The sequence below is a fragment of the Helicobacter mustelae genome (assembly GCF_900476215.1).
GTDB classification, from domain to species: domain Bacteria; phylum Campylobacterota; class Campylobacteria; order Campylobacterales; family Helicobacteraceae; genus Helicobacter_H; species Helicobacter_H mustelae.
On sequence record NZ_LS483446.1, the window covers coordinates 1,323,665 to 1,439,007 of the forward strand.

At 41.7% G+C, this 115,343-nt stretch carries 120 protein-coding genes (2 of these 120 running past the window's edge); 52 read left to right on the forward strand and 68 right to left on the reverse strand.

Annotated features, from left to right (window positions below; translation table 11 throughout):
- Window positions 1–339, reverse strand: the 5' portion of a protein-coding gene (locus DQN48_RS06360) for a family 6 glucosyltransferase (RefSeq protein ID WP_081441298.1). The gene continues 585 nt to the left of window position 1, outside the view; 339 of the gene's 924 nt are visible here — the first part of the coding sequence; its start codon is at window positions 337–339; its stop codon lies off the left edge, out of view.
- A 63-nt stretch (window positions 340–402) separates the two neighbouring features.
- Here DQN48_RS06360 and DQN48_RS06365 point away from each other — a divergent pair, with 63 nt between their 5' ends.
- From DQN48_RS06365 to DQN48_RS06380, 3 genes are all read left to right on the forward strand, one after another.
- Window positions 403–678 (forward strand): hypothetical protein, encoded by a 276-nt coding sequence (locus tag DQN48_RS06365; RefSeq protein ID WP_145980444.1) that lies wholly within the window; start codon window positions 403–405, stop codon window positions 676–678.
- 162 nt (window positions 679–840) lie between these two features.
- A complete protein-coding gene (locus DQN48_RS06370) occupies window positions 841–1,701 on the forward strand; it encodes an alpha-1,2-fucosyltransferase (RefSeq protein ID WP_013023529.1) in 861 nt (286 codons plus the stop codon).
- A gap of 298 nt (window positions 1,702–1,999) precedes the next feature.
- The gene (locus DQN48_RS06380; protein WP_013023530.1) at window positions 2,000–2,446 is read left to right on the forward strand and encodes a DUF302 domain-containing protein; all 447 of its coding nucleotides are present in this window, start codon (window positions 2,000–2,002) and stop codon (window positions 2,444–2,446) included.
- A 195-nt stretch (window positions 2,447–2,641) separates the two neighbouring features.
- On the opposite strand, the gene DQN48_RS06385 is transcribed toward DQN48_RS06380, so the two are convergent.
- Window positions 2,642–3,583 carry an HTH domain-containing protein gene (locus DQN48_RS06385; RefSeq protein ID WP_013023531.1) on the reverse strand — a complete coding sequence of 314 codons (942 nt, stop codon included), beginning with the start codon at window positions 3,581–3,583 and terminating at the stop codon, window positions 2,642–2,644.
- 150 nt (window positions 3,584–3,733) lie between these two features.
- Here DQN48_RS06385 and DQN48_RS06390 point away from each other — a divergent pair, with 150 nt between their 5' ends.
- Window positions 3,734–4,735 carry a VWA domain-containing protein gene (locus DQN48_RS06390; protein ID WP_013023532.1) on the forward strand — a complete coding sequence of 334 codons (1,002 nt, stop codon included), beginning with the start codon at window positions 3,734–3,736 and terminating at the stop codon, window positions 4,733–4,735.
- Between the two features lie 490 nt (window positions 4,736–5,225).
- On the opposite strand, the gene DQN48_RS06395 is transcribed toward DQN48_RS06390, so the two are convergent.
- The 20 genes from DQN48_RS06395 to DQN48_RS06485 all read right to left on the reverse strand — a co-directional run bounded on the left by DQN48_RS06395 (window position 5,226) and on the right by DQN48_RS06485 (window position 27,780).
- On the reverse strand, window positions 5,226–7,043 hold the full coding sequence (locus DQN48_RS06395; protein ID WP_013023533.1) for a DUF1561 family protein: 1,818 nt from the start codon (window positions 7,041–7,043) through the stop codon (window positions 5,226–5,228).
- 425 nt (window positions 7,044–7,468) lie between these two features.
- On the reverse strand, window positions 7,469–8,920 hold the full coding sequence (locus DQN48_RS06400; protein WP_013023535.1) for an FtsK/SpoIIIE domain-containing protein: 1,452 nt from the start codon (window positions 8,918–8,920) through the stop codon (window positions 7,469–7,471).
- Between the two features lie 9 nt (window positions 8,921–8,929).
- Window positions 8,930–10,921 (reverse strand): hypothetical protein, encoded by a 1,992-nt coding sequence (locus DQN48_RS07710; protein WP_013023536.1) that lies wholly within the window; start codon window positions 10,919–10,921, stop codon window positions 8,930–8,932.
- Window positions 10,922–12,316 carry a DNA phosphorothioation system sulfurtransferase DndC gene (dndC, locus tag DQN48_RS06410; RefSeq protein WP_013023537.1) on the reverse strand — a complete coding sequence of 465 codons (1,395 nt, stop codon included), beginning with the start codon at window positions 12,314–12,316 and terminating at the stop codon, window positions 10,922–10,924.
- Complete coding sequence (locus DQN48_RS07715) at window positions 12,228–12,647, reverse strand: rhodanese-like domain-containing protein (protein WP_158303475.1); 420 nt, start codon at window positions 12,645–12,647, stop codon at window positions 12,228–12,230. The genes dndC and DQN48_RS07715 overlap by 89 nt, the downstream gene beginning before the upstream one ends.
- Before the next feature lie 1,055 nt (window positions 12,648–13,702).
- Complete coding sequence (gene guaA, locus DQN48_RS06420; RefSeq protein WP_013023539.1) at window positions 13,703–15,268, reverse strand: glutamine-hydrolyzing GMP synthase; 1,566 nt, start codon at window positions 15,266–15,268, stop codon at window positions 13,703–13,705.
- Between the two features lie 173 nt (window positions 15,269–15,441).
- The gene (locus tag DQN48_RS06425) at window positions 15,442–16,299 is read right to left on the reverse strand and encodes an LPP20 family lipoprotein (protein ID WP_013023540.1); all 858 of its coding nucleotides are present in this window, start codon (window positions 16,297–16,299) and stop codon (window positions 15,442–15,444) included.
- The gene (locus DQN48_RS06430; RefSeq protein ID WP_013023541.1) at window positions 16,296–16,829 is read right to left on the reverse strand and encodes an LPP20 family lipoprotein; all 534 of its coding nucleotides are present in this window, start codon (window positions 16,827–16,829) and stop codon (window positions 16,296–16,298) included. Before DQN48_RS06430 ends, DQN48_RS06425 begins: the two co-directional genes overlap by 4 nt.
- 11 nt (window positions 16,830–16,840) lie before the next feature.
- Window positions 16,841–17,446 carry a penicillin-binding protein activator LpoB gene (lpoB, locus tag DQN48_RS06435; RefSeq protein ID WP_013023542.1) on the reverse strand — a complete coding sequence of 202 codons (606 nt, stop codon included), beginning with the start codon at window positions 17,444–17,446 and terminating at the stop codon, window positions 16,841–16,843.
- A gap of 10 nt (window positions 17,447–17,456) precedes the next feature.
- Window positions 17,457–18,875 (reverse strand): hypothetical protein, encoded by a 1,419-nt coding sequence (locus DQN48_RS06440; protein WP_013023543.1) that lies wholly within the window; start codon window positions 18,873–18,875, stop codon window positions 17,457–17,459.
- Between the two features lie 279 nt (window positions 18,876–19,154).
- Window positions 19,155–19,982 carry a carboxylating nicotinate-nucleotide diphosphorylase gene (gene nadC, locus DQN48_RS06445; RefSeq protein ID WP_013023544.1) on the reverse strand — a complete coding sequence of 276 codons (828 nt, stop codon included), beginning with the start codon at window positions 19,980–19,982 and terminating at the stop codon, window positions 19,155–19,157.
- On the reverse strand, window positions 19,982–20,968 hold the full coding sequence (gene nadA, locus DQN48_RS06450) for a quinolinate synthase NadA (protein ID WP_013023545.1): 987 nt from the start codon (window positions 20,966–20,968) through the stop codon (window positions 19,982–19,984). Before nadA ends, nadC begins: the two co-directional genes overlap by 1 nt.
- A 9-nt stretch (window positions 20,969–20,977) precedes the next feature.
- On the reverse strand, window positions 20,978–21,757 hold the full coding sequence (locus DQN48_RS06455; RefSeq protein WP_013023546.1) for a phosphatidylserine decarboxylase: 780 nt from the start codon (window positions 21,755–21,757) through the stop codon (window positions 20,978–20,980).
- The gene (locus tag DQN48_RS06460) at window positions 21,747–22,484 is read right to left on the reverse strand and encodes an arginyltransferase (protein ID WP_013023547.1); all 738 of its coding nucleotides are present in this window, start codon (window positions 22,482–22,484) and stop codon (window positions 21,747–21,749) included. Before DQN48_RS06460 ends, DQN48_RS06455 begins: the two co-directional genes overlap by 11 nt.
- Window positions 22,481–22,981 carry a hypothetical protein gene (locus DQN48_RS06465; protein ID WP_013023548.1) on the reverse strand — a complete coding sequence of 167 codons (501 nt, stop codon included), beginning with the start codon at window positions 22,979–22,981 and terminating at the stop codon, window positions 22,481–22,483. Before DQN48_RS06465 ends, DQN48_RS06460 begins: the two co-directional genes overlap by 4 nt.
- Window positions 22,978–23,511, reverse strand: a complete 534-nt coding sequence (locus DQN48_RS06470) for a hypothetical protein (protein ID WP_013023549.1) — start codon at window positions 23,509–23,511, stop codon at window positions 22,978–22,980. The genes DQN48_RS06465 and DQN48_RS06470 overlap by 4 nt, the downstream gene beginning before the upstream one ends.
- 9 nt (window positions 23,512–23,520) lie before the next feature.
- A complete protein-coding gene (gene mqnP, locus DQN48_RS07795) occupies window positions 23,521–24,417 on the reverse strand; it encodes a menaquinone biosynthesis prenyltransferase MqnP (protein WP_013023550.1) in 897 nt (298 codons plus the stop codon).
- Window positions 24,418–24,960 (reverse strand): DUF502 domain-containing protein, encoded by a 543-nt coding sequence (locus DQN48_RS07800; protein ID WP_013023551.1) that lies wholly within the window; start codon window positions 24,958–24,960, stop codon window positions 24,418–24,420.
- Between the two features lie 21 nt (window positions 24,961–24,981).
- Window positions 24,982–26,199 carry a ComEC/Rec2 family competence protein gene (locus DQN48_RS06480; protein ID WP_170118061.1) on the reverse strand — a complete coding sequence of 406 codons (1,218 nt, stop codon included), beginning with the start codon at window positions 26,197–26,199 and terminating at the stop codon, window positions 24,982–24,984.
- 90 nt (window positions 26,200–26,289) lie between these two features.
- Window positions 26,290–27,780 (reverse strand): replicative DNA helicase, encoded by a 1,491-nt coding sequence (locus DQN48_RS06485; RefSeq protein WP_013023553.1) that lies wholly within the window; start codon window positions 27,778–27,780, stop codon window positions 26,290–26,292.
- A 150-nt stretch (window positions 27,781–27,930) separates the two neighbouring features.
- Here DQN48_RS06485 and DQN48_RS06490 point away from each other — a divergent pair, with 150 nt between their 5' ends.
- Together DQN48_RS06490 and hsrA are read left to right on the forward strand one after the other, a co-directional pair.
- Window positions 27,931–28,764 carry a YihY family inner membrane protein gene (locus tag DQN48_RS06490; protein WP_013023554.1) on the forward strand — a complete coding sequence of 278 codons (834 nt, stop codon included), beginning with the start codon at window positions 27,931–27,933 and terminating at the stop codon, window positions 28,762–28,764.
- 263 nt (window positions 28,765–29,027) lie between these two features.
- Complete coding sequence (gene hsrA / locus DQN48_RS06495) at window positions 29,028–29,690, forward strand: homeostatic response regulator transcription factor HsrA (RefSeq protein ID WP_013023555.1); 663 nt, start codon at window positions 29,028–29,030, stop codon at window positions 29,688–29,690.
- A 283-nt stretch (window positions 29,691–29,973) separates the two neighbouring features.
- Here the strand turns inward: hsrA and dnaJ are convergent, their stop codons facing one another.
- Window positions 29,974–31,098, reverse strand: a complete 1,125-nt coding sequence (gene dnaJ, locus DQN48_RS06500; RefSeq protein ID WP_231902617.1) for a molecular chaperone DnaJ — start codon at window positions 31,096–31,098, stop codon at window positions 29,974–29,976.
- Between the two features lie 63 nt (window positions 31,099–31,161).
- Here dnaJ and recR point away from each other — a divergent pair, with 63 nt between their 5' ends.
- From recR to folE, 6 genes are all read left to right on the forward strand, one after another.
- Window positions 31,162–31,743 (forward strand): recombination mediator RecR, encoded by a 582-nt coding sequence (recR, locus tag DQN48_RS06505; protein ID WP_013023557.1) that lies wholly within the window; start codon window positions 31,162–31,164, stop codon window positions 31,741–31,743.
- Between the two features lie 92 nt (window positions 31,744–31,835).
- Complete coding sequence (locus DQN48_RS06510; protein WP_013023558.1) at window positions 31,836–32,138, forward strand: c-type cytochrome; 303 nt, start codon at window positions 31,836–31,838, stop codon at window positions 32,136–32,138.
- 30 nt (window positions 32,139–32,168) lie between these two features.
- Window positions 32,169–33,197 carry an alanine racemase gene (locus tag DQN48_RS06515; RefSeq protein WP_013023559.1) on the forward strand — a complete coding sequence of 343 codons (1,029 nt, stop codon included), beginning with the start codon at window positions 32,169–32,171 and terminating at the stop codon, window positions 33,195–33,197.
- Window positions 33,197–34,309 (forward strand): tRNA pseudouridine(13) synthase TruD, encoded by a 1,113-nt coding sequence (gene truD / locus DQN48_RS06520; RefSeq protein ID WP_013023560.1) that lies wholly within the window; start codon window positions 33,197–33,199, stop codon window positions 34,307–34,309. The genes DQN48_RS06515 and truD overlap by 1 nt, the downstream gene beginning before the upstream one ends.
- Before the next feature lie 14 nt (window positions 34,310–34,323).
- A complete protein-coding gene (gene htpX, locus DQN48_RS06525) occupies window positions 34,324–35,256 on the forward strand; it encodes a zinc metalloprotease HtpX (RefSeq protein ID WP_013023561.1) in 933 nt (310 codons plus the stop codon).
- On the forward strand, window positions 35,249–35,794 hold the full coding sequence (folE, locus tag DQN48_RS06530; RefSeq protein WP_013023562.1) for a GTP cyclohydrolase I FolE: 546 nt from the start codon (window positions 35,249–35,251) through the stop codon (window positions 35,792–35,794). Before htpX ends, folE begins: the two co-directional genes overlap by 8 nt.
- Here folE and DQN48_RS06535 read toward each other — a convergent pair.
- Window positions 35,791–36,972, reverse strand: coding sequence for an FtsW/RodA/SpoVE family cell cycle protein (locus DQN48_RS06535; protein ID WP_231902618.1), 1,182 nt, complete (start codon window positions 36,970–36,972; stop codon window positions 35,791–35,793). The two genes, folE and DQN48_RS06535, sit on opposite strands and share 4 nt — an antisense overlap.
- 325 nt (window positions 36,973–37,297) lie before the next feature.
- Here DQN48_RS06535 and DQN48_RS07720 point away from each other — a divergent pair, with 325 nt between their 5' ends.
- From DQN48_RS07720 to DQN48_RS07725, 10 genes are all read left to right on the forward strand, one after another.
- The gene (locus tag DQN48_RS07720; RefSeq protein WP_013023564.1) at window positions 37,298–37,459 is read left to right on the forward strand and encodes a hypothetical protein; all 162 of its coding nucleotides are present in this window, start codon (window positions 37,298–37,300) and stop codon (window positions 37,457–37,459) included.
- A 90-nt stretch (window positions 37,460–37,549) separates the two neighbouring features.
- Window positions 37,550–37,918, forward strand: a complete 369-nt coding sequence (gene flgB / locus DQN48_RS06545) for a flagellar basal body rod protein FlgB (RefSeq protein WP_049762238.1) — start codon at window positions 37,550–37,552, stop codon at window positions 37,916–37,918.
- Between the two features lie 13 nt (window positions 37,919–37,931).
- Entirely contained in the window at window positions 37,932–38,426 is a 495-nt protein-coding gene (gene flgC / locus DQN48_RS06550) for a flagellar basal body rod protein FlgC (protein ID WP_013023566.1), read from the forward strand.
- A 17-nt stretch (window positions 38,427–38,443) separates the two neighbouring features.
- Window positions 38,444–38,749: a flagellar hook-basal body complex protein FliE gene (fliE, locus tag DQN48_RS06555; RefSeq protein WP_013023567.1), complete on the forward strand. Its 306-nt coding sequence runs from the start codon at window positions 38,444–38,446 to the stop codon at window positions 38,747–38,749.
- A 13-nt stretch (window positions 38,750–38,762) separates the two neighbouring features.
- Window positions 38,763–40,523, forward strand: a complete 1,761-nt coding sequence (locus DQN48_RS06560; RefSeq protein ID WP_013023568.1) for a peptidoglycan D,D-transpeptidase FtsI family protein — start codon at window positions 38,763–38,765, stop codon at window positions 40,521–40,523.
- Entirely contained in the window at window positions 40,520–41,221 is a 702-nt protein-coding gene (locus tag DQN48_RS06565; RefSeq protein WP_013023569.1) for a thioredoxin domain-containing protein, read from the forward strand. Before DQN48_RS06560 ends, DQN48_RS06565 begins: the two co-directional genes overlap by 4 nt.
- A gap of 284 nt (window positions 41,222–41,505) precedes the next feature.
- Window positions 41,506–42,192 (forward strand): nicotinamide riboside transporter PnuC, encoded by a 687-nt coding sequence (pnuC, locus tag DQN48_RS06575; protein WP_013023570.1) that lies wholly within the window; start codon window positions 41,506–41,508, stop codon window positions 42,190–42,192.
- Window positions 42,189–42,830: a thiamine diphosphokinase gene (locus DQN48_RS06580; protein ID WP_013023571.1), complete on the forward strand. Its 642-nt coding sequence runs from the start codon at window positions 42,189–42,191 to the stop codon at window positions 42,828–42,830. The genes pnuC and DQN48_RS06580 overlap by 4 nt, the downstream gene beginning before the upstream one ends.
- A gap of 54 nt (window positions 42,831–42,884) precedes the next feature.
- Window positions 42,885–44,213, forward strand: coding sequence for an adenylosuccinate lyase (gene purB, locus DQN48_RS06585; RefSeq protein ID WP_013023572.1), 1,329 nt, complete (start codon window positions 42,885–42,887; stop codon window positions 44,211–44,213).
- Window positions 44,214–44,761: 548 nt separating this feature from the next.
- On the forward strand, window positions 44,762–44,905 hold the full coding sequence (locus tag DQN48_RS07725) for a hypothetical protein (protein ID WP_170118062.1): 144 nt from the start codon (window positions 44,762–44,764) through the stop codon (window positions 44,903–44,905).
- A gap of 82 nt (window positions 44,906–44,987) precedes the next feature.
- Here the strand turns inward: DQN48_RS07725 and rpsR are convergent, their stop codons facing one another.
- The 17 genes from rpsR to DQN48_RS06675 form a co-directional block, all read right to left on the reverse strand.
- The gene (gene rpsR / locus DQN48_RS06590; RefSeq protein WP_013023573.1) at window positions 44,988–45,242 is read right to left on the reverse strand and encodes a 30S ribosomal protein S18; all 255 of its coding nucleotides are present in this window, start codon (window positions 45,240–45,242) and stop codon (window positions 44,988–44,990) included.
- Between the two features lie 9 nt (window positions 45,243–45,251).
- Window positions 45,252–45,755, reverse strand: a complete 504-nt coding sequence (locus DQN48_RS06595) for a single-stranded DNA-binding protein (RefSeq protein WP_013023574.1) — start codon at window positions 45,753–45,755, stop codon at window positions 45,252–45,254.
- An 18-nt stretch (window positions 45,756–45,773) separates the two neighbouring features.
- Window positions 45,774–46,193 (reverse strand): 30S ribosomal protein S6, encoded by a 420-nt coding sequence (gene rpsF, locus DQN48_RS06600; protein WP_013023575.1) that lies wholly within the window; start codon window positions 46,191–46,193, stop codon window positions 45,774–45,776.
- Window positions 46,194–46,271: 78 nt separating this feature from the next.
- A complete protein-coding gene (gene holA, locus DQN48_RS06605) occupies window positions 46,272–47,252 on the reverse strand; it encodes a DNA polymerase III subunit delta (protein WP_013023576.1) in 981 nt (326 codons plus the stop codon).
- Window positions 47,245–49,155, reverse strand: a complete 1,911-nt coding sequence (locus DQN48_RS06610; RefSeq protein WP_013023577.1) for an RNB domain-containing ribonuclease — start codon at window positions 49,153–49,155, stop codon at window positions 47,245–47,247. Before DQN48_RS06610 ends, holA begins: the two co-directional genes overlap by 8 nt.
- A gap of 16 nt (window positions 49,156–49,171) precedes the next feature.
- Entirely contained in the window at window positions 49,172–49,957 is a 786-nt protein-coding gene (locus tag DQN48_RS06615) for a shikimate dehydrogenase (RefSeq protein WP_013023578.1), read from the reverse strand.
- Between the two features lie 367 nt (window positions 49,958–50,324).
- Window positions 50,325–51,317, reverse strand: coding sequence for a phosphoribosylformylglycinamidine cyclo-ligase (gene purM / locus DQN48_RS06625; RefSeq protein WP_013023580.1), 993 nt, complete (start codon window positions 51,315–51,317; stop codon window positions 50,325–50,327).
- A gap of 58 nt (window positions 51,318–51,375) precedes the next feature.
- Window positions 51,376–52,437 (reverse strand): NAD(P)-dependent alcohol dehydrogenase, encoded by a 1,062-nt coding sequence (locus DQN48_RS06630; protein ID WP_013023581.1) that lies wholly within the window; start codon window positions 52,435–52,437, stop codon window positions 51,376–51,378.
- A gap of 43 nt (window positions 52,438–52,480) precedes the next feature.
- Window positions 52,481–53,428 carry a hydroxymethylbilane synthase gene (gene hemC, locus DQN48_RS06635; protein WP_013023582.1) on the reverse strand — a complete coding sequence of 316 codons (948 nt, stop codon included), beginning with the start codon at window positions 53,426–53,428 and terminating at the stop codon, window positions 52,481–52,483.
- Window positions 53,412–53,831 carry an FxsA family protein gene (locus tag DQN48_RS06640; protein ID WP_013023583.1) on the reverse strand — a complete coding sequence of 140 codons (420 nt, stop codon included), beginning with the start codon at window positions 53,829–53,831 and terminating at the stop codon, window positions 53,412–53,414. The genes hemC and DQN48_RS06640 overlap by 17 nt, the downstream gene beginning before the upstream one ends.
- An 8-nt stretch (window positions 53,832–53,839) precedes the next feature.
- Window positions 53,840–55,573 (reverse strand): proline--tRNA ligase, encoded by a 1,734-nt coding sequence (locus DQN48_RS06645; RefSeq protein WP_013023584.1) that lies wholly within the window; start codon window positions 55,571–55,573, stop codon window positions 53,840–53,842.
- Window positions 55,574–55,584: 11 nt separating this feature from the next.
- Window positions 55,585–56,889, reverse strand: a complete 1,305-nt coding sequence (hemA, locus tag DQN48_RS06650) for a glutamyl-tRNA reductase (protein WP_013023585.1) — start codon at window positions 56,887–56,889, stop codon at window positions 55,585–55,587.
- 9 nt (window positions 56,890–56,898) lie between these two features.
- A complete protein-coding gene (locus DQN48_RS06655; RefSeq protein WP_041913199.1) occupies window positions 56,899–57,798 on the reverse strand; it encodes a polyprenyl synthetase family protein in 900 nt (299 codons plus the stop codon).
- 5 nt (window positions 57,799–57,803) lie between these two features.
- The gene (locus DQN48_RS06660; RefSeq protein WP_013023587.1) at window positions 57,804–58,172 is read right to left on the reverse strand and encodes a hypothetical protein; all 369 of its coding nucleotides are present in this window, start codon (window positions 58,170–58,172) and stop codon (window positions 57,804–57,806) included.
- Window positions 58,165–58,443 (reverse strand): DUF2018 family protein, encoded by a 279-nt coding sequence (locus DQN48_RS06665; RefSeq protein WP_013023588.1) that lies wholly within the window; start codon window positions 58,441–58,443, stop codon window positions 58,165–58,167. Before DQN48_RS06665 ends, DQN48_RS06660 begins: the two co-directional genes overlap by 8 nt.
- Window positions 58,443–59,732, reverse strand: a complete 1,290-nt coding sequence (gene hisD / locus DQN48_RS06670) for a histidinol dehydrogenase (RefSeq protein ID WP_041913395.1) — start codon at window positions 59,730–59,732, stop codon at window positions 58,443–58,445. The genes DQN48_RS06665 and hisD overlap by 1 nt, the downstream gene beginning before the upstream one ends.
- A 69-nt stretch (window positions 59,733–59,801) precedes the next feature.
- Window positions 59,802–60,239 (reverse strand): Dps family protein, encoded by a 438-nt coding sequence (locus DQN48_RS06675; RefSeq protein ID WP_013023590.1) that lies wholly within the window; start codon window positions 60,237–60,239, stop codon window positions 59,802–59,804.
- Window positions 60,240–60,539: 300 nt separating this feature from the next.
- On the opposite strand from DQN48_RS06675, the gene DQN48_RS06680 reads away from it, so the two are divergent.
- The 6 genes from DQN48_RS06680 (at window position 60,540) to DQN48_RS06705 (ending at window position 65,843) form a co-directional block, all read left to right on the forward strand.
- Entirely contained in the window at window positions 60,540–61,442 is a 903-nt protein-coding gene (locus DQN48_RS06680; protein ID WP_013023591.1) for a SurA N-terminal domain-containing protein, read from the forward strand.
- 2 nt (window positions 61,443–61,444) lie between these two features.
- Window positions 61,445–62,494 (forward strand): tetratricopeptide repeat protein, encoded by a 1,050-nt coding sequence (locus DQN48_RS06685; RefSeq protein ID WP_013023592.1) that lies wholly within the window; start codon window positions 61,445–61,447, stop codon window positions 62,492–62,494.
- 2 nt (window positions 62,495–62,496) lie between these two features.
- Window positions 62,497–62,934 carry a ribonuclease HI gene (gene rnhA, locus DQN48_RS06690; protein ID WP_013023593.1) on the forward strand — a complete coding sequence of 146 codons (438 nt, stop codon included), beginning with the start codon at window positions 62,497–62,499 and terminating at the stop codon, window positions 62,932–62,934.
- Window positions 62,921–63,592 (forward strand): ribonuclease III, encoded by a 672-nt coding sequence (rnc, locus tag DQN48_RS06695; RefSeq protein ID WP_013023594.1) that lies wholly within the window; start codon window positions 62,921–62,923, stop codon window positions 63,590–63,592. Before rnhA ends, rnc begins: the two co-directional genes overlap by 14 nt.
- A complete protein-coding gene (gene aroC / locus DQN48_RS06700; protein ID WP_013023595.1) occupies window positions 63,589–64,665 on the forward strand; it encodes a chorismate synthase in 1,077 nt (358 codons plus the stop codon). Before rnc ends, aroC begins: the two co-directional genes overlap by 4 nt.
- 320 nt (window positions 64,666–64,985) lie before the next feature.
- Window positions 64,986–65,843, forward strand: coding sequence for a hypothetical protein (locus DQN48_RS06705; protein WP_041913200.1), 858 nt, complete (start codon window positions 64,986–64,988; stop codon window positions 65,841–65,843).
- 419 nt (window positions 65,844–66,262) lie between these two features.
- On the opposite strand, the gene fliY is transcribed toward DQN48_RS06705, so the two are convergent.
- The 10 genes from fliY to DQN48_RS06755 form a co-directional block, all read right to left on the reverse strand.
- Window positions 66,263–67,102, reverse strand: coding sequence for a flagellar motor switch protein FliY (gene fliY / locus DQN48_RS06710; RefSeq protein WP_013023597.1), 840 nt, complete (start codon window positions 67,100–67,102; stop codon window positions 66,263–66,265).
- Window positions 67,095–68,168, reverse strand: a complete 1,074-nt coding sequence (gene fliM / locus DQN48_RS06715; RefSeq protein WP_013023598.1) for a flagellar motor switch protein FliM — start codon at window positions 68,166–68,168, stop codon at window positions 67,095–67,097. The genes fliY and fliM overlap by 8 nt, the downstream gene beginning before the upstream one ends.
- Window positions 68,161–68,856 carry an RNA polymerase sigma factor FliA gene (locus DQN48_RS06720; protein ID WP_013023599.1) on the reverse strand — a complete coding sequence of 232 codons (696 nt, stop codon included), beginning with the start codon at window positions 68,854–68,856 and terminating at the stop codon, window positions 68,161–68,163. The genes fliM and DQN48_RS06720 overlap by 8 nt, the downstream gene beginning before the upstream one ends.
- Window positions 68,856–69,170 carry a hypothetical protein gene (locus DQN48_RS06725; RefSeq protein ID WP_013023600.1) on the reverse strand — a complete coding sequence of 105 codons (315 nt, stop codon included), beginning with the start codon at window positions 69,168–69,170 and terminating at the stop codon, window positions 68,856–68,858. Before DQN48_RS06725 ends, DQN48_RS06720 begins: the two co-directional genes overlap by 1 nt.
- Before the next feature lie 12 nt (window positions 69,171–69,182).
- Window positions 69,183–70,049 carry a P-loop NTPase gene (locus DQN48_RS06730; protein WP_013023601.1) on the reverse strand — a complete coding sequence of 289 codons (867 nt, stop codon included), beginning with the start codon at window positions 70,047–70,049 and terminating at the stop codon, window positions 69,183–69,185.
- Complete coding sequence (flhF, locus tag DQN48_RS06735; RefSeq protein ID WP_013023602.1) at window positions 70,046–71,389, reverse strand: flagellar biosynthesis protein FlhF; 1,344 nt, start codon at window positions 71,387–71,389, stop codon at window positions 70,046–70,048. Before flhF ends, DQN48_RS06730 begins: the two co-directional genes overlap by 4 nt.
- Window positions 71,386–71,955, reverse strand: coding sequence for a 2-amino-4-hydroxy-6-hydroxymethyldihydropteridine diphosphokinase (gene folK, locus DQN48_RS06740; RefSeq protein WP_013023603.1), 570 nt, complete (start codon window positions 71,953–71,955; stop codon window positions 71,386–71,388). Before folK ends, flhF begins: the two co-directional genes overlap by 4 nt.
- Before the next feature lie 4 nt (window positions 71,956–71,959).
- Window positions 71,960–72,997: a M24 family metallopeptidase gene (locus DQN48_RS06745; RefSeq protein WP_013023604.1), complete on the reverse strand. Its 1,038-nt coding sequence runs from the start codon at window positions 72,995–72,997 to the stop codon at window positions 71,960–71,962.
- A complete protein-coding gene (aroQ, locus tag DQN48_RS06750) occupies window positions 72,990–73,475 on the reverse strand; it encodes a type II 3-dehydroquinate dehydratase (RefSeq protein WP_013023605.1) in 486 nt (161 codons plus the stop codon). Before aroQ ends, DQN48_RS06745 begins: the two co-directional genes overlap by 8 nt.
- 233 nt (window positions 73,476–73,708) lie before the next feature.
- The gene (locus DQN48_RS06755; RefSeq protein ID WP_013023606.1) at window positions 73,709–74,929 is read right to left on the reverse strand and encodes an aspartate aminotransferase family protein; all 1,221 of its coding nucleotides are present in this window, start codon (window positions 74,927–74,929) and stop codon (window positions 73,709–73,711) included.
- A gap of 194 nt (window positions 74,930–75,123) precedes the next feature.
- On the opposite strand from DQN48_RS06755, the gene sodB reads away from it, so the two are divergent.
- The 11 genes from sodB to DQN48_RS06810 all read left to right on the forward strand — a co-directional run bounded on the left by sodB (window position 75,124) and on the right by DQN48_RS06810 (window position 84,866).
- Entirely contained in the window at window positions 75,124–75,762 is a 639-nt protein-coding gene (sodB, locus tag DQN48_RS06760) for a superoxide dismutase [Fe] (protein ID WP_013023607.1), read from the forward strand.
- A gap of 16 nt (window positions 75,763–75,778) precedes the next feature.
- Entirely contained in the window at window positions 75,779–76,987 is a 1,209-nt protein-coding gene (locus DQN48_RS06765) for an MFS transporter (RefSeq protein ID WP_013023608.1), read from the forward strand.
- On the forward strand, window positions 76,987–77,706 hold the full coding sequence (gene cmoA, locus DQN48_RS06770; protein ID WP_013023609.1) for a carboxy-S-adenosyl-L-methionine synthase CmoA: 720 nt from the start codon (window positions 76,987–76,989) through the stop codon (window positions 77,704–77,706). Before DQN48_RS06765 ends, cmoA begins: the two co-directional genes overlap by 1 nt.
- 70 nt (window positions 77,707–77,776) lie before the next feature.
- Window positions 77,777–79,219, forward strand: a complete 1,443-nt coding sequence (thrC, locus tag DQN48_RS06775; RefSeq protein WP_013023610.1) for a threonine synthase — start codon at window positions 77,777–77,779, stop codon at window positions 79,217–79,219.
- Between the two features lie 100 nt (window positions 79,220–79,319).
- Window positions 79,320–80,048 carry a molybdate ABC transporter substrate-binding protein gene (gene modA / locus DQN48_RS06780; RefSeq protein ID WP_013023611.1) on the forward strand — a complete coding sequence of 243 codons (729 nt, stop codon included), beginning with the start codon at window positions 79,320–79,322 and terminating at the stop codon, window positions 80,046–80,048.
- Entirely contained in the window at window positions 80,049–80,735 is a 687-nt protein-coding gene (modB, locus tag DQN48_RS06785; RefSeq protein ID WP_013023612.1) for a molybdate ABC transporter permease subunit, read from the forward strand. It begins immediately after the preceding gene.
- Window positions 80,732–81,595: an ATP-binding cassette domain-containing protein gene (locus tag DQN48_RS06790; protein ID WP_013023613.1), complete on the forward strand. Its 864-nt coding sequence runs from the start codon at window positions 80,732–80,734 to the stop codon at window positions 81,593–81,595. Before modB ends, DQN48_RS06790 begins: the two co-directional genes overlap by 4 nt.
- Before the next feature lie 56 nt (window positions 81,596–81,651).
- A complete protein-coding gene (locus DQN48_RS06795; protein WP_013023614.1) occupies window positions 81,652–82,308 on the forward strand; it encodes an LPP20 family lipoprotein in 657 nt (218 codons plus the stop codon).
- The gene (locus DQN48_RS06800) at window positions 82,295–82,903 is read left to right on the forward strand and encodes an HP0838 family lipoprotein (protein ID WP_013023615.1); all 609 of its coding nucleotides are present in this window, start codon (window positions 82,295–82,297) and stop codon (window positions 82,901–82,903) included. The genes DQN48_RS06795 and DQN48_RS06800 overlap by 14 nt, the downstream gene beginning before the upstream one ends.
- Entirely contained in the window at window positions 82,903–84,132 is a 1,230-nt protein-coding gene (gene coaBC / locus DQN48_RS06805) for a bifunctional phosphopantothenoylcysteine decarboxylase/phosphopantothenate--cysteine ligase CoaBC (protein ID WP_013023616.1), read from the forward strand. The genes DQN48_RS06800 and coaBC overlap by 1 nt, the downstream gene beginning before the upstream one ends.
- Window positions 84,129–84,866 carry a hypothetical protein gene (locus DQN48_RS06810; protein ID WP_013023617.1) on the forward strand — a complete coding sequence of 246 codons (738 nt, stop codon included), beginning with the start codon at window positions 84,129–84,131 and terminating at the stop codon, window positions 84,864–84,866. Before coaBC ends, DQN48_RS06810 begins: the two co-directional genes overlap by 4 nt.
- A gap of 224 nt (window positions 84,867–85,090) precedes the next feature.
- Here the strand turns inward: DQN48_RS06810 and DQN48_RS06815 are convergent, their stop codons facing one another.
- A complete protein-coding gene (locus DQN48_RS06815) occupies window positions 85,091–86,095 on the reverse strand; it encodes a Gfo/Idh/MocA family protein (RefSeq protein ID WP_013023618.1) in 1,005 nt (334 codons plus the stop codon).
- An 85-nt stretch (window positions 86,096–86,180) separates the two neighbouring features.
- On the opposite strand from DQN48_RS06815, the gene DQN48_RS06820 reads away from it, so the two are divergent.
- Entirely contained in the window at window positions 86,181–86,645 is a 465-nt protein-coding gene (locus DQN48_RS06820; RefSeq protein ID WP_013023619.1) for a tRNA (cytidine(34)-2'-O)-methyltransferase, read from the forward strand.
- On the opposite strand, the gene DQN48_RS07885 is transcribed toward DQN48_RS06820, so the two are convergent.
- From DQN48_RS07885 to ureA, 5 genes are all read right to left on the reverse strand, one after another.
- A complete protein-coding gene (locus tag DQN48_RS07885; RefSeq protein WP_258555285.1) occupies window positions 86,642–86,764 on the reverse strand; it encodes a hypothetical protein in 123 nt (40 codons plus the stop codon). The two genes, DQN48_RS06820 and DQN48_RS07885, sit on opposite strands and share 4 nt — an antisense overlap.
- 99 nt (window positions 86,765–86,863) lie before the next feature.
- Entirely contained in the window at window positions 86,864–87,571 is a 708-nt protein-coding gene (locus tag DQN48_RS06830; protein ID WP_041913399.1) for a cytochrome c biogenesis protein CcdA, read from the reverse strand.
- A 28-nt stretch (window positions 87,572–87,599) separates the two neighbouring features.
- Complete coding sequence (locus DQN48_RS07730) at window positions 87,600–87,743, reverse strand: hypothetical protein (RefSeq protein WP_170118063.1); 144 nt, start codon at window positions 87,741–87,743, stop codon at window positions 87,600–87,602.
- Between the two features lie 332 nt (window positions 87,744–88,075).
- Window positions 88,076–89,782, reverse strand: a complete 1,707-nt coding sequence (gene ureB / locus DQN48_RS06835; RefSeq protein ID WP_013023622.1) for an urease subunit beta — start codon at window positions 89,780–89,782, stop codon at window positions 88,076–88,078.
- 10 nt (window positions 89,783–89,792) lie between these two features.
- On the reverse strand, window positions 89,793–90,470 hold the full coding sequence (ureA, locus tag DQN48_RS06840; protein ID WP_013023623.1) for an urease subunit alpha: 678 nt from the start codon (window positions 90,468–90,470) through the stop codon (window positions 89,793–89,795).
- A gap of 851 nt (window positions 90,471–91,321) precedes the next feature.
- On the opposite strand from ureA, the gene DQN48_RS06850 reads away from it, so the two are divergent.
- From DQN48_RS06850 to DQN48_RS06870, 5 genes are read left to right on the forward strand one after another with little or no spacing between them, the layout of a single operon-like run.
- The gene (locus DQN48_RS06850) at window positions 91,322–92,863 is read left to right on the forward strand and encodes a DEAD/DEAH box helicase (RefSeq protein ID WP_013023624.1); all 1,542 of its coding nucleotides are present in this window, start codon (window positions 91,322–91,324) and stop codon (window positions 92,861–92,863) included.
- A 9-nt stretch (window positions 92,864–92,872) separates the two neighbouring features.
- Complete coding sequence (locus DQN48_RS06855) at window positions 92,873–93,790, forward strand: branched-chain amino acid transaminase (protein ID WP_013023625.1); 918 nt, start codon at window positions 92,873–92,875, stop codon at window positions 93,788–93,790.
- 12 nt (window positions 93,791–93,802) lie between these two features.
- Complete coding sequence (locus DQN48_RS06860; RefSeq protein ID WP_013023626.1) at window positions 93,803–94,876, forward strand: prohibitin family protein; 1,074 nt, start codon at window positions 93,803–93,805, stop codon at window positions 94,874–94,876.
- The gene (gene hisIE, locus DQN48_RS06865; RefSeq protein WP_013023627.1) at window positions 94,876–95,610 is read left to right on the forward strand and encodes a bifunctional phosphoribosyl-AMP cyclohydrolase/phosphoribosyl-ATP diphosphatase HisIE; all 735 of its coding nucleotides are present in this window, start codon (window positions 94,876–94,878) and stop codon (window positions 95,608–95,610) included. The genes DQN48_RS06860 and hisIE overlap by 1 nt, the downstream gene beginning before the upstream one ends.
- Window positions 95,607–96,113 carry a DUF2393 domain-containing protein gene (locus DQN48_RS06870; protein WP_013023628.1) on the forward strand — a complete coding sequence of 169 codons (507 nt, stop codon included), beginning with the start codon at window positions 95,607–95,609 and terminating at the stop codon, window positions 96,111–96,113. The genes hisIE and DQN48_RS06870 overlap by 4 nt, the downstream gene beginning before the upstream one ends.
- A gap of 317 nt (window positions 96,114–96,430) precedes the next feature.
- Here the strand turns inward: DQN48_RS06870 and DQN48_RS06875 are convergent, their stop codons facing one another.
- The 3 genes from DQN48_RS06875 to DQN48_RS06885 form a co-directional block, all read right to left on the reverse strand.
- Complete coding sequence (locus tag DQN48_RS06875) at window positions 96,431–97,861, reverse strand: alanine/glycine:cation symporter family protein (protein WP_013023629.1); 1,431 nt, start codon at window positions 97,859–97,861, stop codon at window positions 96,431–96,433.
- Window positions 97,862–97,967: 106 nt separating this feature from the next.
- Window positions 97,968–98,225, reverse strand: a complete 258-nt coding sequence (locus DQN48_RS06880) for an HP0495 family protein (protein WP_013023630.1) — start codon at window positions 98,223–98,225, stop codon at window positions 97,968–97,970.
- The gene (locus tag DQN48_RS06885; RefSeq protein WP_013023631.1) at window positions 98,195–98,611 is read right to left on the reverse strand and encodes a YbgC/FadM family acyl-CoA thioesterase; all 417 of its coding nucleotides are present in this window, start codon (window positions 98,609–98,611) and stop codon (window positions 98,195–98,197) included. Before DQN48_RS06885 ends, DQN48_RS06880 begins: the two co-directional genes overlap by 31 nt.
- A 338-nt stretch (window positions 98,612–98,949) precedes the next feature.
- Here DQN48_RS06885 and DQN48_RS06890 point away from each other — a divergent pair, with 338 nt between their 5' ends.
- Window positions 98,950–100,281 (forward strand): sodium-dependent transporter, encoded by a 1,332-nt coding sequence (locus DQN48_RS06890; protein ID WP_013023632.1) that lies wholly within the window; start codon window positions 98,950–98,952, stop codon window positions 100,279–100,281.
- Between the two features lie 20 nt (window positions 100,282–100,301).
- Window positions 100,302–100,535, forward strand: coding sequence for a hypothetical protein (locus DQN48_RS07850; RefSeq protein ID WP_041913202.1), 234 nt, complete (start codon window positions 100,302–100,304; stop codon window positions 100,533–100,535).
- On the opposite strand, the gene DQN48_RS06900 is transcribed toward DQN48_RS07850, so the two are convergent.
- From DQN48_RS06900 to lysA, 3 genes are read right to left on the reverse strand one after another with little or no spacing between them, the layout of a single operon-like run.
- Window positions 100,532–101,422, reverse strand: coding sequence for a DUF2156 domain-containing protein (locus DQN48_RS06900; RefSeq protein WP_013023633.1), 891 nt, complete (start codon window positions 101,420–101,422; stop codon window positions 100,532–100,534). The two genes, DQN48_RS07850 and DQN48_RS06900, sit on opposite strands and share 4 nt — an antisense overlap.
- Entirely contained in the window at window positions 101,422–102,498 is a 1,077-nt protein-coding gene (gene pheA / locus DQN48_RS06905) for a prephenate dehydratase (protein WP_013023634.1), read from the reverse strand. Before pheA ends, DQN48_RS06900 begins: the two co-directional genes overlap by 1 nt.
- Window positions 102,499–102,510: 12 nt before the next feature.
- A complete protein-coding gene (gene lysA, locus DQN48_RS06910) occupies window positions 102,511–103,737 on the reverse strand; it encodes a diaminopimelate decarboxylase (protein WP_041913203.1) in 1,227 nt (408 codons plus the stop codon).
- 275 nt (window positions 103,738–104,012) lie between these two features.
- On the opposite strand from lysA, the gene DQN48_RS06915 reads away from it, so the two are divergent.
- The 4 genes from DQN48_RS06915 (at window position 104,013) to gmd (ending at window position 109,140) form a co-directional block, all read left to right on the forward strand.
- Window positions 104,013–104,309 (forward strand): ATP-dependent Clp protease adaptor ClpS, encoded by a 297-nt coding sequence (locus tag DQN48_RS06915; RefSeq protein ID WP_231843986.1) that lies wholly within the window; start codon window positions 104,013–104,015, stop codon window positions 104,307–104,309.
- Between the two features lie 9 nt (window positions 104,310–104,318).
- Window positions 104,319–106,508, forward strand: a complete 2,190-nt coding sequence (locus tag DQN48_RS06920) for an AAA family ATPase (protein ID WP_013023637.1) — start codon at window positions 104,319–104,321, stop codon at window positions 106,506–106,508.
- Window positions 106,502–107,869 carry a mannose-1-phosphate guanylyltransferase/mannose-6-phosphate isomerase gene (locus tag DQN48_RS06925; protein ID WP_013023638.1) on the forward strand — a complete coding sequence of 456 codons (1,368 nt, stop codon included), beginning with the start codon at window positions 106,502–106,504 and terminating at the stop codon, window positions 107,867–107,869. Before DQN48_RS06920 ends, DQN48_RS06925 begins: the two co-directional genes overlap by 7 nt.
- A gap of 161 nt (window positions 107,870–108,030) precedes the next feature.
- Entirely contained in the window at window positions 108,031–109,140 is a 1,110-nt protein-coding gene (gene gmd / locus DQN48_RS06930; RefSeq protein ID WP_013023639.1) for a GDP-mannose 4,6-dehydratase, read from the forward strand.
- 386 nt (window positions 109,141–109,526) lie between these two features.
- On the opposite strand, the gene DQN48_RS06935 is transcribed toward gmd, so the two are convergent.
- Both DQN48_RS06935 and DQN48_RS06940 read right to left on the reverse strand, forming a co-directional pair.
- Window positions 109,527–110,099 carry a DUF417 family protein gene (locus DQN48_RS06935; protein ID WP_013023640.1) on the reverse strand — a complete coding sequence of 191 codons (573 nt, stop codon included), beginning with the start codon at window positions 110,097–110,099 and terminating at the stop codon, window positions 109,527–109,529.
- Window positions 110,100–110,577: 478 nt separating this feature from the next.
- The gene (locus tag DQN48_RS06940; RefSeq protein ID WP_013023641.1) at window positions 110,578–111,414 is read right to left on the reverse strand and encodes a sulfite exporter TauE/SafE family protein; all 837 of its coding nucleotides are present in this window, start codon (window positions 111,412–111,414) and stop codon (window positions 110,578–110,580) included.
- Between the two features lie 172 nt (window positions 111,415–111,586).
- Here DQN48_RS06940 and thiF point away from each other — a divergent pair, with 172 nt between their 5' ends.
- Window positions 111,587–112,381: a thiamine biosynthesis protein ThiF gene (gene thiF, locus DQN48_RS06945; RefSeq protein WP_013023642.1), complete on the forward strand. Its 795-nt coding sequence runs from the start codon at window positions 111,587–111,589 to the stop codon at window positions 112,379–112,381.
- A gap of 30 nt (window positions 112,382–112,411) precedes the next feature.
- Here thiF and DQN48_RS06950 read toward each other — a convergent pair whose 3' ends face one another.
- The 3 genes in view from DQN48_RS06950 to DQN48_RS06960 are tightly spaced (at most 9 nt apart) and all read right to left on the reverse strand, a layout consistent with a single transcriptional unit that may run on beyond the window.
- Complete coding sequence (locus DQN48_RS06950; protein WP_013023643.1) at window positions 112,412–113,635, reverse strand: molybdopterin molybdotransferase MoeA; 1,224 nt, start codon at window positions 113,633–113,635, stop codon at window positions 112,412–112,414.
- Window positions 113,636–113,644: 9 nt separating this feature from the next.
- Window positions 113,645–114,409, reverse strand: coding sequence for a flagellar biosynthetic protein FliR (fliR, locus tag DQN48_RS06955; RefSeq protein ID WP_013023644.1), 765 nt, complete (start codon window positions 114,407–114,409; stop codon window positions 113,645–113,647).
- On the reverse strand, window positions 114,409–115,343 hold the 3' portion of the coding sequence (locus tag DQN48_RS06960) for an HD domain-containing protein (RefSeq protein WP_013023645.1). 259 nt of this gene lie beyond the right edge of the window; the window shows 935 of its 1,194 coding nt (coding positions 260–1,194); its start codon lies beyond the right edge, outside the window; the stop codon is at window positions 114,409–114,411. The genes fliR and DQN48_RS06960 overlap by 1 nt, the downstream gene beginning before the upstream one ends.

Genomic DNA, 115,343 nt, shown 5'->3' on the forward strand with positions numbered 1-115,343 from the left:
TCTTTTTAGCGTATTAAAAGGCCAGCCAAGATTTTCCTGATAGATTTTGCGCACATCGCTTGCTTCTTCTGCATAGAGGGAATCTGCATCGGTGAATACGAAATATGTAAGCCTATGAGCGGGCAGAAGATGGACTTTAGCGCTGTCATAAAAATCCTGCCAAAAAATACTATAAGCGCCCGTACAAATATAGAGAATGGCGATTTTGTAGCACGTGGGAGAGGATTTTGGCAGAGCTAGGCTAGCTTGCTGGACGCTTTGCGCGGCTTGGGGCGTAGTCTGGCTGGATCCTGCGAAGTGAGTGTTTTGCTGGGTGTTTTGTGCGGTTGACTGCATCATCTCTTTCTTGTTTGAGTTTTAGATAAACCACAATTATACCTCCAATAAACCAAAAGATTGATTTTGATGGGCGAGATTTTTGCACGATGGGAGCAAAATTCGCTTCATGACACCAAAAAACAGCGTGCAAAAACAACGCAAAAAGCTCAATTGCATCACACAAAAACTCCTAAAGCCCTTAAAAATGATAAAACCCCTGTAAAATCCTTGCGCAACTCTAATTATCAAAATCCAAAAAGACACATCAATAACACAAACCCCAAAAAGCTCAAAAGTCCTCAGCCCTTTAAAAATCACAACCCCAAAAAAACCCTACACCAAAACCCCGCACAAAGCTAAAAGTTTAAAAATCCCAAAAAGGCGATAAAATCGCGTAAAATCCGCGCTTAAAAAAGCACTAAATCCCCCCCCCCCCGCTAAAAGCAAGCATTTTTTCCTTGAAAAAGAGCCTTGGATTGGCTAGAATCTTGAGTTTTATTTGAAGCATTGCAAGGGAGTTAGATGGATTTTAAGATTGTGCAAGTGCATGGAGGACTTGGAAATCAGATGTTTCAATACGCTTTTGCCAAGAGTTTGCAAACACATCTCAATATACCCGTGCTACTTGATACCACCTGGTTTGATTATGGCAATCGGGAATTGGGATTGCATCTTTTTCCCATCGATTTGCAATGTGCTAGTGCACAGCAAATTGCTGCTGCCCATATGCAAAACCTGCCAAGGCTAGTGAGAGGTGCGCTCAGACGTATGGGTCTAGGCAGAGTCAGCAAGGAAATCGTGTTTGAATACATGCCAGAGCTGTTTGAGCCAAGTCGCATTGCTTATTTTCATGGCTATTTCCAAGATCCAAGATATTTTGAAGACATCTCTCCCCTGATTAAGCAAACATTCACCCTGCCTCACCCCACAGAGCATGCAGAGCAATATAGCCGCAAACTCTCTCAGATTTTGGCGGCAAAAAATAGCGTATTTGTGCATATAAGGCGAGGGGATTATATGAGACTTGGCTGGCAACTTGATATCAGCTACCAACTACGCGCCATTGCATATATGGCCAAGCGCGTGCAAAATTTGGAGCTATTTTTATTTTGCGAGGATTTGGAATTTGTGCAGAATCTTGATCTTGGCTATCCCTTTGTGGATATGACCACAAGGGATGGGGCGGCGCATTGGGATATGATGCTGATGCAATCTTGCAAGCATGGCATTATCACAAATAGTACCTATAGTTGGTGGGCGGCATATTTGATAAAAAATCCAGAAAAAATCATTATTGGACCAAGCCACTGGATCTATGGCAATGAAAATATCCTTTGCAAGGATTGGGTGAAGATAGAATCCCAATTTGAGACAAAATCTTGAGCAATTTTTACGCTTCTATCCCCTGACCGCTTCTATCCCGCCAGCAAATCCCCCCCAGGCCGCGGGAAGATCCTGTGTGCATTCTAGTGCGCAAGAGGATAAAGGCCAAAGCAAAATTGCGCCAAATGGATTGCGCTGGCATAGGAGTAGCAACATCCAAAAGCGAGCGCAAGAATCATGCGCAAAAACTCTCCTGGATGGCACAACCCTAAAGTCAAGGAAATAAAACTCTAGAAAAAGAATCAATGATTAAATAATAGCCCCTATAATGGTCCTCATTCCAACAAAAAGGCAAGTTATGAAAAATCTGTTCTATGCAATCATCCTCGTGTTTGGCATAGCAGGCACGATCTCTGCAAAGGAAGGTGGAAAAGTGGTCCAAAGCAAACAGAATTTTGAAACGACATATGAAAATATAGAGAAATTTCTCAAAGAGAAAAACATCGCGATTTTTGCGGAATTTAAGCATTCTGACTGGGCAAAGGATGTGGGTGAGCCACTCAATCCCACCAAGGTAATCGTGTTTGGAAATCCAAAAGTGGGCACTGCCTTGATGAGGGAAAATCAAAAGATAGCCATCGAGCTACCCCTAAAAATCGCCATATGGCAGGATAAAAGCGGGAAGGTGTTTGTAAGTGCCACAGACATCAGAGGCATCGCGAAAAAATATGGCATAAAAAATCAAAAAGTGATTGATAATATTGCAAAACTCTTAGAACAAATCCTGCAAAATGCCACAAAATAAGCAGCTTTGGACAAGATAGAGGCGCGCACAGCCAGATAGGCGCATGGATTTGGAGCTTGCGATTGGCAACCGTGCGCACTGCGCAGGAATCGCAAGTAACACCCACTCTAAGGAACTTACAGCGCGCAAAAACTTACAAACTAAAAAACTTACTCACAGTGCTTAAAAATAGCGAGCAGAGCTCTTGCAAAGTTCTCATTTTCCAAGCTGTTTTTTGACATGCTCTTGTATCTCCTCATCATCCAGCACCTTGTCAAACTTCGCCTTAATCTCTGTTTCAAACCCCGCTTGGATCTGCTTATTGACATCTTTGATAAATTCCTCAAAATCACTATTTTTCTCTAGAAGCATATTCAGCGTCTGCACATCCATCTCCCTCTCTTTGGAACTAAGCAAGATTTTAGAGTCCAGGGTCTGCTCTTCTAGCTTGATCACCCCTATGCCAAAGCTCTGATTGAGTCGCCTAAGCTCACTCAAAACCTCCTCATCAATGTCTTCAAAAACTACCAAATACCCCTCATTGGCCCAGCTAGAATTACTTACTGTTTGGAAATAACTTTCCTTTAGATTGGAAAAATCAAGACCAATCTTGAGCTCAAAACTAAAGATTTTGTAGCTATTCTGCCCCATGTTGTGCAAAAATCTCAAGGTCTCTTTCTCATAATCCTTATAGGGAAAGTACACGCCCACGACATCAGGATAGTTCCATTTGTCCTTGCCAGAGGCTGCTTTTTTGCTTTTTTCATGATAGATGGTTTTGCATTGGAGATTGAAGTTGGGATTTTCATGGAGAAATTTCACAAGCAAGGGATGCAGATCCCTTTCATGAAATGGCCTCTTTTTTTCCTGGGTTTTCTCCTCCAATGTAGGATCGATTTTCAAATGAGGAAGCTCACTCTCCCTAGCTTTGAGCCAATAAGTAAAAGGTCTTTTGGAAGCAAAGATAAAATCCCTCTCGCCTCCTCTCTCCTGAACGTATCGCCACATCCACATCCAGAAACCCTCAATAGTTGGGTTTCTTACACTTGAGAGTTTTTTATCTAGCCCCATTTCACAGGCCCTTGTCCAAATTTCCTGACCACTCAAAGGTCTCTCTGCCTGCTTTAAAACCTCTTCTGCCAAATCTTTATAAGTCATGTTCTTCCTTTTTTTGATTTTATGAATTTTACCCAAAGGCTTGATTGAAAATCTCACCCACTATAGCCTTTGTTTGTGTCAGCGCTCCTTTTCTAAGTACTACAAGCTTGCCCTGCTATAATTAAGAGCACAAAATATTAAGGATGGTGAATGAATAACATAGACTTAAATCAAGACTTCATAGACAAGGCGTTAAAAAGGCTTATTGTTGGTGTGGACTGCAAGGATTTTCAAAGTATGGTGATAACCCAACCAAAGAAAAATCGCTATTTTGTCGCAGATAATGGCATACTCAATGCAAAGGATAAGGTTGGCGATGTTGTCTTTCTTGGCAGAATCTTGCATGGGGGAATCTATGAAAATGGCGCATATATCAGCGATGATAGGGCTTTTTCTTACGAATTTAGCGGCGATAGCCTAAAGGTTGTTTCCATTTGCACAAACCAGAGCTTTACTATCATAAACTACACGAATGGAATGCTAAATATAAGCTTAGGGAAAATCCCCACAAAAGAAATAGCCATCGTCTTATGCACGACAAAAAGCATGCAATATTATGTGGATGTGCTAAAAAGCATTGCCCCCTTTATCGGCAAATATCTCTTCAAAAACAATACCCATGCAAAGGCGAGTGTGATAGGCTTCTCAAGCCTTGATTCCAATCATCTAGGCATATCCTATGACACACAATCCCTAGAAGATTCTCTAAACCGCATCAAAACAAAGGACTCTGATACAAGAATGCTAAATCTCTCACTCATTAAGGCGATGAAAGATTTCACAAAAGACAATCACCTCAAAAAAGAAATCTACCTTATCACAGACGCAAGTGCGAGCGACCCACACAATGAACAAAAAATGCTAAGTATTACAAAGAATCTCAACCTAAATATCTCCAAAAACAGCGGTGGTAGCGATGAAAATAATGTAAAAATCCATTGCTTTTCAATTCACAAGGATCTCGACTTTCTAAAAAATCTCGCCACAATTACAAACGGGCGGTATTATCACATACAAGATGATTATAGCTTTAAAAAGACTTTGCTAACACAAATTAATGATGAAGTAGAAATTGATATGCTAGAGATAGATAAGCAAATCCGCCCAAGCAAAGCACATAAACTACCAGACCCAGATAATCCACCAAGCTAATCAAAAAATCACAAAAAGCAACCCGCTATTTTTGCGCTTTTTGCTGCGCTTGCAAGGGCGCTCCAATAGATTCCAATCTAGCCACTTCGCAAACAACCCCTACACCTCCAAAGGCCTTTTCATCATTGGGTAGAAAATTCATTCCTAAGCTTTGATGACTGGCATAAAGGATATGGGTGAGCCACTATCCCACCAAGGTCATCGTGTTGGGGAATCCAAAAGGAGGCACTGGCCTTGATGAGGGAAAATCAAGGGAGGTTTAGTGCATATTCTCTAGGATTTCAAGATTCTCTAAAATTTATTTCTTTGATGAGTAATCTTTTTTAAAGATATTTCTTTTGCTGGTTATTGGGGCTAGTCAATGTTTTATGCTTTTCCTAGCTATTTTCTGCCACTTGCCTTTTTACAAAAGCACCCCCCCTCCATCTCTTCCCTATCCATAGATTCCATTTCTAGCATGCTTTAAGTTAGCTCCTTATAGGGCATCTCATTACTGTATCAGACATCTTTTACCATCGCAGGTATTAATGCTTTGACTACGGATTAGACCTCCACTACCCATTCTATCCTCGCCTAATCCAGTGCAGTTGTATGTTGAGAGGACATTAAATGGGTTTTGATGCTCTCTTACTAAGCGCATACTTAAAAATATCTGAATCTCTCCCTCTGTTGATACAACCCTAAAAGCCTCCTCCGCATTTCTTGCTAATGAGCGCTCCAATGCTGCCCTGTAGGTTTGAAGGCTCACATTGGGTGTATTTGTAGGAATAAACAAAAGCCCCTCTGTTGTCCTTAGAATAGGCTGTGCATGTCCCGCATTTCCACCCTGCGCGTCTCTTAGATAGAGGTTGGCAATCCACAGGGTGCCAACAGGAGCATTAAAAAGTCCTCTTAAGCTCTGCATGATGGTATCTCTGGTGTTTGCAAAGCTAGAAAATTCCCATTCATAATTTGGCAGCATAACCAATGCCATAGAGTGATATGCCCTAATGGTGCGTGAGCGCAAATCCTCAAGCGACACAAGCGGAACCTCTAGCGAATCACCTATTTCTTGCAATCTGCTGCTAAGAATAAAATTACGCTGTCTAAAGGATTGAAAGGGGTTTGTATTGGGAGCAGTGTCAAAAAAGTAGCCACCACTCTCAAGGGGGCTGTTGTGGTGGCTTTGTAGTTCGGCTAGAATCTGATAGCTTTGCAATAGACAAATGCCACATCTTCCACTATGGGCATCACTCCCATCACTCGAGCTTGCAATCTGCCAAAGGCGTCTTTTCCACTCATCATTGAGGCTAAAATTTGGTGGTAAAGTGCGTTTGGAGCGGTGTTTATTGGGAGGGCAATTGCTAAGAGAATAACTAAGATTTGCATTCACAAATCGATACCAGTTTTCAATATCTGCACTAAAAAGAAAAAGCGACTTTGGCGAGCGCTTCACATCTTTTTCTAGCCGCCCTTTCTTACTAGTATAAGGCACGCCCCAATTTGGTCCATACTGAGCGATTCTTAGGAAATTCCCATCCTTATCCTTGATGGCCCCATCACTCCCACTAAGCAAGAAAAATTCCCAATATTTATTGTCTTTTTCAAGCACTTTATCGCTACAATCCTCCCACGCAACAAAGCCCCAATCCGCTTTTCCTTGCTTTGAAGTGAGGCAAACTTGAGAGCCATTTCTTTGATTGTATTGTGCTATGTGCCCATTTTCTGGGTTATACACAAACCACACCAAACTGTCCTGAAAGGACTGATTATTTTGTAGATAGTAAAGGGAAAATTGTGCATAAGAGACAAAAGACCAAGCTAGGAAAGTCTTAAGACTCAAATTCACTGCGGGATCGATTTTTTGTAACTGCTCTATGTTGCTTAAAGAGTGATCGTATTTATCTCCTTTTTTGGTGGAAATGTAGGCATACCACTTATCATCTTTCACCCTAAAGCGCGAGTCAAATGTGTGAAATCCTCCATCTTTTATAATCCACTGCTGATTTTTATCATTGATGACGCAGGGACGAAGCACAAGTCGCCCCCAGTGGCTATTGATACGCTCACCAATACCACTCACAGTAGCTGGCGCACTCATACAAAGCCATTTTGCATTCACCCTCCATGCAACCCTGCCAAAAACATCATATTGAGCTGGAGGAGCATTCTTGCAATAATCAATATACACCAAGCCCTCGCCACCGCTAAAAACAGGCCTATAGCAATATTCCTTACCATCGTGCAATTTTACTTTTATTGGCTGATTTGCAGCAAAAAGCGGCAAAAGATAAATCAAAAAACCTACAAATAAAAATTTAAAATTCATGCTAATCCTCATATTTAAAAAATGACCAAGAAATTTTATTCTTTTCAACCTTAAATACTTCTATTGCTAAAGTCTACAACTCTGCAAAGCTATTACCGGCTTTTTTATTACCCAATCATCATGCGATTTGAAGTCACGCTTACACAATAGCCCCTAAAGCTTGTATCGCCACACCATTTATGATGTTTTTTCACACAAAGCACTACATCCTCTCAAGCTCCATAGATTCTGTATGGCTTTTATCATCGCAATAAGCTTTGAATTCAAGGTTATCATCCTAGTTTTGAGAATTGTGCGACATTATAAAGTGGGGAAGTGATGGGCGGTGCGCATTGTGCTTTTCTTGATTTTTTAAAGCGTTTTCTGCCTTATCAGGCATTCCAATATTTTTAATAGAAATTTTCATCATTGCCATTAAATCATTTTTATCCGATTTGCTGTCCCAACCCAAATACCCTCTTTACCTCGCTCAGGCCCTCTAGTCGTATCAGCATTTCACCTTTGCCTGTGAGTTTTTCAGCCCCCGGCTCATCAAGTATAATGTTAGAATCCACCGCTTTTGCCACCCTTAAGGCTATGCGGCTTGGCATATTCGTGCGTAAATTTCTGCTTAGACTTTTTGCATCAGGATTTTGTGTGGCAAGGATGAGATGAATGCCTGCCTGTCTTGCTATGAGCGCTTGTTTTGCCAATTCCTCACCTATTTGCTTATTTTCTGTAATGAGGAAATTCAATTCATCTACAATGACAACCTTATAGCGTTCTATGCTTTTATTTTCTTGCATGGATTCATATCGCTTCTTCATCTCATCAAGCAAGGTTTCTAAAAAAGCTATTGCTTCTTTGGAATCCTTTATTAATCTAATATCACTCGCATTATAATCTATGCCTCCTTTTGGGTCTATGACCACCACATCCACATCTTCATGCAGCAGCAAGCACCTTGCAAAATTATTGAGTAAAATGGTTTTTCCACTCCCTGTTGTCCCTGCTACAAGCAAATGCACCGCCCTTGCCAAATCAAAATAAAATGGCTTTGCCTCAATATCAAACCCCGCTAGAATGGCTAATTTCCCATGCTCCCTCAACCCTTTTAATGCATTTTTGCACTCACTTACACTTGGATATTTCCACTCCCTTTCCTCTCTTGCTTTTATGATATTAAAGCACCTTGGCATACCAGCACAGGGGGAAGTCTTCACCTCAAAGCCTAATGCATGACTTAGTTGTTTTGATCTTTGATCAAAAGCCTGAAGCTTATCAAAATCCTTTACTTCTATTTTGCAGATATCATGCCTATAAGACTGGGTCGTACCCATATGCAAAATCTTGATGGCAAAATCCTTACAATATGCCTCTATCTTATCAAATAAGCTAGAATCTTTGGCTGCTAAACCAGAATCTTTAAGCTCCTCAAAACTAGATTTTGTAGGCAGAAACTCAAACTTATCCTTGCACCATTGATAAAAGCAATCTTTATTTTTCCAAGAGTGATAGATCTCATATAAGCCTCTTTGGATATTTTTTGTAAGTAAGTCGATATAAGCTTTGTCATTGTGAAAAAAATCTTCACTCAGATATTCCCTAAACTTCCAATAAAGCATCGCTCTGTGCAACATATCATAATCATCACTTTCCTTGCTTTTGCCTGTTAACTGCTCTAAGTTATACTCCTTTCCCCCTGCCCTTGATCCCCCCAATCTCTTGTCCTCCCATACTCTTGAGTTTAGTGGCTCTGTCTTTAGTCTCAAAGCCAGGGCCAATGCCAATCGCAAAATAAAATATTTTGGCATCTCTCCTTCTTCAAAACCTAGACCCTCTTTGCTTACTCGATAAATCAAGCTTTCTTCTGTGACATTACTATAAAAATCTGCCATTTTTTCTCCTTACAATACTGCATCTTTTTGTGCTGCTTTGATTTTTGCATGTCCCCTATCATCAGAATTTTCTATCTTATATAATCCAGCAATAGAGTCTTGTGCGACCTCATATTCTCTGATTGTCATTTCACCATTATGTGGCAGAATGATGACTTGATTATTTTGATGATAGTAATTTGTGATGATATTGTGGCGATTTGTGGCATCAATGCGCGATAGCGGAGTATCAATGATTAAAGGGATTTTCGATCCTGATAAAGCACTAAGTGTCCAAAATATAGCAATGGCTAGAATCTGCTTTTGCCCACTGCTTTGATTTGCGACATTAATCATCTCATCATTTAAATCCTTGATTGTGATTTTAAAATTAGAATCAATCTCTATTTTTGCTAGATTGTCATTAGGGATGAGCTTTTTATAATGCCTTAAGATTCCATCGCATAGGTTGTCTTTTAGTGTTAATATGAGCCTTTGTTTGTATGCCTCAAAGATTTTCTCTAGCCCACGGAGAATCTCAAGCTGCTTTTCTATTCGTTCAGTGTTAATTTTAGAGTAAAGCAAATCCCTCTCTTTTTGAGACCGATCAATCCCATCTTTCAATCTTCTGCACTCCTCTTTTTTACTCTCTTTTTCCTCTTGTTTCTTCTTTATTTCATCTTCCAATTCTTTTATACTGAATTGGATCTCTTCTTTTTTGGCAGCTAACACATCATCTACATTGAGCTCATCGATGCGTTCCTTGACGTATCTGAGATCCTTTTTGAGTTTGCACAGAGATTCTACATGCTTCTCTAATGCACTGGATTCTATTCTTATGAGATTGCTAGTAATCGATTGGATTGCCTCATTGGGCAAAATACCTTGTGGATAACCCTCCTCTGATAGCCTATGCTCCAAATCTTTCAAAACCCCTAGAACAATATCTCCAAGGGATTTTTTCTGTTGGTCTGTTGTGGAATATTTGCCAATAACGCCATCCAGCATATCGCGACTAATTTTTTCAACACATCTTTTATACCCCTCTATATCTTTTCTATCAGTATGCTCTTTTAGAGCTTCTATATGTTGCTCCAATTCTTGCAGGATCTTCCTATTTGCTAATGGCACGATGTATTTTAGGTTGTCTTTTAGATCTGCTTTTTGTTGCTGCATTTGCGCATCAATCCTATCTTTTTCATGGATTAAATCTCGTCTTTGTATGTCGTTGTTTGCTATGAGATCTTGCAGATCTATTTTTAAACGCTCTTTTTCCTCTAGCTTTTGTTTTTCTGTGTCTGAAAATCTCTGAATAATAGATTCTGATATTTCTAGTTCCTTGTTTTGATGTTCAATCCTTGAATCAAGGAGGGATAGATGGTCTTTTGTTTCTTGATTCTTCTCTTGCTGCAATATTAGGTTTTTTTTCGTTGTCCGAAGCCCTTGTATCAACAGATCCACAGGGGTAATCTGCAAAATCGACTCCATTTTTTCCCTCAATCCCGAATGAATGTTATTTGAGATTTCCTCTATCTCTTCTCCATCAAAAAAGAAAAACTCAACAAATAAGCTAGGAAGAATACGATTTAGCCTCTCTCTTGCTAAGTCATCCATGTAGACCTCGCCATCAATTTCAAGATACAAGCACTCTTTGATTTCTCTTTGCAATACGTCCTCAAAGCTTCGCTTAAGGCAAAATGGCCCATCATCAAGCAACCCCTCAAATGCTACATAATATTCATCCAGCCCTTCTTTTAACGCAGATTTATTGATAATGCCACTCCACTCATTATTGCCAAAAAGCAGCTGCTTTTGCCCTATATCCTTTTTATAAAATCGCTGAACTATTGCACTATCAAGACCTAAAAATAGCAATTTCGCACATCTGATAAAGCTCGTTTTGCCAAAGCCATTATCCCCATAAATGCAGTAGAGATTTTTTGAATCATTTTGTCTAAATTCTACATCCACCTTGCCATAATATGCAAATAAATTGCAGATACTTATCTTTTGTATAAACACTCATGCCTCCTTGCTACTTTTGTCATCAAGGAGCTTTTTAATTTCCTCGCCAATGCGTTGTCCTGCATTATTTCTACCCTTAATTGCATAGTTATTATGTATATTAATACTCTCCTTTAACAATGCTTTTATATCCCTAGGGTCAACAATTGCGTTTTCTGTTGAGGCACAAATCTCATCAATGATTTCCTCCTGTAAAATTTTGCTTTTATTTTCATTCATACTTACTCCCTTATTGTATTTGATTCCAAGCCTCAAAGCACTTTCATGAAAATCAAAATCTTTATTCCACTCTCTTTGTATGGCTAGAATCTGTTCTTTGCTAATGAGCTCTCCCTCTCCACCAAGACTCAAAAATGCCTTTTCACATGCAAGCAATTTCTCTAGAATCTCAATCCTAATATGACTCAAGAATGCTCCACGCCCACCAACCCTATAAGCCACCCTGCCATCTCGTCTATAATCTGCCCTAGCATTTGGATCTTCCCGCAGGGCTTTAATGTAGTTTCTAAATTCATTTAAGGGTTTAAGATGCTCTTCGCCTGTATCAATAAAGCCCTGCAAAGATTTATCTTCGCTCACCACTGTACAAACCCAACAACCAAAGCGACTGCCTCCACAGCTACTTTGTGCCAAATGTGTAATGAATTGGCATTCTTCCCCACTTGCTTTGGCATAAAGCCTAAAAAGCTCGCCATGAGACATATCCCACAAAGGCTTATGTGTACTAAGATAGGTCCAAACCAAATCTGTGTCCCATTTGGATAAAGGGGCATAAATCATCGTGTCTGGGTAATCCTCATGTTTTGAGAATCCATGATCATCCAACACTCTTTTTTGCATAGATTTTTTTCTATTGCTGGATTCTGCTTCTCTAGTACCAAGCACCAATAGAGCCAAACCATGCTTTTTTGTGATTTGTGCAATTGTATTTTTGCTTGGAGTAATCTTTAGTCTATCAGTGCACCAACGAAATGTGCGCGTAGGACTAGGATAACCCTTGCCAATGAGATTTACAAAAAAGTCATCTTTTAGTTCCGGCGTAACCTGCAACACTTCAAAGGGGATATTATTTTGCATAGCATGTAAGTTGATAGAATGGATTACCCTTTGCAAAAAACGCTCTATGTGAGGGGCTTCTACAAGCGTATTTGAAGCTATGGCATAGCTTTGCCTTTGCAAATGTTTGGGGAGCGATGCAAGCATTTCATAAAAAAGTTGCAAGACACAAGTTGAATCTTTTCCACCACTAAATGCAATCACAAAAGTTCTACTTGTGCTTAAAAATTTCTCTTTTAATTCGTTTTTAGTGTGGGCGATTAGACTCTGTTGTTTGGTTGGATAAGTGGCACAGATATGGGGGGGGAATGGGCGAAATGGTGGATGAAAAATCATTGGTTGAATGAAATTCTACAAATTCCACAAGCCCATCAAGTTCCATAATACTAGATTCTAAGTAATATGTATATGCATGCTGATAACTTGGATTTAAGGATACAAATTGATAAGCCGCTTTTTTTGCATTTCTACTAGAGAAACACACAAAGCAGACTGGCTTAAAAATTTTATTTTTATCTAAAATATTAAGAATTAAATTGTAATTTTGCAAATTCAAAGAATCTTTAATATGCCTTGAGAGAAAGGAAACTCTATTTCTTGTATCGATTACCACAAGAGAGCTGATTTTAAACACAAATTCACTTGGACTCAAAGCCTTAACTTGCAAAATCACTCCTCACTGGTCATCTAAATTCTCAGGCGCTATTATAACGGAAAACTCTAAAATCGCGGCTTCATTGTTTAAAACATAGACAAAATAGAAAATATAGCAAAACCATTGCTTATATTTTATTTTGCATCAATCCAGGAGGCAATGGCTGCAATCATTCATTTTTACCCCCTTCATCGATCTGGTTATGACAAATCACTCCTCTTGACATCACTCTGACTTAATTGTTACACAGGTGCGATTTTATCCTATTTGCTCGCAGGATCCATCTAAGCCCTAGGAATCGCGATTCTCATACTTGATTTTGTTGCATAGCCCTGTTATATGTTTCGAGGGGATCCTTTTCCCCTAACCTTCCCAACGCCTCTTCCACCAATCCTTTGAATCCATCATCCAAAAAGATTTCGATATTTTCTGTGGCTAGGTTTATGATGATTTTTTGCTTGTTTTTGTTTTCTACTGATGCACTTAGGCGTGGTTTGCCGCAGTTATTGAGCTTGTGGAGATTTTCAAAATGAAACGCCCTATTTCGAAAATTTTTAAAGAGTAAAAGCAATAGTTTTACTTTTTGATATTCCCTTAAACCCTGATTTTTATTCCCCCTTGAAATACCGCTTAAAAGCTAGGCTATCTAAAAAGCTTTTGGGGGGAAGTCTAATTGTGTATCCTACAAAAATCAACCGCCCTCAGCCAAAAGCCCAGACTCTGCTGTGATAGCGCTTGATGACGCTCCAGACCGGTATCCAAAAGAGCCTTCAAAATCCATTCTTTATCCATTTGGCTTAGAATAAAATCTATGTTATTTCTTAGCACAATTTCTATGAGTCCTATTTTTGGCGTTATGGCTCCTATTAGACCAAGATTGCTAAAATACTCCTCTATGCTTGCATAAGTATCTAGCCGCTCTTTTGTAAAAATCCCTTGCTATGTCGCCATACTAGGCATGATCCTCCTCCAATCCAAAGAAAGAAGCCCTAGAATGCATGGTCAAATCACCAAAGGCACTCATTGCGCTCCTTATTCAAGTAATGACAAAATCCTGCTTTTTTGCATCACTCCCACTCAATCGTGCCTGGGGGTTTAGAAGTGATGTCATATACCACGCGATTGATGCCCGCCACTTCGTTGATGATTTTAGTAGAAACTGCTTCCAAAAAGCCATGGGGAAGATGTGCAAAGGTCGCTGTCATACCATCTAGTGCCTCCACAGCCCGCACACAAATGGTATTCTCATAGGTACGATTATCCCCCATAACACCCACGCTTTTGGTATTCAAAAGCACGCAAAACGCCTGCCACACTTTGTCATAAAGCCCTGCTTTGCGAAGTTCGTTGATAAAGATAGCATCTGCCTCCCTCAAAATCTCTAGGTCTTGTGGATTCACCTCACCCATGATACGGATAGCAAGCCCAGGTCCTGGAAAGGGATGGCGCAAAAGCATGGATTCTGGCATGCCTAGCTCTCTTCCCAAAGCCCTTACCTCATCTTTAAATAGCTCTCTCAAAGGCTCGATGAGCTCAAATTGCATCCAATCCGGCAAGCCCCCTACGTTATGATGGCTTTTGATTGTCTTACTTGGTCCCTTCACACTCACAGATTCTATCACATCAGGATAGAGTGTGCCTTGTGCTAGGAATTTGATCTCGCCATTTGCATTATGCTTTTTTGCCTCTTTTTCAAAAACTTCGATGAAGGTCTCGCCTATGATTTTTCGCTTTTTCTCTGGATCGCTTACGCCCCTAAGCCTACTCAAAAAAATTTCGCTGGCATCCACTGTAATTAAAGGCACTTTGAGATGGTCTTTGAACATGGATTGCACCGCCTCCCTCTCGCCCTTGCGCAAAAGCCCCGTATCCACAAAAACCGGAATCAAATCCCCCCCGATGGCACGATAAAGCAAGGTCGCCACGACACTAGAATCCACCCCGCCACTCACAGCACAAAGCACCTTGCCATCCTTGACTCTGCTGCGGATTCTAGCAATCTCAGATGCTGCGAAATTGCGCATATTCCAGCTAGTGTTTGCATTGCAAATAGATAGAGCGAAGTTTTGTAATATCTGCCCACCACACTCACTATGCACCACTTCTGGATGGAATTGCAGGGCATAGATTTTTTTGTCCAGATTTGCAATTACACAATTTTGCGTATTCCCAGATTTTGCCAGCTCTACAAAGCCCTCTGGAATCTTCTCGACCTTATCAGCATGACTCATCCACACGATGGAATTTTGCGTCATATCGCGCAAAATTCCATTCTGCATGGAGTGGTCTTTGGGATCCAAAACCTCCAAATGCGCCTTGCCAAATTCCTGAGCTTGTGCTCTGACTACCTTCCCACCAAAAAAATCCGCGATATATTGCATGCCATAGCAGATCCCAAGGATAGGGATGCCAAGCTCAAAAATCCCATGATCTGGCCTGTAAGCACCCTCTTCATAAACGCTAGCAGGCCCACCGCTCAAGATAATGCCCTTGGGATTTCTTGCTTGGATGTGATGGATGTTTTCAAAATAGGGGATGATTTCTGTGTAGATGCCATATTCGCGCAGGCGTCTTGCAATCAATTGTGTGTATTGCGAACCAAAATCCAAAACCAAAATTTCTACCAAATTCATTGCGCTACCTTCTTTCTTAATTTCCTAAATTTCATGCATTAAATCTCTTTGCCAGAGGGTGAAAATTGGGGGATATTATAAGAAATTTTGACTTTTATTTTAATAAAACTGCACCGCAGATGGACCCACTAGTTGCTTCCTGGGTATAAGCGAATCCACAAATTGATTCTGGTTTAGGGATTGATCCATGAGTTGATTTTTTTGTAGAAAATAAATCCGATACGTGGTAGATTCTCAGTATCCAAAACCTCCTGGTCTTGGTAGACAATATCACCCTTGCAGTCCTTCAGAGAAAATCCTAAAATGGATTTTTCTTTTCCTTGTTGGAAAGAAATGTTCCAAGTGCTATAGCCTTTTTGAATCTTTGTATTGAGCATGGAGAATTTTGCAAGCTCTTTGAAAATGGCATTTCTCACCTCTTGATTTTTGCCAGTGAACTTCACATTTACCTTTGGCTTTGGACTGTTCCTGGTCAAAATATTTTCCAAGGAAGAAAGACGCGGATCGTGGAATTCCCTTTTGGCGAATGCTTGGTAGATTGCCACTTGTTTTTGCAATTTGTCATAAAAATTGCTCGAGATAGCAAATTGCCTAGGAGTGATATACCTACAGGTTTGCACACCAGAGTTTTTGACATCATCAAGCATCTGGCCTAGATTCTTTCGGACCTGTGAGATAAAGGAATCCCTTGCAATCCCCATCTGCACATAGTAGACATCATCGCTGAAATCTTGATGTAGTAAAGAAACATTCAAAAACTCCACATCGCTAACATCTAGCGACACTTGCTGCTGTGCGGAGGTTTTGAACTTCTGGTCATCCCTTTGGCGTCGCAAGGAAGAAGAAGCATCCACACTCACACTAATCGTGCTTGCCAAATCTAGTAGGGCACTTTGCTTGGCCTCCCTGAGGCTAGAACCACTGCCTAACCCAAAGAGCATGAACGCATCATCTGCAGGAGATAAAAACCATCCCGGAGGTGTAGCAAATGACGCCGCACTCAGCAAAAATGCCCAAACAAGCTTTTTCATTTCTTCGCAGTTGGAGTGCTTGTAGTTGGTGTGGCCAAAATCTGGCTAGGCTTTAAATCTTTAAACTGCTTACTAAGCTTATTTTGCAATTCCTTAGTAGAACTTTTGTCCAATCTCACGAGCACATAGATTCTCGCGCCATCATCATCAATCCAAGTATCCTCTACTCTGACCCCTTGCATATCACGCTGTGCTGCTTCCTGGACGATATTTTTTACCACTTCATCCACCTGATCATTGACTCTCGTGCCTTCTTTTCTAAGATTTGTATGGACGATTACTTCGATTTTTTTGGCGAGTTCAGCACGAGCGGATGTAGTCGCCTCTGTTCTTGCAAACTGGACATTTTTGTCGATGATTGGCGCATCACCCACTGCACTATAATCTCCATCTGCTCCATTGAGAACCCATTTTGGTGCATTTTCCCAGCCCACCGCTTCCTTTGCTTGATCGCTGATGCTATTCCCTGCACAACCTGCTAAAACAAGCGCAAACAAACCCATTGCCAAATTCTGTAGTGTTTTTTTCATTTTCTATCCTTTTACCATAAATTTGCATTTCCCATTTTGGAAACCTCTTGCTGATTATCCCAAATCACCACACCAGTTTTGATATCTGTAAGTGTAAGCAAAATGTAATAATCAACCTTCTTGGTTTCCCCCATTCGATGCACACTCTGCCCAATCCTTCCAGAAAGCGAAAGGGTTGGAGCGACCAATGTACCCTCTTCTGTGGTGGTATATTGATTGAATTCTTTGTTGTTGCGCATATTGCGCACGTCCTGAATCATCCCATCCATAGAAGCCCCACCTCTAGCCATCGCCATCGTGAGTTTAAATTTCCCACTTTTCCGCATCGCACGGGTGAGCTCTCTACTCAAACTCTCTACATCGATTTTTTGAGTGGTGTCATTGATGATATCAGAGATTGCAACAACCCTGGGATTGCTGGTCTTGATTTTCTGCACATAGGGATCTTGCATGAGGGATTCTATCATGTCTTGCATGACCTTTTTGAGATTCTCATAATCCAATCCCATCGTCACAAATTTGCTATCTGGACTCACTTCCATCGCCTTAGGACCGCAGCCAGCTAACATAAATGCTAGTGCAAATATTAACGTGCCAAAAATCTTTGTTTTCTTCACGCACACTCCTTTAATTCAAAATTCTCATGAAAAGCTTGCTGCCTACATTTCGCACATACACAATCGCGTCCTTTTCTTGATTGGGTATGCTAAATTGTAGCGCAGTTTTACCATCGACTTGTAAACTTTTTTCACCTGCAGTGTTTTCAATTCGCAAAATATAAAAGCTGTTGGGCAATGCCGTGATCATCCTAGTATCTGCACTAATCATCAAGCTATACCCAAGACTAAGCAAAAACCCCAGTCCCCCAAATCCAAAGATTTGTCTTCCAGCCTCATCACCAATATAAGCAATGACAGCTGGAGGGATGCTACGCAAGATTGCCCTTGTCCTCACCCCTGGCATCCGCTTATAAAACTCTGTCTGGATCAAATCCTGCATATTAAAAAATTTGTGCGCAAAAACATTATCAACCTGATAGCTTGTAGCAAAATCTCTCCCCTTCACTAGCTTTGGCTCCGCATAAGTAATCATGATGCCATCCGTGGCCAAAGCAATGAAGGGGGATACTTCATTATCCAATGCCTCTGCATCATCTGCGTTATCCATCGCACTATCCATTACCGCAGCAGAAGCAAACATGACCCCGGGATTGAGGAAATTGGCTGGATCCATGGGCAAAGGCAAGGAGACAACTAGAGAGTCTTTGAAAGCACTCCTGCCATCTTCAATAATCACCCAGATATAGCGCTTTTTATCCCCCCTTTCTCGAGCTCTCAAAATCTCTCTATCCTGCCTGGGGATGAGCGCTAATGTATCCCTGCTCATGGAAGCGATTGAGGAATAATCTCCCTCCTTCATTTCAAACAAAAATTTCAAATAAGGGATCATGGGATTGATGTATTTTTCATGAATTTCTGGCAGCTTGGTGTGGTTGCTTTTGGCAAAATCCATGCCGATTGCCACATACTGATCTCTTTTTGAGGAATGCTTGTTTACGTCTTTGATTTTATCAAGGTCTTGATTTGCATTTTCAAGCTCTTTGGCATAATAAGCCTTTGCATCATCTTGACGCTCCAAGGCCTGATTGAGATACACCCTTGCATCATTGTTTTCATCGCGACTCATAGCATCTAAAGCTAGATAATAATTGACCATGCTTGCCTCATAAAGATAGATGGGATAGGGCAGCGAGCTATCTGATGTCAAAACCGCACCCACATCACCAAAGAAACTTTTGGCAAAGTTGTGCATACTTCTTTGCATATTGGAATCTGCAGCAAGTAGCAAATCCTTGGCATCAGGCTTGTCTAGATAAAAGCCCGCAATGCCACCTTGCACCTCCCACAATAAATCATCCCTGCCCTTTTTTTTCTGATGCAAGCCTACTTCTTTGGATTCACCCTCTTTTGCAGAATTATTTTTAGATTTTCTAGAGCTCTCAGGAATGTGCAGCATTTTTTTGGCAAGGCTGTAAGCTGCATCCAAATTCCCCCCATAATAATCCTCATTAAACCGCTCCAGATTCCTGTTTGCGCAACCAACAAAAAATATTATTATTAACAAATAAAATATTTTATTTGCACATGTTAATGCCACAGAATCTTCCTAATTTCTTCATAATTTTATTATATCAATTGAGTTTTTTTCTTCGGTAATCCTTGAGACAAAAAGGCGTAATTAGGAGTTTTTCATTAGATTTCATTCCTTTGTGACAAACAAAACAATCCAAATCCAGAGAAAAACAAAAATAAAAATCCCAGTGGTTTAGAGCATCTTCATGCTCATGTCTATCCACACAGCCTTATGAATCAATGCTCCTGAGCTAATGGCATCCACGCCTGTTTTTGCATATTCTAAAAGATTTTCTTTGGTGATGTCTCCGCTGGCCTCCAATAGTACATGAGCATGATTGGCATCGCGGTAAGCCACGACTTCCTTGATGCTCTTTCTGTCCATATTATCACACATCACGATATCTACACCCGCACTCATGGCGATCTTGGCAAATTCCACACTCTCGCTCTCAATCTCAATCTTGCTCGTCCAGGGGATTTTTTTCCTAGCATTTTCTATCCACTCTTTGAGACTAGAGTGAGAGATGTATCTAAGATGCGTGTCTTTGAGCATCAATGCATCATCTAGCCCCAAGCGATGATTTTTTCCCCCGCCATTTCGCACAGAATATTTCTCAAAAACACGCAGCAAGGGCCTAGTCTTTCGCGTGTCCAAAAGCTCCACCCCACTACCCTCCAAAATCTCCACATAGCCCCTAGTTTGCGTAGCAATCCCACTGGAATGCTGCAAGATATTCAGAATGCAGCGCTCTAATTTCAATAATAAAGTGTAGCTCCCCTCCAATTCCAAAAGCCCATCTCCATGCACAAAACCATCACCATCTTTTTTGAAAAATCTCGCAGCAATGCCCTCCAACTCACACAAGCGCCGCACATAAAGCTCACCAGAAAAAATGCCCTGGCTTTTTGCCTTGATCATTGCCTTTGCCCTGATGTCTTGGGTCACTAGATGCTCAAACAAATCCCCCCTACCAATATCCTCATCCATCATGGCATACAAAAACTCCTCCATCCTCATCAACAAACCTCCAGCATTCTTCGCAGCGCTAGTGCAGCATCCTTGCGCACATGCTCCTCTAATAGGATTTCATTGAAGATGCGATTTTGGTCATAGGCAGAGAGAAGTTTGTAAATATCACCAAGACTAGTCTCATTCATCGTGGGGCATTCAGGGATGGTGCTAGAGAGTACAAAGGTATTCTTACTGCCCTTGCGCAGACGAGAAACTAGATTGTATTCTGTGCCAACGGCAATAGTTTTTTCTTTGGGTAGGCTATTGACATAGGAGATGATCTGACTCGTAGAGCCTACAAAATCTGCCTTTTGCACAACTTCTGGCTTGCATTCTGGGTGCACGATGATGGCGATGTCTTCATAATTTTCCCGAAAAAAATCCACATCCTCTGGAGTGAAGAGCTGATGCACGGAGCAAAAACCATTGTAGCAAACCACCTGAGCATCCAACACCTTCTCCTTGCTATCCACGCCCAAAACCCCACATCTCAATCCATAGAGATTGGAGAGATTCTCCCCCAAACAACGATCTGGTAAGAAAAAGATCTTTTTTTCTTCTTTGAGCGCGATTTCAAAGATCTTCTTTGCATTGGAGCTGGTGCACACTAGCCCACCCATGGCTCCGACTTTTGCCTTCACCTCCACACTGGAATTGATATAAGTCACAGGTAGGACATCCCTGATACCATAGTCTTGGAGTAACTGCAAGGAGCGATCATAATAATCACTGCTAATCATTCTTGCCATGGAACAGCAGGCGATTTTTGGCATGAGCACACGCTTGTGAGGGGCTAGGATTTTCACACTCTCACCCATAAAACCAACACCACAAAATATCACCAAATCTCTAGAATCCTGTGTGGCTTTTTTAGCCAACTCCAAACTATCTCCAGAAAAATCTGCCAAATCTACAATCTCATCTTTTTGGTAAAAATGCGAAACAAGTAGAGCATGATGTTTTTGCAACAATGCCTTAATTTGCGCTTCCATTTGCTTCCCTTAAAATCTCCCTATACTCTGGCCAAAGAGCACCTTCTGTCCCAATGCGATATCAAGACTGAGATGTTTACCAAATACCACCACAGTAGACCCCATCTCAAACATGCCAATCTCCTGGCCTTTTTTGAGAAAAATACTTCTTTCATAAGAAAAGTTAGAATCTTGATTGGCAATGGCATTGGTTTGTACTCTTGGCTCAAAATGCACCAGCATTTTACCAACATTTAACGCGCCCACAGCAACAAAGAAAAATCTTTCTCCATTTTTGTCCTTTGCCACAATCACCACCCGCTCATTTTGGATGAAAAGATTTTGATTTTTTTTCAAAGAGGGCATGTTTACGGGCAAAAGCTTGCCTCCAAAATAACGCACCTCCAAAACCTCCAAATCACAGGGGCTGTGATAGCGATGATAATCTCTTGGAGAGAGATAATAATTTATAAAACCATAACCCTGACCAAGCTCCTCTCCTAGCAATTGACTCACGCTATATTCCATGCCCTTAATCTGCAGGGCTCTGCCCTGACACACCTGGCCAAATTCTGTTACCAGACTATCTGTGGGAGAAATCATGATGCTTGGATCTTCATCAAAGCTTCTTTTGTTTTTGAGTGCACGGGTGAAGAGTGCATTGAGCGTTTTGTAATGTTCCACCCCATGAAAATCGCTAAGGTCAATGTCAAAAATCCTTACATACATGCGGTTGATAAATCTCTGAATCCAAGCAGGGAAGGCATGTCCTGCAAATCTTCCAAAAATCCTTGAGATTTTATTGGTCATCAATACTCCTAAAGGGTTTATAATCTGGCACATCAAAAAGATCTGGTTGATTACATAGAATTTCAAAGGGTTTGAACTTGGATTTGTAGCCCAAACTTGGATGTCCTTCTATCCAATACCCAGGATAAAAATAGGGAATTCCCCTCTGCCTTGCAATATGGAACTGGGTCAAGATATTAAAAACACCAAGACTGCGCTTCTCAAAATCATGGTCATAAAAAAAATAAATCGCACTGATTAAATCCTCTAAAATATCCACATATCCCACACCAAGCAGAATCCCATCCAAAAAATAATTCAGCTCATAGCCAAAATTTCTACCCCCTGCCACAAAAGTATCATAGTAATAGCGCTCATCCACACTCTTGTAATGCCATTGTTTTTTTTCCTCCATGACTCTGTGGTATTTATTGTAAAGCTGCAATTTTTCCTCACTGAAGGAAGGTTTTTGCAAAATCACTTCCAAGTCTTGATTTTTCCTTATGATGCGTCTGTGAATTCTAGATGGGATGAACTGCGCGATGTTTTGGCGGATGGTTTTACAAGCATCACAAGATTGGCAAACAGGAACAAAAAAACACTCTCCAAACCTCCTCCAACCCCTGGCTAAAAGGCCCGCATAAAAGTATTCACTACACTCCTCAATATAAAAATAGCGAAAAAAACTCTCTTTGTTTTTCAGATAGCTGCATTCAGATCGCTCTGAAAAAAATTCTACGATTTTCAAAAAGACTCGATATCAGCTAATTTCAATGTGAATTCCACTTCGCCACGCCCAATACGCAACTCTTTTGCGATGGAATCCACGCTCCATCCCTCTTGAAATAGTGCGATGATGCGCCTCTCATCAATATCATTATTATTCCCCACATAGCCAAAATCTCGTACGCGATTCTCTAATCGAAGAATCTTTTCTTCAAAATAATTATGCTCATTTTTGCTATGTTCCTTAATTTCTTTGAGCTGCTGATAAAAGTTACTCAACCCCACTTCCATATTGCTTTGGAAATCATCACCCAGGGCCAGGGATTTTTCTTTGCTCTGTATTTCTTTCATGGCCTTTTGAAGCTGGTGCATCTCTGTGGTGATATGGTCAATGGATGCCTCTAATAAATTGTGTTTTTTGGTATTTTCTTTTTGCTTGACAAAGACATATGCTAAAACCCCAACCAAAACAAGGATCACAGATACAGCAGCAATTCCTAGTGTCATCTCATTTATCATTTCTGATCCCTCAAATATTTCTGTGCTCTGATATTTGCCATCTCTGTATTTGCAATATAATTGTCAAAATCCTCGATGTCACTGGGATGCATTTTTGTAATCTGCAAAACCCTATCGCTCAGCGCAAGGGCAAATAAGGCAATAATTCTATCAGAAAAAACCGGCAAAACAAAACGCAGATAATAGCTCTGGCCCTCTACAAGATTCCCATCTCTCAAATACATCACTCCATGTCCAAGCGCTGCAATTTGATCCTTTTTCTCAAGCCTTTGCAATAACTCTTCTTCCCCAAAAAGCTTTCTTTCAATTTTTGCGATCTTTTTATAAAGCTCTAGCAAAATCTCCACAATCAGCCCATCTTTCCCTTGCTCTGCCGCACTCCAGTCTTTGAGTTTTTCATACGCTGCACCAAGCCTATGATACTCCTCCAAATAAGCTCCATCATCTCTACTAAGTTCAATGGCAATGGCGCTTTCCACCACCCGAGTGTTGATTCCTCTGGTTTTGCAAAAATCATATAATGCATGCATGAAAAATCCCTAAAAATGTAGAAAAAATATTTTGTAGAAAATATCCAAAAAAATAAAACCCAAAAAAATAAAACCCAAATAGCCATTGGTAACAAAAAATGCCCTGGGAATGTTTAGCAAATCCTTTTGAACCAAATACTGCTCATAAGCCAACATCCCCATCGCCACAAAAAGACCCAGGTATGCAAAAAGTCCTCCATGAATAAACATCACAAAGGCCAACCAAAAAACCACTGCCAAAAAATGGGAAAGTCTAGAAAAAAACAAGGTCTTATCAATCCCAAAGCGTGAAGGAAAAGAAAACAACCCCTCTTTTTTGTCAAATTCCATATCCTGCAGGGAATACAGCAAATCAAATCCTGCCACCCAAAACAAAACGCCAAGAGCCAGTAACACACTCCACAACGGCACAACCCCCAAAATCGCAATTACTCCAGAAATTGGCGCTAAGGCCAGGCAGACACCCAAAAAATAATGCGCCATGACGCTAAAGCGCTTCATATAAGAATAGAGTGCTAGAATCACCAAAAACAAAAAAGAAAGCCCAAAGGCCAGGGAATTGATGCAATAACTCACCAAAATGAAAATCACTGCATTAAAAACACAAAAAAGCGCCACAGATTTTGCGCTGATGCGGCCATCTACACTGGGGCGATTTTTGGTGCGGTTATTTTTGCGATCAATATCCCGATCGCAAAAGCGATTGAATCCCATAGCAAAATTTCGTGCACTAATGAGGGCAATAGTGCAAAGCAGGAGCAAGGTAAGATTTTCCCTCCAAGAAAATTCTTGCGAGGAATATTTTTTAAACAGCGCGATACTAATTGCCATGAGGCTAAATGCTGCAGAAAATATAGTGTGCTCAAACATCACCAATTCGCTGAAATTTTTGAGTTTTTTCCACATTTATTTCAAGCCCAAAGAGACGACTTTTTTTAGGCCATCAGAGACACTCATCTCTGTTTTCCTGATCTTGTCCTTGGGTACGCGCAGCAAGATCCCAGAGGTGGGATTTGGTGTAGTAGGCACAAACACCCAAAAAACCTCTTCCTCTTCTTTGGTGATGAATCCCACCACATCATGACCTGCCAAATCCACAAACACAACACCCAAATAATCCTTATCCCCGCCGCCAGAAAACATTTTTACCATGTCCTTCAAAATGCTATACACCACGCCAATTCCCGGGATCTTGGCGATGAGGAATTCTGAGAATTTGAGCAAAAGAAGTTCACGATTCTTCTCAAATAAATATCCCGCATAAATCAAAGTCAAACAGGTAAACATCAACACCAAAACTGTCCCCCAGATGCTATTGGATGTGGTGTTAAAAATAAATTGCACAATATAGCTAACAATCCCAAAAATAAAAGATAGTAGCCAAATTAAAATTCCAAAGGGCAGAAGCACCAACAACCCCTTGCCAAGCAAGCGAAAAATTGTCTGCATAAAAATCTCTTTTTGTTTTTATTATACTCCAATGCCTAGGATTTTGCAAAATCTAAGCAACAAAAAACCATAAAACCCTATGCCAAAAAGCAACAGCACAAAAAATATTTTTCTGGAAAAAATGGCCCCAAAACTCGCCAAAACATAACCCAAAAACAAGGGCCATGGGGTATAGAATTCAATAAAGGGGATTTTTGCACCCAAAACCCAAAGATAAAAAGGATCTAATGCATCCCCAAGGCCCAAGAGATGCAGCGCAATCACCAAGGGAAAATACAGGGGAAAAATCATGCTAATAGAGATCGCGAGAAACTGATAGGGCGAAAAATAAGGAAAATAAAAATGCACCACAATCCCCATGAGCAAAAACATGCAGAGATTAAACCCAAAAAAATAAAGCAAGATTCTTTTTTTGGGGACATGTCGCACAAAAAGAAAAATATAAAACACACCAAACACAGAAAGCACAAAGCCAACATTCCATGCAAAGCTAGGGAAAAAAGCTAACGATAATAACACCACCACAAAAAGCATGGAAAAAGAAAACAATGCCACGCCCCCCAAATAAAACAAATACGCCAATGCTGCCATCAAAAATGCGCGAAAAAATGCGGGCTGAAATTCCAATAGCACCAAATACCCAAACATTCCCAAAAGCACCAAACAACCCAGGTCATAATACAAATTTCGGTAGGGGAAGAATCTTTTTTGCAAAAAACGATAGGGGAGAAATAAGAGAAAAAACAAAATACTAGAAAGCAATCCTAGGTGAAATCCGCTAATAGCGATGAGATGAGAGATCCCTGTGACATTGGCAATATTGCGCCAGGCAGGATTGACCCTATCGCCAAAAAACAAAGCCTTATACAGCAGCGCACTATTGGCATCACCATGCTGCTTATCGATAAAATCCCGCAGGGGCTTTTTGTAGCTTTCTTTGGGTAGGAGGCTTAACTGATAGGTGTGAAAATAACAGCTTTTTAAAAATTCCCAAAAGCTACATTCTGCCATTTTCCCAAATACCCGAACATCCCGATAAATCAAGTCTTTGAGGTCCTGGCGCGAAGTAGTATAAAAAATATGAGCATTCCTATCTTCTAGCTTCAGCACAAAATAGGATTTTCCTCCCTTTTGTTTGCGATACTGGAGCTTGATCGTTGCTTGCAAGGCTTGAGGCTCTGATTTGCTATAGCCTTGGTAATCCTGATAGATACCAAAAAGATTGTAGGAAAAAATCAAAAAAGAGAAAAATATAAAAAACGCCCATTCCTTTTTGCCAGACAAAACAGGAATGGGAGAGGGACTTGATTGGATCCTTGGGCGCAAAAACTAGCCTAAATTACCAGGCAATGCGAGCTCCTCTCCCAAACGCTCATCATCCAGGTTTTTTGTGGCTTGATATTCGTGCTCCTCCATACCCTTGGCGCGATTTTCAAAACGCGTAAATCTTTTGCTAAACTGGATCTTGATATCTCTAGTTTCCCCATTGCGATTTTTTGCCACCAAAATCTCTGCATCACTTACTTCTGCATTTTGCAACTTCTGAAATTCCTGGAGGGCTCTTTTTAGCGCCTCGTCATTTTTCTGCCCCTTTTCTTGGAGATCACGACGCAGACGCTCGATTTTGGAGCGCAGCTCACGGATGTGGTAAATCTCTTCGCGATAAAGGAAAAGGATGATATCTGCATCCTGCTCGATAGAACCAGATTCCCGCAGATCTGAGAGAATGGGGCGCTTATCATCACGCGCCTCTAATGTGCGATTGAGCTGGGAAAGCGCGATGATGGGGATTTGCAACTCGCGCGCAAGGATCTTTAGCCCCCGACTAATCTCACTCACCTCCAAGTGGCGATCGCGATTTTCTTTATCCACCCCGCGCATCAACTGCAAATAATCCACGATGGCAATGCCAATATTGGGATTTTGGGATTTGAGTTTTCTGAGTTTGGAGCGCAATTGATGGATGTTTAGAGAGCCGCCATCATCGATAAAAAGCTCTCTTTGAGCAAGCTGATCTGCATAGCGAGTCAAAATGTCAATTTGCCCATCATCCAAATTTCCAATTTTTAATTTTTGCAAGGGAAGAGAACTAAGCGCTGAGATCATTCTCAACATCAATTGCTCTGCTGGCATCTCCAGGCTAAAAACTGCCACCCCTATGTTGCGATTTAGAATATGTTGGGCCATATTCAAAAACAATGTCGTCTTCCCCATGGATGGGCGCGCGCCAATGATGATCAAATCCCCCTTGTTAAACCCAGTGGTCACCTCATCTAGCTCCAAAAATCCCGTGGTCACCCCAGTGATAATCGAATTGCCCCTTTGCTTATGCTCTAAAATCCTATCAACAGTGGAATCTAAAATATCCTTGACATTGCGAAAATCACTCTGCGCACTATTTGTAGAAATCTCAAAAATCTTTTTTTCCACTACATTTAAGATCTCAGCGCTATCTAACTCCTCATTCAAGGATTGCTCCCGCAGGGTGTTGGCGAGGCTGTGCAGCTCGCGCTTTAAAGAGATATTTTTAAGCTCCTTGATATATGCCTCGATATTGGCGATGGGATTGGTGGCCAAAATCTTTACAAACTCCTCATCACTGACCAATCTCTTGTCCACTCTATTGCGCACAAAATCCTCATCCAAGGGATTTTTTTGCTTGTGCAAACTCACACAAACTTCAAAAATATTGCGATGGGCAGGATAGGCAAAATCTTTGGGCTGCAGATCATCTAGGATGTTTTCAAAATTGGAGGGATCAAACAAAATGCTAGAGAGGATGGTGCGTTCCAAATTTGCATAATAACCTGTGTTTTCCATGGATTTATCCCTTAAGCAAATGTTACATCACTGCAAAATTCTATCAAAAATCCCCCAAATTTTGCTGATTTCTACACTTTTAAATCTCTAAAATTGCCTCCTAAAAAAATTTTCAGTAAAATCTAAAAAATAACAAGAATAACAAGAAACATGAGAAGATTCACTCAAAAAATTCAAAAAAACCTAAGCATGGTTTATAATTTTCTAACCCATGAACAAGAGATTTTCTATTATGCTGCGAGTCTGAGTTTTTACACCATCTTTGCCATCATCCCGCTATTGTTTATCATCTTTTCCATCCTTTCCCATCTCCCGAGCTTCCAATACCGACTCGAAGATGTAAGGAATGTAATTTTTTCTTATATCATCCCTATAGATAGCGATATTCTCAACAATATGCTCAATGACTTCATGATCAATGCGCCAAAAATGGGGATGGTTGGCTTTGTTTATATTATCTTTACTTCGCTTTTCTTTTTTCGCAACTATGAATTTATCACATCAAGAATGTTTAACTCAAAACCACGTAAAATCCTGGATTCTTTGATGGTGCATTGGCTCCTAATTACCTTTTTCCCCATCATGATTATGATATTTTTTTATGGCAGACATGAGTTAAAATCCATCCTTACTAACCCATTTTTGATTTTTCTATCCATTAAGATTGCTCCCTGGATTGTCAATTGCCTCTTTTTCATGATGCTTTTTCAAATCTCTGCCAACAAAACGCTCAATAAAAAAATCCTAATCTTTTCTTCATTCCTCTGTGCGAGTATGTGGCAGTTTTTCAAGTGGGCATTTTTTTATTACGTCACTTACAACAAGGCATATCCTAGCCTTTATGGCTCAATCTCGATTCTGCCAATTTTCATGCTGTGGATTTATATTTCTTGGACGATCCTGCTGTTTGGGATGCGATTGTGCGAAGGAATGAATATTTTCACGGATTCTAAAGAAGCAGCAAAAGACACCGACCTCAAATAAGGCCGATGTCCCAAATATCAATCTTTGTAAATAACTTAACAAAACAAAAAGGAGAGCAGTGCACAACCTACGGCAAAGAAAGGAGGGGGAGGTAACCTTGCCATACTGTGCACTGAGTCAGCTTTGACGCTGACTGTTAGAATACTAACAAAAAAAACCTAATCAAAGTAAATGACAAAAATAAATCATCAATAATGTTGCTTAAGTTAAGATAAAAATATGCTATAATCAGGCAAAATCAAAAGTTCCAGAAGGATAGGAATATGCGCATCTTGCTGATTGACAAGGACGACAGCTTCATCAAAAATCTCAATAGCTTTTTTACAAAGCGCAATTACCAAACTGATGTTGCTGGCAATCTAAAAGATGGCTATTATTTCATTGATATTCGCAATTATGATGTGGTTTTGCTCAGCTGCACCTATGATGATGCCTCAGAGCTCCTAGTAGACATCAAGGCAAAAAATCCAAAAACCATCATCATCGTCACCGACAAAAAAATCCACCCTGAAACAGAAATTAAAATGTTCAAACTCGGCGCAGATGATTATATCCCAAAGCCCAGCGATGAAAATGCTCTACTTGCTAGGATCGAGGCAAGACTGCGCTTTAGCGACACAGAAGTCATCAAATTTGGAGATCTCATCATCAATCCTGCCGAGGAGCGCATCTCCTACAAAGAAAAGGAGATTGAGGTCAAGGGCAAGCCATTTGAGGTACTCACCCACCTCGCTCGCCACAAGGATCGCATCGTATCCAAAGAGCAGTTGCTTGATGCCATCTGGGAGGAGCCAGAGCTCGTCACCCCAAATGTCATCGAAGTTGCAATCAATCAAATCCGCCAAAAGCTTGACAAACCCCTCAAAATCTCCACAGTGGAGACTGTGCGACGCAGGGGATATCGCTTCTGCTATTCCGAAAAATAATTCACACATTCTGAGATCATTTTTATGACTTCTTAATATTTTTACATCTGGGCTATCAGGCAAGTTGACCCCCACTCGTAAAAAAATCCATTTCATCGTCAAAAACACTCATTTATCGCTTGCAAAAATGCGATAAATCCTCATGCTAGGAGGCCCCAATCCAAATACCTTCCTACAAAAAAGCAGCAACACTTTGGTTCTGTTTTTGCCCATCGTAAAAATAATCACCCCCATGAAAAGCATGCCTACCCACACCCCTCAAAAGCCCATCCAAAAATCCAGCTCAGCCCTTTAGCCAGCCCTTAATTTTCTCATAGGCCAATTCAAAAATCCCCTTATGAGGCTCACTCTCCTGTCCAAAACTTTTGTGCAATTGCTCTAATAATGCCTTTTGTGCTTTATCAATTTTTCTGGGGTAGATAGTCTTTATAATGACGATAAATCTCCCTTTTTGATGTGAGCGCACACCCTTGACTCCTTCATTTTTGAAGACAAATTGCTCACGATCTCTTGTGCCAATTGGCAGATTTAACTCCACCTCACCTCTAAGCGTAGGAATCTTAATCTGCGTACCCAAAGCAATGGAGGTAAAAAACACCGGCACTTCTATATAGATATCATCTCCATCACGGATGAAATGCTCATCTTGCTCCACGCTGATATGCACATACAAGACCCCTCTTGCAGCATTTTTATTGAGCAGATTTCCATGTTTTTCCATACGCAAAGTATTGCCCTCATTCACTCCCTCAGGAATATTAACCTGCACCTCCTCTTGATGGGATTCATATCCCCTGCCCTTGCAGGTTTTGCAATTTTCTGCACTCATCTCCCCTCTACCTTGGCAATGCGGACAGGTCTGCCCAATAGCCATGAATCCCTGTTGAATAAATACCTGCCCCCTTCCCTGACAATGCGAGCAAGTCTGAAGTTTTCCATTTTTGGCACCGCTGCCATCACAATCCTTACAATAGGCCTTGTATTCCAAATTAATGCTTTTTCTGCAGCCAAACACTGCTTCTTTGAAGCTTAGATTCAGCCTAATTTCGAGATCTGGATGAAATTTTGCTTGTTTTTTTTGTCGACCTCCACCAAAGCCCCCAAACATATCAAAGATGGATCCAAAGCCTTCAAACAAATCACTGAAATCCGCGCCACTAAAACCGTGATAACCTCCATTTTTCAATCCCTCCTTACCATATTTTTTATAGATTTCGCGCTTTTCATCATCGCTTAAAACCTCATAGGCCTCATTAACTTGCTTGAATTTTTCCTCTGCTTCTTTGTCGTTGGGATTTCGATCAGGATGATATTTTAATGCCATTTTACGGTAGGCTTTTTTAATGATTTCCTTATCATCAGTCACACTAATTTCTAGTATTTCATAATATTCCAAAACATTCTCCAAAATTCACATTTTTTAAAAAATGCTAAAATTGTAGCAAAAAATCCTAGAGAAATAAGGCTGGCTGTGAAAAGTTACAAAAATAACCTAAGGCATTTCAATGCTCTATTAGAATCCCTAGAGCAGATCCCTGCCATCGGGAAAAAAAGCGCATTAAAAATCGCCTATGCCATCAGCGTGGAAAATAAATTTTTGGGACTAAAAATCGCACACTGCATCGAAAATGCCATCTCTCATGCACGCAACTGCAGTCTATGCAATGCGCTGAGTGAAAATGAATTATGCGACATCTGCAGTGATGAGAATCGCGATTCCTCACAATTATGCATGGTCTTGCATTCTAAAGATATTTTTACCATCGAAGAAACAGGGGATTATAAGGGATTGTATTTTGTCATCCAGGATCCAAAGGCACTAGATTTTTCTAGATTGCAAAAACAAATCCTAGACCACCAAACAAGAGAGATTATCTTTGCCTTCAGTCCTACGCTGGCAAATGATGCCATCATGCTGTATATCGAGGATAAGCTCCAGCATTTGGATCTGAGTTTTAGCAAAATTGCCCAAGGTGTGCCAACGGGCATAGGGCTAGATAATGTCGATCAACTCTCGCTTTCCAAGGCCATCCTCTGGCGCACAAAAATCTAGCTTTTTTAGCAGTTGCTTTTTGTATTTTTGTAGTATAATCCCAGGCATTGTTTTGATTGATTCAAGCAAAATTACAAACATAAAGGAAAGAAATGAAAAGGATCGCTCTTTTTGCATTGGCAAGTTCTCTTAGCCTACTTCTAGCAGAAGCTCCTGCTATCTATAAAAAATGTCAAATATGCCACGGAGCAACAGGGCAAAAGATGGCTCCAGGTGCCAAGCACACTATCGCAGGACAGCCTAAAGAAAAATTATTAGCAGACCTCAAGGGCTACAAAGCAGGAACTGCTGATAATGGGGGAAATAAAGCAATCATGTACAGACAGATGAAAAATGTATCTGATGCGGATATCGAGGCATTGGCAGAGTATATCTCAAAATTGCCAGCAAAATAAAAGTCGGATTTTTCCGACTCTACGGACACTATGGCACAAATTCTCATCGATTCTCAAAAGTATAAAAATAATCTTGATCTCATCACATCTCATTTGCATGATAAGACAAAACTTGCAATCGTATTGAAAGACAATGCCTATGGGCATGGACTAGAAGAGATGGCCCATCTTTCACACAATTATGGCATCAAGAGTGTTTTTGTCAAAAATGAGTCAGAGGCACGAAAAATAGAGCATCTCTTTGAGCATATCACAATTTTTTATGGCATCCCAAGCTCCCCCTTGCCTCCAAATCTCCACCCCGTCATCCATTCCAATCAAAATCTAGATCTCCTCGCCTCACCCTGTTCTGTGGAGCTCAAAATCAACATCGGAATGAATCGCAATGGAATCGCGCCAAGGGAGCTAGAATCCATGATTACAAAAATCCTCCAAAAAGATCTAGGGCTATTTGGTGTGTTTGCACACAACGGCTATGGGGATGATCTCATGGAGGATTTTCAAAACGGGCAGCAAATCTTCCAAGAAATCAAAGAGCAAACCCTCTACCTCTCCCAAAAACTAGGATTCCCACGCCCCAGATTTCATTCCCTCAATTCCTCTGGTACGCTAAGAAGCCGGGAATTCCCGGATGATTTGGTGCGCATTGGCATGGCAGCATATGGCTATTGTGGAGCAAATTTCCCCCTTGAGATTGCAGACAGACTCCAGCCAATCGCCAGTCTCTGGGCAGACAAAATCTGCACGCATTATCTGCCTAAAGGCGCAAAGATTGGCTATAGTGGGATGAGCGTGTTGCAAGAAGACAGCTTTGTGAGCACCTATGATATTGGCTATGGAGATGGGCTCTTTCGCTTTGATGGCACACAACCTCCTTATTTTAGCGCTGATGGCTTTTTAATCCTGCCAAAAACTTCCATGGATTGCTTCTCAGCCCTCAGCACAAAAGAGCGCATTTGCGTATTTGATGATGCTAGGACATTAGCGCAGATCTTTCATACCATCCCCTATGAAATCTTGGTGCGCATCTCTCCTTTTATCCAAAGAATCATCCTTTGATGCAAGAAAGAATCTATGCCCTAAACCACGCTCCCATTCCCTTTTATTTCTCTCAAAATGCAAGAGATTTTATCGTAAGAGAAATCCCACTCTATGCCTTTAGCAACAAGGGAGAGCATCATATCTTGCACGTCCGAAAAAAAGGCCTAAGCACCCAGGAAATGCTAAAAATCCTTAGCAATGTTTTGGGATGCAGGATCCAAGAATTTGGATATGCGGGACTCAAAGACAAATCTGCCACTACCACGCAATATCTCTCCATTAATAAAAAATTTACCAAAGATCTAGCCATCCATCTCCCCGTCCTCAAAGAGCAGGGGATCAAAATCCTTGATGAGACCTATCATGACAATAAGATTAAGCTCGGTCACCTCAAGGGAAATTCCTTTTTTATCCGTCTCAAAAAAATCACTCCGCTGCTTGCCATGCAATTAGAAAATGCTATTCAAAAAATTCGCACACAAGGCCTGCCAAATTACTTTGGCTATCAGCGCTTTGGCAAATACCAAGACAATCATAAAGAGGGCCAAAAAATCGCGCATAAGCAAAAAAAATATCGCAATAAAACCCTGCAAAATTTCCTGCTCAATAGCTATCAAAGCGAACTTTTCAATCAATGGCTCTGCAGACGCATCAAACTTGCCAAAATTTTTGCGCACTTCTCTACAAAGGAAATCCCAAGGGCGCTTAAGCTAGAAGGCTTTGACCTAGAGCCTCAAAGCATCCCCCTCCTCAAAAACCAACCCCATTTTTTCAAAATCCTCAAGGGTGATGTCTTAGAGCATTATCCATTTGGGAGGCTTTTTTGTACCAATTTAGATGAAAATGATGTGATGCGATTTTTTCAAAAATCCCTCGCTCCCACAGGCTTGCTCTGTGGAAGGGGGGCATTTTTGGCACAAGATGATGCGCGAAAAATTGAGGAATTGTTCATTGATGATAAAATGGATTGCAATAGCACTAGACGCTATGCATGGGTATGGCCAGAGGAGGTTACTTATCGCTTTTTAGAAAAAGAAGCATGGTTTGAAATGGGGTTTTATCTGCCAAAGGGAAGCTATGCTACAATCTTTTTAGAAGAACTCGCTCATCAAGAAATTTCAATCCATTGATTCAAGGAGGATGCATGCATTTTGAATCCATTATTGCCCGCAATCATCAAAAAAGCATGGCAGTGATTTTTACTTACATTGCGATCTTTATTTTTGCAGGCCTCTTGTTGGATTTGGTGCGCATCAATGCAGCAAATTTCACCAATGGACTCATCTCCCTCATAAGCTTTGAGGTTTTCCCCACTATCACTGTTGTGATGTGCCTAATCGCAGGAATCCTCATTGCTTATAGCATCAGCAGCTTTGATCGCATCATGCTAAGTGGCAGCAACTACAAAGAAATCAATCCTTGCTACACCCTGAGCACCAAGGAGCAAAAAATCTACAATCTTTTTCATGATTTACTAAACTCTGCCAGACTCCCCTTCACACCAAAGCTCTACATCATTGACGCACCTTATATGAATGCCTTTGCAAGTGGGTGGAATTCTAGAAATTCTCTCATTGCACTCACTACTGGGATCATAGATCGTTTGAGTGATGAGGAGCTACAGGCAGTGATGGCCCATGAGCTCAGTCATATTCGTCACGGAGACATTCGCCTCACCCTATGCGTGGGAATACTGAGTAATATTCTGCTTTTAATCGCCAATTATGCAGTGTTTTTTTTACTGGGAGGAAATCGCAGAGAAGGAGCAAACACAGCGCGAAATATTTTGCTTATCTTGCAGTTTGTTTTGCCCATTTTTACCTTTTTGCTACAAATGTATCTTAGCCGAAGCAGGGAATATATGGCAGATAGCGGGGCGGCATATTTGATGCATGATAATCGAGCGATGATTCGCGCACTGCAAAAAATTTCCCAAGATTATTCAGAAAATGATTATAAAAATCTCGATATCAACCCCACACGAAAGGCTGCCTATATCTTTAGTGAAGATGCATTCAGCACCCATCCCAGCATCAAAAATCGCATCGCAGTTTTATTGGGGAAAAAATATGATTAATTTTGAAAAATTCTTCTTGAAAATCGGAGAGGATCCCAACCGAGAGGGCTTAAGAGATACTCCAAAACGCATCAAGAAGCTTTATGAAAGCCTCTTTGATGGCTATCATAAAGACATAGATCAAGCACTGGGCAGCGTGTTTAATGAAGAGCATTTTGATAGCATGATTACGCTCAAAGATATGGAATTTTATTCCATGTGCGAGCATCATCTCCTGCCTTTTTTTGGCAAGATCCACATCGGTTACATTCCCAATGAGAAACTCGCTGGCATTGGTGGGCTAGCAAGGCTGGTGGATATTTTTGCACATCGCTTGCAAATCCAAGAACGCTTCACCAACCAAATCGCTGATATATTGATGCAAAAGCTAAGTCCCAAGGGCGTAATGGTAACTTGCGAGGCGACACATCTTTGCATGCGCATGCAGGGCATGCAAAAACAACATGCCAACATCCACACCAGCGCAGTCAGAGGGATTTTCAAAACAGATAGCCGAACGCGCTCAGAATTCATCGCCTTTGTGGCAGCAAAATCTTAAAGATTCTTTGCCTTTTTAGACAGAGCCAAAACAATCCCGATGGCGATGCAGTTAGCGAGCATGGAACTGCCCCCATAAGTGAGAAATGGCACAGCAATGCCCTTGAGTGGGATCACACCTGTCACACCCAAAGCATTAATAAAGAATCCTCCCCCCAAGAGCAGGCAGATCCCCATGCAAAAGAGAAAATGAGGCTTTTCCTCCATGCGATTTGCGATCCGCAAAATCCGAAAAATAATGAACATAAAAATCATAAGACACAGAAGAAATCCCACCAATCCCATTTCCTCACTCAAACCCGCTAGCACCATATCTGTATGCACATCACTCAGAAATCCAAGCTTCACAATCCCCTCGCCAATCCCTTGTCCAAAAAATCCCCCGTGAAAAATCGCATAACCCGCATTATGAATCTGATAGGGCTCAGGGACATTTTCGATGCGAATGAGGCTGGCAAGATTACTGGGAAGATAATTAAGGATGGAGTCTTGAAACACTCCCCACCACAGCCTAATACGCTCCATGCGATGAGGATAGATGGCAATCAACAAAGAACCTCCCGTTAAAGCTGCGAATAAAAAGCTAAAAATTAGCAATAAACGACCTCCGCTGAGTGCGAGCAAAACTACAAATACCACAAGAAGCAAAAATGTTTGTCCAAAATCATTCTGAAAAAAGGTAAAAATCAGCACGATGAGGGCAAACACCACCAAATAAGGAATAATCTTTTTAATCTGCTCACCTAGGGTATCTTCTTTGTCAATCTTGCGAGAAAAACTCCATGCCAAAAAAAATACAAAGCCTATCTTGAAAAATTCCACAGGGGCAAGAGAGAAGCCAAGAAAGTGAATCCAGCGCTTAGCCCCGCCAGTGACTGGCGCAATAGATTCTGGCAAAAACAGTAGCACAATGCTAATGACAAAAAACACCCCAAAAATAAAAAACCCTAGGCTATTGAAAATCTTGTCCATATCAAGATAAGAAAAGCCCCACATCAAAAAAATCCCAAGGGATGCGGCAAAGAATTCTCGGATAAAAAAATGAAATTCCCCATAATGATAATAAATTGCAGGATAAGTGGAGAGAGAGAAACTCATAATCGTGCCCATTGTAATCAACAAAACACAGAGAATAAAAAGCTTAGAATCAGCCATGAAAACCTCTTGGTGGATTTGCATCTTTTGCGTATTTTATCAAATTTTCCCCTGCTTGGCAGATTTTGCCTGGCAGATTTCACCCCCATATTACGCACTTGGGATTTTACAAAATCCTGATAGAAAGCCCTTTAAACCCCAGTGAAATTGAAAATGAGGCTAGGATGCAAAAGAAAGCAATACCAAAGCGCAGTATGGATTTTTAAATCTTAACATCCTGGTAAAGAAGGGTATGCCATCAGCAGCGCTGCAATGATGTTGTTGTTAAAATCAACCAAAGATAGGGATTTATGAGGATTTTCACAAATCCTTGAAATTGTCTGAGGGAATTTTGCAAGCGATGTGCAAAATGGCTGCAGAAATTTTACGATTTGGGCGTGCGATGCGTGAAAATCAAGAGAGGAGGGCTAAAAAAATGATTGCAGAAAATATTCAAGAAATGCAGCCAAGAGCCCCTTTCATTTTAGTGGACATACATACTATTTTGGAATATTTTTTGCTTGGATTCTAACAAATTTTAGGAGTCACCGTGAATAGAAATCCAGTGCTTGAAGTTTCAAGGGCCTATCCCTTTGTCTATGAGGCATTAGACTATCGCTCCATGCGTCAAGATCTCATTGCTAGCAATATCGCCAATGTGGACACTCCTTTTTATCGTCCTAAAGACATTGATTTTGAGCATTATCTCGCCCAAGAAAAGGCCAGAATTTTTGATAACAAACCTCATTTGGAACTAGAAATGGCACAAACTTCTAAAAATCATCTTAAGGGTGGGGATACACAATCCTACCGCCCTACTACATTTTTTCGAGATGGGCATCTGGCGCGCAATGATGGAAACAGTGTGGACTTGGATGTAGAAACTAGTGAGATGGGAAAAAACAGCATAATGTATCAAGCCCTCACCACCGCGCTCAAGAAGCACAGAGGCATCTTTACTTATGCAATAGATTCTGGAAGAAATTTATAAATAGGAGATTAAAATGGCTTTTTTATCAAGTTTTGACATCAGTGGATATGGACTCTCAGCACAGCGCTTCCGTACCAACATCATTTCTAGCAATATCGCCAATGCAAATACCACACGCACAGATGAGGGCGGGCCCTACCGCAGACAAGAGGTTGTTTTTAAAGCCTTTGATTTTAATAAAATCCTGAATGAAAAAATTGCCAAGGAAAATGAAAATCTCGCCTATGAAGATCCCCTTGATGAAAAAGAATTCGGAAAATTACCAAAACCCGCTATAATGAGCGTCTATGTGGACAAGGTTGTACGCGATGATAGGGAACCGTTAATGAAGTATGATCCTAGCCACCCTGATGCGAATGCAGATGGATATGTTGCATATCCCAATGTCAATCCAGTGGTGGAGATGGCAGATCTAATTGAGGCAACAAGAGCCTACCAAGCCAACGTCGCAGCATTCCAAAGTGCCAAAAATATGGCCAACAATGCAATTACTATGTTGCAAGCTTAATGAGGTGAAAAAGATTCATGGAAAAATTAAACACAAGCAATTTACTCAAGCTCAATCAAGTGGATCAAAAAGCGAGTGCCAGTGTCAAGAAAACCAGCGACAGTAATGATTTTTCCAAACTTTTAAAAAAATCCATTGATGAGCTCAATCAAGCCCAAGAAAGCTCTGACAAGGCATTGGTAGATATGGCAACAGGTCAGATTAAGGATTTGCATCAAGCAGCCATCGCTATTGGCAGAGCAGAAACCAGCATGAAACTCATGCTAGAGGTGAGAAATAAGGCCATTAGCGCTTACAAAGAGATTTTGCGAACGCAGGTCTAAGCGACTTTAGTCGATGAATGAACAAAGCGGAAGAATTGTCAAAGTTTTTTCGGTATTTGTTGTTTTTATTATCATCGCCTTGCTCCTTTGCCTCTTCACCCTGGGCAAGATCCTAGGACCCAATCACATTCCTTTTTGGCAAAGCAAAAGAATCCAAGTGGCCACGCGAGGATCGATTTATAGTGATGATAATTTCGATCTTGCCTCCAGCCAAGTCCTCTACAAAGTAAGCATCAACACCCTCTCCATCGATCCAGATAAACGTGAGCTTTTTATCAATCTTTTTAGCATTTACAGTGGTATGAGCAGGGAAGAATTACAAGCCAAGCTCAAGCAAAAGGGCTACATTGTCTTCTCCTATAATATCCCTGCAAATGTCGCCGCCAATCTTAGGCAGCTTAGGAGCAAGCTGCTAGCCTATGATGTATTTCGAGAATATCAAGATAGCAGCGGCAGAATCGTGCAAAAGATGGGTATTGATGTGGAGGTCAGCGGCATCAATCGTAATTACGCCTATAATGATGCATTGGAACCAGTTTTGGGCTATGTGAAAAAAAGAGAAGCCAGAAGTGTGACCATCCCTGAGGGAGTCAAGGGTCTGGAGAAGTATTACAACAAAGAACTCTCTCCCAAGCAAAATGGGATCGAGAGGGGAGATCGTGATATCCGCGGCAACATCATCCGAAACAAAACCACAATCCTAAGAGAAAGAATCAATGGTTCAGACATTGCCTTGCATGTCAATCTAGGCTTGCAGCGCAAAGTCGAAAAAATGCTCGATGAATTTTATCAGCAATATCAGGTTGATGAAATCGTAGCTGGGGTGATGGACCCAAAAAGCGGAGCGATCTTTGCACTGGCAACCACCAATCGCTTTGACCCCAAGAATATCACTTCAAATCATGCCCTCAATGCCTCTGTGACAGAGCGCCCATTTGAGCCTGGGAGCACGATTAAGCCCATTGTTTTTTCGATTTTGTTAGACAAAAATCTCATCAATCCTCTAGAACTCATCGATTTAAACAAAGGGTTTTTGCAGCTAGGGCGCTACACCATCAAGGATGACATCTATCCCAAAAAAAATTCCATCGTCCAAGACATCCTCATTCGCTCCAGCAATGTGGGCATGATTAAGATCTCGCGCAAACTTAGTGGAAAGGAATTCTATGAGGGACTTAAAAGCTTTGGTATCTCAGAGGCAAGTGGCATCGATCTGCCCTATGAGCGCGATGGTGTGATCCCAAGCATCAGAAAACTAAGCGGGGAGGCTTATAAGGCAAGCGCATCCTATGGCTATGGTCTCACCACAACCTTCATCCAGCTATTACGGGCCTATGGGGTTTTTTGCAATAATGGAATCCTAGTCACCCCACATTTGATTAAAAACATCACAGATCCTGATGGAAAAATCACCACCCCCACATTCCCCACCAGACAGGCTATTGCCGCACCCACCGCGCGCAAGATCCAGGAAATTTTAATCAAAACCGTGCAAGAAGGTACAGGAAAACGTGCTAAAATCGATAACCTCATCGTGGGTGGGAAAACCGGCACAGCAAGGATTGCCAAAAGTGGGGGCGGATATAGCGACAACATCTATAATGGCTCTTTTTTTGGTTTTGTTAAAGGAGGCAATCAAACCTATGTGATTGGGGTAGTGGTATTTGGGACGCAGCACAAAGAAGATTATTATGGAAGCCAGACTGCCGCCCCTATTTTCAAAGAAATTGCACGTATCATGCAGAAACAAAATTTTTTTAAGGAACAGAAATGAAAAAACTTTTAATTTTAGGATTGTTGAGTGGATTTTTTTGGGCAGATCAGGTCGAGGAAAACATCATAAAAGCCTTTGAAGGGGAAAAAATGCCAGTGAAAAAAATCATTGCCATAGAAACCCTCAATAGTGGGCTTTCCATCGCACTGGTAGAAGAGGAGAATGGCATGCAAATGCCTGTTTTTATCACCAGTGATGGTAAAAATATCATAGGCATTGGTGATCCTCTCATTATGGGAGATCATAATTTCCAGGAAAAACTTCGCCTGATGTACAAAACAGCAATGCATCACAATCAAAAAAGCACTGATGTTAAGATTCTAAAAAGCGTCCCAGAAGATGCATGGATCCATCTCAATGGGCAGGGAAAAAGCGGCAGCATTTATATGGTCGTGGACGCCAATTGCTCTTTTTGCAAACAAGAAATCGCAAAACTAGAAGAAACCATGAAAAACTATAAAGATGTTTCCTTGCTCTTTGTGGGACTGCTTAATGAAAATTCTCTGCACAAAGCCACCAAGGTTTATAAGCTGATCAAAAACACAAAATCCCAGCAGCAAATCATGGCCATTATCCACCAATCTTTTGATAAGAACTTCAAGGCAGATAAAAATGTGGATAATAGTTTTGCGCAGAAAAACAGCAAGGCCATCATCTCTGCTGGCGTGCGCGGTGTGCCCTATATCATCACAGATTAATTCCTGGCAATAATTTTCAGAATCCGCCAAGCATAAACCCCACGCCATCAAGCCTCTTGGAGGCGATAGGAAAATCTTATGAAAATCCATGAAAATCCCCCACAAGCCCAGTATCACAGGGCCATCCCGACTCCTTTATCCCCCACGTCCATCCTACCCACCCATTCCCCTTACTTGACCCTTGATCTCATTTGTATGCACCGCTTGGGTCATTCTACCCCGATTTATCCACTCTGCTTGACCTCTGGTCTCACTCATTTTTTCACATCATGAGGTACACTGAAATGCGAAATTTTTTACGATACCAATTTGCCAATCTCTCTGCATCCTTTTGGGGAGTACTGTTTCTTTGCTGTGCATGCGTGCTTGTTTTTGGAATTTACTCCCAAGATCATGTCCTCAATCTCATTGGCGCCATTCTAGGCGTGCTTTTTGCTTTTTTTGCTGGGGCTGGCAAACCCATCTGCTTCATATTTGGGATTTTCTATTCTGTATTGATGATTTTCATCACATTTGAAGCAAAACTCTATATCGAGCTGTGGCTCAATCTTTTTTATCTCCCCATCAATGTCATAGCCCTGACTCTATGGCAGAAAAATCTCAATGACGAAAAAAAGCGTGTGCGAGTCCATAAACTCACCCCCACAGCTCTGCTTTTAGTTCTTGTTGGGATTGCCATCCTAAGCATAGCATTATGGCAAATAGGTGTGGCATTTCATGCGGAATTTGCCCTGCTTAATTCCATTACCACCGTTTTGCAAATCGTTGCATTCATCCTGCAAACGCAGCGTTATGCCCAGCATTACTGGCTTGTGACATTGGCAAATCTTATTATGGTTTACATTTGGCTTAAGATTTCTCTTGGAGATTTCAAATTCATCTTCCAATTCCTCAATAGCCTTGTGTTTTTGGGGATCGGAATTTATTATGCCCTGCAGTGGTACAAAATAGCAAGCGAGAAAGAATCATGAAAAATCATCCAAACAAAAAAGCATTCATTTTGGCCAATGGATCCTTCCCAAAGAACAAAGCGCTGCGCACACTCTTGCATGATGCAGAATTCCTTGTTGTATGCGATGGCGCGATGCGCCATTTGGAAGCTCTTGACATCCTGCCTCATGCCATCATTGGCGATCTAGATAGCATCTCCCCACAGCTCAAGGCAAAATACCAGGATCGCATCATAGAAATCAAAGAACAAAATAGCAATGATTTGAGTAAGGCATTTTTTTATTGCATATCCTTGGGATATAAAGAAATCACAATCCTTGGTGCAACAGGAAAGAGGGAAGATCACACGCTAGCAAACATTTCTTTGCTTTTGCATTATCACTCCTTTGCAAAGGTTATTCTGCGTAGCGATTATGGCACTTTCCAGACCTTTGCAATCAAGCAAAGCCCCCATGTGATCCAAAGCTTCAAGGGACAGCAAATCTCTCTGTTTTGTTTAGATCCAAGCGTGCAACTCACTAGCACCAAACTCAAATATCCTCTCAACGATCTTTCTCTGCCATTGTGGGCAAATGGCACGCTCAATGAGGCTCTAGGCACGGATTTCACGCTCTCTAGCAATAAACCAACCCTAGTGCTTGTCTATCAAACCCTATAAGCACATTTTCAAGTAGGGTTTATTATAATTGAGCAAAACTCATAGGAGAGACTCATGGTGGAAAGATATGCGCGAGAAGAAATGAAAAAACTCTGGGACATGCAGGCAAAATACCAAGCATGGCTAGAGGTAGAAAAAGCTGTGGTGGTGGCCTGGAATAAACTAGGTTTGATTCCTGATGAGGATTGTGAAAAAATTCTAAAAAATGCAAAATTTGACATCGCAAGGATTGATGAAATCGAAAAAGTCACCAAGCACGACCTAATTGCATTTACCACTTCTGTCGCCGAATCCCTGGGAGAGGAGTCTCGCTTCATTCATTATGGCATCACCTCAAGTGATTGCATCGATACTGCAGTCGCCTTACAGATGCGAGATAGTCTAAAAATCATCATTGCAGATGTGGAAGCGCTGCTAAAGGTGCTCAAAGAAAAATCCTATACCTACAAGGACACATTGATGGTGGGACGCAGCCATGGCATCCATGGGGAACCCATCACATTTGGACTGGTTGTAGCCATTTGGTATGATGAAATCAGGCGCCACTTGGAGTCTTTATTACACACTCTACCCATCATCGCCACAGGTGCTATTAGCGGAGCGATGGGCAATATGGCCCATACTCCCATGCAATTAGAAGAACTTGTATGCCAGGAGCTCAACCTCAACCCCGCCAAAATCAGCAATCAAGTCATCCAGCGCGATAGTTATGCGAGGCTAGTTTGCGATCTTGCCCTGCTTGCAAGCAGTTGTGAAAAAATCGCCATAGCAATTCGCCATTTCCAACGCACAGAAGTCTATGAGGCAGAGGAGTATTTCAGCAAAGGCCAAAAGGGAAGCTCTGCCATGCCTCATAAGCGAAACCCCGTGCTAAGCGAAAATATCACGGGGCTCTGTCGCATGATTCGCTCCTATGCCATCCCTGCGATGGAAAATGTTGCCCTATGGCATGAGAGGGATATCAGCCACTCTAGTGTGGAGCGATTTATTTTGCCAGATAGCTTCATCACCACAGATTTCATGCTCAATCGCCTCAAAGATCTCTTGCAAAATCTTGTTGTTTACCCTGAAAACATGCAAAAAAATCTCAATCTCACTGGGGGCTTGGTCTTCTCTCAGAGAATCTTACTCGAACTGCCAAAAAAAGGCATCAGCAGAGAGGATAGCTACAAAATCGTGCAGCGCAATGCCATGAAGGTCTGGGAAGATCTCCAAAAAGGAAAAAGCAGCGTGAATGAAAAAGGAGAAAGCCTATATTTGCAATACCTTTTAGGAGATAAGGAACTTGTCGCACTCATAGGGGAAGAAGCAATAAAAAACTGCTTTGAATACAGCTACTACACCAAAAATGTAGATCAAATTTTTGCAAGGGTGTTTGAATAATCCACAAGCCACTCTCACAATTCCAGGGGATGGGATTGCAAGGGTGCTAATTTTTGGATTTTTATAAGGGATGGATTTATAGGGTTTTTTTGAGTGATTCACAACCCCATCCACTTAATTACAAACACAGAAAATGGAGCACCCAGGAATAGCTTAAAACAGCGAATTTAAGGGATTAGCAAACAAAATTGAGTTGTGGCATTAGGTAATAATGTGCAGGGAATCTAAGTCAAAGGATTGTCTTGCTTGACTTCATTTGCAAACTCACTTTAATATGCGGTTTTGCATATGGGCAGTGAGCATAAAACAAAGAGAGCGCAGAGAAACTTGAAGTGCCAGGGTATTTCCTAGACGCAGCCAGCGGGATTTCACATCAGCAGGATTGCTAGAAATAAATGAAATATTCCAAAGCAGAAAAATCCTCTAAACCCATGGGATGAAAAACATAAAAAAATGAGCAAAAAACTCACAGAGCAGCGATGGAACAAAAATAAGGATGCTTAGGACCAAAGGGGTGAATTTGAGTTTTCCAATCAGAAAAAAGCAGCGTGAATGAAAAAGAAGAAAGCCTATATTTACAATATCTCTTAAAAGAAAAGAGCCTTGTCGCACTCATAGGGGAAGAAGCAATAAAAAACTGCTTTGAATACAGTTACTACACCAAAATACAAATGAAAAATTTAGAGAAATGAGAAATTAAGGAAACTTAAGGGGATAGAACTTTTTGCTTTTTGTCATGATTAAGAGGCCAAGAGCGAGTCTTGGCTCTTGATGCTAGATTTTGAAGGGATTTTCTACCACATGCTTTCTATCCACGATATAAGGAATCAAAGCCATGTGTCTTGCTCTCTTGATTGCTACCTCCACGCGCTCCTGCCATTTTTTGGTATTGCCTGTCAATCTTCTTGGCATAATCTTGTATCGCTCAGACAAAGAATGCTTGAGCATCTCCACATCTTTGTAATCGATAAATTCAATCTTTGCCTCTGTGTATTTGCAGTATCTTTTTGAATATTTTTTTCTTTCCATTTCTTCTCCTTAAAAGGGTATTTCATCTTCATTAATGTCAATTTCTGGAACATTATGCGAGTAATTTTTTTGGCTTGTGTTGCTAGCAGGACTTACCTGGGGATTGGCGCGCGGGCTAGGATAATTCTCATAGCCAGAGCCATAATTGACATTTTGGCCAGTTCCATCCTCTTCTGTGAGATTGCCTCCCTTGGAATCAAGCATACTCATGCTCTCAGCAGTGATGGTGTGCTTGCTTTTCTTCACACCCATTTGATCTATCCAGGTTTCATAAGTCAATCTCCCCTCAATCAACACCTTGCTACCTTTGCGCAAATATTGATTGGCAATCTCTGCAGTCCTGCCAAATAGCTTCACGTCCACGAAACAAGGGTCATCTGCGATGCTTCCATCTTGCTTTTTGTATCTGCGATTGCTAGCCAGCCCGATGGTAGCCACAGCAATCCCACTTGGTAAATAACGCAGCTCCACATCACGTGTCAAATTTCCCACCAAAATCACTTTATTAAACATAATCAACCTACTTTTTGATTATTCTGCAGCTTCCTCAGACTTGTGCTCTGCTTGCTCTTCTGTCTTCTCTTCAGATTTTGGCCTAGAGGTTGAAGCATGAGGTTTTTTATTTGCTCGATCCACCAACGCATGCCATGCCTTTTGCTCTTTTTTGCTCTCATACTTGATTACAATGAAGCGCAAAACATCCTCATTAATGCGATAAAGCCTCTCAAGTTCAAGCACAAGACTTGGATTTGCCTGGAAATAAATGACAAAATAATAACCCCTCTTGTTTTTCTTGATCTCATAGGCAAGATTTCTCATCCCCATGTCTAAAGTAGTTTGAATACTACCACCATTTTTGGTAATTGCTTCTTTATAAAATTCAATCTTTGATGCAATCTCTTCCTCCACCAAAGTGGGTTTGAGAATGAACATCGTTTCATAATGTCTCATTTTTACTCCTTGTGGTTTCTAGCCCTTATCTAAGAGCAAGGATTCTTTCAATCTTTCAAAAAAGAACGCGCCATTTTATCACAGACTTGCTTTTATTTTTATTAAGCAGCGGATGTCTGCCTCTTTTTCCCCGCGAAATTGCGCATTACGCCAATCCGCCAACGCCTCAAAAATTTCGCGAAACTGCTTCACTTTAATCTTAATAGCACGATTGGCATATTGCTTTGCCACAAAATCTGGAGGCTGGTAACCCAAAATCTCTTTAGCCTTGTAAAATCCATGGCTTTTGATGTAGGCACAAAAAGAAAACAAGATAAAAAAATACCTCTCCAAAAACCCCAGCACCTCCATCCCATCCCCACCCTCTTCTTGCAATCTTTCATAGACTTGTAAATAATCCTCTCGCCCAAACAAACTCTCTAAAAAATCCTCCATATCCACACTGCCTAGCCCATAGGAGAGCTGCTGTAAATCTTGCAGGGTAATTTTTTCTTCAAAAATTTGATATTTTTGCAACTCCCCTAGTGCGATGGCGATGTCTCCATTTTGGATCTGCAAAAGATTTTGCAGCAAGAAATCCTCTATGTCGATGTCTAGCTCCCTTGAGCGCTCTTTTAATATCCCCACCCCCTCACTAAAACTCGGAGCAAAAAACTGCACATCAATGGCATTTTCTGCTTGGAAATTGGATGCAAAAATCCTAGAATCCTGCCCATATTGGGCCAGTGTTTTATTCTCGCTGCGCAAAAAATTAATAATCAAGGCATTAGCTGGATTTTCTTTGAGACAACCAAGCAATATCTGACATTCTTTTTTGGAAAGTTTGGAATCTAGCTTCAACACCACCACATTATTCCCGCCAAACAAACTCCCCTGCCCCAAGATATCTAGGACACTATCTAGCTGATAATCAGAAAAATACAGGGTTGTGATATTGGCATCCTGCATTTTTTGCAGGATTTTTTTTGTATAAAAATCCACATAAAAACCATCCCCATAAAAGAGCATCGCCTGGGGGATGGACTTAGCAAGCAGAGCATCAAATTCTTTTTTATACATTTTGCATTCCTTGAAAGTTTGCATAAATCTTGGCATTACTCAAATCTACTGCCATGATTTTGACAAAAATTCTATCGAATTTTCTAACCCTCACACAATCCTCCAAAAACACCCTAGCCCCAATAATACGCTCCTCTATCACGCCAAGTACGGGATAATTTTCATCCACCACCATTGCGCCCAATACCACTCCAATATGCTCTCTTGCCCAATGCATGAATTTGCGATCCCTAAAATCCATCTCCATCCTGGCAATCTTTTTTTCCTGCTCATTGAGTAGCGCACAGATTGTTTGACTCTGAGAAAGCAGATAATTTTGGTTAGGGAGCTCTTGGCGCAAAATTGCCTTTAGTAAACGATGCAAAAACAAATCTCCATAGCGCCGAATGGGAGAGGTAAAATGCGCATATGCCTCAAATCCCAGCGCAAAATGAGAATCTTTTTGCTCTTTATACTGGGCTTTATTTTGAGCCTTGATGAGCATTTTGTCAATCTCTACTTTTTGCCCGCGCTCTAAGGCTTGGCTTTGGATGAAGCGCACTTGTTCATGGAAATTTTTCCCCCTTATTTGATAGTCCATCTGCTTGAGCTCAAAAAATAGCATTTGCTTGCGATCTTCTTTAATCTCTTGATGAGTTCGAAAAATCCCGTGATTTTGCAGCATCTTTGCAGCCTCAATATTAGCAAGCAACATAGCTTCTTCAATGATTTGATGACTCCTGCTCTCTTCAACCCATACACTGCTTGCAAGCCTATTTTCCTCATCCAAATGCAAAATCACCTCTGTGCTAGAGAAGCAAAATCCCTTTTTTATGCGATTTTGCTGCAATTTCAAAGCGACCTTGAAAAAGCTTTTGATATTCCTTGCTATGTTTGCTTTGATACCATGTCTTTTTTTCTCCAAAAGCAAATCCACTTGCTCATAAGAGAGATTTTGATGATTGCAAATCACTGCTTCAAAAAGCCTGCTTTCTTTGGGGAGGGAATTTTTGTCAAATTTTATCGCCCACACAAATGCCAAGCGATCCTCTCCTTCTTTGAGCGAGCAGATATTCGCACTCAAATTCTCTGGCAGCATGGGATAGCTTTTGTGCGGGAAATAGAGGCTAAAACCTCTTTGCCTCGCCTCTGTGTCTAGAACACTCTCTGGGGTGACATATGCGCTCACATCAGCGATGGCCACATACAAAACCCGCTGCCTGCTATCATAATAAATCGCATCATCATGATCGCGCGCACTTGCTGGATCGATGGTATAAAAGGGAAGATGCGTCAAATCTATGAAATCAGGATAGAGCGTCTTGTCTACCTGCTTGCCAAAACTCTGTGCATAGGCAATTGCATCTGGAGAGAAGTGTTTGGGATGATTGTGGTGGAGCAATACCAAATCCTCATCCAATGCCACATCCTCTAACACCCCTAGGATTTGTGAGATTTTTTTGGCGCGCAAACCTAGAGAAATCACGCAGTGGCGGGGCAGCTGGCGCAGGGATTTTTGAGAAATGGGCAGGGAAATAGGACGCTTATAATCCTCAAAAAGCTTATAGCCCACAATCCTTCCTTTGTGCATGTCTAAATAGCACAAAAGTTCCCCACAGGGCTGCAGGACTTCTAAAATCTTGGCACGTGGGCCTAATTTTTGACACACCAGCCTTGCGAGCACAATTTCTCCTTTGTGGCAAGGACTCTTACCAAGCACCGGGATTTGCTCCCCTGTAGCGAGATTTTGCAACATCATCAAAGAACGCTTAAAATCCACCCTCCCAATGATAAATCCCTCTGCAATCTTGTAACAACCCTCCTTGTGCTGCAAAAATCCTCTTGCCTGCAGATGACTGGCAAGATTTTTGTAAATCCTAGGAATCTTTTGGCAGCCAAAGAGAATTTGCAAGAAAAATTCCATTCAATCCCCCCTGCTCCTAAAGCAACGCTTCTTGCATAATTGGAAATGCTTCTTTTAACTCCCTTCCACAAAAAAGCTCAAAGGCAAGCGCACCCTGGGCAATCAACATCTCCCTGCCATCCGTGCATTGTAAGCCTAGGCGATCTGCTAACTGCAAAAATGGAGTCTGCATCCCATACAAAAGCTCATAGGCATGGGAAGCATGGGAAAAAATCTCTGCTAATAATTCCTCCTCCATTGGCAAGACTCCCTGCATGCTAGCGCTTGTAGTATTGACCACCATGTCAAAGGCCCAATCCTCTAACTCCCCTGGCAAAACGCAAGCAAAATCACTGCGCAGGGACTCTAGGCGAGTAGCACTGCGATTGAGGATGCATACTTTTTTGCCTTTTTCTTGAAGGATGGTAGCAATGGCTCTTGCTGAACCCCCTGCCCCAAGAATCAAAAAACGCTCACAAGAAAGATCCTTGATAGTCTGATAAAATCCAGGCGCATCGGTGTTATAGCCATAAATCTTTTGATTTTTTAGCACCCAGGTATTGACTGCGCCGATTTTTGCCCCAATCCCCTCCACCACATCACTTTGTGCAAACGCACTCTCTTTGAGGGGCAATGTAATATTTGCACCACTTAAAGAGAGATCAAAAAATTTTTGGCGCAGCCGTGCGGGATCCCTCAGCAGATAACGACCATAAAATCCACAAAAGCCGATTTTTTCGCGCAAATGCAAGAAGGCATGATTGTGCATCAAGGGAGAGAGGGAGTGGGCAATGGGATTGCCAAAGACACAAAACTGCTTCATTTAGGAGAACTTCTGTACAAAATCCAAACAGAATCTCGCGCAGTTTTTCCCCAACTATAGGGCTGCTCAAGCACTAAGAAACCGCCTCTATCCATCCAAGATAAAACGACATAATCCACCAATGGCCTAGCCCTGACATCTCCAATCCTTGCTGCATGCTGTGCACAAACCCAGGGTTTTGTGAATGTTAAAGGCTGTGCATGTGTTTCTAAATGCGCTGAGCATGTGGGATGTATTTCTAAAAGCTTAATGCGCCTAGCAAAAAAGGCAGAAAATTCCTCTTTGATTTTTTTACCAATGGAAGCCAAGACAGAGTAAAACAGGCCGACAAAAACAAGAAAGAAAGGGGGGAGGGAGATTTTTGAGATCATCTAAGATTTATGCCCTCGCTGCTATCCACGACCTGGCCAATCACATAACCATCAGTGTGCCCAAGCACAAAATCAAGATGCTTTGGCGCGACTACAAGCACCATGCCAACGCCCATGTTTAGCACGCGATAAATTTCTTGCTCATCCATCACAGAGGAAATGAGTTCAAAAATCTTGGGGGTTTGGATTGCATTTTTATCAATCTCTCCACCCAAACCCTGGGGTAAAATCCGTGGGATGTTTTCCAAGATCCCCCCGCCAGTGATATGTGCTAGCCCACGGATAGAATTTGCAATTTTTTTATAGGTTTTGACATAGATTCTTGTAGGCTCTAGCAAAACATCAATCAATGCCCTGCCAGCAATTTCATCCTCAAACTTTTTACCCAAAACTTCAAACAAAATCTTACGCACCAAAGAATAGCCATTGCTATGCAGGCCGCTGCTGGGAAGTGCGACGAGGATATCATTTTTTTGGATAGTGAGATTTTTGTTGAGGTCGCGTTTCTCTGCGATGCCCACCGCAAATCCAGCCAGATCAAAATCCTTGCCCTGATACATCCCAGGCATCTCTGCAGTTTCCCCACCAATCAAAGCGCATTCTGCCTCTTGACAACCCCTAACTATGCCACGCAAAACCTTGGATGCTTCCATCTTATCCAGCTTCCCGGTGGCATAATAATCCAAAAAAAATGCAGGGGTGCCAAAATTACAAATCAAATCATTCACGCACATAGCCACAAGATCCACCCCTACGCCCTCAACCCTCCCGCTCTCAATGGCAAGTTTGAGCTTGGTACCCACACCATCAGTGGCAGCTAGCATCACCGGCTCTTGATACCCGCTAGGAAGGGCATAGGCACCAGAGAAAGACCCGATGTTTCCCACTACATTGGCATCAAAGGTTTTTTTGACCTCTCCCTTGATCCTCTCCACAAAGGCATTGCCCTCATCAATATTGACACCAGAATCCCTGTAACTTATCGCCATCAAAAAACCTCAAAAAATCATTCTGTCAGATTCTACCATACTTGTGCGCTAGAGATTCTCAAAGTGTCTTCATGTCGATGACATAGCGGAATTTCGCCCTTCCTGTCGTAAGCTTCTCATAGGTTTCATTGATTTGGTTTGCTGCAATGATCTCAATCTCAGGATAAATTTTATGCTCCAAAGAAAAATCTAGCATCTCCTGGGTTTCTGCAATCCCTCCAATCAAAGAGCCATAGACCTTCTTTCCCGCATGATAGACAAGATTAAAGGTATCAATTTTTGGAGCCTGTGCTCTTGGTGGCAAGCCCACGATGGCCATCTCTCCATTGAAATTTAACAAGCCAATATAAGCATCTACATCATAGGGCGTAGGAATGGTGGAGAGGATGAAATCAAATCGCTCCCTCACCCCCTCTGTGCTGGTATAAAAATGCTTTACACCCATTTCTATGGCCTCTTTTTTCTTGTTTTCATTTCTGGCAAAGACACTCACCTCAGCACCCATTTTAATGGCATATTTCACAGCCATGCTACCAAGTCCCCCAAATCCCGCAACCCCCACCTTATCTCCTGGTTTTACTTTAGAGAATTTCAGCGGTGAATATGTAGTGATGCCTGCACAAAGCAAGGGTGCAACAACCTCTAGTGGCGCATGCTCTGGCACTTGGATACCAAACTTTTCACTCACCACGATATTGCTGCTATAGCCCCCATAAGTAGGCTCATTATCATGAAAGCAATCCAAGCAATCATAAGTAAAAACCGTCTGACCCCTCTGGCAAAACTGCTCTTGAGATTTTTTGCATGCATCACACTCCCCACAGCTATTGACCATGCAGCCCACTCCTGCAAAATCTCCTACTTTAAACTTTTTGACATCCGCTCCCACGGCCACCACGCACCCCACGATCTCATGCCCTGGCACCATGGGATAGATTCCTTCTTTCCATTCACTTTTTGCGCTATGGACATCACTGTGACAAATTCCAGCATAGAGAATTTCAATCAAAATATCCTCTGGGCCCATTTTATGTCTACTAAAGCTATAGGGCTTAAAGGTATCAGTTTTGGAAAATACCGCATAGCCCTTTGCTGGGATGCGATCCTTTAGATTTTTCATCATTTACTCCTTAGAAATTTTGTTCATAGTTTTTTGGGATTTTTTAAAGAAATGCCATCTCCTTGGCCTGCTCTAAAATCTCTAGCGCCCCTTGAGAGAGGAAACGCTCTGCGAGATTTTCTGCGAGCAAAATAGAATCTTTTGTGCTGCCAGAGATGGAATCTCTTAGGACCTTACTGCCATCTGGCAAACCCAAGATCGCATGGATTACAAAATCTTGATTATTGCATTGCGCATGCACACCAATTGGCACCTGACAACCTCCATCAAGCACGCGGATGAAAGTGCGCTCTGCGTTTGTGCAAATGGCAGTGGCCTCATCATTGAGCCCCTGAAGAAGTGAAAAAATCCCATCCCCCTCCCTAGCCTCAATCCCCAATGCTCCTTGCCCCATAGCAGGAATCAACTCCTCTGTGCTAAAGGGCTTTAGAAATGGCACTTTTTGCTGATCAATCCCAAGACGATTGAGTCCAGCCTGTGCCAAAATAATCGCATCAAATTCCCCATCAAAAAGTCTTTTTAAGCGTGTTTGCACATTGCCGCGCAAAGACTGTGTGTCTAGATCTTTGCGCAGGATTTTTAATTGCATCGAGCGACGCAAGGAAGTCGTGCCCACGCGTGCACCAGGAGGAAGGTCCAAAATAGATGCATAACGCACACTCAAAAAACAATCCCTGACATCTTCACGCTTGGTAATGCAGGCAAGATCCAAACCCTCCACAAATTCCACAGGCACGTCTTTGAGTGAGTGTACAGCAATATCAATTTTTTCTTGCAAAAGCAGCTTTTCTAATTCCTTGGTAAACAATCCCTTGCCCCCAATTTTTGCAAGTGGGACATCTAGCATCCTATCTCCTTGGGTCTTGACAATCTGCAGCCTGGATTCTATGCCAAGCTCTTTTTTTAGGCGCATGGCGATATACTCTGCCTGCCAGAGGGCTAGGGCACTCCCCCTTGTGCCGATGATGATTTGCCTATTTTGTTTGCTCATATCTCTCCCCTGCTTCCTCCACTTCCACATCAATAATCTCATCTTTTTGGCTTTGGTTTTTGTGGAAATCCCTGGGTTTGGAGCGCAGGATGAAGTATGCATTGATGAGCAAAACCAGCCCAAGAATATCGCTCAACACCCCTGGCAAAATCAGCAAGAGTGCGCCAAAGACTTTGGCAAAATTGCCGCGCACAAAATTGCTAGGGTCAATTTGTGGGGCAGAGAGTCCATTGAGAGCTTCAAGAATGCCCATTTTTGTATTGAGCAATACAAGAGTGCCAATGCACGCACTCACAATCACTTCCACAAAAGCCCACATAAAGCCAATCCTATCGCTCATATAAACCATAGCAAGGATCTCTAAAATCAAATAAACCCACAAAAAAGATTTGATAACCTTCATAAAAACTCCTAAAATCGCGCGCAAATCTGCGTGATATCCGCACTCACGACTTGCTTTTGCATACCCTCTCGCTCAAAAATCTCCACCCTTCCCCCCTCAAGCTCCTTCCCCACGACAATGGCAAATTCAAAACCAATAAGCTCAAAATCCTTCATTTTAAAACCAAAGCGCTCATCTCGATCATCTAGCAATACATCCACACCCCTTTGGAGGAGATTTTCATAAAGCCTTTGGGAGAACTCCACCTCAGAGGGATTTTTTTTGTTGGAGGGGATAATCACCACCTTAAAAGGTGCAGTGGTACTGCTCCACACACAGCCAAGCGCATCGCTTTTTTGCTCCAAGATTGCAGGCAACAACCTAGAGACACCAATCCCATAGCAGCCCATCACAAAGGCTTGAGATTTCCCATTTTGATCCAAAAAAACCGCCTGCATTGCTTGGGAGTATTTGGTACCTAATTTGAAAATATGTCCCACTTCAATGCCTTTTTTGTGGGTGAGCTTCCCATCACAACAAGTACAAACATCCCCTGCTTGGACATTCACCAAATCCGCATAAACCAACCCCTCAAAGGTGCTAAGATCCACGCCCACAAAATGATAATCTCTCTCATTTGCCCCACAAATCAAATCCCTCTCATCGCGCAATTCCTCATCAAAAATAATCCATTTGGCACCCGTGATATTGCGCAATGCATAAGGCCCAATGAATCCCTCAAAAAGCCCCGCAGCTTTGATGTCTTGAGAGCTTGCATCCGTGAGTTCAAGCGCATTGGCTCCCTGGGTGTTAAGGGCATTGAGGGCCTTGGTCTCTTCCAATTCATCATCCCCTCTGATGAAAAAATACACCAATTCCTCAGCAATCTGATCCTCTTTTAAAAGGATGGCTTTTTTCACGATGGCCTTGAGCGTATAAAACGCATCAATCTTAAAAAATTCACAAAGCTCCCCAATGCTCTTAACATCAGGTGTACGGAACTTTGCAAACTCTGCCCTAGGTGCCTCTATGCTAGAGAGCTTTTTTTTGCGCTTGGCCGCCTCGATATTTGCAGCATAATCACAATTCTCACATACCACAATAATATCCTCCCCACAATCTGCTAGCACCATGAATTCCTTGCTCCCACTGCCGCCAATTGCTCCGCTATCTGCATCAACCACGCGAAAATCCAGCCCCAGGCGTGTAAAAATCCTGCAATATGCCTGGTGCATATTTTCAAATTCCCTATCCAAGTCCTCAAAATTTGCATGGAAGCTATAGGCATCCTTCATGATAAACTCTCTTCCTCGCATGAGGCCAAATCTAGGACGCACCTCATCGCGGAATTTCAGATGAATCTGATAGAAATTTAGAGGCAGGCTTTTGTAGCTTTTGATGAGATTTTTTGCAAGATTGGTGAGGGCTTCCTCACAGGTGGGGCCTAGCACAAATTCATTCTCCCTGCGATCTTTGAAGCGCAGCAATTCCTTGCCATATTTCTCATAGCGCCCTGATTGCTTCCAGAGCTCTGAGGGGACAACAAACCCCGCTGCCATCTCTAATGCACCCGCTTCATTCATCTCTTCTCTAATGATCTGAGAGATTTTTTCTAGCACCTTTTTTCCTAGGGGCAAAAAATTATAAATCCCGCTCCCAATCTGCTCGATAAATCCCCCGCGCACAAGATATTGATGACTTTTTAATACCGCGTCTTTGGGATTTTCTTTGAGGGTGGGGATGAAATATTTTGAGAAACGCATGAAATTCCTTTCTATTTTGTTGCAGTGTCATACTCGCATTTATAGGTGTTAAGCAGCATTTTTTCCTCACAAATGCCAAAAAAGCTCTTCACAGACTCTAAAATAATATCAGATTCCTGGCTGTGCACGCTCTCTCGCAGGTTTTGTGTGGGAGTATGCAAAAAGGTATTGAAGGCCTGGTGCAGGATTTTCTCGATGGTATATTGCTGTTCTGGGGTGATGTATCTTTTTTTGATGGCTTTTTTGATTTCCTTGAATGCTGCTTGTTTGGCCAATTGGCGAATTTCTTTAATCAAAGGCTCGACATCAAGATTTTGCAGCCATTTTTGAAATTCCATTGTTGCAATCCCCACAATCTCAAAGGCCTTATACATGCCCTCTTTTTTGCTGGCAAGATTTTGGCGTACGATCGCATCAAAATCATCAATCACATAAATTTTCACATTTTCTAGCACAAAAGTCTGGATGTCTCTGGGCAATGCCAGATCAAAAAAGAAGCGTTTTTTTGGTGATGGGATGATCATTTCTTTTTGGATGATGGTTTGGGGAGAAGCAGTGGCGCTAAAAACAAAGGGGAAGTCATTAATAATGTCGCTTAGATCTTGCAGGGGATGGAACTTGATTTTTTCTTTTTGCCCAGGATTCTTCTCCAAAAAATTCCACACCCCCTCCTGGCTTCTATTGCAAATCATTACCTCATAACCATGGCCCAATAAATATTTGGCACAGAGTCTGCCAATATCCCCAAAACCGATAATGAGCGCGCGCTTTTCTAGATGATTCCCCTCTCCCAAAGCCACTGCTTCACGCGCTGCCACAGAGGCCACAGAAGTGGCATTTTTGGCAATCTCTGTGTGAGTGCGCACCTTTGCAGCACAGCGAAAAGCAAAATGCACCAGGCGTGTCAATGCCTTGGCACACAATCCTGCCTCATAAAAACTCCTATAAGCATCTTTAATTTGTCCCACAATTTGTGTCTCTCCAATCACAATGCTATCTAGGCCACTGGCTACACAAAAAAGATGATGAATCGCCTCAATATCCTGATAACTCTCTGCACTCTCCTCCAAAAGCTCTAGGGACAAGGATTTTTGCGCACAGAGAGTGGAGAGGATTTTTTGCTTGGTGGATGCGGGGTTTTTGGTATAGCAATAAAATTCTGTGCGATTGCAAGTAGAGACAATCACCACTTCTTCCAAGTCCTCATCTTTGATGGCTCTCCCAAATGCTAAAAATTCATTTTGAAGAATTGCAATCTGCTCTCTAAGCACAATGGGGGTTTTTTTGTATGAAAAACTCAAGGCATAATACTGCATCACTGATCCTTAAAATTCTCGAAAAATCATTTGCCTTGCAATGGATTCTAATCTCTCCTCACCTTTGATAGCATCAAGGGCAAGCACACCATAGTCTCTGGCAATTTTTTGTGCGAGCGGAAAAATCTCATATTCGTGCATCTTTGCCAAAATCCACGCAGAAATCTCTGGATCTTGTTTTTTGAAATAGCTCACTAGCTCTTGCCTATCCTTGGGTGAGCTTCTCTCATACAAGAGAATATAGGGCAATGTGGTCTTTCCCTCTGCATAATCATTCATCGCAGGCTTTCCCAATGTCTTGTCATCACCAAAGACATCCAATAAATCATCAACGATCTGAAAGGCAATTCCAAGATTGAGGCCGTAATTATAATGTTTTTTTACATCAAGATTTGCAAGAATGCTAGCACTCATTGCGCTGCTAGCAACAAGCGAGGCGGTTTTATCTTCAATCATGTTTAAATATTTCAAAAAATCTGGCTGAAAGGCCCTGCTCATCATCACATCACTAATCTCGCCCCGAGAGAGTCGCACCACGCAATCAGAAATACTCTTAGTAATCCTCTTGTCCAAATCAAGCAATTCAAAAAATGCCTTGGAATAAAACACATCCCCCAGCATAATGGAATTTTTATTGCCAAAAAGTGCATTAATAGAAGGATTCCCGCGGCGCAGTAGGGAATCATCAATGACATCATCATGCAAAAGCGACGCATTTTGAATCATCTCCACAATGGCACAAAGCTTGATGACATCGGGGTGATTAGGTGCGATTGCGAGAATGAGCCTAGAGCGCAACATCTTGCCATTTTGCAAATGCTTGCAAAAATCTAAAATTTCCTCACTCTCCAATTCTTTAATGTAATCTGCGATTTGTTTTTGCACTAATTCCAGTTTTTGTTCCATCACACTCCTTAATTCAAGACAAAATCCACATTTCCCTGCACCCCCAACCAGATCTTTGCCCTCCTATCCTCAAAACCTCGAAATTGCAAAACAAGATGATTTTTGTCTCCACTTTGATCCAGATTCAAAATATAGCGATCACGACTTAGATCTTTGTAAAGAATGAATTGATGGGGGAAATGATCGTATTTTAGCAGGAGGACTAGCCCATCTTTTTTGAACAATGTCCATCGCAGGGAAAGCGCCTTCTCCCCTCCGCTTGTCATCACTCTGCCAGAAACAACCTCATCTTTTTTGAGCAAAAACTCCTGATCAAAATTCCAATCATTAGACAAAAGCATCCCTACACAGGAGAGAAAAAGAAGGAATTTATTCATTTTCACTCAAGATGCTTGCCATGGATTCAATTGCCAAATCAACCTTTCTTGCATGAATCTCACTCTGCAACTCTTGATCACCGCCAAGCTGGCGCCTTAATTTGGAATATCTCTCCTCTAGATCTGCTTCTTGCAGGATTTTTTCCACGATGGCCACACGTGTGAGTAGCAAGTCTAGCTGCTTTTCTGCGATATTTCTATTTGCATGAAAGACAATCTCTCGCCATTTTTGCAAGGGATCTCCTTGCAAAACTTCCAAATCTTCCCACATTATATCCTCCTTATGGCTACAGATTTTTGATGCGCACCTAGCCCCTCGATCTCTGCAAGCCTTTGGCAATATGGGGCCAGTGTATCAAAACCTTGTTTAGAAAGATAGATGATGGAGCTTTTTTTCATAAAATGATCTGTGCTCAGCGGCGAAAAGAATCGGGCACTTCCGCCAGTTGGTAAGGTGTGATTGGGCCCAGCGATATAATCTCCCATCGCCTCAGGGGCATAAGATCCCAAGAAAATCGCACCACTATGCTTAATGTTTGCAAGCTCATTCATGGGATTTTGAATTAAGAGCTCGAGATGTTCAGGAGCTAGGATGTTGCTAAGCTCAATGGCCTGAGCAATGTCACGCACCACAATAATCATTCCACGTGTTGTAATGCTTTTGCCAGCAATCTCTTTGCGCGCCAAACTTGGCAGCAAAGCCTCTATCTCCTCGCTCACGCGCATCGCCAATCCCCAATCATCAGTGAGCAAAATCGCGCTAGCCATTTCATCATGCTCAGACTGGGCCAATAAATCGCTAGCAACACTCCTGGCATCTGCGCTCTTATCTGCGATGATAACAATCTCACTAGGCCCTGCCACCATGTCAATCATCACATCGCCAAATACCATTTTTTTGGCAGTGGCTACAAAAATATTTCCAGGCCCAGTAATGATGTCTACTTTTTTGCATTGCTCTACGCCATAAGCAAGCATGCCAATGGCTGCTGCGCCACCCACTTTATAGGCCTCTTTAATCTTGCAGAGATGCAGGGCTGCCAAAAACATAGGGCTAGGGGCATTATGAGGAGTGGGGCTGCAGACTACAATCTCCCTCACTCCCGCCACAATCGCAGGAATCGCATTCATTAGAAGCGAACTGGGATAAAATGCCTTCCCTCCAGGGATATACAGCCCTGCTCGCTCCATGGGCATGACCTTCTGCCCCAAGATATTTCCATTCTGCTCAAAATCCAGCCAAGTTTTTGACTTTTGCTTGGCATGGAACGTATAAATCCTCTCATATGCCTGGCATAGAGCCTCTCTGCTCAAAGGATCTAGTTTTTCATAAGCATTTTTGCAAGATTCCTCACAGATTCGCAAATCTTCAAAATCCCTAGGTCTCCAATCATCAAATTTTTCCACTTGCCCAAGGAGGGCGAGTTTGCCATTACTCTGGACATCTTCCAAAATCTCCATAACCCTTGGGATGACATTCTTGATGTCTATTTTGCCGCGGTTGCAAATTTCCTCAAATGCTTGTGAAAAATGATCCTGCGTCGTCGCGATGATTCTAATTCCCAAAAATCCACTTCCTTTTTTTGATGCTTTTCTCCTGCCTCATGAGACCCCCTCCTTTTTTCAGAATCAGGCCTGAGAGGCCTTCAACATCCAGATAGCTTTTTGCAAATACGCAACCTCATCATCGGCATAATTTTCTGTTGGCTTATCCTTAATCTCATCAGCAAGCTCTGATAGTTTTTTGAAATGCTCCAAAAGATATTCATAATCCTTAATAATCTCATGGAAAACCTCTCTGGATACAAAGCTGGTTTTTGTCTCTTCTTTGATTTTTGAAATCTTGAGCGCCTCAGAAACCGTGACAATGGGTTTTTCACCCAATTGGATCATGCGCTCTGCAAGATCATCAAACATGTCTGCAAATCTCTCATAAATCTCCTCTGTGGCCTTATGCACATGATGGAAATCTGTACCTCTTACATGCCAATGGAAATTATGCACCTTCATAAAAAGCACAAGGCTGTCTGCTTGTAGTTGCTTGAGTAGTTCAATTGTTCTTTTCATAAGTTTCTCCTTTTTTTTGATGGATGTGATTCACATGGTACGTGATTCAAGGTAGGAGTATATTTGAAGAATGTAATTTCATTGTTAATCATTCTGCCAATTTTTCTGCATATTTTCTCAAGCATTTTCATAAAGCCCCACTCACAAATTTCATCTTTGATTCCCTAGGATTTTGACACATTTAGCCCTCTTGCCTCTCTTATCCACCAAAAGCAGTAAATTCAGACAGAGGGCGAGATTTTGGGATTTGAGTACAAAAATCTTATGCTAAAATTCACCTTATTCAATTGAAGGACCTTCATGCGTTTCTTGCTATTTTTTGCCCTGGTGTTTTCCTTGCTCTTTGCACAAGAGGAAGCAAGCACAAAAGAAAAAAAAGAGCCCTCCACAGAAAAAAAATCCCAGATAGCTCCAAAAGGCACACTCATCGCAGGCATTGCCATCACAGTCAATGGCGACCCCATCACACTCTATCAAATAAAACAGACTGCCAAGGAACAAAAGCTCACCGAGGAAAAGGCTATTGATTTTCTTGTGGCACAAAAGATCAAAGAACAAGAGATTAAACGCTTAAAAATCAATATTGATGAGGAAAAGATTGATAATGAGATCCAAAACATGGCCTATCGCAATGGCATGGACACCAAAACCTTTCTCTCTGCAATCAAAAAAGAGCAACACATGAGTGAAAGAGAATTCAAAAAGCATCTCAAAGAGCAAATGGAAACTCAAGAGCTCATGCGCAGTGTGCTCATGTCTAATGGCAATAGCGCTGGAGAGGAGGAGATGCGCGATTATTACAACAAACATCGCGGTGAATTCAATATGCCAAAAGAGGTTTTAGTGGTGCGCTATAGTGCAAAAAGTTCTGAACTCCTAGAAGAAGCCATAAAGCATCCTGATACAGCGATGCGCGGAGTGGAACGAGTCCAAGAAAAAATGTCATTAGCCTCCCTGGCTCCGCAGATTGGACAGGTTTTTGCCACCACCAAAATCAATGAATTCACCACCATCCTCAATGCAGGGAATAATACTTTTGTGACATTCTTAATCAAGGAAAAAATTGGAGAAGAGCAAATCACATTCCAGCAGGCAAAAAATTTCATCACTCAAAAACTCATCGAAAAGCGCCAGGACAAGATTTTGGAAGATCATTTTGAAAAAATCAAACAAAAAGCAAGCATTATTACGCTTAGAAAGTAGTGATGGACAGTATTGTTTTTGCCTATCGCGATCCCCTTTTTGGCATCATTATCCTAGCTGCCATTATCACCACCATCGCGCTTTTTGATTATTCTCGCAACAAATACCGTGCACTCAAAAAGCGTAAATCCCTCGAAGCGCTGGCCAAATCCTATGAATACACCAGCCTCAATGAAGATATCACGCATTTCATATCCCTTTATCCCAAGGCCACTCCCTCCCTCATCGCCCTGGCACAGACCCACACCAAAAGCGGCAACAACGAAGTGGCCATACAGATTTATCTCAGTCTTTTAGAATCTACTAAGCATCCACAAACCAAAATCATCATCCTCCAATCCCTTGGTATCACCTATCTTAATGCGGGGTTTTTACAACGTGCCAAAGATATCTTCACCCAGATTCTCAAAACCTATCCACGCAATCAAGAAGCCATGGCAAAGCTCATCCAATGTTATGAAAATATGGGGGAATATCAGAAGGCCATAGAGGCGCTAGAATGCCTAGATGAGATCAAGGAAGAGCCCAGTGATGAGGAAAATCACCAGGAGTTCTATAACAGGAATCAACAGTATTTTTATCTCATGATTTTGCTAAACACCCACCAAATCCCCCTTGCAAAAAAAGTAAAAAATGCTTTTGAGATTGGCAAGAAAAATCCTCTTTTTGACAAACTAATCTTGCGATTTTTGAAAAATTATGATCTCCAAGCATTCTGGGATTATGTTCTCACTATGGAAAATCCGCGTAATATCATTGATATTTTGTGGGAATTTGAAAGAGAATCTCTGCCAAGCATCATCACCAACCACCCCAAAATCTTTGAGATCTTTGTTGCCAAGGGATATTTTCCAAGCACCACTCCTTGTGAGATATTTGAATTGGAAGTTTTGCATCTCATGCAAAAACACTCCAAGTTTCAAGTCTATTTGGGATTTGAATACCGCTGCAATCACTGCAAAAGCATTTTTCCCTTTGATTCCATGCGCTGTCCTAGTTGCGAGGAGCTCACGCAGCTAGACCTAATCCTAAAAACCCTTCAAAAAATCTAAAAATGAAAAAAGTTGAAATTTATTGCGATGGCTCCTCCTTGGGGAATCCAGGATTTGGCGGATATTGCGCGATATTGCGCTACAAAAAGCAAGAAAAAATCCTTTGCGGCGCAGTGAGTCATACCACCAACAATCGCATGGAGCTCTTAGCCGTGATAGAAGCCATCAAAGCCCTCAAAGAACCTTGTCAAATCACAATTTATAGCGATTCGCGCTATGTATGCGATGGCGTAGAAAAATGGATTTTTCATTGGATAAAAAAAGATTTCAAAAATGTCAAAAACCCAGATTTGTGGAGGGAATTTCTAAGGGTTTCACTTCATCACAAGATCCAGACACACTGGATTAAGGGGCATAGCAACCATGCAGAAAATGAAAAATGTGATACAATCGCAAGAGAACAAGCAAAGAAACTGAAGGAACAATATGCGAAATCTTGAAAAAGCGATCAATTATCATTTCAAAAATCAAGATTTATTGCTTACTGCACTCACACACAAAAGCTGTAAAAACAAGAAAAACAATGAGCGATTGGAATATTTAGGCGATGCGGTTTTGGATTTGCTAATTGGTGAATTTTTGTATCAAGAGTTTCCTGAGCACAAAGAGGGAGATCTCTCCAAAATGCGCGCTGCCCTTGTGAATGAACAGAGTTTCATGCGTTTTGCCAAGGCCATCCATCTCCAAGATTTCATCCTCATCTCTAGCAATGAGGAAACCAATCAGGGTAGAGAAAAGCCCTCTATACTCTCTAGCGCTTTTGAAGCGCTTATTGGTGCGGTCTATCTAGAAGCTGGACTAGAGAGGGCAAAAGACATCACTTACCACCTCTTGCACAAACTCTATCCCAAAATCGATACACAGAGCCTGTTTACCGATTACAAAACCGCGCTTCAAGAGCTCACGCAGGCCCACTTTCATGAGATTCCAAAATATGAACTTTTAGAAGAAATTGGGCCAGATCATTGCAAGAAATTTAAAGTCTCTGTATATATCCAAAACCAAGAATATGCAAAGGCTATCGGAACTAGCAAAAAGAGCGCACAGCAAAATTGCGCCAAAATCGCCTACCAAAAAATCATGGAACAAAAATCGTGAACACCTTTGGCAAACAATTGCGCGTCACAACCTTTGGGGAATCCCATGGGGTTGGGATTGGCTGCGTGGTGGATGGATTGCCCTCTGGACTCAAAATTGACATGCAAAGAATCCACCAAGAGCTAGAGAGACGCAAAGGAGGCAGGAATCTCTATAGCACCCAGCGAAAAGAGGGGGATCATGTAGAGATCTTAAGTGGGGTTTTTGAGGGGGTGAGCACAGGGACTCCACTAGCCATGCTCATCTACAACCAAGACCAAAAAAGCTCACATTATGAAAATCTCAAGAATGTTTTTCGCCCAGGACATGCGGATTTTACATATTTTCACAAATATGGTATTCGCGATCATCGCGGCGGAGGCAGAAGCAGTGCTAGAGAGAGTGCAGCACGAGTATGCGCAGGGAGTATTGCCAAAATGCTCCTAGAACACTTTGGAATCTTTACGCAGAGTGGAATCTATGCCATCGGGGAGATTGGCGCAGAAAATATTCATTTCCATCATGCACAAAAAAGCCCCATCTATGCGCTAGATCCCGCCAAAGAAGAAGCACAAAAAAAATGCATCATGGATGCCAAAAATGCTCATGATAGCATCGGTGGAGTGGCCTTAATCCGCGCTTATGGGAGCATCCCCATAGGGCTTGGTGAAGGGCTTTATCACAAATTAGATGCTGCCATTGGAGGCTTGTTGATGGGATTAAATGGCGTGAAAGCCATTGAGATTGGTGCGGGGGTGCAAAGTGCTAGGATGCGCGGTAGCCAAAACAATGATGCAATGGATGCTAAAGGATTTTTGAGCAATCATCATGGCGGGATTCTAGGAGGCATGAGCAGTGGCGAGGAAATCCTAATCAAAGTGCATTTCAAGCCAACTCCCAGCATTTTTCTCACGCAACAAAGCAAAGATGTCCTAGGGAATCCCACAAATCTCAACATCAAAGGCAGGCATGATCCCTGCATTGCTGTGCGCGGCAGCGTGGTATGCGAGCATCTCCTCTCTCTGGTGCTTGCAGATATGTTACTGCTAAACACCCACTCCACGATGCAAAATCTAGAAAAAATCTATTTTTGAGATTTTTAGTCAGGATTTTTGCATTTCTCTAGCGCTTTTGACTGGATTTTGGCAAAACACCTGCCAAAATCCTTGCCTTACCACAGTGCTTCCAAAAGCCTCTCTTTCCAGGTTTCTTTTTTAAATTTTTTCGAAATTTCTTGGCGCAAAAATTGCAATGACTAGGCGCATCAGCATAATTTTTGGTATACTTTCAAACAAGGTGCCATTGCGCTGGATGCATTGAATCTAGGAGGATTTGTCAGGATTCTATCCTAGCGTTGTCTGATGAAAATCAGAAAAACATTCATAAAAATCACCAAATTCAGGAAGGAAGGCTTATGAAAAAATTTCTCTTTTTTGTTATGGCAATGTCCCTTTGCATACTAAGGGCTTCACAAGAAAATATGCAATCTGAAGACCCTTATGCTAACCCACAGCCAGCAACGCCATATGAGGAGCCCTTCACCACACCTAGACGAGAAGCTCCTGCATCAGATGACTACTCCAATGGCGTTGAGCTCACAGGGCCAAATTCCAATCAAAACTCCGAGCAAAATGCAAACTCTGATCAAAACTCAGAACAAAACCAAAATTCAGATCAAAACGCAAGCTCTAATCAAAACTCCGAGCAAGATACAGCAGCCAATGATACTGAGCCTCAGGATTTCTACATACCCAATCAAACTCGGTTTGGCTATGGGATCGTGGGGATTGCCGGGGGGCTTGATGTCATGACCGCACACCTAGATTCCAATAAAAACAGCAATAGATTTGCCCTAAGTTATGGCATCAAGGCTGGCTATGCCTTCATCATTAAGCCTGAGCACTCCCTGCGCTTGTTTTTGGATTATAACCTGGATAATTTCTTTGCCTCTGGACGCTCCTATGCGTTTTTACAGATGCTGCTTTTGAACCTGGATTACAAATACTCACTCACCCAGCTTGTGGATGTTTTTGTAGGGATCAATGGCAATAGCGCCTGGCTCAAGACCCATGATCATGGCAATAGCAATAGCTTTGGAGTGGGGGCTAATATCGGCATGATCTTCAACCTCCTCTCCTACCTAGAACTAGAAGCTCGCCTGCGCTTTGAAAGCAACAGCTTCAGGAAGCATTTTACGCAAAATGGCGTGCAACACAAAATTACCTTTGATGGTATGCTAAACTTCACAGTAGGCATCAACTTCAAATTCTAAGATCCAAAAAATAAAGGGGATAAAGAAGCAAAAAAAGGACAAACAAAAAACCAAGAGGAAGAGCGAGGCCAACCAACGTCTCGACGTGCTAAATTCTCACGCAACAAAGCATGCCAGCGCAATTTAAAGCCAATCAACCCTCCCACATGGCAATTCATCTAACGCAAGAAAAAACCCACACAGCAAAGTCTGGGGGAGTTCTGGAAATGTGTGTATGAAATCAAAGCAAGGGATTGGGGTTTGTTTCGTGCGATGTGTGCGCGGCTGCAATTTTTAAAAATCAAAGCAAGAACAAAATTTAGAACTTTTTAGGGCTTTTTTCAGCATAAGCATGATAGGAAGTAATTAAATCGAAGCTTTGGAGCGTCTCAAGGGTGCCTCCCCAAACACAGTTTTGTGAATTCGCACGAGTACAAAACCTAGCTTCTTAACTGCTCCAAGCGCTGGCGTTTGGTCCCAATTTCTGTGACCTGGATCCCAAAATTCCCATCCACAATCACCACCTCACCCTTGGCAATCACCTTGTCGTCAATGAGGATTTCTAAAGGCTCATTGGCCAGCTGATTAAGCTCAATCACGCTTCCGATATCCATAGAAGTCACATCCTTAAGCAGCATGCGCTTTTGCCCAATGCGCACCTTCACATTGAGCTTGACATCTAAGAGCATTCCAATGTTTTTCATCTCCTCTTGACTCAAATTCTGCCCAGGTGCACTATCTATTTCTTCTGTTTGAGGGCTGGAGGCTTCTTCTTTTTTGCCGCTGAAATTCTCCTCAAACTCCTTGGTGCACAGAAGCAAAAAATGTGATTTGATACGATTGAGAGAAAAGGCAAAATCATAGACTCTAGCAAAATCTGAGAGATCCTGCTCATTTGTGATGGATGCAACATTTTTGCAAGAAAAACTTAGCTTTGGAAGCTTTTTTTGGGAATTTAAGCTCGTAGAAAGCGCGCCAAAAATATTGCTATTGATTTCTTTGATGGCATCCAAATCATCATCATCCACGCTCTCTTTGCTTTCACCCTCTCCCCCTACCATAGTATCTGCAAGTGCTGTGGCAAGGTCAATGGGCATGAGCATGCCCAAATCCGCACCAAAATCCCCCTTAGCCTCGATGCTAATAAAAACATAGGGCGGGGTGATATTTGCATCATGCAAAGAGCTTTCTTTGCCCTGGCCTAGATCCGGGGTCGCTCCCATCAACCCCTCAATCGTAGCCACCACCTCTTGTGAAAAAAGATTAATGAAATTATTCATAGTTTTCTTCCTTCTCTGCTTCTATTTCATTGATTTTGTTCTTGCGTTGGATCTCTAGCATCTCCAAAATCTCTTTTACCTGATCTTTTTCTGTGCGAATCGCCTCTTTAATGCGGATGGTCTTGCGATAACGCTGCAGCCCAATATCTGCCAAAAACTTATCCTTCCCATCAATCGCCACAAATACCGTGTCATCAGCCACACGATCTAACCGAATGATATCCCCACGCTGTAATTCCAAGATCTCGCGCAGTGAGAGATTGGCACCACCCAAAAATGCACTCAAAGAAATCCCTGCCCCGCCAATTAGGGCTTGCAACTCTTTATTGCGAGATTTTTTGGAGCTAGTCTCAGATAACACAAGATCGCGACTACCCAAACGGGAGAGCACTGCCTCTAGAGAGATGACTGGGTAACACAGGCTGAGCATGCCGCTACTATGCCCGATAATCATCTCCATCACCACCATAATCACCACTTCATTTTGCGCAACAATCTGCACAACATTGGGACTAGATTCTTTTGCATCAACGCTAGGAAAGATTTCTGCTACCGGACCCCATGCATCTTTTAGGGTCTGCATGATTTGGCGCAAAATGGTATCTAGCAAATTCAGCTCAATATCACTAAATTCACGCTGATGATCATAAGTCTCCCCCTTACCACCAAGCAATCGATCAATCATGGAAAACACGATACTGGGATTAATCTCAAGCACGCCTGTACCATCCATTGGCTTCATAGAAAATACATTAAAGCTTGTAGGACTAGGCAAACTCATCAAAAACTCCCCATAAGTCATCTGATCCACACTATGAAGCTGAATCTCTACAATACTGCGCATAATTGCTGAAATCTGACTAGAAAGATTACGCGCCATTTTGTCATGGATACCCTTAAATGCACGCAGCTGTTCTTTACTCACGCGATTGGGACGCTTGAAATCATAGAGTGTGATCTGTCTTTTGGGAGAGATTCCCTGCTCATTTGCAGAGGAATCCACATCATCATTATCCACGACCTCTAATAGAGCATCAATTTCTTCTTGACTCAAAATATCAGCCATGATTCTCTCCTATTACTTTTCGAATTTTTTTAATCACTTCTTTGGTAATTTGTGAAATCCTGGATTCTGTGATGTCCAAAACTTCCTTAATTTCATTAAGATTCATTTCTTCAAAAAAATACATCTGCATAATCATCTGCTCTCTTTGGCTAAGCCCACTTAGGATTTTTTTGATCTTTTGGACCAGCTCCTCTTTTTCGAGTTTCTCTACAATATCATCACTCTCAATTGCATTGTATTGCTCATCAATTGGCACGAGCAAATAAATATCAGAGGCAATACGAGCTTCACGGATTTTTTCCTCATCTTCTCCCAAAACTTGGGCCAAATAGGCATCGCTTGGCTCTTCTTGGTGTTGATTATAATAGCGCGTGATCTCCTGATCGATGCTTTTGATGAGCTTGCGATTTGCCCGCGAGATGATGTCTAGTGAGCGCAAATAATCTAATAGCGCTCCATTGACCCGAGTCTTAGCATATCCCCAAAAAGAGTCATTAAGTTTGCTATCATATTTTCTAGCAAGTTTAATGAGTTCTTCTGTGCCAATGGAAATGAGGTCATTGACATCTACAGAGCTTGGTAAACGCTCCTTCATGCGATAGGCCATGGCCCTTACAGCGGGTAGATATTGAATGGCTAGCTCATCTTGAGAATATTTGAGATTTTGATTATAAGCATCTATTTTCATCACATGTTGCCATCAAAATCAAAGCTTTTTAGATAATGCTTGATATCTTGGGCCTCTTTTTCTCGACTGTCAAACTCTTTGTCAAAATAATCTAGACGCTTCTCTAGGAGTTTTTTATCAAAAATCTTATGATTAAAATCCAATGACCAAGTATAAACAGAAACAATCAGCATCACGATTAAATAAAACCCAATGGTAGAAACAACTGTCCAAAATAAAATAATCTCAGGCTCATCAAACTTGGCAATCGAGACTGCAAGTCCTAAGAAAAATCCCATGGCAACAGAAAAATTGAGATAATTCAATGGCTTCATCTCTTCTCCTCATCAAAGATAGCTTAGCAACCTTTTGAAAAAACCACCAAAGCTTGCCCTTCGAGTATCAAGCACATTACGTTCCATTTTTGAAACCAGATTTTTTGCGATTTCCTCCATCGCGATGCTAAAGGCATTATAAGACTCTGTTTTGCATAACAATTCACGATATTTCGTGGAATTCTTCACAGAATTATTACTAATCAAACATCCTAGATAAGATAATTCCAGATTTGGCATGTTTTTGGCAGAGACACCCTGAATTTTCTGAAAGATGCTAAGCGCCTCTTGTGAACGAGTAGCCATATTAATAATCATCAAAATCTCATTCTTTTGCTTGGCATTGATTTTTATGGTGGCATAGGCATCCGTAATAGCAGAGGGGTCTGGGGTGGTCACCACAACCACATAATCGGATGCATTCAAAAAAGCCTGGGTAGTAGGGGCGATCCCCGCACCAGTATCCACAATCACATAATCAAAGGCATTGAAGATGACACTTTGATTGACAAAGCTATCTAGGATATTATTTTTTTCTGCATATTTGAGGATATCCTCCCCGCTATCCCCAGGGATGAGATAGAGATTTTTATCCACAGGATAGATCACATCATCAAAGCTCGCCTCCCCGCGCAATACATGCAAAATATTTTTTTGCGTACGCACCCCAAGTATCAAATCCAGATTCGCCAAACCAATGTCTGCGTCAAATATGCCGATTTTATAGCCCATTTTAGCGAGGGTATAGGCTAGGTTTGCGCTAATGGTAGATTTGCCCACACCCCCCTTTCCGCTAGTAACAGCGATGAATTTTGTAGCATGCAGCCTTTTGTCGCTGTCTAAAAGTTGCTCGAGCTTTGCTGCTTGATTTTCGTTCATTTTTTCCCCTTATTCGGATTATAAAACCCATCCAACAAGCAGTCAGCAAGATAATCATTTGTCGCTACACACAAATCCGTTGGTACTTCTTGACCAATAGAAAGATAGCTAATAGGCTTTTTTGTCTCATAAGCAAGAGAAAAAAGATTGCCAAGCCCCCTGCTCTCATCAAGCTTACTAAATACAAAAGAATCCACACCCAAATCACTAAAAGCATGATAAATATCTTTGAGGTCTCCAAATTTCGTCGTGGCAGATAGCACGAGGGACACATCGATTTTATAATCATTTTGCACAAAGCGCCTTAATTGCTGGATCTTTTGCTTGTCATGTTGAGAATGCCCTGCAGTATCTACAAGAATCACATCACAATAGCGCAAAGCATCAATTTCTCTCAAAAAATCCTCAGGCTCAATTACTGTTTCAATGCTGATTTTCATTTTGCGTGCATACCAAGTAAGCTGATCCAATGCACCGATTCTATAAGTATCTAATGTAATAATTCCCACTCGATATTTATGATCCAAAAGCCTGGAATAGCGCGCAGCAAGCTTAGCAAGGGTAGTGGTTTTTCCCACGCCTGTAGGACCAATAAGCATGATGATTTTTTTGCTGCTCATGTCAAGATTTTCATTACGGCAATACAGCATCTTGCGCAAAATCTCTCGAAAGTAACGCTTAATTGTCACAGAATTCTCCCGCATCTTCAGTGGCATCAATTCTAAGCTTAGCTTCATGATCTCATCTAAATGCACCTGATAGATGCCGCTATTCTTTGCGATGCGATAAATCTCTGCAAACTCCTGAGGAATCTGCAGATTGGTGGGGCATTTTTCTTCCCAAACCATATTTTGAATCAATTTGATTCGATCGTTTAATTTATCCAACTCTGCTTTTATGGCCTTAAACTCCTTAGCCTCTTCTTGCTGCTCTTTTTTCAAGCGCTCTTCTTTTTGATACATCTTATTTTCAAAAAGAAAGTCAAAATTTTCTTTTTTTGGAGGATGTTTTTTGGCTTGGATCTCATGAATCTGCTGCACCGTCTCAGAAAGCTCCAGACTTGCAGCATCATCAGGAGAATCTAGTTCAGGAAAATAGCTCTTTTGCATCTTTTTTTTGCTGATGGTATCCAAGCGATTTTGCACACTGTTTTTTTGCAAGGAAGGAGAGCTGGCTTTTGCCTCATCCACGGCCACGACGATTTCATAGAGGCCAGGTTGGGTAAGGGTTTTTTTGCGCACTTCATTGGTCTTAATGATGAGTGCATCCTCCCCATGCTTGCTCTGCACAATCTTGAGAGCCTCTGCTGCCGTCTCCCCGCCATAAGTATAGAGCTTCATCTTCCTTTTTCTCCTTGCATCACTAAGCTTTGTAACAATAGCGGTATTATAACAGATTCTCTTTGCTTCCACGCAGGATGGGGAATCTTTAGATGCGGGTATTTTACCACTTTGTGCCCAAAAAATAAAATATCAATGTCCAGTGTGCGCGGGGCATTTTTGAATCTCCGCTTCCTAGCTCTGCCAAATTTTCGCTCCAAATAAAACACCAGATGATAGATTGCATTCAGATTCAAATTCGTGATGAGAGAAATGGTGGCATTATAAAAATCTGGCTGATTTTTGTATCCAAAAGCAGGATTACGATAAATGGGGCTTGTGATGATGAAATGAAAATTGGGATGATTTTTGAGCCAAAGGATGAGTTTTGTAAAAGTAGCAATCACATCCCCCTCATTCCCCCCAATCCCAAGAGTTAGGAAATTTTGTGATGCAGGAGGGAAATAAAATCTCTTGGAATGAAATCCCTTAGGCCTGCAAAGAAAACCAAACTTCCTAGTAAAAACATTTGAGGAGGAGTCAAGAGGCGCCAGGGGGAAATGGGGAGTGAAAAATAAGGCACGCATAGACTCACAGAATCTGTGCCAAAACCTCTGCACGCCCGTTTTTTATGACTACAAGATCTTCAATCCTCACGCCAAAATCACCAGGCAAATAAATGCCAGGCTCGATAGAAAACACCATTCCCTCAGAGACCTTTTCTTCACTACGTGCTGAGATAATGGGCAACTCATGGATATCCAGTCCGATGCCATGCCCCGTTCCATGCGTGAAATACTCGCCATAGCCCTCTTGAGAGATGATCTCTCTCCCAATCTTATCAATCTCCCTGCCAGTCATCCCCTCACGAATCTGCTCGATGGTTTTCTCCTGTGCCCTGCGCACGATATCATAGATTTTTTGGCGGAAGGGATCTGCAAAATGCTGATCCTTGCCAAAATGCATTTCCTTGTCAAATTGCGCACTTCTGGTGCAGTCTGAGCAATAACGCTCAAACTTAATCCCTGCATCCAGCAAAATCAAATCTTTTTGCTTCAGTGATGTCTTAGAGGGTAGCGCATGAGGTTTTGCAGCATTTTGGTTAATTCCAAAAATAGGCAGGAAGCTAAGCTCATAATTACCCTCATCACGCAAAAATCCCTCAATTTGATAATGCAAGGACTTCTCAGTCCCTCCCTCTCCCCTCTCTTGCAAAAAACGAGCGACTTTTTGATAGGCTTGCTGATTAAGGATCTGAGAGCGCTCAAGCTTTGCAATCTCTTGGGGAGTTTTGCAAATGCGGATTTTTTGGTGGAACTTCTTCTCGCCTATAAGCTTGACTTGAGTCTTGGCGCTCAATTCTTGATAGGTAGAAAAACTTAGCTGCGTAGGGTCAAAATAAAGCTCTCTAATTTTTTGGGAATTAAGCAGGGAGATGAGGGATGCGGTGATGTCATGACTCTCGATAATCTCTGTCCCACTGCGGATAAACTCCCTGGCCTCTGTGGTATAGCGCCCATCAGTGATAAAAAACGAATTGCCCTCTAATTTTGCAAACCACGCATTATCGCAGTTATAGCCACACTCATAAAATTGCGCATTTTCATTAGAGGTGATGAAATTACGCATTTTCTTTCTGCGCCTCTGCTTGGGCAGCTTTGATGGCCTCTATCTCACCAATAATCTGCAGGATGGAAATGAGCGCCAAATGATAGCCAAATGCTCCAAATCCAGTGATTACGCCGCCAGTAACTGCGCCTGTGTAGCTCACTTTTCGATAATCCTCTCGCGCAAAAATATTACTCAAATGCACTTCCACTGCTGGGACTCCAGAAGATGCAATGGCATCAGCGATAGCCACAGAAGTGTGGGCATATGCGCCAGGATTGATGACTATGCCCTGATATTCGCCCCCGATGCATTCCTGGATCTTGTCAATAATCTCTCCTTCAAAATTGCTTTGGAAAAAATCTAGCTCACATTTATTTTGTTTGGCGAATTCCTGCATATTGTTGTGAATTTGCTCCAATGTCATGGGTCCATAAATCCGAGGATCTCTGTGCCCTAAGATATTGAGGTTGGGTCCTTGAATAACTAAAATTTTCATGAAAGTCCTTAATGTGAAATTTTGCATTACTATACATAAACTAGGCTAATAAGAAACAGCCTGACAAACCTTGGCATTTAAAATATTTTATAGGATTTTTGGCACTCATTTCTGGGATTTGAATTTTGATGCAGCCAGATCCCAAATCCACTTAAGATGAGTAGGCTTGTGGATTTTTGGGAGGTCTTTGGCAGGATAGGCGAGCATTTTAATGCACCTGCAGGGGTCATTTACTAACATGCAAGCGAATTTGAATTTTGCTCCATGGTCTTTAAGCAAGCATTTCTCAATCGCTCAAAACCCAGCCGCATTTCTTCATCACTAATGGTAAGCGCAGGCAGAAAGCGCACAATATCACTTCCGGATTTCAGCACCAATAAACGCTCCTCAAAAGCATTTCTAATGACAAGATTTTGCAAACCCACATTTTTGGTCTTGAGTCCACGCATGAGCCCCATACCACTGATACCCGAAAACAAATCAGAAAACTCTTCTTGGATTTTTCTAAGATATGCATCAAAGTGCTTAATTCGCAGGGCAATCGCACCACTTTGAAATTCTTTTTCCAAGATTTCTAGCACACAGAGCGCGGCTCTTGAGGATAAGAAATTTCCCCCAAAAGTGCTGCCATGATCTCCTGGGGCAAAAATATCTTTTAGCGTGGTCAGAGTCACGCCAATGGGTATACCTCCACCCAACCCCTTTGCCAGTGTTATAATATCTGGCAAAATCCCATACTTATGGCTTGCAAAAACCTCTCCGCTGCGATAAATCCCTGTTTGTACCTCATCGACAATGAGCAAAATCTTTTTTTCTTTGAGAAAAATCGCTAAATCCTGGATCTGCTTTTTGTCAAATGCATTGACACCACCCTCCCCTTGGATAAGCTCAAGCATCACCGCACAAGTCTGAGAATCTATGAGATTATAAATGTCTAAAATATCCTCTGCTATGCAAAAACCATCGGGAAATGGGGAAAAATATCGATGTAGTTTCTCCTGCCCTGTGGCCCGCAAAGTAGCAAGCGTCCTACCATGGAAGCTGGATTTTAGCGTGATGATTTTATAGCGCTTGATCCCGCCCTCTTCTTCGCCAAATTTTCTCGCGATCTTGATAGCAGTTTCATTGGCCTCTGCACCAGAATTGCTAAAAAATACGCGAGCGGGCATTTTGCTAAGTTCGACGATTTTTTCAGCCAAAAGCACCTGGGGTTGGTTTGGATAGAGATTAGAAATATGAATGAGTTGATCCACCTGCTCTTTGATACAATGGTTAAGTATGGGATTGCTATGTCCCACACTACACACCCCAATCCCACTACCAAAATCAATAAAATCCTTGCCACATTGCGTATAAAGCGTGCAATTTTTGCCCAATACGAAATTAACTTCCATCTTTGCATAACTATGAAGCACAAAATTATAATCTAGCTTTTTTAGTGTTTCTAAATCCATGATCCAACCTTATTTGCTTTTCTCTTTTTTTGTCTTTAACTTTTGGGAAATTCTTAGTTAGTGTTGCACTGCTTGAATTATAGAATAAAAGCAAAAATTCAGGCAAGGAATTCAAATATTACATTCTATTTCGTTACAATAGGTACAATAGAAAATCCAAAAATGGATCATAAATACTAGACCAAGGAGACACAATGTTTGAATTAAGAAAACTGCCCTATCCAAAGGATTCTTTCGGAGATTTTTTAAGCCCAACTACTTTTGATTTTCACCATGGAAAACATCACCAGACTTACATCAACAATCTCAATAATCTCATCAAAGACAGCCAGTTTGCTAATAGCTGCTTGTTTGAGATCATCACCAAATCTAGCGGTGGAATCTTCAACAATGCCGCGCAGGTTTATAATCATGATTTTTATTGGGATTGCATCACGCCAGAAAAAACCTCTATCAGCCAAGAGCTCAAAACCGCAATCGAAAAAGAATTTGGCTGCACAAACACCTTTAAAGAAAAATTCCTAACAAGTGCGACCACACTTTTTGGTTCTGGATGGTGCTGGCTTGTATATGATGTGGCAAACAGAAAGCTTGAGATCGTCCAAACTAGCAATGCTGCCACTCCAGTCACACAGAACAAAGTACCACTGCTTGTTGTGGATGTTTGGGAGCACGCGTATTATGTGGATCATAAAAATGCCCGCCCTGTGTATTTAGAGAAATTCTATGAGCATATCAATTGGGAATTTGTATCTAAATCCTATGAATGGGCACTCAAAGAGGGATTGGGTTCTGTGCAACATTTCATTAGCGTCCTAATTCACAGTAAATAAATCTCAAGAAATCTTGATGTCAATTGAGACAAAACGCACCTATCACGAGTTGCTGCTTTTCTTCACAGAAAGCAAGTTGTTTAAGGCTGCACTTTTTTCCATCTCTGCGACTACGGTATTGGGGGCTACGATCATCGCGCCCTCCCTACCAGCGCTAGAGAAACATTTCTCCGACATTGGCCCATCCGCAGAAATCCTCTCCAAACTCATCCTCACCATTCCCTCTCTGCTCATGGTATTTTTTTCTCCTATCGCAGGTTTTTTATTTGAGAGATTTCGCAGACTCAATATCATCTTTTTCGCACTTATGATCTGGAGTCTAGCTGGCATATCAGGCTTTTTCCTCAACAATATCTATTTGGTCCTTACATCTAGGGCTATCCTAGGAATTGCTGCATCATTTCTCATGACGGGCATTGGAGTATTGCTAGCAGACTATTACTCAGGAGCCCGGCGCGAGAAGGCGTTGATGCTGCAAAATTTTTTTATGGCATTTGGCGCAGGGATCTTTTTAACACTGGGAGGGTTTTTGGCCAGCATGAGCTGGCGCTATCCCTTTTTGGTGTATTCTCTTGGTTTTGTGATTTTAATTTTTGGGATATTTGAGCTTTTTGAACCCATTAAATTCCACCACAAGACCCACGCTAACCCCACTAAATTTACTTTTTCCAAGTTCATCCCCATGTATCTACTGGGAATGTTTATCATGATATGCTTTTATATTGCCCCCACCCAAATGCCCTTTTTTATGACAGATTATCTGCATATCGATCAAACTAGAGTGGGCGTATCCCTAGCAGTGGTCTCAGTGGCCATGGCAATTGGGTCATTATTCTACATGCAACTGCGAAAGCTCTTTAGCCTCTATGAGATCTTTTTTTTGGCATTGAGTTTCTTTGCCCTAGGCTTTGCATGCATTAGCCTAGTGCATAATTATCTTAGCGTCCTCATAGGATTTTGCTTTTTGGGAGCAAGTCTTGGGATTTCGCTAATCAACACCAATGCCTGGCTTTTTCATATCGCAGAAGAGGGCGAGAGATCCCGTGCCTATGGATTTTTGGCAAGCTCAGTATTTTTGGGACAAGCAACCTCTCCCCTAATTACACAGACATTTGTCTCCCATCTAGGAATCGTAAAAATGATCGCGATTTTTACACTAATGCTCTTTTCTGTCTCTTTTTTGTTTCTTTTTATGAGTTGGCGCAGCCAGGATAGGAAATTTTGATGCTAGATCAGATTTTTACCCAAGATCAAGAAAGCCAGTTTGACTTTAATGCCGAAGTCGCAAGCGTTTTTGATGACATGCTATCACGCTCCATCCCCTATTACAAAAATACCCTAGAGCTTTGCATTGATTTCATAAAAAATCATCTCAAACATCTCTCAAGCCCCATAATTTATGATCTAGGAAGCTCTACTGGGAATTTCTTGCTTGCGCTGCATGAGAGATTGCAGCTACCTGATGCCAAGATGTATGGGATTGACAGCTCTTTGGCCATGATTCAGACTGCCACACAAAAAGCACGTGCCTATGCTGCACCCATTGAGTTTTTGTGTGAGGATTTTTTGCAAAAAGATTTTGGAGATTGCGATGTAATTGTCGCACACTACACACTGCAATTTGTGCGCCCACTTCATCGCGAAAAACTTGTGAAAAAAATCTCAGAAAGCCTACAAAAAAAACAAGGGATTTTTCTTCTGAGTGAAAAAATGAGCAGTGGGGATAAATGGATGGATAAAGCAATGATAGAGCGCTATTATCAGTTTAAACAAGAGCAGGGATATAGTCAAAATGAAATCACAAAAAAGCGAGAGGCGCTAGAAAATGTACTGATTCCCTACAGCCTGGAGGAAAATTTCGAGATGCTTAGAAATGCGGGGTTCCAGAGTATCGAAGTACTCTTTAAGTGGGTGAATTTTGGCACGCTAATCGCAAAATTTTAAAGCCTAGGAAGCCTTAAGTTTTTGAAGTGTTTTGCTAAAATGGGGATAAAATTCGCCAGAAGGGTTTATCATGCTAAGTTTTGTAGGCACCAGAGATCAGCAAACAACCACCACTTTCAAGCAAGCTTTATTACATCAAGATTCTCCCCATGGTGGTCTATGGGTACCACAAGAACTCCCAAAAATCGATTTTGAAAAATTCACCTCCCTCTCCTACACCGCATTATGCAAATCCCTATTTGAAGCGCTGGATTTGGGGGTAGAGGATTCTTTGCTAAATGAGGCACTAAAGCGCTATGAGAGCTTTGATGATCCTAGCAATCCCGCTCCATTGCATCCCATCTCCCCTGATCTCTCCATCCAGGAGCTCTATCATGGCAGGACTCGCGCATTTAAAGACATGGCATTAGCGCCATTTGGTGCACTTTTTAGCGCTCTTTGCAAACAAGAAAAACAACAATACCTCATCCTTGCTGCCACAAGCGGAGACACAGGCCCAGCTGCGCTAGATAGCTTTGCAAATCTCCTCTACACTAAAGTCGTCTGCCTCTATCCCAAGGGAGGCACGAGCGATGTGCAGGAATTGCAAATGATTACACAAAATGCCAAAAATCTTTTTGTCTTTGGGATTGAGGGGAATTTTGATGATGCTCAAAGCATCCTAAAATCCCTGATTCAAAAAAAAGATTTCCACAAAAAACTCAAAGATAGCGGCCATGCACTATCAGTAGCAAATTCTGTGAATTTTGGAAGAATTATTTTTCAGATTCTCTATCATATCTGGGGGTATTTGCATTATCTCAAAGAGCGCAATCTCCCCTATGGAGTGATGGTTAAGACAATTATTCCCAGCGGGAATTTTGGCAATGCACTGGGGGCTTTTTATGCCAAAAAAATGGGGCTTCCCATAGAAAAAATCCTCATTGCCACCAATAAAAATAATATCTTGCATGACTTCATCACTACAGGCAGCTATGATATTTCCAAGCGCCAACTTTTGCACACCTATTCTCCCGCCATGGACATTCTCAAAAGCTCTAATGTAGAGCGCGTCTTGTTTGCTTTATTTGGCGCAAATAAGACAAGGACACTCATGCAAGAGCTAGAAGAAAAAAAATCCTACACCCTTAGCAAAGAAGAGCATTTGAGATTGCAAAAAGATTTTGAGTCCCTAGATTGCAGCGATACGCAGTGCCTAGAAATTTTGAAAAAATATTACTTCCAAAACATCCTGATTGACCCCCACACCGCCAATGCCATCCATGCCTATGAAAAACTCAAAGGGGCGCATAACATCGTCTGCTCCACTGCTGAATGGAGTAAATTTGCACCCATTATTACAAAGGCTACTACAGGGAAAATGCTTTGTGACAAAGATGCAATAGCTCATATAGAACAAACACAAAGCCTCACCCCTTCTCCGCATATCCAAGAATTATTTGAAAAAAAGATTTTGCACCAAAAAGTGTTGCACATCTCCTCTGTAGAAGATGCCATCTTGGAATTGCTCTAAAATCCCCAAGAATTACCCACTGGGCGAGATCGCATTTGTTTTACATCACTATAATAGCTCTTTTTTGATACTCACGTTTTACACAAAAAGGAGAGTTCCCATGAAAAGGGTTTTTATTTTTTTTCTTCTGTGCATCAGCATTTCCCTGGCAGAAACCATCAATGTCTTGGCTGCAGCAAATCTCTCAAAAGTATTAGAAGAAATCAAGAAGAACTATCTCAAAAACCACAAGAAGGAACAAATCAATATTACTTACATGTCATCAGGAAAGGCTTTTGCTCAACTCAAAAACCAGATCCCCGTATCGCTTTTTGTTTCTGCAGATACCTTCTATCCACAAAGACTCTTTGAAGAACATCTCACTCAAAAGCCAAAGATCTATGCACAAGGCGTGCTCGTGCTTTGGAGCAAAACTCTCCCCATTCACAATCTTCAATCTCTCACAAATCAAAAAATCAAAAACATTGCTCTACCAAATCCTGACCTCGCACCCTATGGGAGGGCTGCAAAAGAAGCTCTAAACAAAAAAAATCTCAGCAATGAGATAGATGATAAAATCCGCCAGGCCACCTCTGTATCCCAAGCTCATCAATGGGTGGAGAATGGAGATTGCGAAGTAGGATTTGGGGCATTATCACTCCTTAATACAAAAGATGGGCATACAAGCTTCATCAAAGTAGATCCCAAGCTCTATGCTCCTATACAGCAGTCCTTAGCCATTACAAATTTTGGCAAAAATAGCCCTCTTACCAGGGATTTTGCAGATTTTATCCTGCAGTCTAAACAAACTTTTAAAAAATATGGATATCTCATACCCCAAGAGAAATGATTGAATTTTGATAAAGATTTTATCCAAACTCTGCTCCTTAGCCTAAAGCTTGCCACCTACACCACCATCATCCTTCTACCCATTGGCATAGCTTTAGGCTATTATCTGGCCTTCACATCTCACAGGCTCAAACTCCTCATTGAAACCATCATCTGGATGCCCCTAGTTCTGCCTCCCACAGTCTTGGGATTTTATCTCTTGATTGCCTTCTCTCCTAATTATTTTTTTGGTGCATTTTTAGAAAAACACTTTCACATCAGGCTTGTTTTTAGCTTTCCTGGCATCGTGATTGGCAGCGTGATTTTTTCCCTGCCCTTCATGGTAAATCCCATCAAAAATGCCCTTGCCTCACTGCCCCCCAGCCTCAAAGAAGCAAGCTACACGCTGGGAAAGGGTAGGATTTTTACACTATTTTTTGTTTTGTTGCCCAATAGTATTTCAAGCATTTTACTAGCAATCATCACCACCTTTGCCCACACTATCGGAGAATTTGGCGTGGTGCTCATGCTAGGAGGGGATATCAAAGGAGTGAGCAGGGTAGCAAGTATTGCCATCTACACTCAGGCAGAAATGCTTAATTATTCCACCGCTCATCATTATGCACTGATTTTAACCATCACTAGCTTTGCTCTACTTTTCATCGTCATTTTTATCCATCACAAATTCCAAAATCGGGGGATTTTATGATAGAAGTCGATCTCAAAAAATCCCTCAATGGAGCAGGTGGGAAATTCACCCTGGAACTCAGGGCCTCTTTTGCACCCAAGAAACTCCATGCGATTTTTGGAGAATCTGGCAGCGGCAAAAGCACTTTTTTTCGGATGCTCTCAGGCCTAGCCACCCCAGATAGTGGCAGGATCTTACAAGAAAAGCAGATTTTTTTTGACAAATCCCAAAAAATCAACCTCCCCACTTGGAAGAGAAAAATCGGATTTGTCTTCCAAGACTCCTCCCTTTTCCCCCATCTCAATGTATACAAAAATCTTGTCTTTGGCCTAGATCCAGCGCTCAAAGATCACATTCATCCCCTTATCTCCCTGCTAAATCTAGAACATCTCTGCGATAAATCCCCCAGGCATCTTAGCGGCGGACAATCCCAAAAAGTCGCACTTGCCAGAGCAATTTTGCACAACCCTAGCATCTTGCTACTTGATGAGCCCTTCAGCGGTCTAGATCAAAACTCCAAAACCCTGCTCCAACAAGAATTAAAAAAACTTTTATCTCATTTTCCGCTTACAACTTTTTTGATTTCACACGATATCTCTGAAGTGTTTTTTTTGGCAGATGAGGTATTTGTTTTGGAAAATGGCCGATTCTCCAAAAGCGGATCACCACAGCAGGTATTTTTGCAAAATTCTCATCACAGCAGCGCCTTTTGCGGGGAGATTTTACAGATAGATGCAGTCAACCAGACAAGGATTGCACAGGTTTTGGTGCAAGACATCATTCTGCAGATTCTGTTGAGAGAAGACCAAAAATCCCTAAAAATTGGAGATCGCATCCTATTGGAGAATCATCTGATTTGCAAAAATATCCAAAAAATATAGAGTTGGAATGTATTTTGCTTGATACTTTGCATCTACACTTTTTTTAAAGGATCTTTATGAAAACTTTGACAAGAAGATTTTTGAGCAATTCTCTCTTATTTGCCGGGGCGGTTATTTTAAGTGGTTGCAATATGTTTGGCAAAAATGATGAAACCAGTCTGGTACCTCCTTCTGCGGTGTATCAACCAGGATCGATTCAATCACCAATGTATCCACCCACAGGATTTAACAATCCCAATCTTGTAGCAGGAAACACATTGCCACAGCCATCTACAGATACCCCCCTGCCTGATACTAGATTTGAGGCTCCAGCACCCGATGCAGGGCAAGCGACAGACATCATCCCAAATAGCCCAATGCTCACCCCAAACAACATCATTGAGCTAAGCGCTGTGGGCATGGGAGTAGCTCCTGAATCCACGGTTTCTCCCTCCCAAGCTCTAGCACTTGCTAAGAGAGCGGCAATCGTAGATGCCTATAGACAGCTAGGTGAAAAAATGTATGGAATCCGCGTGAATGCACAAGATACAGTAAGAGACATGATTTTACAAAACTCTACGGTAAAGACCAAGGTCCAGGCACTCATCAGAAATGCAGAGATCACAGAGACAGTTTATAAAGATGGTTTATGCCAGGTAAGTATGGAGCTCAAACTTGATGGAAGAATTTGGTATCGAGCCCTAAGCGGCGGCAGAAATAATGTCCTTTTCTAATCTCTTGCAATATAAGGGTATTGCGCTAAGCACTATCCTTATGCTTTTCTTTGCTGCTTGCACCCCCACCAAGAAATTCTTCACTAATCAGCCCATTGGCACGCAAAAACAAAATCCCAGAATCGACATTTCCACGCCACCAGACTTCAAGCTCGTGTATATCAAAAGCCCGCTTTTTAATTACTATGACTATGCGCTCATTCGCACCAATGAAAAATTAGAGCATACAGATATTTTTGTCGAACTCTTCAAGCTTGGAAAAAATATTGGAAATATCGCCATTACCAAAAATCAAATTTGCTTTATGAATGACTGCGCGCCCAAATGGCCTGCAAGCAAAAGTTTTTTTGGCAAGGTGGCCTATGCGAACTTATTTGATGACATCATCATGGGAAGGGATATTTTCAATGGCAAGGGAAAGATGATTAATTCTGATGGTGCGCTTGTACAGAGATTCCAGCAAAGCGGGCAGGTGATTTATTATGAGAGAAAAAAGGATCATATTTTGTTCCAAAACCTCAGCAACGGCGTGATCCTATCCATCGACAAATACATCGATCCTGCCAAACAATATTTCACAGAGGATGAAGACTGATGCAATTTCATGAAATTTTTGCAGGAAAGAAAATCCTCATTTGTGCCAGCGCATCCATTGCAATTTATAAAATCTTAGACCTCATTAGCACACTCAAAAAATCTCAAGCCAGCATCAAAGTGACCCTCACCCCGGATGCTCAGAAATTTCTCACCCCCCTTTGCTTTGAAGCACTCACACATACCACTGTGCTTTGTGAAAATAGCGAATCTTGGGATAGCCAGTGCAATCATATTGCCTATGCAAAATGGGCAGACATCATCCTCATCGCCCCTGCAAGTGCCAACACCATAGCAAAAATCGCATCAGGAATTGCTGATAATGTTTTGCTAGCCACAATCCTAGCCTCCCCCGCAAAAAAGCTCATCGCCCCTGCCATGAATACCCAAATGCTTGATGCAAAACAGACGCAGGACAATTTAGCAAAACTTCAAGCATCGGGATACACCATCATCCCCACTCGCACAAGTCTCCTTGCCTGTGACACACATGGAGATGGAGCATTGGCAGAAAATTTTGAAATCCTCTCCCATCTTGCTCGCGCATTTTGCACCTCCTCTCCTTTGGGTAAATTTTGGCAGGGCAAGAGAGTGATTATCACAGGTGGAGGGAGCAAAGAGGCTATTGATTCTGTGCGCTGTATCAGCAATCACTCCAGTGGACTACAAGCAAGCGCACTATGCCTTGGGCTTTTCTTTTATGGAGCAGAGGTGCATTTTATAAGTTCTGCATTCCCCACTCCCCTGCCTCAGGGCATATTCTGCATAGAAGCACAAAGCGCCAGGGAATACCATCAAGCCCTACAAGAGCTTACAAAATCTCACCAAGAGAGCTTTTTATTTATGGCAGCAGCCATTGCGGATTTCAAACCAAAAAACCCCGTTCCTGGCAAAATCAAAAAGCAAGACAAGGAGGAATTATGGATTGCCTGTGAAAAGAATCTTGATATCTTGCAAAATCTCCAAAGTCCAAACCTCATAAAAATCGGCTTTAAGGCAGAGAGCGATCCTAGCAGCGCACTAGATTCGGCAAAAAAAATGCTTATAGAAAAGCAATGCCTTTGTGTATGTCTAAATATCCTTTCTCATCAAAATAGCTTTGGTGCGCTCCATAATGAAATGACACTAATCAATTCTCATGTCACCAAAACCATCCCGCTAAACTCCAAATTTCACATCGCTGATAAAATCCTAGAATTTGTGGCACAAACCCTCCAAACCCATCCATGATCCAAAAGATTGCCTCCCTATCTCAAAGCATCCAAAAGCTCTCTCAGCACCAAGAAATTAATAACACCCTGCCCGTGTTGATTCATGTCTTGCAAAAGCAAAGCAAGGATCTCTATCAAATCAAAATTGGCAATCTCATTACCCAAACCAAAAGCCAAAAAGAACTCATGATTGGCGCCAAATACCTCGCAACTCTGCAAAAAAATCCCACAGGCACGCTCATACTCTCCCATCTCTGGCTCTATCCCAAGGCTTTGGAATCCCTGCAAAATGCTCCTCTAAAATTTAGCATCAATGATCTCAAAGAATTGCTTAAAAACCCAGAGAAATTCCATGAGGAATGGAAGAGTTTTTTGGTAGAAAAATTTGCCCATGCCCCTAGCAAACAAGAATTCTTATTTTTTGGCAACATGCTTTTGTCCCTGCAAAAAAACATCACTTCGCTTGTGATTGATCAGGATGGGAAAAATCATATTTTACAAATCAAAAAAATGCCCCAGCAAAGCCTAGAATTCTATGCCCTCTATCCCAATTTGGGTGCAATTAGCGGGCTGGTGTACAAAAGCCAAGGGGGAGTGGGTCTAAACCTCAATGTGCCTTTTGCCAATGTAAAAAATCTTTTAGAAAAACATCTTGATACATTGCATTTTTTTGCACAGAAGCAAATCACACTCACCCCAAACATCCCACCACTTTTTTCTTTTGAAGACAATCTTTTAGATCTTTGGAGCTAAGCGCATAGAAGTTTGCGCAAAAATTGCGCGCTTTAGGGTAATAGAGTCTCAAACTCTGATGGATTTTTGAGCATTTTTTAGGACTGAGATTACAGAGATGAATCTCAAGGAGTCAGGAAGCTTGAAAATTTCCCCAAACTCTGGAGTGAATTTGTGTTTGGGGAATTAATAGGAGTGCAGGGGTTTTAAAAACCCTTGAGGATTTTGAGGCAGATTTAAAAAAATCAAATTTTTGAGGCAGAGATTTTTTCTAATGCATGCAGAATTCTTAGCACATGCTCTTCATCAAGCAGACCTTGATCGCGTGCGCGGATTTTTATGCCAAATTCCTCCACTGAGGTATCTAGTGCCAACTTTCCCGTGACTTTAGGAAAGCTTGTAGAGCCGATTTTATACTCCACCATTTTTTGATAAAGTCTTGGCGTATCAAATTCATCCTTGACCACCACCCCAGAGTCAAATAGCGCGATTTTATCGCTTTTGGTTTCATCATAAATAATGCTTTTCTCCTCCCCTCCTATAATCATCTCGCGGACCTTTATGGGGCTTAGCCAGGACACATTGATGGTCACAATCACTCCACTTTCTAACTCCAGATTGATATTTGCTAATGCATCATTGGGATAGTTTTGATACTTGCGCGCAAATACCTCTGCATTTTTAATCTCTAACCCAATCAAATAATCGATGATGCTTAGATCATGGATTGCCAAATCCCAGATCACATCCACGCTGTTTTGGAATAGCCCGAGGTTGATTCGCCTTGCATTGATATAGACGATATTCCCAAGCAAAGAAATATGCTGCTTTAGCCAGCGCACTGCAGGCGCATGCAAAAAAATATGATCACAATGCAAAATCAAAGATTTTGCCCTAGCCAAATCATAGAGCTCTCCTGCTTCTTTAGAGCACATGCAAAGGGGTTTTTCCACAAAAATATGCTTATTGGCCTGCAATGCATTTTTGGCGATGGCATAATGACTCTGGGGTGGAGTAATGATGAAAAGCACTTCAATCTCCTCATCTGCCAAAATGCAATCAAGGCTTAAATATTCCTTGAAATCATAGAGCTTTTTTGCCTCCCTTCTCTGCCCAAGATCGAGATCAAAAATCGTATGCAGCTCAAAGATAGTGCTATTTTGCACCGCTCTTGCCACATTGCGCCCCCAATATCCATAACCAATAATTGCTGCTCGCACATCCACCTCTTTTTTCGTGGATTTTATCAAAATTCAAAGATTTTAAAAAATTTCTCCCCCACTTGCACAGAACAAAGAAATCCGATAGGATTGCTTTTTATTTTAGGAAAATGAAATGATTCATATTGTTTTGATAGAGCCTAGAATTCCACAAAATACTGGAAATATCGGCAGATTATGCGTGGCAGCAGGGGCAAGGCTTCATCTGATTCATCCTCTGGGTTTTTCCATCGATGAAAAGGCGCTAAAACGCGCAGGGATGGATTATTGGAGGGTTCTTGATCTTAGGGAATGGAAAAATTTGCAGGAATTCTGGGAATCTCATCCCTTTGACCATAAGCATTTTTTACTCAGCACAAAGGCCAAAAAAATTTATTATGAAGCACCTTTTTGCAGGGAATGTTTCTTGTATTTTGGGAGGGAAGATGCCGGGATAGATTCAGGGATCTTGCAAACATATGCCAAGCAGGTCTACAAAATCCCTATGCAAAAAAACATCCGCAGCATCAATCTTGCCACAAGCGTAGGCGTGGTGCTCTATGAGGCAATAAGACAGAATGAAATCTATCTAGATTTTTAGTGCAAATATTTTTTTAGCACCTCAAGATCCTTTTCTATCAAGGGCAATTCCCTGGGCATTTCCCTCTTGCAGCCCTGGGTTTTTTTATCCTCCAAAGAATCCAAAAATTTCCTCTTCATTTTGGATCCCTTTTGATATCCATGATCGCATTGATGCTCAGGGGGAGTTTTTTGTGCATGAGCAAACATTAACAAAAACAAGAAAAACAAAATCCTCAATTACATACCTCCAAAAATATCTAGCCAATCCCCAATGATTCCCACACCAAGGGCGATCAGCAATAATCCTGAACAAATCTCAACCGCGCGAAAGTAGCGTTTCATGCGATCTAGCAGCCTGAAAGATTTTTGAATCAATAAAGCCACCAGCAAAAATGGTACCCCAAGCCCAAAAACATAGGCAAGCATGAGAAAGAGGCCATAATTTTGCTGCGTACTAGAGAGAAGCACGATGCTTGTGAAAATAGGGCCAATGCAAGGGGTCCAACCCAACGAAAAACTCACCCCAAGAATGAAGGGAGAGAGAAATTTTGAGAATTTTTTCTGCGAGCCAAGTTGATAATTCTTGCTCTTATACAACCAAGAAAAGCGCAGGACCCCCAAGAAATGCAGACCAAATAAAATCACAATTCCCCCAGCGATTTGTTTGAGCCATACAGGAGCCAGGACATGGATGATCTTTGCCATAGATGCACCAAGCAATACAAACACCAAACCAAAACCCAGCACAAAGCAGCAGGCCTGCAAAAACAGCAGGAAGTCTGAATGCGTATTTTTGACATTTTGCAAACTCTGTCCAGAGATATAAGACATATACGCAGGAATCAATGGCAGAATGCAGGGGCTAATAAAAGTCAAAATCCCCGCCAAAAACGCCGCAACAAAAGGTGCACTTTCAAAAATATTCCCCAACAAATGTTCCATGATGATTAAACCCAATGAAATATCACAGAAATCATAACACAAACAAATCGCTTTTTGCAATCTGAGAATACCATAGAAAAATCTCTAGTCTGGCCCGCCCACTCGCGCAAAAAATGCCTGACATCACCATGGCCACAACATTGGAGAGATTGCACAGGGATTTTCGTGAATTCATGTGTGGATTTGTGAAAAATTGTGAAAACTTTTGAAGTTTTATATGAAATCTAAAGAGATTTTAAAAAGATTTTATAGCACTCAAAACCCTGAAGAAAATTAGAATAATTCCTAATAAATATTGAAGCTTCATAGTAAATTTATGGAAGTTATATGGAGAATTTGTTAGGATTTGCAGAGGGGAATGTGGAAAATTTAGAGAGGGGGTATAAGAGCCTATGTGAAAAGCATTATGAGATTTGTATGGAATTTATGAAAGCCCCCTCCTCCTTTGAGGATTTAAGGAGAAGAGGGGGGATGGATATGAGACTCTCTCAAAAGAAACAAGGGGGGTTAGAAGAATGTATAGCGGCTAGCCAAAGCTACTTCAGTAGCAGGTTTGGAGGTGCAGAGTTTGCCATTTACAAAAACTTCAAAGGTTTCAGGATTCACAGTGATTTTGGCTGTGGTGTTATTGAATTTGAAATCTTTTTTGGTGACATTACGGCAATTTTTGACGGGCAAAACCTTTCTTTCCAAGCCAAGTTTTTCTTTGATGCCATTTTCGTAAGCGACTTTAGAGACAAAAGTGATGCTTGTGTCAAATTTCGCCTTTCCATGATGTCCAAACATTTCACGGTAATAAACAGGTTGCGGAGTCGGCACAGAAGCGTTGGAGTCACCCATTTCAGAGAATACCACCATTCCGCCCTTGATGATGATTTTGGGTTTTACACCAAAGAATGCAGGATTCCAAACCACCAAATCAGCGATTTTGCCCTCTTCTACAGAGCCGATGTATTCGCTCACGCCATGAGTGATGGCTGGGTTGATGGTGTATTTAGAGATATAGCGCTTGATGCGGAAGTTGTCATTATCCCCCTTTTCTTCTGTCAAGCGACCAAATTCTTTTTTGTTTTTGTCAGCAGTTTGCCAGGTTCTAGGGATCACCTCTCCTGCGCGCCCCATTGCTTGAGAGTCAGAGCTAGTCATTGCAATCACACCCATATCATGAAGCGTATCCTCAGCTGCGATAGATCCAGGGCGGATGCGGCTTTGGGAGAATTGCAAATCCTCGCGGATGCGCTTATCCAAGTGGTGGCAAGTCATGAGCATATCCAAGTGCTCAGCAACTGTATTGATCGTATAAGGAATAGTAGGAGTGGTAGAAGAAGGGAGAATGTTCACTTCACCAGCCATGGTGATAACATCAGGAGAGTGTCCTCCTCCTGCACCCTCAATGTGATAAGCATGGATCGCGCGTCCATTCATCGCTCTGAGTGTGTCATCTACATAACCTGCTTCATTTACAGTATCAGTGTGGATGCAAACTTGTACATCATACTCATCAGCTACACTAAGGCAGTGATCGATTGCACTTGGTGTTGTACCCCAGTCTTCATGCAATTTAAATCCAATCGCACCCGCTTTTACTTGCTCTACCAATTGAGCGCGGCTAGAGCTGTTTCCTTTGCCCAGAAGGCCCACATTCATCCCATACTCTTCAGCAGCACGCAGCATGCGATGCAAATTCCACACACCTGGGGTGATCGTAGTCGCATTTGTACCATCCACAGGGCCTGTACCGCCACCAAACATGGTTGTAACGCCATTGGCTAGGGCTGTGGGGAATTGTTGAGGAGAGAGGAAGTGTGTATGGCTATCAATCCCACCAGCAGTGATGATCATACCCTCTCCTGCAAGCGCTTCTGTGCCTACACCAACGACCATATGAGGAGTGACGCCATCTTGCATATCCTTGTTGCCCGCTTTTCCAATGCCATGGATCTTGCCATTTTTGATTCCAATATCTGCTTTGTAAATCCCAGTGTAATCGATGATAAGGGCATTGGTGATGACCAAATCTAGTGTGTTTTCATCTGGGCTATTACTTTGTCCCATACCCTCGCGGATGGTTTTACCCGCACCAAATTTGAGCTCTTCACCATAGACGGTGTAATCATGCTCCACCTCTGCCCAAAGGTCCGTATCACCAAGGCGTACTTTATCGCCAGTTGTGGGGCCATAAGTATTAACATATTCTTGTCTTTTCATTTTCATGGGAATCTCCTTACTTGATAAATCCGTGATGTTTTGCTTTTTCTAGAGCTTTTTGTTTATGTAGATCATCTGCGATACCATTCAAAAGTCCATTCATTCCGATAATTTTTTTGCTACCACCAATTGGAATGAGATGCACTGTCTTGGTTTCCCCTGCACCGATGCGCAGTGTATTTCCAGAAGGAATATCTAAGCGCTTTCCATATGCTTTTTCGCGATCAAATTCCAAAGCTCTGTTAGCTTCAAAGAAATGGAAATGGCTTCCCACGTGCAAAGATTTAGGCCCCTTATTTGTAACTTTCAATTCTGTAATCTCTTTTCCTGCATTGAGTTCAATATCCTTGTCAGAAGCAAACTTAATCTCGCCTGCTTTGAAATCATCTGGTTCAATTGGCCAATTCACAGTCACAAGCTTTGTGCCATCTGGGAAATTGGCTTCTACTCCTAGATCGGGTACCATATTGCCTACGCCTGGCATAACCTCATCCTTTTTCAAGAAATGCACGCACTCTTCCATAAGTTGGGCTACAGTTTTTTTGCCGCGGCGCGCTTCATCCATAATATGAGCACTAATATAAGCAATCGCTTCGGGTTGATTGAGCTTTAAGCCCTCTTCCTTACGCTTTCTGGCCACCTCTCCTGCATAATACAACAAGAATTTTTCTTGTTCTTTAGGTGTTAGTTTCATCTGTGTTCCTTTCTCTAAAGTTTTGAACGCAAATTGCAAATTGCAAAATTGCAGGGTGATTATAATGAAAATCTTGATACTTTGTATTAACTTTTTTAAAAAAGTATTATTTAGTAATAATTTATATCAAAAATTATTACAATTTTAGTGTGGAAAAAATGATAATTATTAATTATTTATGGATATTTTGTGAATAAAAAATTCATTTACAATTTTTGTAATTTTTTCTACACGGCAAAAGTCTTAACTACGTTTTCAAAGATCTACAAACATCGCAAAAAAACCAGTAAAACAAGAGGATCAACAAAGGCAGGAAAAATCCTTGCAAACCACAGTAATATTGGCTTTGTTAGGAGGTTTAATGGCAGGGATGCAAGCTTTTGGGTTCTCAGGGTGTGAGGATTTCAAGTCAATTTTACACACACATTGCATTTTAGGGGTCTGCTATCAAAAAACAAAATCCCCTCCATAATGCTAAATCCAACAAACCCAGCCAATTCTCCTCACACTCTACCGCGCTCAATCACCCACTCTCTTGCCAATCCCAGAGGGACACCCATTTGGACGCAATCATCATAAAAGTCCATTAAATTTTGTTATAATGCCAGTCACGTTTGAATTGTTGCTTATCGCAGCGGCTTTGACAAATCCGCAGAAAGATAAGCCCAAAAATACAAATCATTGCTTGGCTTTTGACTTTTTGCGTCTTTGATATTCCATGCAGAATGAACGAGATGTTTAATGCTGCCAAAGATTAGAGCGGCTAAGGCCAACTTATAGTATATACCAAGCATCATCAATTCGTTTTTTCTTTAAGAATGTGATTTGTAAAATTAACCTTAGGTGCTCTTATGACAAAAAATAACAAAAAAAACAATATGACGGGGGTTTTGGATGCGGAGGGTTTTGAGAATCTCGGACTTTCCAAAACCGTACTCAAAGGGGTTTTGGATGCGGGTTTTCGTATGCCCACTCCTATACAGGAGCAGGCCATCCCTGCGATTTTACAAGAGAGAGATGTCATCGCCCAGGCCCAAACTGGCACGGGAAAGACTGCAGCCTTTACCCTACCCATCCTTGAGATGCTTCATCACAATCAAAGCATCGAGGCACTAATCATTACACCCACAAGAGAGCTTACTATGCAAGTAAGCGATGAAATCTACAAGCTTGGTCGCCCCAAAAACATCAAAACTGTTTGTGTTTATGGCGGGCAAAGCATCAAGCGCCAATGCGAACTCCTAGCCAAAAATCCCCAGATCATGGTCGCCACCCCAGGGCGTCTGCTAGATCATCTCAAAAGCGGCAGACTCGATAACTTCACTCCGCGCTTTGTAGTTCTTGATGAGAGCGATGAGATGCTAGATATGGGATTTTTGGATGATATCGAAGAGATTTTCAATTATCTGCCAAATAACATCCAAGTGCTTCTATTTTCTGCCACGATGCCAGAGGCCATCAAAAAACTCGCGCAAAGAATTCTCCACAATCCCATCCACATCAAGATCACACCCACTGCCAACATGACGAATTTGGATGTCACGCAATATTATTGTGTCATTGGCGAGGGCGAGCGCCAAGAGGCCTTGATGCGCATTCTAGACACAGAAAACATCTACAAAAGCATCATCTTTACTCGCACAAAAAAAGAAGCTGATGGCTTATATAATTTTTTGGAAGCGCGGGGCTACAAGGCAGGGACATTGCATGGGGATATGGAACAGCGCGATCGCAGGGCAGCGATTTTGGATTTCAAAAAATGTCACTACAAAATTCTTGTGGCCACAGATGTGGCAAGCAGAGGGCTTGACATCAGCGATGTGAGCCATGTGTTCAATTATCACATACCCACCAATTCCGAAGTCTATGTGCATCGCATCGGGCGCACAGGGAGGGCGGGCAAAAAAGGCAAGGCCATTACCTTTGTCACTCCCCTGGAATTCAAAGATCTCAAAAAAATCCAGGAAGATGTGGGAAGCAAGCTAGAAATCTATGAAATTCCCCACATGCCTCAAAGCCCCAAAACCTTCGTCAACAAAGTGCTACAGACCAAGATTCACAACAGTGCTCTAGAGATTCTAGAATCCCTCAAAGAATATTTGGATTCCACACAAATCATCCTCAAGCTTTTAAGCATGCAGATGGAGGGACAATCCATCGGACTCTCCAAAGAGGATATTGAAAAAATGCACAGAGACATCACAAAGCAAGGCAAAGAGAGCAGGGAAGAAAAAGAAGGCAAAAAAAGAAAGAAAAGGAAGAAAAGAGGCAAGGGAGAAAAAGAAGGGAGAGAGGGCAAAGAGGAGCCAAGGGGCAAGAAACCCAGAGAAGAGAAAAACAGCCAAGAGCGCAGACAAAAATCTGCTAATTCGCAGACAAAAAAAGCAAAATAGGAAATATTCATGAAAGAAGCAAAATATATTTGGAAAGATGGGAAGCTTGTTACGTGGAAGGATGCAACCACACATGTATTGAGCCACACCCTGCATTACGGGAATGCCGCATTTGAAGGAACAAGAGCCTATCTCACAGAAGAAGGATTGGCAATCTTTCGCCTACAAGACCACACCAAGAGATTATTAAATTCTTGCAAGATCACTGCCATAAAATGCCCCTACACCCAAGAGGAGCTAGAAAATGCACAGATTGAACTGCTGCGCGCAAATACCTATGAGGGAAATGTCTATATCCGCCCTCTGATTTATCTGGGCTATGGAGTGATGGGCATAGACTACCGCAAGGCCCCTGTAAATGTAGCTATTGCCGCATGGGAGTGGGGTGCATACCTAGGAGAGGAAGGGCTAGAAAAAGGCATTCAAGTCAAAACAAGCTCCTTTACTCGAAGCAGCACTAAATCCATCATGGGAAAGGCAAAAATCGCAGGAAATTATTTGAATTCCCAAATGGCTAAATATGAAGCGCTGCAATCAGGATTTGAAGAGGCCTTATTGTTGGATGATAACGGATTTGTCGCAGAGGGGAGTGGAGAATGCTTCTTCATCGTGCGAAATGGCAAACTCATCACCCCTCCAAATGACAATTCCCTGGAATCCATCACGCAATTAACCGTAATGGAACTGGCAAAAGATTTGGGCATTGAGGTTTTGCAGCGCCACATCACCCGAGATGAGGTCTATATAGCAGATGAGGCATTTTTCACAGGGACTGCTGCAGAGATCACACCTATTCGTTCTTTGGATTATCGTGAGATTGGCAGCGGATCTCGTGGTGCACTCACCGCCAAACTCCAGAGTCATTTTTTTGATGTTGTCATGGGGAAAAATCCAAAATACAAACACTATTTAACCTACATTCGTTAAGGAGGGCCAATCATGCCAATTGATCTAAACGAGCATCTCAAAAGAAAAACACAAAATAACAGCGGCAATGAAATGAAGGATGAACTGCCTCAAAAGGGCAAAAAACCTGGTCTTGACAATCAATTTTTTAGCAAAAATATGACCTTACTCATCGCTGCAGTCATCATCATTGCAGGGCTTTTTATCCTGCGCCCATTTGTTGTCATCAATTCTGGTGAAGTGGGAATCAAGGTCACTGCTGGGGAATATGACAAAATTCCACTACAGCCAGGAATTCGATTTTTCATCCCCTTGATACAAAAAATCATTATTGTAGATACAAAGGTTCGGGTGATTAATTTTTCTAGCACTGAAAATATGGGGGTTTTAGGAAAAAACCAAAATATCTATCATAATGAGGCAATTAATGTAATGGATTCTCGCGGGCTTACTGTATCCATTGAACTCACCGTTCAATACCAACTCGATGCACAAAATGCCTCTCTCACGCTAGCCACCTATGGACAAGGGTGGGAGCAAATCATCATCAACCCCATCGTGCGTGATGTTGTGCGCAATGTGATCGGACGCTATCCCGCAGAAGATCTGCCCACGAAGCGAAATGAGATTGCCAAACTCATAGATGAGGGGATCCGCAATGATATTGCCAAGCGAGAAAATCATCCTGTGGAGTTGAGTTCTGTGCAGCTGCGAGAAATTGTTTTACCACCAAAAATTAAGGAACAGATTGAAAAAGTACAGATCGCACGCCAAGAGGCTGAACGCGTACGCTATGAGGTAGAAAGAAGCAAGCAAGAAGCAGAAAAAATGGCAGCCCTTGCCAAGGGAGAAGCCCAGTCCAATCGCATCAAAGCACAAGGAAGTGCAGATGCAGTGCTCATCCAAGCCAAGGCCAATGCCAATGCCAATAAGGCTATTGCAGAAAGCCTCAATGACCGCTTATTGCGATTGCGCGAAATCGAGACACAGGGCAAATTCAATGAGGCGCTCAAAGAAAACAAAGATGCACAGATCTTCTTAATGCCTGGAGGTGCAGTGCCCAATCTCTGGGTAGACTCCAAGAAAAAAGCAGCAAGCGCTCATTAATGCAAAAGTTTATTACTCAGCTAGATTGGAGAAAATCTCCCCTCATCCCCGCAATCATTCAAGATGATGAGAGCCTTGAAGTTTTGATGTTGGGATTTGTTAATCAAGAAGCTCTAAGTCTAAGTCTAGAGACAGGGTTTATGCATTATTTCTCTCGCTCCAAAAATCGCATTTGGAAGAAGGGGGAAAGCAGTGGGTGCTTCCAAAAAATCAAAAATATCAAGCTGGATTGCGATCGTGATAGCCTACTTGTCTGTGTAGAACAAGTGGGAAGCGCCTGCCACACAGGGGAGCGCAGCTGCTTTTTTAGAGAACTAAAAAATGATGCAGACAATACAATCTCACTAGATTGCGCTTACAAAAAAGAAACTCTTCTTAAAGATTGTGATACGCAAAAAAACTCGCACACAAACCAAGAAAATGCCATTCTCGATACGCTTTATCACATATTGCTAGAACGTAAATTTTCCTCCAGCAGCACTTCTTACACTGCCTCACTTTATCAAAAAGGCATCAACACCATTTGCAAAAAAATCACCGAGGAAGTGGGAGAGCTGGTCTGCGAAATCAAAGATGAAGAAAAAGAAAAAATGATTTATGAGACTGCGGATGTGTTTTATCACATCTTTGTAGCACTTGCTTATTATAATATCCATCCAGAAAATATCCTACAAGAACTCAAAAGACGCTTTGCATTTAGTGGCATAGAGGAGAAAAATGGCAGAAAATCATGATTGATTCCATCTATAGCACCCTTTATAATATCGATATTCCAATGCTTGTTGTTCTTGGCATTTGCGTGCTATTTTCTCTTTTGTTTTTACTGGTGGGAATTGCTCTTTTTAAGAGGCGCTTTTTTCCTAGCTTTTTCTTTCTGCTATCCCTTCTCTCTCTTTTTTCTGCGCCATTTTTCATCGCCTACGGTTCAAAAAAATTCCTTTTCAAAACCACAATCCTACACAATCAATCTCGCCCTCTGATGTTTAGCGATTCTTTTCTCATTCATCTTTCTTTTCGCAATGATGGCTATAGAAAAATCAAGCACTGCATGATTACCATATCCCCTAAGCGCGAAAAAAATCTGCGCAACCAATTGCTAGATATTTTTAAGCCGCTGGAGAGATCTTATTATGTTTTTAGTGCAGACATATCCCCTCATGCAGCCAAACAAATCCAGACCATCATCCCTTATTTTATGCGTGAGCATGCCTTCAAATTGATTCTAGATTGCAGATAAAGGGCTGTGTGTCAAGAAAAAAAGAGAGGGGAGTCTTGGGAAGGATGGCAGAAATCATGACTTTTGACAAATGTTTTTTCTAGCATTGAGCAATGGGTGCAACCCTTGAGCAAGCGGCTAGATGTGAGAGCGATTTAGAAAGAACGGGATAATCTTTATTAACGCAATGCTTGAATCCATTTCATGCCCTATCCCTTATTTTGGCAGTTGAGTTTTTTGTCTAAGGCTTTTTATAAATCTAGGTTTGAATTTTTAAAAATCCCTAGACTCATCAAGCAGACTTTTCACAATCCTCACAGTTGGATTCTCACAACCCCTCAATCCCAGCATTCTGCGTTCTTGATTCCCATTTTTTTGGCGCTGAATTTTGGCTCAATCCCCTGTTTTTTCTGCTGCAAATAATCGCGTAGCACCTTATGCACAATGTTGGACAAGAACAAAATGGCTATGATATTCAATGTCGCCATAAATGCCATCAAGATGTCTGCGATAGTCCAAGCAAGCCTCAAATTCATTTGAGCGCCTACAAAAACCATCAAAACAGCACTGGCCTGAAAAATTCGCATTACCAATTTAGACTTGGTGAGATATTTGATATTTGCCTGCGCATAGTAATAATTGCCAATCAAAGAAGTCAGCGCAAAGAGCACAATCGCAGCGGTGACAAAATACAGACCAATGGAGCCAAAATACTCCTGCATCGCACTTTGCACTAAAGGGATGGCTGTGAGCTCCTGACCCTTACCCACAAAAGAAGTAGAAAACAACACCAAAAATGCCGAGCTAGAGCACACCACCACATCAATAAATACACTTAGTGCCTGCACAAGCCCTTGATTTACAGGGTGGTTGGTGTGCGCAGCAGCAGCAGCATTAGGCGCAGAGCCCATGCCGGCCTCATTAGAAAAGAGTCCGCGCTTAATCCCAATGACAATCGCACTCCCAGCAAATCCGCCAAAAATCGCCTTGAAATCAAAAGCATCAGCCACAATATCACGAATTACTGTTGGAATTTTTTCAAAATTTAGTGCCACAGCAATAAGGGCAAGCAAAATATAGGCGAATGCCATGTAAGGAACGACAAAAGAACTGACCTTACCAATGAAATGACTTTTGCTAAAAAACATCAATGCAGAAAAAAGTGCTAAAACCACGCCAATATAAAGCGGCCATTCACTTTGCGCAAAGCTCACTCCCTGGGCTTTGTAATACACTCCAAATGCCGAAGTCATTGTATAGGACTGCAAGCCATTGAAACCATAGGCATAGGTGAGAATCAAAACAATGGCAAACAAAACCCCCATCCAGTGCATCCCCAATGCCTTTTTCATATAATACGCGGGCCCCCCCTTGAATCCATTGCCATCGCGAGTCTTGTACACTTGGGCCAAAGTGCTCTCTGCAAATGCACTCGCTCCGCCAAAAAATGCAGTCACCCACATCCAAAACACAGCTCCCTGACCTCCCACTGTAATGGCAAAGGCGATCCCTGCGATATTCCCAATCCCTACTCTAGAGGCAGTAGAAATCATCAATGCCTGAAAGGGGCTTATATGCTCATCATTCTTTTGGTCTGCGTGGGTTTTTTTGAATGTCACCCTGATGCTCTCTGCAAACAAGCGAACCTGGACAAACCCCAGACGAAAACTATAAAAAATCCCAGCGATTACCAAAAGCACTGCAAGGTAATAGGTGTAGAGAAAATCATCCAGCTTATCCAAGTAGCTAAGAACCCAAGAAAAATCCATGGAGCCTCCAAAATAACAGACAAAATATCTAGATTATACAAAGCGATATTGCAAAAACCCAGCAGCACATAGGGGAAGAATCGCAATCAAGTTACCAAATGTAATATTAAATCACCATCTTTACTTGTGGGATTTTGGTGAGTTTTTGGAAGATCTCATCGCGTATTTTTTCACTCGCCACCTCCACTATAAGATGCAGAGAAACAAAGCGGCCATTGGCGGAATGATTGGCAATTTCTAGTTGATATTCCCCCTCAATAATCTCAAAAACCGCCATCACAACAGCCTGCTCCTGTGTTGCAATGATTCGATACTCCCATTTGCAGGGGTAGTCTATCCTTGGTCTGTCTTGCGTGCGCCCCATGAAATCACCTCCAAAAAATCTTGTGGAATCCTATGTGCCCTACCCCGCTGTGTGTACACAAGCTTTGCCTCCATGAAAAAAACCTCCTGCCTACAAGTGCTATGGCTTTGCATTTCATAGATTTTGTAGATCCGATGAGCTACGGTGAGGGAGCTTTTTGTAGTTTCTAGCAATTCCAATTCCACCTCTATTTTGTCGCCTAGATGCAGGGCGGCATGATAGCGAGCGTTCAAAGAATGCACAACAAAGCCACCATCTTCACCCTGTGGGCTGAGATTTTTTTCAAAAAACAGCGCACTGCGCGCCCGCTCACAGAATTTCAAATAATTACCATGATAGACAATTCCCCCACTATCAGTATCCTCATAATAAATACGCATCTGCATTCTCAAACTCCTAAAATCGTGATTTTATAACGAATTTTTGAATCTCTGACTATTTTGCCACTTTTCACAAGAGGGAATTTTTGCACGGGCCGTGGTTTTTTCTAGCGTTTCATGGTTTTTCACGAGAGATTTTTCGTAGTTTTTAACAAGAAGTTTTCCCTGTTCTCCCGAGGAATACTGAAGTTTAATGGAAGTTTAAATTTTTTTTTGATACCCTCTAAGCTCTGTTTAAACTCTGTTGAAATATCTTTTTTTGAAAATCTTTTTTCACAATTTTGAGAGTTCTAGAGGTCTAGCACACTAATAAAAATATTTTTTAAGATTCATAAGGATGATAAATGAATGATTTTTCCAAATTAGGATTTATTTTAGCAACACTTGGAAGTGCTATTGGTCTAGGGCATATTTGGCGTTTTCCTTACGTGGCAGGCACAAGTGGTGGTGGAGCATTTGTGTTACTATTTTTGCTCATTGCCTTTGTGATTGGAGTTTCCATGCTGATTGCTGAAATGATTATAGGCAATCGCACAAAAACCAATCTTCAAGATGCATTTGTAAAACTTGATAAGAGTAAAAAAAAGAGATGGAGGTGGGCAGGAATCATTCTCATTGGCGGGCCTACGATTCTTACTTTTTATTGCATAGTACTAGGCTGGGTGCTTTATTATCTCTTTGCTATCAGCCTTGATTTGCCCTCCACCATAGAAGAGTCTAGAGCCACCTTTGAAAATCTCGTTACGGCCAATCTCACCACACAGATTTTGGGATTTGGCGCCGTTGTGGCCATCACTGGCTATTTTGTATCTCGTGGGGTCAAAAGCGGCATCGAGTCACTCAATTTTATTTTGATGCCACTGCTTTTTATTATCTTCATTGGACTTTTATTCTATGCTATGACGATGCCTCATTTCCCACAGGGCTGGCATTATATGTTTGACTTTGATTTTAGCAAGATTAATAGCACCGTCTTAGTCAATTCCCTAGGCCAGGTGTTTTTTTCACTATCCATCGGTGCAGGCACGATCATCACCTATGCTGCTGCCACAGAAGAAAAACAAAATCTCTTTGCTAGTGCCATGTGGGTAGTAATTCCAGGCATTATGATTTCCCTCATCGCAGGAATTACGATCTTTACTTTTGTATTTGAATATGGCGCACAGCCAGATGGTGGTCCAGGACTAGTATTTGTTACACTACCCTTGGTTTTTTACAAAATGGGGATTGTGGGGCATGTAATCTGTGCGCTCTTTATGATAGGACTTGCATTTGCAGGGATCTCTAGCACTGTTTCCCTACTAGAACCCGCGGTCAAATGGATGGAAGATAAAACACGTTTGAATCGTTTTCAATCCTCTTGGCTTCTGTCATTTTTGATTTTCGTTGTAGGGGTGGTACTCATCTTCTCACTCAATAAAGACTACAGTAGCATGCTTAGCATTAAGGGCAAAAGCCTCTTTGATGCGATGGATTGGCTGAGTGCAAATATTATTATGACGCTTGGCGGACTGGCCTCTTGTATATTTGTGGGCTGGGGGATCAAAAAAGAGCGCTTGAGGGAGTTCACAAGCCATTATTTAAATCCCGCGATTTTTGTCTTTTGGCTATTTTGCCTGCGCTACCTAGCCCCCATTACTGTGCTTACGATTCTTGTTTATAATCTTTTGCACTAAGAATTGCACGGCAAAAAGCTGTGCAAACCTATTACAGACAGGACCCTCAAAATCTAAAGGAGAACTACATTGAAGCGTGCATAAAAAACAAAGATGAAGAGATTTTAGAAATTCAAAAATCTCTGAAAACTACAGGGGGCAAAAGCAATACATGGAGCCCAGAAACCCCCTATCAAAAAACTAAACCACAGAAATCCAGAAAAATCCAAAATTTCAAAAATCTTGGCCATAAAAGCGCAGGCAAAAGTGCTTAGCGCTCAAAGAGAATCTCGTATTTATCTACCAAAAACGCAGGATTGTAACTCATCTTTGCCTTCCTAAGCCCCTCAATCCCTAAATCCTCTTCACGATTGGCATAAGAGAGTTCACAAAAGGCATTTGCTAGGAATTGCTGATTGATGATTTGATAAGCGCCTGTGTAGTCAGGATTGGCCTTCTCGATGTGGATGACTGCAGCCCTCTGAGAAATACGCTCCCCAAAGCTAAAGGCAATAATCTCTCCATCCACGCGAACAAGCCCACCCTCAATGCCAAGCCCCTCCCAATGACTCAATGCATCACAAATCCCTCGATGCTCATTTTGCAAGCCAATACTAGGATCCTCCTCATCCTCAAACCACTTCTGCGCAGCTTCAAGTACTTCTGGCGCATTTTGCGCAGTGATTGGCTCATAAACAAAGCCTGGATAAGTCTGCAAAAACCGATTGAGGTGATTTTTCTTTTTGTGGTATTTTCTCCCAGTAAGAGCAATAAGCTCAGGAATGTGATAGACATAATCACTGCGATCGCGATTGAGGGTGGAGCGAAATTGACCAGAAAAATGCTCCTCAAAAAACTCCAGGGCATGCTTTTCTAAAGAGTGAAATTCTAAAATCTGATTCTGATGAGATGAGTGATGGCGCAGTGCCTCTATAGAAGAGAGTTTGTCTCCCGCACCAATGGGAAAGAAATAATAAGGATTTTCCCCGGGATAGGTCGTTTGTATCACCAGGCAATCAGACACGATTGCATAGGCGATTTTTCTAGCCTTGCGCCAGAGATAGAGATTTGCAAAGCTAATATCTGAAATCATAAAATCTTCTTGCCCCAAATAGCCTAAAATCTCCTGGCGATCCCCTAATTCTACTTCCTTAAATTCCATCACATCTCCTTTGTATTCACATAGCTTCCCAGCCATTTCAATTCCTTGAAACGCTTTGCAAAGAGTGCTGCCACGTTCTCATCTTCTTTATGCCCCTCAAAATCGATATAAAATCCAAAATCAAAGTCTTCTCCCGTCTTGATTGGACGGGAATCAATTTTGGAGAGATTGATGCCATGGTCACGAAAATCCTGCAAAAGCCCAAGCAAAGCCCCTGGCTCATGGAAATTCTCCAATGTCGCAAAGACGCTGGTTTTGTCCTTTCCACTAGGGGAATTATAAAAATCACTAATAACAATAAAGCGCGTTTTGTTGCGGCTGGAATTTTGGATATTTTCAAATAAAATGGGGAGATTATAGAGTTTTGCAGCAATTTTTGAGCAAATCGCGCTAGAATTCTTTTCTTTTTGCGCGAGTTGTGCAGCCCTTGCGGTGGAATCCACAGGCACACATTCCATGTCTATAAAATTATGAGATTTGAGAAATTCATCGCATTGCCCAAAAGCGATGTCCTTAGAATAAATCCGGCGGATTTGACCCAAATCTTCGCACTGACTGGCAAAGGAATGATGAATGGGCAGGATGATTTCTGCAACGATCTTTAGGGGACTTTGGGCGAGCAGATCAATGCTATCGCCCACCATGCCATTGGCATTATTTTCAAGGGGGATCACGCCATATTTTGCATGCCCAAGCTCTAGGGCGCTAAATACTGCATAAATGCTGCTCATGCTCAAATATCTGCTCATCGCACCAAATCTCTCTTCAGCAGCCTGATGAGTATAACTCCCCACAGGCCCCAAAAAAGCAACCTTTTCTGGTAATTCCAGATTCCTAGAGATCGCAAAAATCTCTTGGAAAATTGCATCAATTGCCTGAGAATTGAGATGTCTTGTTGGGATCTTGTGCAAACACTCCAAAATCGCCCTTTCTCTCTCGGGGCGATAGATGTTTGCTCCCTGCTTGATTTTTTCTTTGCCAATCTCTAACACAGCCTCCATGCGCGCATCTAGCAATTCTAAAATCCTGGCATCTAGCCTATCGATTTCCTGGCGACATTTCTCAATCTTATCCATCTATTTGCCTGCTCACTTTTGCCTATGGTTCAAAAATTCCAATTCATCACGAATCAGGAATTCTAAGCTCTCTCTCCTGCGCAATAAAAACACCCCTTCTTTTTGCACGCCCACCTCAGCACAACGCCCCCGAGTATTGTAATTGCTGCTCATGCTAAAACCATAGGCTCCTGCATTTTCAAAAATCACAAAATCTCCTGCGTGCATGGGTGGCAATTCTATATTTTTTGCCAAAAAATCCGCACTCTCACAAATAGGCCCTACGACATCTGCCAAGCTCAATTCCCCCTCTTCTTTTCTCTGCTTTATGACACTCACTCCATGATGAGCATCATAAAGACTAGGGCGCAAGAGATCATTCATGGCTCCATCCACAATGACAAAGCGCTTTTTTGGTGTATGCTTTTCATAAAGCACCTGTGTCACCAAATATCCACTATTCCCCACGATGGAACGCCCTGGCTCACAGATAATAGTCACATCTAGGCCGCTAAGTTTTGACAAAATGCTCTGGGCGTAGTCATGGATGTCAAACACCCCCTCATCCTTGTAACAAATCCCCACTCCTCCTCCAACATCAAAAAATTTCAAATCAATACCAATGGCCACCAATCCTCTTGCAAAATCCGCAATTTTTTGAGTGGATTGAGCGATGGGATCTAGTTGTGTGAGCTGACTGCCAATGTGAAAATGCACCCCTATGGGCTGCAAGAAATCTGATTTATGCGCATAGAGATACATCCTCCTTGCCTCTTCCATCTCTACGCCAAATTTATTTTCACTCAGTCCCGTAGAAATATAGGGATGGGTTTTTGGATCGATGTTGGGATTTACGCGAACGGAGATGCGAGCAATAGATCCAAGCTCTTTTGCCACAGCCTCGACACGCAAAAGCTCTGCATAAGATTCGACATTGATGAACAAAATCCCAATTTTTAGCGCCTCTTTTATCTCACTGTCTTTTTTCCCCACCCCGCTGAAAATAATGCGATAGGGCTTAATTCCTGCTAAAATCGCGCGTTTGACTTCACCAATGGATACACAATCCGCCCCGCCATCAAGTTCTGCAATAATCTTAATCACACTCAAATTTGAATTTGCCTTGAGTGCGTAGCAAATCAAGCTCTTGCGCCCACTAAAAGCATCCTTGTACGCCAAAAAATTTGCTTTGATTTTCTCCATGTCATACACATAAAGCGGCGTTCCATAATCCTCTGCCAATTGTTGAAAATCAAACATTGCACTTCCCAAATAATTCTTAAATTTTGGCTATAATTCTAGCCAAAAACTTTGAGATAAAAGTGAACTTAAATCATGAATTCCTATCCTGTCTTACTTGCTATGATTGTGTCAAATTGCCTTTGCTTGCTTAACTCATTGTCCGTTTACAAAAAGGTCACACAAACAAAGCCAGAGGCTAGAGTTCATGGGGGCAAAACGCGGTCAAAAACTCAAGGATTTCTCCCCCAGATTTCCCCAAACAATCCAATCTCAAACATACAAAGGGCATGGCAATGGCGCTAACCTCTTCCCAAGAAATGACACTAACTAAAATCAGTGAACCCATTATGGCATCTGTAATTATCTTGAATGACGACTATACTCCTATGGATTTTGTAATCAACATCTTGATGAGTGTTTTTGAAAAAAATCAAGATCAAGCCACGCAAATCATGCTAGAAGTCCATCACAAAGGAAGCGGGGTCTGTGGGATCTATCCCTATGATATTGCGGAATTAAAATTGCAAATTGCACGAGAAAAAACCAAAACCGCACAGCTTCCCCTGCAGCTAGAACTCCAAATATTATAGGTTAGGATTATGGAAAGTCTTTTGAGTCCAGAGCTCACTAAAATCATCAATCACTCCGTGCAGTTAAGTAAAAAAATGCAGCATAATGTGCTCACCATTGAGCATATTTTTTTGGCTCTGTTAGAAGATCCCCAGGGAGAAAATCTACTCAAGAATTGCGGCCTAGATACAGAAAATGCCAAAAAAATCCTTTCCCAATATCTCATAAAGCACATTCCTATCACTCCGCATTCTAGCAATAGCATTCCTCATCAAACCCCTGCCCTAGAGCGCGTATTTCTCAATATGGTAAATCATGCCAATTCCTCCAATCAATCCCAGATTAATATCGAGGATTTTTTGATCTTTACCTTGGCTGAAGAGCAGAGCTATAGCGCGCTATTGCTCAAAAGCTATGAAATAGAAAAAACCCAGATCCTAGAGGCTGCAAATTTCACAAAAGAAGAAGATCAACTCGAGCAATATGCCAAAAATCTCAACCACCTTGCCAAAAAAGGCAAGATTGACCCCATTATTGGAAGAGAAAAAGAAATTTTGCGTGCGAGCGAGGTTTTGTGCAAACGCAAGAAAAATAATGTAGTCCTAATCGGGGAGCCAGGAGTGGGGAAAACTGCGATTGCTGAGGGGATTGCACTAAGCATCACACAAAAAACCTGTGCGCCTAGTTTGAGAAAGTTTGAAATTTTTGAGCTAGATCTTGTGGGAATGGTGGCAGGCACTAAATACCGAGGAGATTTTGAAAAGCGCTTAAAGGGTGTGTTAAAAACGATACAAAAAAGAAAAAACGTTGTCCTATTCATCGATGAGATTCACATGCTAGTGGGGGCAGGCAGCACTGGGACAAGCAACATGGATGCAGCAAATATCCTAAAGCCCCTCCTCTCTAGCGGAAATCTTCGATGCATCGGAGCAACAACCTTTCAAGAATATAAAAATTCCTTTTCTAGAGACAAGGCCCTAAATCGCAGATTCATCCCCATTGAGGTGCTAGAGCCAAGCCCAGAGACTTGCTATGAGATCTTAGAAAAAGTAGCTCCTTTGTATGAGAAACATCATAATGTCACTTACAGCAAGGATGCGCTAAAAGCCTGTGTGGATCTCTCCAATCTCTATATCACAGAGCGCTTTTTGCCAGATAAGGCCATCGATCTCCTTGATGAAGCGGGCGTAAATCTCCAAAACAAAAAACACAAAACCATCACAAAAATCCAGATCCAGCAGTCTTTAGCGCGCTTTGTCAACATCCCTCAAAACATCCTAAAATCCGATGAAAAAACCCTCTTAAAAAGATTAGAAAAAACCCTGCAGAGTAAGATTTTCTCCCAAGAAGAAGCGATTCAAAAAATCACCTCTGTCATCAAAATCAACAAAGCAGGGCTTAGCGATCCCAAAAAGCCCATCGGAAGTTTTTTGTTTGTGGGTGCCAGTGGAGTAGGGAAAACCGCACTTAGCATTGAACTAGCAAATGCACTAGGGATTGCCTTTCATCGCATTGATATGAGCGAGTACATGGAAGCTCACAGCATTTCTAAACTTATTGGCGCACCCAGTGGTTATGTGGGGTTTGAACAAGGTGGGATCTTGGTAGATATGATCCGAAAATCTCCGCATTGTGTGCTCTTGCTAGATGAGATTGAAAAGGCCCATCCTGATATCTTCCACCTGCTCTTACAAGTCATGGATGATGCAAGACTGAGTGATAATCAAGGAAATAAAGCAGATTTTAAAAATGTCATTTTAATCATGACCTCCAATGCAGGTACAAATGAAAATCAAAATATGGGCTTTAATGCCACAATCAAAGATAAGCAACAAACAGCAATTAAAAATCTTTTCACCCCAGAATTTCGTGGGAGATTGGATGCCATCGTGCATTTCAACTCCCTTACCATCAAGGACTATCAAAACATCACCAAAAAATATATTACAGAACTCAATGCCACGCTAAAAGATCGCGCACTCAGCCTATCTCTAGAACCCAGCGCACTTGTTTATATCGCAAATCTCGCACTCGATCCCATGCTAGGCGCAAGAGAAATCAAAAAATTCATCAACAACAACATCAAACCACAACTCAGTGAAATTTTGTTATTTGAAAAACTGAAAAAAAACACATCGATTAAAATCTGCCTAGAGCAAGATGCAATCCTGCTCAAAAAAGAAGAACCCCATGATGAAAAAAACGAGGCTCCATGCTAAGAATTGTGATTTTATGTGGTGGAAGTGGGACAAGACTCTGGCCCCTATCTCGAGAAAATTTTCCCAAACAATTCCATAAGCTTTTTGGTGAATCCTCTCTTTTCCAAAAAACCCTCTTGCGCAATCTTCCCCTAAAAAATCTCTACACAGATGCAAAAATCGAAGTGGTCAGCAATGAGCAGTATTATTTTTTATTACAAAATCAAAGCGCAGAAATTGGGGTGGAGATTTCTTCTTTTATTTGTGAGAGTGTTAGCAAAAATACTGCCGCTGCCATTGCATTTAGTGCCTTTCATGCCAAGCCTAGTGATATTTTATTAGTTTTGCCAAGCGATCACCTAATCCTTGATTCTAAAAGCTATTTAGAACATATCCACAAGGCCATAGAAATCGCGCAAAATGGCTATTTACTCACTTTTGGCATCACCCCTAAAGAGCCTCATACAGGCTATGGCTACATACAATCCCATCAAGGCATCGTCAAGAAATTTATCGAAAAACCTGATCTTAAGCATGCCAAAGAATATTATAAAGCTGGGGATTTTTATTGGAATAGTGGGATGTTTTGCTTCCAGGCAAAGGTATTTTTACAAGAGCTAGAGTGCTATGCCAAAAACATTTATGATCACGCAAAAGAGGCTTATTTGCATGCACGCAAAGATTCTCCTGGGATTTTGGTTCTACCAAAGGAGCAAAGCCAAAAAATTCCAAGCAACAGTATTGATTATGCGGTTTTAGAAAAAAGCTCTAGGGTGTATTGTCTTGCTTCTGATTTTTCTTGGAATGATGTAGGGAGCTTTGATTCCCTGCAGTCTTGTGTGGAAAATACTCCCATTGTCACAGAATCTAGCAGCAACAACTTCGTGCTAGCCAACAAACTCGTTGCCATGATTGATGTAGAAGACCTCATTGTCATAGACACACAAGACTCCATGCTGATTGCCAAAAAAGGATCCAGCCAAAAAGTAAAAAACATCCTTCCCAAAATCAAACAAGTCGCCCCAGAACTCACACAAAACCATCAATTCACCTACCGCCCATGGGGAAGTTATCAGGTCTTATTAGAAACCCCTACCTACAAAATCAAACAAATCGTTGTAAAACCACAATCCCGCCTAAGCTTGCAGAAACATTTTCATCGCAATGAGCATTGGATTATTGTCAGTGGCACCGCACAAATTACATTAGAATCTGATACTTTTGCACTTCATCCCAATGAGTCCACCTACATCCCCATGGGGAAAACCCATCGCCTAGCAAATCTAGGTAAAATCGATCTTGTTGTGATTGAAGTGCAAATCGGGGAATATTTGGGCGAGGATGATATTGTGCGCATTGAGGATGATTTTTCTCGCAAATAATGCTTTTAAAAACTTGTCTTAGGCTCTAACGCACTTTTTTTGCTGCAAATCTTACTCCATGCATTTGTGTGCCATTTTTTAAAACAAACCCTCTGAGCGCCGCTGCAAGGGATAAATCCTATCTATGCTATAATTTTCCGCACAAAAATCAAGGAAAAAACATGAAGAGAGCTCTTATTACAGGCATCACGGGGCAAGATGGCGCATACCTTGCAGAATTCCTGCTAAAAAACAATTATGAAGTCCATGGCATCAAACGTCGTAGTTCGTTATTCAACACAGATAGAATCGATCATCTTTATCAAGATCCTCATGTGCAAAACCGAAATTTCTTTCTCCATTATGGAGACATGACAGATTCCATGAATCTCACTCGCATCATCCAAGAAGTGCAGCCTGATGAAATCTATAATTTGGCCGCGATGAGTCATGTGGGAGTGTCTTTTGAAACCCCAGAGTATACCGCAAACGCTGATGGCATAGGAACACTCAGGATCCTAGAAGCTGTGCGCCTACTCAATCTTGCTCAAAAAACCAAAATCTATCAAGCCTCTACAAGCGAACTCTATGGACTTGTGCAAGAGATTCCTCAAAATGAAAAAACTCCTTTTTATCCTCGCTCTCCCTATGCTTGTGCCAAGCTTTATGCTTATTGGATTACTGTGAATTATCGCGAGGCTTATGAAATTTTTGCCTGCAATGGAATTTTATTCAATCATGAAAGCCCTATCCGCGGAGAGACATTTGTGACTCGAAAAATCACGCGCGCAGCAGCAAAGATCGCTCTAGGACTCCAAGACAAGCTCTATTTAGGCAATCTTTCTAGCAAGCGAGATTGGGGGCATGCAAAAGATTATGTACGAATGATGCATATGATCTTGCAAGCTCCAAAAGCACAAGACTATGTAATTGCTACAGGAATTACTACAGAGGTGAGGGAATTTGTAAAAATGGCATTTCAAGAGCTTGGCATCCAATGTGAATTTGTAGGCGAGGGAATTGAAGAAAAAGGCATAGTAAAGGCTTGTTTGGGGGATTATCAATTGCCCAAGGGCAAGCAAATCATAGCCATAGATCCGCGTTATTTCCGTCCTACAGAAGTAGATTTGCTCATTGGCGATGCAAGCAAGGCTAGAGAAGAGCTCGGCTGGATCCCTGAATATAATCTCAATATGCTCATCAAAGAAATGGTACAAAGTGATCTTTTATTGATGCAAAAAGAAAAGCTTTTGAAAGATTCTGGTTATCCCGTTATGTCATATTTTGAATAAAGTGCTTGTTTTTTAGATGAAGTTCTTATTTTTTAAGAGCGCTGCCACTTCTCCCTCTCCCCTTATTCATACAATGCGTGCAGCCACCTCGCGAGTCGCTTTCACACCTCACCCATGGGGAGAAGTGGGGCTATAACTTAGATATTTCACTTGGCTTTTTATTTGGATAACTCCCCCCTCCCTATGCTTTGGGAGTTAGAGCACGGACCTTTCAATCACGCCTTGGCAAATCCAGGAATTTCACAGCAAGAATTTTTTATAAGAGATGAAATTACTTTTATAAAATGGGTAAGCTAATTTTTGACAAAAACAACAAGCCAGCAAAGCATGTTTATCTACCTAGAGGCACGGGGGGAGATTCCCTGCACCCAAGTGCAAAAACAAACTTAACTAATATTGTTTGATTTTTTAAGTATTCTTTCTGAACAACTGCTTACAACAACCAAAGCGCATGCCATAATTGCAACATCTTTGATTACCAATCGGCCTGCTCCAGACAAATAGGGGAAGCCATGATTCATTCCGCAAAGATTAGCCACCCATACCTCTGGTGTTGTTATCAAAAAAGATAAAGTAATACAAGTCATCAAAAATACAAGTATCCCCCCTATTACACCCAAAATAGGATAGATGAGTCCAAATAACACCATTGTTCCATAAAGAATAATCAATATGCCAAGCCCATAGGATACAAGATATGTCCTATTTTTATCATTCCATTGATGCTTTTGCTCATCATATGTACCTTCAGGAATCTTATTGGACTTATAATTACCCGGATCTTTGTAAAAGAAACTAGACAAAGGCGAGTTTGCAACAAAGGGAACAATTCCTTCTGCTTCATAATTAAAAAACTTTAATCCACCAATCCAGATGAAAATAAGAAAAATAGCAAGATGAGAAATAACTACAGCAACATGCTTAAGTTGTGATAAGCCCCTTAAAGCAGTGATATACATGATAAAAAATCCTTTTTGATAAATATTTGGAGTTGGTAATATTAAGCCAATTAAAGCAATGAATAGTAAATACTCTTTGGCACCGCAGCTAGCAATAGATCGCTATGCCAAAAACATTTATGATCACGCAAAGGAGGCTTATTTGCATGCACGCAAGGATTCTCCTGAGAGTTTGGTTCTGCCAAGGGAGCAAGGCCAAAAAATTCCATCAATGAAAATTTCAATGCCTAATACGCATAAGCCAATAAGCTTAGTCAAAATAAGGACACAAAATAGAACAATTTGCAAGCTTAGTAGTTGAGCTCTTAATTGCCATCATGCTTGCAAGAAGCGGGATGGGCAGAATGCATCTACAAATCTACAACTAGGAGTAACAAAACCTTGTGCAAGGGCAACTAAGTGCAAGGGCAACCAAACCCCTCCAGAAACTCACTACTCTGTGCGCAAAAAGCTCCCTAAATATCAAGAGCTTGTCAGATTACAGCATAGTAATAAGTTTATGCAAAGTGGCCAAAATACTTAGAGCATAAATCAAAAGCAGCAAAATCTTATGCACCCTCTCGCTTGCTAGGGCGATGAGCTTAATCCCAATACCCACACCCAAAAATGCACCAACACCCGTAATGAGTCCTGCTTGGATGGCAGTGTTATCAAGCACGCCCCCATGATAAAGCGAGACCACACCAGACAAAGAAGCAAACACCACAAAAAACAAGCCCAGCGGAACGATTTTCTTGGAATCATATTTCAGAAAAAAGCCCAGAAATGGCACCATCAAAATCCCTCCGCCCATGCCAAGGGGGATGGAAAAAATCCCTGTAATTAGCCCTGCGAAGAATAAAATCGCATGCGTCCTATCGATGGAAGAGGAAATAAACCCGTGGCAAGGCTTGGGGCCTTCTTCTTTGTGCATGGAAAAATGCGCCTCCTCAAAATGCTGCTTTTTGGAGTTACTAAAGGCATATTTAAAAAAGCTATAGCACACCACGATGACAAACACGCTCATCAAGATTTTATCATCAATGAATTTAAGCAAAAAGCTCCCTAAAAATGCACCCATTAGCCCACCAAATGCCGCGAAAAAACCCTCTTTGAGACTCAAGAGGCCCTTGGAATAATTGATGATGGATCCTACTAGAGAGGAAAAAAGCATCTGAATGAGAGAAATCCCCACCGCATGGCTATAGCTAAAATGTGCAAAAATCGCGCTGGGGACTACGATCTCCCCACCCCCTATGCCAAAAAACCCCGCTGTGATACCGGTAAAAAGCCCCACGAGAGACAAAAAAATCGCATTGGATTCCTCAACTAACATAAAAACTCCTCTAAATTCGCACATACTAACCTGTTGGAGTGAATGCTTGACCAATTTTTGCGCAAAGCTCCATGCAAAAAAATAAGGCTCTCATTCTGCCATTTCCCAGTAGCTAGCTTTTGGCAAAATAAGAAAATTTTCTGTATCATAAAAATTTACAAAAAGGAACGGGATGAGAATCAAATTTAATGGCCAGCCCCTAAGCACCACATGTCAAAATAGCGCAGAGTTTTTCCATCAACACTCCAAAGATCCCAGCGATGTGTGGATTATCAATGGTTTTGCTACAAAGCAATCCCAACAACTCCACGAAAACGATGAGCTTTTTTGCATTCCCAAGGGAAAAATTCCTCAAAAAGAAGCGCTAGATGCGATGATGCGCGCACGCCACACCCCACACTTGCATGACAAGCTCAAACGTGCCAGTGTGGCTATTTGTGGACTCGGAGGGCTGGGATCGCATATTGCCATCATGCTTGCAAGAAGCGGGGTAGGGAAGGTGCATCTCATTGATTTTGACATCATTGAACCTAGCAACCTCAATCGCCAATCTTACATGATAGAGGATCTTGGGAAGCTTAAAACCAAGGCGTTGCAAGAACAGATCAAAAAAATCAATCCCTTCATCTCCACACAAATCCACACCCTACGCATCACAGAGGACAATATCCCAGAATTATTCCCAGGGGATGATATTGTTTGTGAGGCATTTGATAGCATAGAAGCCAAGGCGATGCTAATGCAAAATTTTCACCGTCACTTTCCCCAAAAGATTTTAATTTGTGGAAGCGGACTAGCTGGCTATGGGGAATCTAATAGCATCAAAACACACAAAATCACCAAAAATCTCTATGTTTGTGGCGATCTCACAAGCGAGGCACAAATAGGCAGAGGACTCATGTCCCCACGTGTAAACATCTGTGCGGGGCATCAAGCCAATCTTGTCTTAGAGCTTTTGGCAAAATAAAAAAGCAGGATTTTTCAAAACCCCAATCACCTAATTAACAAACCCCTGATTCTCTTCATCAAACTCCATGATGTATTGCAATACTCCCACCTTTTGTCCCGCCTGCAAATACTCTGTTGTGTGATCGATAAGGACAAGGCTATTACAAGCCCCAAAAGTGCTGATTGCATTAGGACTGTATTTGCCTTGTTGATAAGGAGTAAAAACCCCCTCTCTTAGATCTCCTAAAATCATATGCGCTCGCTTTCCCTTGAGATACAAATCCTCTTTTAGCGTTGCAATAATGGGCTTAGGGTAATAAGTCCGTGCTCCACTGAGATAAAAAATCGTTGGCACCAAGAGTGCGAGTAAATTTAAGATTCCACTTAATGGATTGCCAGGCAGGCAAAAAATATAGCAGTTCTTTAGCCTTGCAACCATCAATGGTTTTCCAGGCTTAATATTAAGTTTGTGATAAAAAATTTCTGCGTGATTTTTTTGCAAGATTTTTTCAAAAAAATCCGCATCCCCCACGCTTGCGCCACCGCTTGTAATTAAAATATCATGCCCTTCTACCGCGGATAATAGCCTTGATTCTAATCTCAAAAAATCATCGGGTAAAATCCCAAGATATTGGGCTTGTAAATCATAATTTTCCAGCAATGCGCAGATGCTAGGAGCATTGATATTATAAATTTGATGCCCTCTTGCATTTTCCCCGACCTCCAAGATCTCATTCCCACTAGAAAAAACACCAATCCTGCAGCATTCTCTTACTTCGAGCTCTGCATACCCCTGCGAAGCAAGCAAACCGATTTTGCCAAAATCCAGGCGTTCGCCTCTTTTTGCAATCAAAGCACCCGCTTGCTTCTCTTCCCCTTTTTTGCGAATGTTGCTGTTTTTAGCCAAGGGCCTAGGCACAGTCAATTTCTCCCCCTCCAAAACCGCCTGCTCAATTGGCACAACCACATCTGCACCTTGGGGAATCATCGCCCCAGTCATCACAGCAATAGCTTCTTTGGGTTCTAAAATCCTATCTGAAGCATCATCGCCTGCAAAAATTCTTCGCCTGCAAAAAAGAGTTTCTCCTTGTTCTGTGCTTTTTAATGCATAACCATCCATCGCGGAATTATCAAATAAAGGCAGGGGGCGGGTGATAAAATAATCGCGTGCGAGCAAACGACCTTGGGCCTTATAAATAGCACATATTTTAGATTTGAGTGCAAGCCTGGGCAGAGAAAAGTTGATTTTTATTGCATCTTGAAGTTCTAGCATCTTATACTCCTAAAAGATTTTTTGCAGCATCATAAAGCCATTTTTAAGATGCGTGGAAAAAACATTCATGATGGATGGAATAATCACGATGATGGCAATAAATGCCAGCGCGATCTTTACAGGAAAGCCAATGGCAAGGAGATTGAATTGAGGATGAGTCTTCATAATCATTCCAAACACAATATCACTGAGCAAAATGAGTCCCAAAATGGGAAAGGCCATCGCAAAACCTACACTAAAAAGCAAAGAAAAATCATAGATAATGGTCTCTAAAATATTTTGCTTGGTGACAAAATGCCCCAAAGGGATCTGCTCCAAACTCTGAGCCACAAAAGAAAAAATCACATGATGAAAATCACTCTGCAAGGCAATAAGCATGGCTAACATCATCAAAACCTGTCCAACGATGGGTTTTTGCGATCCTGTGGCAGGATCATAGGCACTTGCCATGGTAAGCCCCATCGAAAAACTAATGCTATCTCCAGCAAAAGCAAGGGTGGAAAAAATGATCTGCAAAACAAGTGAGGCTAAAAATCCAAATAATAGCTCTAGGCTTCCTGCTATAAGAAAACTCACCGTATCTAACTGCAGGGGAGTATGGGGCAAAATGGGAAAAAACACTAGGCACATGAAAAATGCCAATGCCCCACGCAGGGAAACAGGAATGAGTCCAGAATCAAAAAAAGGGAAAAATGCGAAAATCCCTCCAAAGCGCAGAAGCAAAAGCAAAAAAGCCTCTGTATTGTTTTGGGTGAGGAGTGAGAGAAATTCCATCAGACAAAATCCCTAAAAATCTTTCCTATGTCTACATCTTGGATGACCTTGCTCCCACATCTCTCTAAAATTTTCTGTGCGCCATCGATGAGATCATGAGAGGAGATCCCATGGGCAATAGAGATTTTTGCCTCTAAAAATGCTCCCAATAAATCACAAACTTTTAAAAATTCTCCAAAAATAGGCTGAAATTCCTCTTTGTTGTAGGAGCTTAGCAATTCTTCCCCGCTTGCATGATTCACAAAACATTCAATTTTATAACGATTGCTAAATTCATTCTGTGTGAAATACTTGATGTCTTCTGCGATATTTTCTGGCACGATGGAGAGGATTTTTTGCTCCACAGCCTTTTGTTCCAGCTCTTTTATCTGATGATCTAGCCCGCGCACACTTTGCTTAATGGGAGAGATAATATCACGAGTTAAAATCTCTGGAAGATCATGAAATAAGCCACAAAGAAAATGATTGATGCGCATTTGCTTGCAAGCACCAATATCATAACTCAAAAGATATCCACTCAGTGCTACAATGAGCGTATGTCCTAGCACACTTGTAGCAGGCACCCTTGGAGTTTGGCTCCAACGCTTCTGGAATCTCAACTGCCCAAACATTGTAATGAGCTCTTGCAGATTTTTAAACAGAGCCACTTTTTGCACACTGCTTAAATGATAAAAACCCTCCACTTCCTTGTCAATAGTGCTTTTGATATTTTGCACATCATACATGTAGGGGTTGAAATGATAGATGATGTCAAACTCCCATTTGGAGGCATAAAAATGCGCAGCTTTGAGAATCTGTGTCTCCAAGACATCTGGGGGATTTTTGAGATAATGCCCCATCATCTCAAAAAAGGGATACTCACAAAGCTCAGACTCTAGCTCCTGGATGACAAAATCACTCAATTCATTGCGGTAATTTTTTTGCAGGTCATAAA

Excerpts from the sequence above, each read along its gene's own strand:
- thiF (WP_013023642.1), top strand. The coding sequence starts at position 111,587 with ATGAGAATCAAATTTAATGGCCAGCCCCTAAGCACCACATGTCAAAAT.
- DQN48_RS06675 (WP_013023590.1), bottom strand. The coding sequence starts at position 60,239 with ATGAAAAGAACAATTGAACTACTCAAGCAACTACAAGCAGACAGCCTT.
- purM (WP_013023580.1), bottom strand. The coding sequence starts at position 51,317 with ATGGCGATAAGTTACAGGGATTCTGGTGTCAATATTGATGAGGGCAAT.
- nadC (WP_013023544.1), bottom strand. The coding sequence starts at position 19,982 with ATGAGGATGGAGGAGTTTTTGTATGCCATGATGGATGAGGATATTGGT.
- gmd (WP_013023639.1), top strand. The coding sequence starts at position 108,031 with ATGAAGAGAGCTCTTATTACAGGCATCACGGGGCAAGATGGCGCATAC.
- DQN48_RS06790 (WP_013023613.1), top strand. The coding sequence starts at position 80,732 with ATGATAGAAGTCGATCTCAAAAAATCCCTCAATGGAGCAGGTGGGAAA.
- DQN48_RS06900 (WP_013023633.1), bottom strand. The coding sequence starts at position 101,422 with ATGGAATTTAAGGAAGTAGAATTAGGGGATCGCCAGGAGATTTTAGGC.
- DQN48_RS06380 (WP_013023530.1), top strand. The coding sequence starts at position 2,000 with ATGAAAAATCTGTTCTATGCAATCATCCTCGTGTTTGGCATAGCAGGC.
- DQN48_RS06890 (WP_013023632.1), top strand. The coding sequence starts at position 98,950 with ATGAATGATTTTTCCAAATTAGGATTTATTTTAGCAACACTTGGAAGT.
- flgB (WP_049762238.1), top strand. The coding sequence starts at position 37,550 with ATGCGTCAAGATCTCATTGCTAGCAATATCGCCAATGTGGACACTCCT.
- rnc (WP_013023594.1), top strand. The coding sequence starts at position 62,921 with ATGCGAAATCTTGAAAAAGCGATCAATTATCATTTCAAAAATCAAGAT.
- fliR (WP_013023644.1), bottom strand. The coding sequence starts at position 114,409 with ATGGAATTTCTCTCACTCCTCACCCAAAACAATACAGAGGCTTTTTTG.
- DQN48_RS06855 (WP_013023625.1), top strand. The coding sequence starts at position 92,873 with ATGAAAGAAGCAAAATATATTTGGAAAGATGGGAAGCTTGTTACGTGG.
- DQN48_RS07730 (WP_170118063.1), bottom strand. The coding sequence starts at position 87,743 with ATGAATTCACGAAAATCCCTGTGCAATCTCTCCAATGTTGTGGCCATG.
- DQN48_RS06800 (WP_013023615.1), top strand. The coding sequence starts at position 82,295 with ATGTCCTTTTCTAATCTCTTGCAATATAAGGGTATTGCGCTAAGCACT.
- DQN48_RS06665 (WP_013023588.1), bottom strand. The coding sequence starts at position 58,443 with ATGTGGGAAGATTTGGAAGTTTTGCAAGGAGATCCCTTGCAAAAATGG.
- fliE (WP_013023567.1), top strand. The coding sequence starts at position 38,444 with ATGGAAAAATTAAACACAAGCAATTTACTCAAGCTCAATCAAGTGGAT.
- DQN48_RS06580 (WP_013023571.1), top strand. The coding sequence starts at position 42,189 with ATGAAAAATCATCCAAACAAAAAAGCATTCATTTTGGCCAATGGATCC.
- DQN48_RS07800 (WP_013023551.1), bottom strand. The coding sequence starts at position 24,960 with ATGCAGACAATTTTTCGCTTGCTTGGCAAGGGGTTGTTGGTGCTTCTG.
- DQN48_RS06455 (WP_013023546.1), bottom strand. The coding sequence starts at position 21,757 with ATGACCAATAAAATCTCAAGGATTTTTGGAAGATTTGCAGGACATGCC.
- DQN48_RS06720 (WP_013023599.1), bottom strand. The coding sequence starts at position 68,856 with ATGAAAATAGATGCTTATAATCAAAATCTCAAATATTCTCAAGATGAG.
- DQN48_RS06425 (WP_013023540.1), bottom strand. The coding sequence starts at position 16,299 with ATGAAAAAGCTTGTTTGGGCATTTTTGCTGAGTGCGGCGTCATTTGCT.
- fliM (WP_013023598.1), bottom strand. The coding sequence starts at position 68,168 with ATGGCTGATATTTTGAGTCAAGAAGAAATTGATGCTCTATTAGAGGTC.
- DQN48_RS06640 (WP_013023583.1), bottom strand. The coding sequence starts at position 53,831 with ATGAAGGTTATCAAATCTTTTTTGTGGGTTTATTTGATTTTAGAGATC.
- coaBC (WP_013023616.1), top strand. The coding sequence starts at position 82,903 with ATGCAATTTCATGAAATTTTTGCAGGAAAGAAAATCCTCATTTGTGCC.
- pheA (WP_013023634.1), bottom strand. The coding sequence starts at position 102,498 with ATGGATAAGATTGAGAAATGTCGCCAGGAAATCGATAGGCTAGATGCC.
- rpsR (WP_013023573.1), bottom strand. The coding sequence starts at position 45,242 with ATGGAAAGAAAAAAATATTCAAAAAGATACTGCAAATACACAGAGGCA.
- hemA (WP_013023585.1), bottom strand. The coding sequence starts at position 56,889 with ATGCAGTATTATGCCTTGAGTTTTTCATACAAAAAAACCCCCATTGTG.
- DQN48_RS06565 (WP_013023569.1), top strand. The coding sequence starts at position 40,520 with ATGAAAAAACTTTTAATTTTAGGATTGTTGAGTGGATTTTTTTGGGCA.
- DQN48_RS06820 (WP_013023619.1), top strand. The coding sequence starts at position 86,181 with ATGATTCATATTGTTTTGATAGAGCCTAGAATTCCACAAAATACTGGA.
- DQN48_RS06765 (WP_013023608.1), top strand. The coding sequence starts at position 75,779 with ATGTCAATTGAGACAAAACGCACCTATCACGAGTTGCTGCTTTTCTTC.
- DQN48_RS06705 (WP_041913200.1), top strand. The coding sequence starts at position 64,986 with ATGAAAAAATTTCTCTTTTTTGTTATGGCAATGTCCCTTTGCATACTA.
- DQN48_RS06535 (WP_231902618.1), bottom strand. The coding sequence starts at position 36,972 with ATGCAAATCCACCAAGAGGTTTTCATGGCTGATTCTAAGCTTTTTATT.
- DQN48_RS06920 (WP_013023637.1), top strand. The coding sequence starts at position 104,319 with ATGGAAAGTCTTTTGAGTCCAGAGCTCACTAAAATCATCAATCACTCC.
- DQN48_RS06390 (WP_013023532.1), top strand. The coding sequence starts at position 3,734 with ATGAATAACATAGACTTAAATCAAGACTTCATAGACAAGGCGTTAAAA.
- cmoA (WP_013023609.1), top strand. The coding sequence starts at position 76,987 with ATGCTAGATCAGATTTTTACCCAAGATCAAGAAAGCCAGTTTGACTTT.
- DQN48_RS06755 (WP_013023606.1), bottom strand. The coding sequence starts at position 74,929 with ATGGATTTAGAAACACTAAAAAAGCTAGATTATAATTTTGTGCTTCAT.
- DQN48_RS07720 (WP_013023564.1), top strand. The coding sequence starts at position 37,298 with ATGGCTGCAGAAATTTTACGATTTGGGCGTGCGATGCGTGAAAATCAA.
- DQN48_RS06465 (WP_013023548.1), bottom strand. The coding sequence starts at position 22,981 with ATGATAAATGAGATGACACTAGGAATTGCTGCTGTATCTGTGATCCTT.
- hsrA (WP_013023555.1), top strand. The coding sequence starts at position 29,028 with ATGCGCATCTTGCTGATTGACAAGGACGACAGCTTCATCAAAAATCTC.
- DQN48_RS06490 (WP_013023554.1), top strand. The coding sequence starts at position 27,931 with ATGAGAAGATTCACTCAAAAAATTCAAAAAAACCTAAGCATGGTTTAT.
- DQN48_RS06935 (WP_013023640.1), bottom strand. The coding sequence starts at position 110,099 with ATGTATATCACTGCTTTAAGGGGCTTATCACAACTTAAGCATGTTGCT.
- DQN48_RS06595 (WP_013023574.1), bottom strand. The coding sequence starts at position 45,755 with ATGTTTAATAAAGTGATTTTGGTGGGAAATTTGACACGTGATGTGGAG.
- DQN48_RS06870 (WP_013023628.1), top strand. The coding sequence starts at position 95,607 with ATGATTGATTCCATCTATAGCACCCTTTATAATATCGATATTCCAATG.
- DQN48_RS06385 (WP_013023531.1), bottom strand. The coding sequence starts at position 3,583 with ATGACTTATAAAGATTTGGCAGAAGAGGTTTTAAAGCAGGCAGAGAGA.
- DQN48_RS06470 (WP_013023549.1), bottom strand. The coding sequence starts at position 23,511 with ATGCATGCATTATATGATTTTTGCAAAACCAGAGGAATCAACACTCGG.
- guaA (WP_013023539.1), bottom strand. The coding sequence starts at position 15,268 with ATGAATTTGGTAGAAATTTTGGTTTTGGATTTTGGTTCGCAATACACA.
- modA (WP_013023611.1), top strand. The coding sequence starts at position 79,320 with ATGAAAAGGGTTTTTATTTTTTTTCTTCTGTGCATCAGCATTTCCCTG.
- DQN48_RS06850 (WP_013023624.1), top strand. The coding sequence starts at position 91,322 with ATGACAAAAAATAACAAAAAAAACAATATGACGGGGGTTTTGGATGCG.
- DQN48_RS06395 (WP_013023533.1), bottom strand. The coding sequence starts at position 7,043 with ATGAATTTTAAATTTTTATTTGTAGGTTTTTTGATTTATCTTTTGCCG.
- DQN48_RS06875 (WP_013023629.1), bottom strand. The coding sequence starts at position 97,861 with ATGGATTTTTCTTGGGTTCTTAGCTACTTGGATAAGCTGGATGATTTT.
- fliY (WP_013023597.1), bottom strand. The coding sequence starts at position 67,102 with ATGAATAATTTCATTAATCTTTTTTCACAAGAGGTGGTGGCTACGATT.
- DQN48_RS06485 (WP_013023553.1), bottom strand. The coding sequence starts at position 27,780 with ATGGAAAACACAGGTTATTATGCAAATTTGGAACGCACCATCCTCTCT.
- pnuC (WP_013023570.1), top strand. The coding sequence starts at position 41,506 with ATGCGAAATTTTTTACGATACCAATTTGCCAATCTCTCTGCATCCTTT.
- DQN48_RS06680 (WP_013023591.1), top strand. The coding sequence starts at position 60,540 with ATGCGTTTCTTGCTATTTTTTGCCCTGGTGTTTTCCTTGCTCTTTGCA.
- dndC (WP_013023537.1), bottom strand. The coding sequence starts at position 12,316 with ATGATTTTTCATCCACCATTTCGCCCATTCCCCCCCCATATCTGTGCC.
- holA (WP_013023576.1), bottom strand. The coding sequence starts at position 47,252 with ATGTATAAAAAAGAATTTGATGCTCTGCTTGCTAAGTCCATCCCCCAG.
- folE (WP_013023562.1), top strand. The coding sequence starts at position 35,249 with ATGATTAATTTTGAAAAATTCTTCTTGAAAATCGGAGAGGATCCCAAC.
- DQN48_RS06615 (WP_013023578.1), bottom strand. The coding sequence starts at position 49,957 with ATGAAGCAGTTTTGTGTCTTTGGCAATCCCATTGCCCACTCCCTCTCT.
- DQN48_RS06885 (WP_013023631.1), bottom strand. The coding sequence starts at position 98,611 with ATGCAGATGCGTATTTATTATGAGGATACTGATAGTGGGGGAATTGTC.
- DQN48_RS06795 (WP_013023614.1), top strand. The coding sequence starts at position 81,652 with ATGAAAACTTTGACAAGAAGATTTTTGAGCAATTCTCTCTTATTTGCC.
- DQN48_RS06645 (WP_013023584.1), bottom strand. The coding sequence starts at position 55,573 with ATGCGTTTCTCAAAATATTTCATCCCCACCCTCAAAGAAAATCCCAAA.
- aroQ (WP_013023605.1), bottom strand. The coding sequence starts at position 73,475 with ATGAAAATTTTAGTTATTCAAGGACCCAACCTCAATATCTTAGGGCAC.
- DQN48_RS06370 (WP_013023529.1), top strand. The coding sequence starts at position 841 with ATGGATTTTAAGATTGTGCAAGTGCATGGAGGACTTGGAAATCAGATG.
- htpX (WP_013023561.1), top strand. The coding sequence starts at position 34,324 with ATGCATTTTGAATCCATTATTGCCCGCAATCATCAAAAAAGCATGGCA.
- DQN48_RS06940 (WP_013023641.1), bottom strand. The coding sequence starts at position 111,414 with ATGTTAGTTGAGGAATCCAATGCGATTTTTTTGTCTCTCGTGGGGCTT.
- ureA (WP_013023623.1), bottom strand. The coding sequence starts at position 90,470 with ATGAAACTAACACCTAAAGAACAAGAAAAATTCTTGTTGTATTATGCA.
- DQN48_RS06660 (WP_013023587.1), bottom strand. The coding sequence starts at position 58,172 with ATGAATAAATTCCTTCTTTTTCTCTCCTGTGTAGGGATGCTTTTGTCT.
- DQN48_RS06610 (WP_013023577.1), bottom strand. The coding sequence starts at position 49,155 with ATGGAATTTTTCTTGCAAATTCTCTTTGGCTGCCAAAAGATTCCTAGG.
- truD (WP_013023560.1), top strand. The coding sequence starts at position 33,197 with ATGCAAGAAAGAATCTATGCCCTAAACCACGCTCCCATTCCCTTTTAT.
- flgC (WP_013023566.1), top strand. The coding sequence starts at position 37,932 with ATGGCTTTTTTATCAAGTTTTGACATCAGTGGATATGGACTCTCAGCA.
- DQN48_RS06745 (WP_013023604.1), bottom strand. The coding sequence starts at position 72,997 with ATGCGTAATTTCATCACCTCTAATGAAAATGCGCAATTTTATGAGTGT.
- rpsF (WP_013023575.1), bottom strand. The coding sequence starts at position 46,193 with ATGAGACATTATGAAACGATGTTCATTCTCAAACCCACTTTGGTGGAG.
- DQN48_RS06515 (WP_013023559.1), top strand. The coding sequence starts at position 32,169 with ATGGCACAAATTCTCATCGATTCTCAAAAGTATAAAAATAATCTTGAT.
- DQN48_RS06630 (WP_013023581.1), bottom strand. The coding sequence starts at position 52,437 with ATGAAAAATCTAAAGGATCGCATCCCAGCAAAGGGCTATGCGGTATTT.
- DQN48_RS06560 (WP_013023568.1), top strand. The coding sequence starts at position 38,763 with ATGAATGAACAAAGCGGAAGAATTGTCAAAGTTTTTTCGGTATTTGTT.
- purB (WP_013023572.1), top strand. The coding sequence starts at position 42,885 with ATGGTGGAAAGATATGCGCGAGAAGAAATGAAAAAACTCTGGGACATG.
- nadA (WP_013023545.1), bottom strand. The coding sequence starts at position 20,968 with ATGGAAGCGCAAATTAAGGCATTGTTGCAAAAACATCATGCTCTACTT.
- DQN48_RS07885 (WP_258555285.1), bottom strand. The coding sequence starts at position 86,764 with ATGAAGAGGAAATTTTTGGATTCTTTGGAGGATAAAAAAACCCAGGGC.
- DQN48_RS06915 (WP_231843986.1), top strand. The coding sequence starts at position 104,013 with ATGGCGCTAACCTCTTCCCAAGAAATGACACTAACTAAAATCAGTGAA.
- hemC (WP_013023582.1), bottom strand. The coding sequence starts at position 53,428 with ATGAGCAAACAAAATAGGCAAATCATCATCGGCACAAGGGGGAGTGCC.
- DQN48_RS06510 (WP_013023558.1), top strand. The coding sequence starts at position 31,836 with ATGAAAAGGATCGCTCTTTTTGCATTGGCAAGTTCTCTTAGCCTACTT.
- rnhA (WP_013023593.1), top strand. The coding sequence starts at position 62,497 with ATGAAAAAAGTTGAAATTTATTGCGATGGCTCCTCCTTGGGGAATCCA.
- DQN48_RS06860 (WP_013023626.1), top strand. The coding sequence starts at position 93,803 with ATGCCAATTGATCTAAACGAGCATCTCAAAAGAAAAACACAAAATAAC.
- thrC (WP_013023610.1), top strand. The coding sequence starts at position 77,777 with ATGCTAAGTTTTGTAGGCACCAGAGATCAGCAAACAACCACCACTTTC.
- DQN48_RS06925 (WP_013023638.1), top strand. The coding sequence starts at position 106,502 with ATGCTAAGAATTGTGATTTTATGTGGTGGAAGTGGGACAAGACTCTGG.
- DQN48_RS06950 (WP_013023643.1), bottom strand. The coding sequence starts at position 113,635 with ATGCTAGAACTTCAAGATGCAATAAAAATCAACTTTTCTCTGCCCAGG.
- mqnP (WP_013023550.1), bottom strand. The coding sequence starts at position 24,417 with ATGTGGAAAAAACTCAAAAATTTCAGCGAATTGGTGATGTTTGAGCAC.
- DQN48_RS06725 (WP_013023600.1), bottom strand. The coding sequence starts at position 69,170 with ATGAAGCCATTGAATTATCTCAATTTTTCTGTTGCCATGGGATTTTTC.
- DQN48_RS06880 (WP_013023630.1), bottom strand. The coding sequence starts at position 98,225 with ATGGGGCGCACGCAAGACAGACCAAGGATAGACTACCCCTGCAAATGG.
- flhF (WP_013023602.1), bottom strand. The coding sequence starts at position 71,389 with ATGAAGCTCTATACTTATGGCGGGGAGACGGCAGCAGAGGCTCTCAAG.
- ureB (WP_013023622.1), bottom strand. The coding sequence starts at position 89,782 with ATGAAAATGAAAAGACAAGAATATGTTAATACTTATGGCCCCACAACT.
- folK (WP_013023603.1), bottom strand. The coding sequence starts at position 71,955 with ATGCGTGCCTTATTTTTCACTCCCCATTTCCCCCTGGCGCCTCTTGAC.
- DQN48_RS06810 (WP_013023617.1), top strand. The coding sequence starts at position 84,129 with ATGATCCAAAAGATTGCCTCCCTATCTCAAAGCATCCAAAAGCTCTCT.
- lysA (WP_041913203.1), bottom strand. The coding sequence starts at position 103,737 with ATGTTTGATTTTCAACAATTGGCAGAGGATTATGGAACGCCGCTTTAT.
- sodB (WP_013023607.1), top strand. The coding sequence starts at position 75,124 with ATGTTTGAATTAAGAAAACTGCCCTATCCAAAGGATTCTTTCGGAGAT.
- DQN48_RS06430 (WP_013023541.1), bottom strand. The coding sequence starts at position 16,829 with ATGAAAAAAACACTACAGAATTTGGCAATGGGTTTGTTTGCGCTTGTT.
- DQN48_RS06685 (WP_013023592.1), top strand. The coding sequence starts at position 61,445 with ATGGACAGTATTGTTTTTGCCTATCGCGATCCCCTTTTTGGCATCATT.
- DQN48_RS06730 (WP_013023601.1), bottom strand. The coding sequence starts at position 70,049 with ATGAACGAAAATCAAGCAGCAAAGCTCGAGCAACTTTTAGACAGCGAC.
- DQN48_RS06400 (WP_013023535.1), bottom strand. The coding sequence starts at position 8,920 with ATGGCAGATTTTTATAGTAATGTCACAGAAGAAAGCTTGATTTATCGA.
- hisIE (WP_013023627.1), top strand. The coding sequence starts at position 94,876 with ATGCAAAAGTTTATTACTCAGCTAGATTGGAGAAAATCTCCCCTCATC.